Here is a 115,343-nt window from a genome sequence, read left to right on the forward strand (position 1 = left end):
GCACGATTGACACATCCGCGCCGCTCCTCCAAAACCTGCGCCCATGACGGAACCCGCCGCCCCGACTCCTTCCCCCGCTTCCCCGGCTCCCAGCGCCACGGTTGCTCCGTCCGCTCCCGCTCCGGCACCGGTGGCTCCTCCCGTGGTGGTTCCTGCGGCTGCTCCTGTCGTGGAAGCACCCAAGCCCGCCGCCTCCCCGGCCGTGCTGGTGCTCGGCTTCATCATCATGGCACTGCTCGGCGCGATTCTCGCGGTCAACCTCAAGCCGAAGGCCACCACCCCCGAAACCTCCTCGGACATCGCTGCCCGCATCAAGAAGGACAGCGAGGCCCTTATTTCGATGAACAGCCGCTCGCAGGGCCAGATCACCGAGCGCGACTCGCAGCTTCTCTCGAAGACCAAGGAGATCATCGATCTCGAGCGCACCAATCAGGTCCTGATGTCCCAGTACGCCACCGCCAAGGCGGATCTCGAGCGCGCTCTGGCCAACAGCGGCTCCATCGACATCACCAAGCGCCAGCTCAGCGACGCGCTCAAGCAGGTGGATGGCCTGACCTCCGACCTCGCGAAAGTCCGTGCCGAGCTCGCCTCCTACGCCAACCGCCCTGACCCCGGTGACGTGAGCGACCTCCAGCGCCGTCTCGATGAGGCGCTCCGCGCGAAGGGCTTTTACGAAACCAAAGCGAAGGAATTGGAAATCAAGCTCGCCTCGCTGACCGCCCAGCCCGCCGCGCCATCGCGTCTCTTCGCTGCCAGCGAGAACGAACTGCTCCCGAATGCCGTCGCCCTCTTCCGCGGCTTGCGCGAATTGGAGGGCCGCAGCGACAGTGAGATTCTCGCGGCCTACACCGGCTTCAGCCAGACCTTCGGTGCCGCCGTGGTTTCGAACGTCAATTTCCCCACCGGCTCCAGCACCCCATCCCCGGCGGACGATGATGCGCTCCGCGCCAAGGTTCGCACGGAACCGGATGACGGCCTGCTGCTGGTCGTCGGCTACGCTTCCAAAACCGGAAACGTGGACGACAACCGCACTCTGTCCTCCAACCGTGCCACCGCCGTGGCCAACTCCCTCGATGCGGCCAAGCTGCCCGGCCAGAAGGTCCAGGCCGTCTATCTCGGCCAGACCGACCGCTTCGGCAGCAGCCGCCCGGAGCGCAACCAGATCTGCGAAGTCTGGCACATCCGCACCAAGAACTGAGGGCATCCCCCCGGTCTTGATATTTGACTATTGGGCCTGATTCAGGCATCTGAAACATCGTGCCGGGGCTTTCCGAACACGATCTGCGGAGGATGCTGGACGCGCGTGATCGCGACCAAGCCGCCAAACTGCGCCGCCAGGGTCGCTACGCCACTCCCATCTTCCTTGGAGGAATTCTGGCCGTCGCGATCTGGTTTGGCATCGTCGTGATACGAAACGACGCCGCGAATGCTTCCGATCCCGCGCCCGCGGAAAAACCGGTGTCTCCCCCGGCACAAGATGCCAACTCCGATGGCATGCCCGGCCTGGGAGACCTGAAGCTCGAAAAGAGCGATCTCAAATTCGCCCACGATCTCAAGGATTTCATCGCGCCGGACGCACCGAAGAAGTAGTCCAATGTAGTCGAAAGCTCTGCTTTCGATCCGGGGGGGCCACTTCCGATGGGCGGAGACCATTGGGCCGAACGACGTTCCCCATCGCAGAGGGAAAGCAGAGCTTCCCCCTACATTTACCTCCCGAAATCCATCGGCCCGAGCAGGGTCATGTACCACTGCCAGATCTTCCAGCCGCCGAACATCCACGTCACCGCGCCAAGCGCGAGAAACGGCCCGAACGGCAGCGGCCGGCCGAAACCAATCCGCGCGATCAACGCCAGCACCGTCGCGAAAATCGACGCACTGAACACGGTGAAAAACACCCCGGTCCAGCCGAAGAATGCTCCGATCATGCCGAGCAACGGCGGATCGCCCATGCCCATCGCCTCGCGCGGGATCACCGCACGCGTTGCAGTCCCTTCCATCGAACGGATATCCAGGAACGGCTTCACCGTGCCATCTGGCAGCTCGAACTCCAGTTCACGCACCGTAAGCTGGCCGCCGCCGATCTCGTTGCCATCAATCAGGATGGACTTCGCATCGAGAATGAGGCGGTCGGTCTTTCGGGAGAAAATGTCCCACCACTGGGTCATCTCGCCATCGATGATGAATTCCATCGGCGCGTCATCGCCCTCCCCTTCCTGCACCTTCCATGCCACGGCGGAGTTGAACTTCTTGTCGAGGCGGCCGAACGCGAGCTTGCCGAGTTCCACCACCGCACGCAGGCCGATGTAGCCGGCAGCGAGACCAATTCCCGCCTGTTTCAGCCCATCCAGCCACGTCATGCCCGGGGTGCCGGGAAGCGCCGCCAGCTTCGGCCACAACACGCATGCCACGAATCCGAATGCCGTCCCCGCCCAGGTCAGCCCGGTCGGGATGATCATGTGCTCCACATCGATGAAGGTGATCGAAACCAGCAGTGCCAGCAGGATCCATAGGAACGGCACCGCCACCGCACCATCCACGCCCTTGCGGGTGAAGACGATCCACGCGGCCGTGAACAGCAGCGCCGTCAACAGCTCGACCAGGAAATAGCGCACCGGGATGCGGCACTTGCAATCCGCGCAGCGGCCCCGCAGCAGCAGCCAACTGAACAGCGGAATGTTCCGCTTCAACGGGATCGGGCTCTTGCACTTCGGGCAGAACGAGCGCTTCGGCTCGTTCACCGACAGGCCCAACGGCACGCGGTAGATGACGACGTTCAGGAAGGAACCGATGCACGACCCGACAAGAAACGCCGGAATCAGCCAGAGCCAGTGGTCGAAAGGAGGATAGAAAGGCAAGGTGACCCTATTCAACGGACTGGAGGAACCGTGCCAAGCGTGAAGTTCCGCGAAGGGGCGGTTCGGACAAGGAGAACCACGGATTTCACGGATTGAACGGATTTGATTAAGTAGCGATGGATCGCAGGTTTCTGATTTCAAAATTCATTCTTCAATCTGCGCCATCAGCGAAATCTGCGGTTAGACCTTATTTTGATCTCCGGGCTGCTTTCGCTCGCCTCCAATCCGTTCAATCCATGTAATCCGTGGTTTCAAATGCTGCGGTACGATTGAACACTCCCACCATGCCCGCCCGCTCCGCCGCCACCTCTGTCGCCCGTCGTCTCATCGATGCCGGGCACACCGCGTTGTTCGCGGGCGGCTGCGTGCGCGATGGTCTGTTAGGCAAGACGCCGAAGGACTACGATGTGGCCACTTCCGCCACACCCGCACAAGTGTTGGCCCTTTTCCCCGGCTCGAACGAGGTCGGCGCGCACTTCGGGGTGGTAATCGTGAAACAGGACGGCATCCACATCGAGGTGGCCACCTTCCGAACGGACGGCAGCTACAAGGATGGTCGACGTCCGGAGACAGTCGAGTTCTCCACCCCGCCGGAAGACGCGCAACGCCGTGACTTCACCGTCAACGGTCTGTTCCAGAATCCGGAAACGAATGAGATCATCGACTATGTCGGCGGCCTTGCGGATTTGGAAACGCGGACCCTTCGCGCGATCGGCACGCCGGGTGACCGCTTCGGCGAGGATGCGCTGCGGCTGTTGCGCGCGGTCCGTTTCGCCACCGTGCTCGGCTTCGAAATCGAGCCGGTCACCTGGCAGGCTGTTTGCGATCACGCCGATGATCTCGCGAAGATCTCCCCGGAGCGCATCCGCGATGAATTCTCGAAACTCATCACCGCCCCCGCACGCCGCCGTGGCCTGGAGTTGCTCGTGGACTCAGGCTTGATCCGCCACATCGTGCCTGAGGTGCTCGCGCTCATCGGCTGCGAGCAACCTCCGCAGTGGCATCCGGAAGGCGATGTCTACACGCACACCCGCATCATGCTGGAGATGCTGCCTGCGGATGCCTCGCTGGAGCTTTGCCTCGCCGTGCTGCTGCATGACATCGCGAAGCCGCCGACCTTCACCATCGATCCGGAAGAAAACCGTATCCGCTTCAATGGTCACGACGCGCTCGGCGCGGAGATGGCGGAGGACATCCTCCGCCGCCTGAAGTATCCGAATGATGTCATCGACGCCGTCGTGCCGATGGTCGCGCGCCACATGCAGTTCATGAACGTGCAGAAGATGCGCGTGGCGAAGCTAAAGCGCTTCATGGCCAGCACGGAGTTCGAGGACGAGCTCGAGCTTCACCGCGTCGATTGCGCCTCCTCGAACGGCTTCACCGACAACTACGAGTTCCTCCTGGAAAAGCGCGCCGAGTTCGCCTCCCAGCCGCTGATCCCGCCACCACTCGTCAGCGGCCGCGACCTCCTCGCCATGGGCCTGAAGCCCGGACCGCAGTTCAAGGAATGGCTGGAAGCGATTGAAACCGAGCAACTGGAAGGCCGCATCACCGAACGCGGGGAGGCTCTCAACCTGCTTCATGAATTGACGGAAAAGTCCAGAAATTGACAAGTCATCCCAAATCCCGCGTAAAATGCGGCGTGTTTAGGTTGTATGCAAATCCCGTGGTGCGGGTGGCGGCCTGCTGCGCCCTCGTATCGTCCGTCCATGCCGCCCCGGAAGGCCTTGATCTCTCGAAGGCCTGGTCTTCGCAGTCCCCTCTCCCATCCGAACTCGATGACACCGGACGCACCGCCATCGCGAAAATGGCCGCCGCCTACCCGGCCCGCACGGTGAAGCCGAATGGCAAGGGCGTGAAGGAAGAGGACCTGATCAAGGCCTTCAACGACATCCGTACCACTTTCGGTTTTTTCGGCGAAGGCCGCCGCATCGAGGTGGATGACGAATCCGCCAAGCCCCGGCCCGCTCCGGCTGCCGCGGGTGTGAACAGCGATCTTGTCGGTGCCGTCGATGCCCTCTCGAAGCTCTACGCGGGCTGCAATCCCGATCAGGCCGCCCGTGCCGAGGCACTCTACAAGGAGCTGATGGAACTGTGGCTCAAGTCGGCACCGAAACCCGGCGACAAGGTCCGCTGGATGGGCAATGGCTATGCATGGCGTGCGCGTGGTCCGGCCCTGCTCGGCATGCTCCACACCTTGCCACCGGAATTGCGCGACCGCACGGCAGCAACCATCGCGCTGATCTCCGGCGGCGAGTGGTTGTTCCGCGAAAAGCCCGAGACCTCCACGGACATCGCGCTCAACTACTATCCCACCATGTTCGCGGCGATCGGTGCGATGAGTGATCCCGCGTTGAAATGGCAGTATCTGCAAGGTGTGCGCCGCGGGCTGGATCTCACACTGCTGGGGAACGAGCCGGTGTCCCCGGATGGCGGCATCATCCATCATGAGGGTCATCACATTTCGTACGCCTCCTATAGTTTCGGGCCGATCCTTACCCACGAGACCAATCTTGCACGGGCGGGTTTCACCAGTTCCTACAGCACGCAGGCATTGGCACGGCTGAAACTCGCTGTCGATGCCTGGGCGTGGACCACCCTCGCCGGACAGGTCCCGCCGGTGTTCCAACTCCGCCCCGCACCCATCTGGAACAACTCGAAGCCCCCGGGTGACGAACCCGGTCTCACCATCGACTTCGCCAGGCGCGTGGCCGAACTCGAAGCCGCAGGCCGGGGCGAGCCGGACATCTCGAAAATCACCGATATGGCCCGCGTCGCCGGATCGAAGACCTATGGCCATATCGACCGCGTGCCAGCGGCATGGAAGGACCTGATGACACCGGACAACACCCGTCCGCTCACCGGCCATCGCCCCTTCCCCGTCATGGGAGCCGCGATCCATCGTCGCGATGACTGGACGGTGGTGGTACGCGGCGCGAACCGTTCGTGGCGCGGGGCCGAAGTCTACGCCGGTCCGGAGTGGCCGGGTGCCTACATGGATGAGATCATGCAAGGTGCGCTCTTCATTTTCTCCAAGGGTGCCAATGGCGCGCCCCCCAACGTGGTCGACAGCGGCTACGGGACCGATGGCTATGATCCGAACAAGGTGCCGAATGCGTCGTCCGTGCAAATGGACAACGTCGCGCGCGCCGGCCGTGGCAATCCGGACTACATGGGCTCCGATGCCAAACAAGGTGGCGGCGTGGACCTGGATGGCAATGGCATGTGGGCATGGGCACCCTCCTATTGCCGCAAGAGCGCATTCTTCTTCGGCAACCGCATCACGCTGGTGACGCGCGATCTCACCATGAAGGGCGAAGTGACAACCGGACTCATTCAAACCCGGCTCGCCGATCCCCTCGTCTCCCCGTTGCTGATCGATGGCACCGCCCGCACCGCCGATGGTGATGCCACGCTCTCCGGCAAGACCGCCCACACCTTTCTGGATGACAAGGGCACTGGTTACTTCGTGCCCGCCGGAAACCCGGACATCAAAATCCACCGCAGCCTCCAGCAATATACCTACGCCATCCCCGCCAATCTCAAGTCCGGGCTCGATCCCAAAGCGCAACCTCCGCTCAAGAACCGCAAGGACCTTGCTGCCGCGCTGCCGAACTACACGCCCACCCAGGCCGCGTTTTCCACCGCATGGTTCGACCATGGCAAGGACCCGCAAGGTGCCTCCTGCACCTTTACCGTACTGGTGAAAACCACCGCAGAAGATCTTGAGAAATTCGCGGCCACAATGACCGGAAAAACCCCGCCCTTCGCCCTCGTCACCAGCAACAGCCTGCATGATTTCCGTGACGTCGCCACCGGCACGCGTTGCGTCGCCACCTTCGTGGACAATGCCGCCTTCGAACCGGATGGCATCGTCTCCGTGAACCGTCCCGCCACGGTGATGTGGACCCACAAAAACCAAAAGCTCAGCGCCTCCCTGGGATCGACCGACCTCAAGGATACGCGCTCTTTCGAGATCGCCCTGGAGGGTAAATGGCTCGCGGATGGCCCCTTGCCGGAAGGTGCCACTCTCACACCGGAGGGCGCGCGGACGCGCCTCGACATTCCCTACCGGAACCAAACCGCGGTGAAATTCGCGCTGAAGCGACCAATGTAGTCGAAAGCTCCGCTTTCGAATCGTTTCCGCCAGCTCCAGTTGGCGGTGGCATATTGGGCCGAACGACCACCATCCACGAAGAGGGGAAAGCTGAAGCTTCCCCCTACATTGCGGGCCCGACTGACTTTTTCTCGCGGGAATGTCCATTTTCCGCGCGCCCGTTCGTCGCTATGGTGAAGCCGATGCCTGATGCACGGTAACATTCCCAGACACCATGAGCACCAATACCTCCGCCGCAGCCACTCCCAGCCCGATCACCACCTCACAGATGTGCGTAAGCCTGCCCGTGAAGAACCTTCCGGCCTCGATCGCCTTCTTCAAGGCACTCGGCTTCGCCTTCAATCCGGATTTCGCCAGCGAAAACGGCGCCTGCGTGGTTCTCGGCACGAACTACCAGGCGATGCTCGTCGATCATCAGATGTTCCGCAGTCTGGCACCGCGGGACATCGCGGACACGAGCAAGGTCTGCGAAATGCTGATCGCCCTGCAGCTCGACTCGCGCGATCAGGTCGATGAGATCGTGCGCCGCGCGGTTGCCGCCGGCGGAGCCGCCCACGAGGAGGCGCAGGACCACGGATTCATGTATGACCATGGCTTCACCGATCTGGATGGCCATGGCTGGGGAGTCTTCCACGTGTACGGCGCGTCGTGCCAGTCGGCTTAGTCGCGCGCTGCGTGCGGGGGAAAAGCCCACTTTGTCTGCGGTCCACAGCCAAAATCCGGCGGAATTTTCCATAAAACGCTGAGATTTCGGCACCCAAACGCCCGTTACATTCCCCATGAAAATCGCCGTAGCCAGTCCGGCTTCCGGCGTTTAGCCTCCGCTTCCAGCCCATGAGCCACATCGTCCCCGTCGAGCACAGCGATCCCGTCAACGCGCAGATTCTCTCCATTTCCGAAGACCTGATCGCGGGCTTCCACCGCCATCCCTTCCATGTGATCGCGGAGAAGTCCGGCGTGGCCCTGCCGGTGGTGCTCGAGCGCATCCGCGCGATGCTGGAGGCCGGTGTGATCCGCCGCGTGCGCCAGACGCTGCTTTCCACCAAGCTCGCCCACGGCGCGCTGGTCGCCTGGCGCGTGCCGGAGGAAAAGCTCAATGCCGCCTTCGATTTCATGGCGAAGGAGGACCCCTTCTCCGGCCACGTCGTCATCCGCTCGACGGACACCGTCGTCTCCGGCTCCGGCTACCGCCTCTGGACCACGCTCAAGGTACCCGTCGGCGAGTCCCTTGATGAGCACGCGAAGGTCCTCATGCGCCTCACGGGTGCCGAGGAATACCTGCTCATGCCCGCGAATGGCGTGTTCGCGCTCGGAGTCGGCCATGTCCGCCGCCGCGCTCTGGAACCCGGCGACCGCGCCGACGAACCCGGTGTGATGATGACCACCGTGCCGGTCGATCTCACCGAGGAAGAATGGAACGTCCTGCTCGCTCTCAAGGAAGAACTGACTCCGGACGAAATCACCGCCAGCCCGTGGGATGGCCGTGCGGAGATCGCCGGAGTGAGTCTGGAACGCTTCTGCGAAGTCGCCGAGACACTCAACGCTAAGAAAGTCATCGGTCGTTTCTCGACTTTCCTCGAGCACGTGAAGCCCTCCTCCACCGGCGAGCGTGTCACCCGCTTCAATGGTCTCTTCCACTGGGCCGTGCCGAAGGGCCGCGAGATCGAAGCCGGCGGCGAGGTCGGCCGCCACTACTGCATGACCCACTGCTACTGGCGCGAAGGCGGTCCGCAGTTCGGTAACGTCAATATCATGGGCGTGGTCCACGGCACCGAGAAGGACCGCGTGCTGGAGCACAAGGCCGCCATCGACCGCTATCTGGAAAGCATCGGCATCCCCGTGAGCTACACCAATGTCTTCTGGGGTGGCCGCTCCGAAATCAAACCGTCCGAGATTTCCCCGAAGGTCTATCACGAATGGCACGCGAAGCACGCGGAGTAACCATCGCGTGATCTTGCAAATCCGTCCCGGATGCGCCATGGAGAGAGGGTGAAAATCCTCTCTCTTTTTGTTGGGGTGCCGCTCGTGCTCACGGTGGTTTCGTGCGCGCCATCCGCGGATGTGCAGGCGCGGCGCATTCTCACCGGAGACCCCCATTGGCCGCTGGTGCTGGCGGATGCGCAGCGGACCATCCGTCACCGCGAGCAACAGGACTTCTGGGCCGCGAATGCCCGCTATACTCCGTATTCCTATGATGGCCGCGTATGGGTGATCCGTGTTTCCGGTGCCTATCCGGTCGACATCTGGAGCGACTTCATCGACCTCAGAATGCGCAACGACGGCACGGTGCTCGACTACGCGCCTTCGCAGCAACACGAGTCGATGGTATCCGGGCGGTAGCTCTCTGCTCCCGCGCGCTCATCAATCTCTCATCTTCCATATGGTCCTCTGCGTGCCGCGCATTGCCTCCGGGCTGAATCTCATCGCGTCACGTGCTTTCCATGACCAAACGCCTTCTGCTCCTGCTCTCCTTCTGCGGCATCGCCCACGCTGGACCTCCGATTCTAACAGATGATCCGGACACTCCGGAGAAAGGGCACTGGGAGATCAACATCGCCGCCACTGCGGAAAAGCGCTCCGGCGAATGGTCTCTGGAAACCCCGCTGCTGGATCTGAACTACGGCCTGTTCGACAACGTGCAGCTCAAGTTCGAGATGCCGTTCCTCATCGAAGCGGAAGAAGGCGGTTCGTCCCACAGCGGCCTCGGCGATGCCGAGTTCGGCGTGAAGTGGCGTTTCCTGGATCAGGACAAGTGCGGCATCTCCATGTCCACCTATCCGCAGTTCGCCTTCAACTCCGCCACCCATTCCGTGAACCTCGGCCTTGTCGATGACGGCTGGGAATTCATCCTCCCCGTGGAAGTGCAGCGCGAGATCCGCGATGGCACGACCGTCTTCGGCGAGCTCGGCTACGTCTGGACCGAGCATGAAGGCAACGGCCTGCTTTGGGGCCTCGCCATCGAGCAGGAAATCTCGGAGCCATTCTCCGTGCTCGCGGAAATCCACGGCGAATCCGGCGACCACTTCGATGATACCGAAGTCATCGCCAACCTCGGCTTCCACTGGCAGACCACCGAGCATGCCGCGCTGATCGGCGCGATCGGACGCGGACTGAATGAAGGCAGTGAACCGCAGGCGAAACTCCTGAGTTATCTCGGCGTGCAACTCACGTTTTAGAAGGCCTCCGGAGCCGTATGAAATCCGCTCATTTCCGGCCACTTGGGCGGGATTTGATGAAACACCCGAAGTTGGAAATCGGCGCAAAAAATAGATTCGTCCGGAAAACAAAAAAGACGTGATCTTCCCGCCGTTTCGTGATGCATTGTAGATGCGATGCAAGCGTGTCTTTTACCCCCACGTCACCCCGCTCTTTGCACTCCCTTGACCGCGAATCGCCAGCTTGGCGATTGCCCGATCGCCAATGTGCCGCTGCGGGAATTGATCACCACGGACCTGATTCGTTCCGGGTTCCAGCTCGTGCAGCCTTCCGAGGCCACGGAGCGGACCATCCGCATGCCGATCGACAACTGGATCGAAATCGGTGCCCTGCTCCTCCTCGGCCGCGTCGCAAAACCGGCCTGCCTTTACGACAGCGAGGGCAATCCACTGGCGTGGAAAGGTGACGAAGACCCGGCGAAATGCCCGGAACGCCTGGTGACGGACGCGAATTGTTTCACCATCCGCTACCCGTGGGATCTCCTGCGCATGCATGAGGAAGTGCTGGCGATGATGGATGAAACCGTGAACCACGGGGACATCAGCAAGCTCGCCACCATCAGCGGCACCGTCCGCGTCGGCAATGGGTCCAAAATCCTTCCCGGCACCGTCATCGAAGGTCCGGTCCTCATCGGGCCGAATTGTCACATCGGCCCGAACGCCTACATCCGCGGAGCCACCTCCATCGGTGCGAATTGCTACGTCGGCAATGGCGCGGAGGTGAAGAACTCCATCCTTTACAACAACTCCTACATTTCCCGGCAGTGCTACGTGGGGGATTCCATCATCGGCACCCATGTGACGCTGGGAGCCGGAACCTGCACGGAAAACCACCGCCACGACGGCCGCCACCACGTCTCCACCATCCAGGGGAAAGCCGTGAATACCGGCCGCGTGAAATTCGGCGCGATCATCGGCGACGGCGTGAAAACCGGCGTGAACACGTCGATCGAGGCCGGTATCAAGATCGGCATTGCCCGGACCACCAAACCGGGTTCCTATGTCGGCAAGGACCTCCTGTGACGCATTTGTCACGATCCGTCGTTTCGTATGTGACGGGGTTCCGCGCTACACCACGGCCCGATGCATAAGATTCTGATCGTCGAAGACGAGCGAGACATCGCCGATCTGATCGGCTTCAACCTCGAACGGCAGGGCTACGAGGTCATCAAGGCCTACGACGGCCTTTCCGGTACCGATGTCGCCCTCCGCGAGCGTCCCGACCTCATCGTCCTGGATCTCATGCTCCCGGGCCGGGATGGCTACGGCGTGTTCAAGGAACTGCGCCGCGATGCCCGCACCGCGCAGATCCCGGTGATCATGCTCACCGCCCGCGCCCAGACCGAGGACCGCATCCAGGGCCTCGAAGCCGGCGCCGATGACTACCTGACGAAACCCTTCAGCCCGAAGGAACTGCTGCTCCGCATCAATGCGGTGTTGAAGCGCGTGGACGGCCCTCCGGGCACCGTGGACTTCAGCTTCGGTCCGTTCCGTTTCGACAAGAATTCCCTCAAGTTCTACCTCGATGGCGAGCCGGTGGATCTCACCGCCACCGAGTTCAAGCTGCTGCTCTACTTGTGCGAGCGCGGCGGCAAGCCCCAGGACCGCAATGAACTGCTGCGCACCGTCTGGGGCTACAGCGATGAAGTCCACAGTCGCACCCTGGACACCCACATGAAGCGCCTGCGGCAGAAACTGGGTGGCCACGGCGGTTTGGTTGAAACCGTTCGCGGAGTTGGGTATCTGGTGGCCTTGCCGACCGCCGGATGAGTCCCACCCTAGCCATCGCCACGTCCCTTTCCGCCTGCATTGCCGCCGGGATATCCATTGCCCTGCTCTACCGGGCGCGCCGGAACTACCGCCGGACGGCGGCAGCCATGCAACAGCGCCTCGAAAGTGATCTCAAACACGCCCGCAATGAACGCGACCGTCTGCTCGACGCCCTCGGCGACGCCTTCCTCCTCGTGGATGGCGCGACGGACATTGTCTTCGTCAATGCCGCGGCACGGGAGCTTTTCGACCGCCGCCAGATCCTCGGCCGCCCGGTCCGGGAAGCCTTCCTCGATGGCCGCCTGGCTGAAGTTCTCTTGCACTGCCTCGAAACCGGCGAGCCGGTCCAATCACGGATCGTGCTCCCACAACAGGCGTCCCCGCGCGGTGACCACGAGACCCGTGGTGTCAACGTGTGGGTCATCGACGCCGCCCGTCTGCCGGATTCCCCGGCGGACAATCCACTCACTCGTGTCGTGATCCGAGACGTGACATCCGAACATCAGCTTGAACAGATCCGGAAGGACTTCGTGGCAAATGCATCACACGAACTCCGGACCCCCCTCGCCATCATCAACGGCTACCTGGAGAACCTGCTCGACGAGGGCATGCTGGACGACCGCGAAATGACGCGCCGCTTCCTGACCGTGATGCGCAAGCACTCCGACCGCATCTCCCGCATCGTGGAGGATATGCTGGTCATCTCCCGGCTGGAGTCCGGCGAGGCCGCCGCACTGAAGCTGGAGCCCTTCCGCTTCCGCGCCTGCATCCATGACATCCTGGAGCGGCTGGAATCGATGATCCGCCAGCAGACCGCCGTGGTGACGGTGGTCATGCCGGACGAATCGCTGAAGCTGAATGCGGACCGCTTCTACTGGACGCAGGTGCTTTTCAACCTCGTCGAGAACGCGCTGAAGCAGAACCCGCACAAGGGGCTCAAGATCGAGATCGGCTGCACGGATCTGCCGGAGGGTGGCATCCGCATCTGGGTGGCGGACAATGGCGTGGGCATCCCCAGCGCGGATCTGCCGCATATTTTCCGCCGCTTCTACCGCGTGGAGAAACACCACTCGCAGCAGGAGATCAAGGGCACCGGACTCGGCCTCTCGATCGTGAAGCGCGCCGTGGAAGCGCACGGTGGTTCCATCGGCGTGACCTCCACGCCGGGGCAGGACACCCGCTTCACCATCGACCTGCCATCGGACGTGCGCGCGGCGGAGTAACCGCTCCCATGGATTTTGCTGTGCGGGATGATATGCCCTTGATAGGGAAACGACCCGTCCATGTTTGCAAAATCCTCCCTGTGTGTTGCGGTCGCCTGCGTCCTGGTTCTACCGGCGCTCCAAGCGGTGGCAGATGAGCCCGCCGATCTGGTGAAACTGCGCGCCGCCTATGAAGCGGAGATGAAAGCCGCCACCGCTCCCATCCGCGTGCGCCAGATCGAAAAGCTGCAGGCGCTTCTGAAGACCTTCACCCAGCGCGGCGAATTGGAGAACGCCGTGGCGGTGAGAGGAGAGCTGGAAAAACTCCAGAGCACCACCGGACCCACGGAAGGCAAAACCGGAGTGGATGCCACCACCGCCTTCCGTGCGGCCATCGCGGAGTCGACCTGGCAGTGGGAACGCGCCGGACGCCCCGCCAGCAGGATCACCTTCCATGCCAATGGAACCTTCACCAACCCGAACTGGAAAGGGGATTTCCGCTGGCGCATTTCGGGTGAAAGAACCCTGACACTCGAAGGGGACACCACCGGGACCACGAAGATGACATTCGATCCATCTTTCAGCACTTTCGAAGGCCCGGATTTCAAAACGGGCGATCCGATCAAGGGCCGTCGGGTTGCGAAAAGCACCTCCCCGGCCTCCTCTGGAACGCCCTCCGGTGCGTTCGGAGAAGCCCGTTGATGCGGCGGATTCATTGCGCCGCAATGATTTTCCGATTTCCGACGCCTTGCGGAATGCGGGGAGCGGCCTTACCCTGTTCGGTTATCCAAACCAACCGAACTCATGAAAGCCACCTACCTCGCCGCTCCGGTCCTTGCCGCAGCCAGCATGCTCCTCAGCAACTGCGCCCATGAACCGGTGACCCAAGCCAACGCCTCGAATGCCAGCGGCGGCAAGATCGCCGCCGATTCCCGCGCGGCCTTGAACCATCTCTACGCCGAGAATCCATCCGCCCGTCGCATGGGCAACCGTGCCGCCGGGGTCCTCGTCTTTCCACACATCTGGAAGGGTGCCTTCATCTATGGTGCGGAGGGCGGCAATGGCACGCTCTTCGTCAATGACCGCGTCCACGGTTTCTATCAGACCGCGGGCGGATCATGGGGACTCCAGGCGGGCCTCCAGAAATCCGGCTATGCCTTGTTCATGTTCGACCGCAATGCGCTGGCCCATCTCAACGATGCCGCCGGTTGGGACGTGGGCAGCCAGCCCGGCCTGACCATCGTGGACCGCGGCGGCTCCGCCGCGCTCACCGCCAAGACCCTCGACAAGGGCGTCTATGCCTACACCTTCGGCCAGAAAGGCCTGATGGCGGACGTCAGCATCAAGGGCTCGAAGATCACCCGCATCCACCCGGGCCGTTGATCATTTGATCCATTGGAAACCGGCGGCGCAAGCCGCCGGTTTTTTACTAGAAGCATCGTAGTCGAAAGCTCCGTTGACGGTGGCCGGTCAGGCCAAACGACGTCCAATCCCGAAAAGGGAAAGCTGGAGCTTCCCCCTACATTTGGAAAATGCGTTTCACGGCGGTGTTAGAAATCCGACCCTGCGCGCGATCTCTTTTCCTTTTGCGGATTCCGCCATTTGCACGAATTCACGAACACCCGCTGGAGCATCCTTGCGGATGAAAAGGTTGCAGGGACGCACATACGGATACGTGGCCAGATTTGCAGCAGTGGGTTCCTTGCCTTCGATCCGGAGCACCTTGACCCCGGATGCCTTGGAATAAGCGATCCCGACATACGCGATGCCACCCGGCTCCTTCATGACCTCCATCTGCGGCGGATTGCTTCCCGCCATCCGTTGGGCGGTGCTGCCATACGAGCGCCCGTTCATCGCCAGCACTTGGAAATCCTTGTAGGTGCCGGAGGAAGTGTTCCGTGTGAAAACGCGGACCGCCACATCCACACCACCGGCTTCCTTCCAGTTCGCGAGATCACCGGCAAACAATCCCTCGACCTGCTTGCGCGTCAGATCCGTGACCGGATTGGCGGAGTTCACGATGATCGCCAGCACATCATAGGCCACGATGTGGGATTCGACCTCAATACCCTTTTCCGCCAGTTTCTTCGCCTCCTCCGGTTTGATGTCCCGGTTGGACATGCCGATGTCCGCAGTGCCATCCAAAAGTGCGGTGAACGCCGTGGTGGAACCTTCCGCCGCGATCTCGAACTTCACGCCCGGATGGTCCGCCTTGTAGGATTCGGCGAATTGCGGGATGAGCTTCGCGCCAAGGGTATCCGATCCTTTGAGCCGGATCACTTCCTCCGCGCGAAGCGAGAGCCATGGGAAACAGAGGAGAACAAATAGAGACCTCATCGGCCACATCTACCAGATGCCTCGGTGGTCATCCACCCCTGCCGCGTGACAATCGGGTGGCATTGTAGTCGAAAGCTCCGCTTTCGAACTGTCCCCGCCAGCTCCAGTTGGCGGTGGCCGGTCAGGCCAAACGACGTCCAATTCCGAAGAGGGAAAGCGGAGCTTCCCCCTACATCGCAAGGCGGGGGCATCGCGCTACTACGCGTTCAGCCACTGCACGATCGTCTCCGCGCTTTTCACGGAGATTCCGGGCAGGGCCGCAATGTCTTCCACGCTCGCTTTCTTGATCCGAGCGACGCTGCCGAATTTTTCCAGCAGCGCCTCCTTCCGCCGGGGTGTCACGCCGGGACATTCATCAAGCAGGCTCTCCTTCATGCGGCGGCGCAGCAGCAGCGAGTTGTAGCCGTTGGCAAAACGGTGCGCTTCATCGCGGATGCGCTGGAGCAGCTTCAACGCGCCACGGTCATGCGGAATGAGGATCGGCTCGCTGCGTCCGGGCACGAAAACCTCCTCGCGCTGCTTCGCGAGCCCGATCACCGGCAGATCATGCAGACCGAGGTTGTGCAGCTCCTTCACCGCCATGCCGAGCTGGCCCTTGCCACCGTCCACGATGACGAGATCCGGCAATACAATGCGCGCGCGGCCTTCGCGTGCGAGCCGGCGCTGGGCCTCCACGATGTCTTCCTGTGAAACCTCCGCATCCGGATCGGCGGAGGAGTTCTCCAACAAAATGCGCGCATAGCGGCGGCGGATGACTTCCGCCATCGAGGCGAAGTCGTCCTGTCCCTGCACCGTGCGGATACGGTAGCGGCGGTAGTTCTGGTTGTCCGGCCGGCCATCGGTGAAACGCACCATCGAGGCTACAATGTGGTTCGAGGACACGTTGGAAATGTCGAAACACTCCATCACCTTCGGTGGTCCGTCGAGGTGCAGCGCCTCGCCGAGCTCGGCCAGATCCTCCATCGGCTTCACTGTGGTCGGCACGCCGCGTCCGCGGGTGAACTGGCGGGTCGGCTCCAGCGTCTTCTGGAGATTGTCCATCACATCGCGCAACAGCGCCGCGCGCTCGAAATTCAATCGTCCCGCAGCCTTCTCCATATCAGCGCGGAGATCATCGAAAATGCCGCGTTTCCCCTTCCCTTCCAGCACGCGGCAGGCCTCCTCCACCTGTCCCAGATACGCCTGGTGTCCGATACGGCCGATGCACGGCGCGGAGCAGTTGCGGATGATGTCCGCATTGCAGTGTTTGTAATCGATCTCCCCGGGTTCGCGCGGGCGGCACACCCGCAACCCGAAGCGGCGGTTCAACCAATCGACCGTCGCCCGCAACGCACCCGAGTGCGCGAAGGGCCCGAAGTAACGCGCGCCGTCCTCCTTCTTGAGCCGCGTCATCTGAAAGCGCGGCCATGGATCGTTTGGGTTGATCTTGAGCAGCAGGAAGCGCTTGTCGTCCCGGAAGGACACATTGTAACGCGGCCGGTAGTCCTTGATCAGCTTGCCTTCCAGCAGCAGAGACTCCGCCTCGTTGCGGACGATGTGGAATTCGAAATCGCAGATCGAATCGATCAGCGCGCGGGTCTTCAGGTCGGCCCGGGTCTTGCGGGACGCGAGGAAGTAGGACGACATGCGCTTGCGCAGGTCGCGGGCCTTGCCCACATAGATGATGGACCCCAGCCGGTCCTTCATCAGATACACCCCGGGCTGGTGGGGCACCTCTCGGAGCTTCGCCTTCAGATCAACCACGCGCCAATAAAAGACAGGATCGGCCGGGTGCCAAGAGGCGAAAGGGGAAAAGCCCGCTGCAAGGAATTCACACGCCTGGCGGGGGCCGGCGGAGGCCCAGTCCGGTCTCGGTGGCCAGGCGAACCAGATCGGCCAGCGATGCCGCGCCGACCTTGCCCATCAGATTGGCGCGGTGGAATTTCACCGTCCGCTCGGAAATCCCGACCTCCGCCGCGATCTCCTTGTTCAACCAGCCGGAGGCGACGTAACCGAGCACTTCATGCTCACGATCCGTGAGGGACTCGATGCGGGCGCGTTCCAACCGCTCGCGCTTCCGCTGCTGCCTTTGCTGGTCGTCCCGCTCCACGGCATCCCGCACGGCTTGCAGCAGAAGCTCGGGGTCGCAGGGTTTGGGCAGGAACTCCATCGCACCGGCTTTGATCGCTTTGACCGCATCCGTGACATTGGCACTCGTGCTGACGAAGATCACCGGTTGCCGTCCGCCTCTTTCCAAGAGGAGATGCTGGAGGGCAAGTCCGCTCATTTCCGGCAGCATCATTTCCAGCACCACACATCCCGGCCGGTCGGGTTCGTAGACATGGAGGAGATCCAGAGGGGATGCGTAGGCCCGGACCGGAAAGCCGGAAATCTCCAGCAACCGGGCGGTGGTTGGGTCGGGATCGACAAGACAAATCAAGGGGGGAAGGTCCATCGGGGGGAGAAGGAGGGAAAACCAGGCAGTGAATGGGTGGACGGGAAGTCGGGTCAGGGCGATTCGTCAAAGGCCAGCCAGGAGAGACAAACCACCGCCAGCAGCAGTGAAATGGCGCACAGGAACTTCGCTGCCATGGCCGCATCTCCGCTCAAGGGACCGAATCCGAGAACGCCGGAGATAAACGCCACCAGGAGAAAAACGACCGCTCGACAGAACATGGAACCACTCCACCCAGTCATTGGATTGTGATGAAAAGACCATCCGCGCGGCCTCACTTCAAAATCAGCAGCAATACGGAAGTGAGCCAACTGAGCGCGAGGAACAGAACAAGCAGTTCCCACACTCTCACGATATGCCGTCCCCGTGACTTCAAGTCCGCTCCGGCTTCGGCACCAACCCCTTCACCAGATTGATTTTCAACGCCCTGCGATACCGGGCGAGCAATCGGGGCAGGTTGACGGCGAGGCCTCGGAGAGCGGAGGCGATGGGGAGTGACGGCGAGCAAGGGCCGCGGCGGACGTTCCGGTTGGGTGCGCCACGGGAGGGAAACACGATCCGAATGCATGGCTGGATCTGGTTGGGTTTTTGGGGTTTGAGAGAATCATTCAATCGCTTCCGGGTGGATCAGGACCTGAAACAGAGCCTCAGTGTCCATATCCCCCATCCGCCCAAACACAGGGCGATCAGGACAAGTCCCGCGATCCAGAGCCAGCGCAGTCCTGCACGGAACCCACGCCGACGGTGGCGGCTGCGGTAAAACACGATTCCATATTGGTGGAGCATGGGATGGGGGCCGAATCCGTGGTTCAGAGGCAGAGAAAAACAGTTTTCAACGCAAAAAATAATTACAAAGTAAATCCAAAGTCAACCTTTTGTGTCTTCCTGCCCGAAAGGACAGGTTTCCGAATATTTTGGTTTCCATCCGGTTTCCCAGCCGTCGCTCGTTCATCACCCCCTTATCTGTCTCGGAAACAGTGCTTTCGGACAGCTAGTCATCATTTTCCCAATAAGTCAGTCTAACCACATAGGTTTCAAACGGCCCAAAATCCTTCCCGGAATCCCGTGGGATCGGCGTCTAGAAACCGGCCGCACCACGGGTGGGAATTGGTCCATGGGAGTTATCCCGGGGGGGAGGCTCCCATGGATTCACCCGGGCTGCAGGCCTCGTTCCCATGGCTCTCCCTCCAAAACCAGAAGCCCCCCGGTTCCCTCGAACCGGGGGGCTTCTTTCAACCAACCCTCGGAGAGCTACATCCTCGTCCGATGCGCGCGGACGAGGACATCCCCCCACATACGGAAACACATCACTTCATTCCGGCTGTGATGCATAGCTGGCAGTTGGATCAGTATCTCCGGTGAAGCCGTGTTTCCCCCCCTGCCGGATCCTTCGGGATGTCCCGGGACGAATGGTCCGGAATCTGGAAAGAACCGGCGCTTCCAGCCCGTAAAGCGCCCGGCGGACCCGGGCTTGCTTCGCGGGGTTCGCTCGCTAGAATCCCGCGCAATTCATGAAGTGCCGTTTGCTGACCGCCGCGCTGGCCATATTGCCCGCGCTCACCGCCTTTGCCCAGAATGCCGCATCGTCCGCGGCCGCCCCCGTGGCGAAGCAAGGCCGGTTCGCCGATCTGCTGGCGGCAGGCGGCATCGTGATGTACATCCTGCTGCTGATTTCCGTGGTCATGGTGGCGGTGGCCTTCACCCTCTTCCTGACCATCCGCCACCGCGCCGTGGTGACGGACCGCTTCATGTCCGACATGGAATCCGCCTTGCGCGCCGGTGACCTGAAGGGACTCGGCGAACTGTCCCGGCGCAATTCCCAGCGCATGGCCGTAGTCGTCCAGCAGACCGTGGATTTCATCCTTCAGAATCCGAATGCAGGCATGGAGGAAATCCGGGAGGTGACCCAAACCGAGGGCACCCGCCAGGCTTCCCAGCTCACCGCCCGCGTCGCCTACCTTGCGGACATCGGCTCCATCGCCCCGCTGGTGGGCCTGCTCGGCACCGTGATCGGCCTGACCGAGTCCTTCTACGACCTCGCCGCTGGCAAGGAAGGCGTGCAGCAGCTTGAGCTGACCTCCGGCATTTCCCATGCGCTGGTGAATACCGCGGGCGGTCTGGTGGTGGCCGTCCCGGCGCTGATGCTCTACGCCTTCTTCCGCGGCAAGGCCCAGAAGCTGGTCAATGAACTGGAAGCCGCGGCCACCCATTTCATCGTCCATCTCCAGATGCTCGCAAACAAGTCGCGCCCGGCTCCCGCGAAGGCCGCCGCCCGCCAGCAGACCCAGCCGCGCGCCGAGAGCGCCCCGCAAATGACTCCGCTGACCCTCAATCCGCGGGATCTCCACGGCATCTGAGACGGCCATGAAGTTCTCCAGCCAGCAACCGCTCGGGCCGGCCCCGCTCCAGCTCGCCTCCATGATCGACATCATGTTGGTGCTGCTGATGTTCTTCATCCTCAGCTACCAGTTCGCCGCCGAGGAACGTTCGCTGGAAGTCGCCGTGCCCACCGTGGCCGATGGCGCCCAGCACAACCAGCAGCGCGGAGAGATCCTGATCAACGTCAAGGCGGACGGTACCGTGATCGTGGAGCGAAAAAACCTGACCCGCCCCGAGCTGACCGAGCGCCTCACCGCCGTCTCGAAGATCTACAAGAACCAGCCGGTGCGCCTGCGCGGGGATGCGAATTGTTCCTACCAGACGATCGTGGAGATCATCGACCTGTGCCAGAAGGCCGGCATCTGGAACATCTCCTTTGCCACCCAGTTGCCGCCGAAGCCGGAAAATTGATCCGGGAGCTGCCACGGATCCGAATTCGGAATGCCAATCGCACGCCCGGCCCGGAAATCATCGGCTTGTGCCAAAGGCCGGGAATGTGAACTATCTCCCCGCCACCCCGAAAGCCGCTGCTGGAAAAAACCGTCCCGCAGGATCGCTTGAAGGGTGTCCTCATCCGCTCGTGCATGAAACACACCCTCGCCTTCCTGCTCCTCGCCGCCGCTCCACTCACGGCGCAGGTTCCGCAGGCCCAGCCCGTCGATCCGGCCCTCCAGGCGGATCCGGGCAATGACATGTTCCAGCGCGGCAAGAATCTCTACGATCAGGCTCAGGCCACCGGCTCCCAGGAGGCGAAGATCGAAATGCTGCAACGCGCCGCCGCCATCTTCAGCGACTACCTCACCCAGTTCCCGAACCACGCGAACACCGAGCCCGCCTGGCTCTACATGGGCCAGAGCCTCTACCTCTCCGGCAAGGTGGACGAGGGCAAGCGCGCCTTCCAGACCCTCATCAACCGCTTCAACAAAGGTCCGTGGGTCGGTGCCGCCGCCTACACGCTGGCGATCGATGCTTTCAACAAGCGCGACTACCAGACCTCCGCGCCGCTGTTCCAGAAATACGGCGACAATGCGAACCGCCCGGAAGACAGCGCCCGCGGATACTACTATGCGGCTGAAAGTTTCCGCGGCCAGAACCAGGACCGCCAAGCCGGGGATCTCTACCGGAAGGTGATCAATGCCACCGCGGGCGGAGTCCACGTTCCGCTGGCGAAGCTGGGTCTGGGCAACCTGCTACTCAAGGGCAACAAGCATGAGGAAGCACTGCCGTTGTTCGAAGCGGTGGTCACTTCCGAGGCCACTCCCCAGGCCCGCGGCGAGGCCGCCCTGAAAGCCGCGCTGGCCGCCGCCAAACTCAAGAAGCCGGAACTGGCGGACAAGTATCTCAAGCTCATCGCCATCACGCCCGGCATGGAGAAATTCCGCCCGGACGCGCTGTCGCTCCTCATGGAGACGGCCATGGCGGACAAGGATTACCCCGGCGTGCTCGATGCCTACCGCAAGAGCGGCCTCGAAGCCGCCGATGCCATCGAGGCCCCTCCGGACCAGAAGGCGTCCTACGATGAAAAGAAAGCCATGCGCCTGCTGTTGGCCGGCCGTGCGAACTTCCAGCTCAAGAAAACCTCGGAGGCCCTGCGCCTGTTCCGCCAGGTGGAGAGCAGCATTTCCCCGCAGAGCGAACTGGCCTACCAGGCCGCCTACTACCGCATCCTCTGCTTCTACGCCATCGATGGCGAGCACCTGCCCGACCAGGTGGATGCCTTCGTTCAGATCTACCGCAAGTCCCGCGGCAACGACAAGAACCTGCACACCGCGCTGCTGATGAAGGCGGAGACGCTGTTCAACCGCAGCGATTACACCAAGGCCGCCTCCACCTATGCGGAGATCGATGCCTCGTTGATCAACGACTCGAACCGCCCCGGCCTGCTCTTCAACCGCGGCTGGTGTCTGGCCGAGGCCGGTGATCCACAAGGCGCGGTCAAGTCCCTTACCAAGTTCATCTCCGACTACCCGAAGGACTCCCGCATCAACAAGGCGATGGCCAAGCGCGCCAGTTCCTACGTGCAGGCGGGTGAAGGAGCGAAGGCCATCGACGACTTCGACAAGCTCGCCAACAGCGGTGACGAGGAATACGCCCGCCTCGCTTGGGCGGAGTCCGCGCGCATGCGCCGGGACGAAAACAACCTGCCGGACATGATCGTCCGCTACAAGGGCCTGCTCGCGAAGGGCGGCACGCTCACCTCGAAGCTGGATGCCGAGGCGAACTTCTACATCGGCTGGGGCCTGGTGAAGACCAATGCCGCGAAGGATTCCATCCCTTATCTCGAAAAGGCCCGCAGCTTGCAGCCGGAAACCTTCGGCAAACACGCCGGACTGCTGCTCGCGCTCGGCTACTTCGCCAGCCAGAACCTCGACAAGCTCACCGAGGAAATCGACCTCGCCATCGAGAAGCAATACGCCAAGGAACTGCCGGACCAGGCTCTGGAATGGGCGGGCATGCAGGCCTACTATGCCAACAAGTTCGCCGCCTCCGCGCGATTCCTCGACCGCATCTCGAACCCCGACGAACCGCGTGAAACCTCCAAGGGCATCTGGCGTTATCTCGGCAAGGCCCGCTACGAAACCGGCAAGTACGAGGACGCGCTCAAGGCCACGCTCAACGTGCTCGCCGTCGAGGAAGACCCGGCCTTGAAGGCGGATGCGCTGCTCGACAAGGGTCGTGAACTTTTCGCCCTCAAGCGCGATGCGGAAGCGCAGGCAACCCATGATGAAGCCACCAAGATGCACGTGGAAGGCCGTACCGGTGCGGGTCTTCGCATGCTCAGCGGCGACCTGAAGATGCGCGCCGGCAAGGCGGAGGAAGCCACGCACGACTATCAATACGTCGTGCTATGGGTGGAGGACCGCGACCTCAAGCCGCTCGCCTTGTGGAAGCTCGCCCGCGCTCTCGAAAAGAAGGGCGACACCGCGGAAGCCGAGAAGTATTCCAGCCAGTTGAAAAAAGAGTTCCCGAACTGGGAAGCGCCGAAGGAGGGATGAGAGGCGGTGTTCTCACCGTGGCACCGGATACCGCACGGTGAACCTACTCCCCTTTCCCTCACGGCTCTGGAGTTGGATCGTTCCTCCATCCGCCTCCACCACCGCTCGGCAGATTGCGAGACCGAGTCCGAATTTCCCATCGATTCGCGAACGCGCCTTGTCCGCTCGGAAAAACCGTTCGAACACCTGCGACTGATCTTCGGGAGAAATTCCGATCCCCGTATCCTCCACCACGAACTCTGCGGAATCTCCCGCGCGCCGCGTAATCAGCCACACCGTGCCTCCCTGCACATTGTAGTGGATCGCATTCGAAAGCAGGTTCGCCACCACCAGGCCGAAGCGTTCCACGCCGCCCTCGATCTCCACCGGCGCGAGATCCATCTCCAACTTCAACCCGCGCTCCGCGATCATCGGCTGGAACCGCTCCGCCACCTCCCGCACGCACACCGACAGGTCGAAGACATCGCGCGCCGCGCCCGATCCCCCATCGGTCCGCGCAAGCTCCAGCAGCGCCTCCGTCAGCCTGCGCATCTGCTGTGCCGCATCGAGGCATCCCGACAATGCCTCCCGGTAATCCTCAGGCGAACGCTCACGCGCCAGCGCCGTCTGTGCCTCGGAAATCATCAGCGTGAGCGGCGTGCGCAGCTCATGGGAAGCGTCCGCCGTGAATTGCCGCTGACGATCGAATGCCTGCTCCAACCGCGAGAACGTGGTGTTCAACACCACCGCCAGATCCGCCAGTTCACTGTCCCCTGCCACCGGGATGCGCTGTGAGAGATCGCCATCGGAAATGCGGCGCGCGGTGGCACCAATCTCCTCGATCGGACGGATCGCCCGCGTCGTGAGCCACCATCCCCCCGCCAAGCCCGTGACCAGCACGCCCGCACCGATTAGAGCCAGCGTCATCAGCCGTTCCATCAGGGCCTTGCGCTGTGCATCGAGTGAAGTGCCCACCAGGATGCAATGCCCTCGCTCGGTGAAGTGATAGGCTTCCCTCAGATTTCCACGCTCTCGATACCGGACCATGGTATCCCGGCCCAGCCGCTGCGGCGGCTCCACATCGGCGGGAGCCGCACCGGACCGCGCCTCTTCACGATCGCCATGCCAGATGCAATAGTAGAACGCACCCTCCGCCGGTTGGGCCGCGAATACCTTCCGCACCTCGTCCGGCACACGCGGTTGCACCGGGCTCGGGCGCTCGCGCCGGCGCATTCCGCCACCGGGACCACCACGCGCTTCTCCCGGATCGCGATCCGGAGGAAGGGGCGGGATTTCACCATCCGGCATCCAGTCCGGAGCCGGACCGGGTCCCGGCCCTTGTTCCTGCATGCCAGCGGCTTCTCCGCCGCGCACCGCCACGCTGAGCAGCGAAACCTTCTTCTCCAGCTCCGCATCCACACGCCGCATCATCTGGATGCGCTCGAGCTGCCAGACACTGAAGCCGAAGCCAAGGAGCAGAAGCACCAGGAACAATGCGAGCCACGCCTGCAAGCGCCAGCGGATGGAACGGGATGCCATGAGGATCAGGTCAGGATTCGATCAGGTAGCCGTGGCCGCGCCGCGTCGAAATCAGGTCGGAGCGCAGTTTCTTCCGGATGCTGAAAATGTGGACGTCGATGAGATTGGAAAGCGAATCGTCGTTCTCATCGAAGAGGTGCTCGTGAATCTCCGTGCGGCTCACGAGACGACCGCGGTGCAGCGCGAGGTATTCGAGGATCGAGTATTCACGGGCTGTTAGATTGGAGACCTTGCCCGCAAGCGTCACCACCTTGATGCGGGTGTCGATTGAGACATCGCCCAGGTCGATGACAGACGCGGACTGTCCCGCATGACGCCGCACGATGGCCCGGACGCGCGCGAACAGTTCGCTCAGATCGAAGGGCTTGATGAGATAATCGTCCGCTCCGCCATCCAATCCGCGCACGCGGTCCGGCGGAGTGTCGCGCGCCGTGAGCATCAGCACTGGAGTCTGCTTCACCTTGCGCAGGCGGCGCAGGATCTCCCAGCCATCCAAGCCCGGCAGCATCACATCCAACACCACCGCATCGTAATCATAGTTCTCCGCCTTGAACCAGCCCTCCTCCCCCTCCGCCGCCGTATCCACGGCGTAGCCCTGCTCACGGAAGGCTTTCTCCAAGGTCCGCAGCAGACGGGGTTCGTCCTCCACCAGCAACACGCGCATGCGCGAGTCTGACAGATCGAAAATGAAGGAACGATGAAATCCAGAGCATCGGACCGGAAAATTTCGAACCACGAATGGTCACGAATTCTCACGAATCATGTGGAGGTCCACCCTTTCTTCCATCTGTGTCCATCCGCGTTCATCTGTGATTGGATTTCTGTTCCCGGTTCCAGTGACACCCCCACCCTATTCGTGAGAATTCGTGACCATTCGTGGTTATTTTTTCCGATCCCGGATCATTCTTCAGAAGCTTAACCGGAACTTAATCGGTTGCATGCGAAGGTCGTCCCATCACGAACGATCCGATGACCGATCCGATTTCATCCCTTGCCTCCCGCCGCGGATTCCTCGGCCGCCTCGGCCTCGGTGCCGCGCTTTTCACCACCCGCGGACTGATGGCGGAGGAGTTGGAGAAAAGCCCCGGCCTGGTCATTACCCCGCGTATGACGGAGGGCCCGTACTACCCGGACAAGATGCCGCTGGATACGGACAACGATCTGCTCATCATCAATGACTCCATCACGCCCGCCGTGGGCGTGGTGTCCTACGTCACCGGCCGCATCCTCACCGCCACCGGCCAGCCGGTGCGCAATGCGGTGGTGGAGATCTGGCAGTGCGATTCGAATGCCTCCTACATCCACACCAAGGGTCACAACCCCGCCGGTGCGGACGGCAATTTTCAAGGCTACGGCCGCTACCTCACGGACTCCACCGGCCGCTACTTCTTCCGCACCATCAAGCCGGTGGCCTACACGCTCAATGGCATGTGGCGCGCGCCGCATATCCACTTCGCCGTCAGCAAGGGCGGCCAGCGTCTCTACACCACGCAGATGATGCTGAAGGACTTCGCGGACAATGCGAGGGACGGAGTGCTCTCCGGCGTGCGCGATGCCAAGGCACGCGAGTCCGTGCTCGTGGATTTCAAGCCGGTGGAGGGCTCCAAAATCGGAGAACTCACCGCGACGTTCGACATCATCATGGGCCTCACGGCCGAGGAGGTCGAACATGGCAAACTCGTCGGCGGCATCGGCAAGTCCGAGGCCGGCCGTGGATTTGGTGGCCCTCTCGGCCGACGTCCCGGTAACCAGGGCGGCCCGGGCGGCGGATCGGGAGGGCCACCCCCGTTTCCACCCGGCGGCACGCCTCCCGAGGGCACGCCGCCACCACCGCCTGACTCCCCATGAATGGAAAACCCGAACCGTTCCACATCCCCGTCAGCCGCCGCCGCTTCTTCAAAAGCATGGCGGCGGCCTCCGCGGGATTCACCCTCCCCGGCTATCTCGCCGAGGCGTTGACCCAGTCCCCCATCGTCACGCAGGGTCCCTACTACCCGCTGGCCGATGACATCCCGCTCGACAAGGACAACGACCTCGTCCAGCTCACGGATCACACCACCATCGCCGCGGGCATCGTCAGCTACGTCAGCGGCCGCATCCTCGATGCGAATGGCAATCCGGTGAAGAACGCGCTGGTCGAGCTGTGGCATGCCGACCGCGAGGGCGACTACCTCTACTCCACCGGCACCGGGCGGAACTCCGCCTGCGATGCGAACTTCGCCGGGTTCGGGCAGTTCATCACCGGCTCCACCGGCGCCTTCAAGTTCCGCACCGTGAAGGCCGGGCTCTACAACGGACGCACCCGCCACTATCACTTCGGCGTCACGCTGCCGGGCCGCACCACCCGCTCCACCACGCAGACGTTCTGGAACGAAACCGCCTACGGCCTGGATGGCAAGGCGTGGGCCACGCAGAACGCGAACGATTCCATCTTCACCGGCATCACCAATGCCGCCCAACGGGCCTCGGTGAACCTCACCTACCTGCCCGTCACCGGCACCACCACCGGCGAGGTTTATGCGAACTGGGATTTTGTCAGCGGCTTTACCCCGGTGGAACCGAGCTACCCGGCCTCCGGCGGGTTCATGGCAATGGGGACACTCGTCGCCGGGCCGGGCAGCTCACACCGCTACCGCCTCCGCATCCCCGCCTACACCGGCTACACCTACGAGGTGTATAGTAATCCCACGATGGCGGAACTGGAATGGAAAGCCGTCCCCTTTTCCATCACCCAGACCGGCACCATCGACCGCAACAAGCACACCGCCACCGCGGAGGGATCGCTGGACCTCTACGTGGACGCGGCGAACTCCGCCGTGAAGGGCTTCTACAAGGTCTGCTTCCGCGTGCCGGGCGCGAACACCGGCACCCCGTAAGCCGCCGGCCGACTGGCAAGGAACTCCATACTTGTCAGCATTCCTGAAATAACGGAGCGTCTCATTGCCGAATAGCAATGAGCTCCCGCCACTATGGACACCACCACCGATCCCGCAAGAACATGGCGGCCCGGGCGCGTTCCATTCCATACCGGGGGCCGTTCATCTCGGCCATGTTCTGGACGGCGGTGTATTACCTGTGCCTCGTGGCCTGGGTCACCTGCGCGGTGATGTTCGTACTCAAGCGCGACCAGCTCACCTCCAAGCTGTTGATCGGCGCCATGCTGCTCAGCGTGCTTTCCTGGATCTGGGCGTTCTTCAAGCGCCGCGCCGCCCGCTGCCCCTTGTGCAAGGGCACGCCGCTGCTCAACAGCGGAGCGCTGCCCCACGGCCGCGCCGTGCGGCTGGCTCCGCTCAACCACGGCACCACCGCCTGCCTCAGTCTGCTTTTCACCCAGGAGTTCCGCTGCATGTACTGCGGAAATCTCTACGACCTGATGAAGTCGAATCAGGCAACCCGGCCTCAGCCGGGCGTCGCTCCGGAGTCCGACACGGAATCATAAGTGATTGATTCCCCGTCCCTCCCACCTCCGTGATCGCGGGGGAGGATTGATTTTACGTTGATCCGGACCTTTCGGGGAAGCATCCTAACAACGCTTCGCCACGGCAGTCACCGGGCCAAGCTGTTCTCCCCCACCCCCCGTCCCCCATGAAAGCTGTTGCAGCCCTCGCGGCTGGCCTGTTGGCCGTCGCGTGCTTGCCCGCCTCCGCGCAATCGTTGACCTGGAACCTTACCGGTTCCGCAGGTATCCTCGATGCGGGCGACAAGCTCATCTTCACCAAAAACAACGTCACGGTGACCGCCGATGCCTGGGGATACACCCGTGGCAGCAGCGACAATGCACTGGAAGCCGCCGCCCTCGGCCAGTGGAATGTGGGCATGGGCGTGGTCAGCGGCACGGAAGATCCGGCCGGAGTCGACCACCAGCTCGACAACGAAGGCCCGGATGAATGGGTGCTCTTCATGTTCAGCACGAGTGTCCAGGTCACCGGTGTCACCATCGATCCCTACGGCGTGTATGACCGCGACGTGACCTACTGGGTCGGCAATGTTTCCTCCAATCTCGATCTGACCGGCAAGACCTATGCGGACCTCGCCGCCCTCGGCTTCGGCAGCGAAATTGCCAGCTTCTCCACCGCCAGCGAAAGCGCCCGCACCGTCTCGATCACCAGCCCCGGCGGCGTGAATGCCATCCTGTTCGGCGCGAAGCGCGGCGAGTTCACCGGCGATGACATCGACCGCTTCAAGATCACGGCGATCTCCGCCACTCCGCTGACTCCCGTACCGGAACCCGCCTGCGCCCTGCTGGGTTCGCTGGGTGCCTTCAGTCTTCTTTTCAAGCGCCGCCGCTGACGACGCGAGGGGCGGGAGATTCTCCCCCCAAAACATGAGCCTCCGTCCCGATTCCGGGGCGGGGGCTTCTGTTTGTTAGAGAAGGCGGTGCTTCACTCTCAATCCCGGCGCTGGTTCCCCAGCAGCATCATCACGTAGTAGAGAAGCTGGGCCAGGGAACCCAAGGCGGCCACCACGTAGGTCATCGCAGCCCAGAACAGCGCGTTCTTCGCCTTGCGGTGCTCCATCGTCGCGGCCAATCCGCTGCGATCAATCCATGCCAGCGCGCGGCGGCTCGCATCGAACTCCACCGGCAGCGTCACGAAGGAAAACAGCGTCGTCACGGCAAAGAACGCCACCCATATCCACAGCATGACCGGGGAATGGAAAAGGCTCAGGCCGAAGATTCCCACCAGCATCAGGACATTGAGCATGTTGCTTGCGATGTTGACCGCAGGCACCATTTTCGAGCGGAAGCCCAGCCACGCATACGCCTGCTGGTGCTGGACCGCGTGGCCGCACTCGTGCGCAGCTACCGCGGCAGCCGCCACGGAGTTGGAATAAAAGACCGGCTCGCTGAGGTTCACCGTCTTGGTGGTGGGATCGTAGTGGTCGGTCAGGTGACCGGGCACGCTCACCACACGCACGTCGTTGATGCCATTCTGGCGGAGCATCATCTCCGCCACCTCGGCACCGCTGATCGGCATCGGGATCTCGGAATACTCGCGGAAGCGGCGCTTGAGCATGGCGCTCACCCCGAAGCTCGCCAGCATGGAGAGACCGATGATGATCCAGTAGGTCATGGAAATCCCCATGAAACCACCTCCGGGCAAATATTGAGCAAGGACATGCAATTCGGAAATCATGATGTTAGGTTAGTCGTGATCCGGAGGCGCGCAACCCGCCACCGCTTCGAAAACCAGTCACTTTTTCCAATCCCATGCCCCGCCTCGTTGTGATTACCGGCTGCACCCGCGGCCTCGGACTCGCCATGGCCCGCTCCTTCGCCCGCCGGGAGTGGACTGTCGCCGGCTGTGGCACCCGTGCCGAAGCCTGTGCCGGACTCCAGACGGAATTCGGCCCGGACCACACCATCCTCCCCTGCGATGTCACCGATCCGGAAGCCGTCTCGCAATTCGCCTCGGACATCCTCAACGAGCACGGCGCGCCGGATCTGCTGCTCAACAATGCCGCCGTCATCAATGGCAACGCCCCCCTCTGGGAAGTCTCCACGGACGACTTCGCGCGCGTGATGGATGTGAATCTCAAGGGCGTTCACGCCATCTGCCGGGCCTTCCTCCCCGCCATGATCGCCCGTGGCAGCGGTGTGGTGGTCAATTTCTCCTCCGGTTGGGGCCGTTCGACCTCCCCGGACGTGGCACCCTATTGCTGCACCAAGTGGGGCATCGAGGGCCTCACGCTGGCGCTCTCCCAGGATCTGCCCGCCGGGCTGGCCGCCGTACCGCTGAATCCGGGCATCATCGATACGGACATGCTGCGCAGTACCTTCGGCGGCGGGGCCGCGGACTTCCCCACCCCGGATGAGTGGGCCGCCAAGGCCGTGCCGTTTCTGGAAAAACTGGGAGCCCGGGACAACGGACGATCCCTCACGGTACCGGGTGGGTAGCCGGAGTCCGGGTATGGAGTGCGGCGAGGCATCGCCGCTTTGAGCGGAGGCGAGTCATCGCCGGGAAGATTACCTCCATTTTGCAAAACGACTCTCACGTTCCAGATCCCCCTCCTCACTGGTTCAGAGCATTCCTCCCATGGCCCTGCTGCAAATCCCGTCGATTCTCTCCCGCACCAAAAGCGGCGATGCCTCGCCGCACTCCACATCAGAAAGCCGGCCCCTCCGGGCAATAACCCCTCCGTGACGATTTGATGTCGCAAACCATTGCCCCGGACTACCAAACGTTTATAATCGACCCGACTTGATCGAAGTCCGATTCAACCGCGGCCTGTATCTCCCGGAAGCCGACCTATGGCTCGACCCGTGGGATGCGAAACCCCGTGCCTTCGTTTCGCACGCCCATGCCGATCATTTCGCCCGCCACGAGAGCAGCTTGTGCAGTGAAACCACCGCCGTTCTGCTGCGCCGCCGCTACGGCGTCCAGGAGGGCCGCCTGGAGCCCCTGCCTTTCCACGTGCCGCTGGTGCGGGAGGGATTCCGTTTCCGGCTGCTGCCAGCCGGACACATCGCGGGCTCGGCCATGCTCCACGTCACCCGCACCCGGGACAATGCCACCCTGCTCTACACCGGGGACTTCAAGACCCGCCGTGGCCGGACCGCGGAGCCGGTCTGCTTCCAGAATGCGGACACGCTCATCATCGAAACCACCTTCGGCCTGCCGCAGTTCTCCTTTCCGCCCGCGCTGGAGATCGAGTCCGCCATCCTGCGCTTCGTCCACGATGCCTTCACGGACGGGGAAACGCCGGTCCTCTTCGGCTACTCGCTCGGCAAGGCCCAGGAAGCCCTGGCCCTGCTCCACGAGCACGAGATTCCCGTCCTGCTGCATCCGACCGTGGCGGAAATGACGGTCGCCTGCCGCGAGGCGGGCGTGGATCTACCGGAACCGATTCTCTTCGAGGGCTTTGCCGAACCCGGCCACGTCATCATCGCCCCGCCGAACGCGATCCGCTCGCGTGCCCTGCGCGGCCTGAAAAGCAAACGTACCGCCATGCTCACCGGCTGGGCGCTGCAACCCGGTGCGAAGTACCGCTACCGCGTGGACGAGGTCTTCCCGCTCTCCGATCACGCCGATCATCCCGGCCTGCTGGAATGCGTCCAGCGCGTCCGCCCGCGCCGCATCCTCACCGTCCACGGCTACGCCCACGAATTCGCCGCCGAGCTGCGCGGCAAGCGCTTCGATGCCTGGTGCGCCATGGGCGGCGACCAGCTCGAGCTGGCCATGGGCGGCGTGCCCCAACGTCCTGCCGCCACCATCCAAGCCCGCCACAACCGCCCGATCTGCGCCCTCGCCGATTTCTCGGATGCCTGCCGCCTTGTCGGCGAAACCAGCAGCCGCATCGCCAAGATCGAATTCCTCGCCAACTACCTGAAGGGCCTCGAAAGCGATCACGACCTGCGTCTCGCCGCCGGCTGGCTGACCGGCGAGGCGCTGCCGAAGGCCGGTGGCCGCCGCACGCTCCAGACCGGCTCCGCCGCCCTGCGCCGCGCCCTCATCGCCCTGCCCGGTGCCCGCGAGGAGCGTTACAACGAGATCTCGCTGACGCAGAACGACACCGCACGCACCGCCCGCTTGTTCCTGCAGGAGCTGTCGCTCAAGCCGGAGCCACTCGACCTCGCGGGACTGGAAGGATTCTTCAGGGAACTTTCCGCCGCGTGTGGGTCGATCGCCCGCATCGAGTTGCTTTCCCCGCGCCTCCGTACCCTCCATCCCGCCGAGGGTGAGACACTGGTGAAGCTGCTGACCGGCGACCTCCGCATTGGTTTGAAGGAAGGACTCGTCGAAGACGCCATCGCCTCCGCCTTCGCCGCCGATCCGGCGGATGTCCGCCACGCCCACATGCTCACCGGCGATCTCGGCGAAACCGCCATCCTCGCCCGCTACCAGCGCCTCGAGGAAGCGGTGCTGCGTCCCTTCGTACCGGTGAAGTCGATGCTCGCTTCACCCACCGCGGACGCGGTGGAGATCTGGGACTGGCACAGCGCCGACAACAATGGCCCGCTGTGGGTGGAGCCGAAGTATGACGGCATCCGCCTCCAGCTTCACAAGGTCGGCAACCGTGTCTCGCTGTTCTCCCGCGATCTCCAGCCGCTTGACGATGCCTTTCCGGACATCATCACCGCCGCCGCGAAGCTGCCCTGCGATTGCGTGCTGGATGGCGAGCTCGTCGCCTTCGCGGAGGGCCGCCGCCTCGGCTTCAACGATCTCCAGCAGCGTCTCGGCCGCCAGGTCGATCAGAACGAGCTGTTTCTAACAGAGGACGCTCCGGACATGCGCGTGCCATTGCGCTTCATCATCTTTGACATCCTCTGGCACGCGGGCGAATCCCTGCTCGACCAATCGCTGCTGGAGCGCCGCATGCGCCTCGATTCCTTCGAGATCCAGGAACCTTTCCGCCGTATCGCCGTCGCGCAGATCGACAGTCCGGAATTGCTCGACGCCGCCTTCAAGGAATCGCTCGGCGCGGGCCACGAAGGCCTCATCGCCAAGGACCAGCGCAGCCTCTACCAACCCGGCCGCCGCAGCCACTCCTGGCTGAAATTGAAAGGCATGATGCCCACGCTCGACTGCGTGGTCGTTGCCGCCGAGCAAGGCCATGGCAAACGCTCCGATGTCCTGAGCGACTACACCTTTGCCGTCCGCGATATCGATACCGGCGCGCTGAAAACCATCGGCAAGGCCTACAGCGGTCTCACCGATGACGAGATCGAGGATCTCACCGAGCACTTCCAACGCCACACCCTCACCAAGGAACGCCGCAAGCACCTGGTGGAGCCGAACGTGGTGCTGGAGATCGCCTTCGACTCCATCCGCGCTTCGGACCGCCACGATTCCGGCCTCGCCCTGCGCTTCCCGCGCATCAAGACCATCCGCAAGGACAAGACGCCGGAAGAAATCGACACGCTCCAGTATGCGCGCAGCCTGGTGAAAAGCTGAACGTCCCGCGGATCAGGTATCCATTCCAACGGAAGCCATGGAGACGGCGTAGATACTCCCTCCAATCTCCGGACGATGCACCGGCGCAACATATGCCGGAAACCGACTTTAGGAATTGTCACCCCGTTCAATCCAGAGGTATTCTTTGATGTGCAGATGGTGGACGATTGTGATGAATTCATGTCTGACGGGACGGCTTCCCGGAATCATGATCTTCATCCTCCGGCACTCTCCGAATCACTGGAGACCTCGCTCTTCGCGCTGAGACCACGACTCGCGGCCTATCTGCGGGCCATGCTTCCCGACCATCATGCCGTGGACGATTGCCTCCAGGAAACCTTCCTGCTGATCTTCGATCGGTATCAGGATGTACCGAATACCGAATTGCCCGCTCTCGCGTTCGTCTGTGCACGAAACAAGGCCCGGGCCTGGCTGGACAAACAGAAAACCGGACGACTGGTGATCATCGATCCGGAGGTGCTCCACCAGATCGCCGAGAAGGCGGCTGCGGCCACCACCGCGGAAGCCCCCGGACACCGTGTCATGATATTGCGCAACTGTCTTGGCACCCTATCCGCCGAGCAGCGCGAACTCGTGGAATGCCGCTACGGCGGTAATTCCATCGAATCCTTGGAAGAATTCGCCATCAGGCGGAATCGTCGGATGGACGCGATCTACAAGCAGCTTGAGCGGATACGCGGATTCCTCAAGAAGTGCGTCACCTCCCGCCTGTAATCCTTTCATGAGCCAAGATTCCGAAACCACCCGCCTGATCTCCGCCTTCGTGGATGGGGCTCTTCAGGAAAAAGACCGTGCGGCTTTCGAACATCTGATGCGCGTGAATCCGGAAGCCGTGGAGGCCGCTGCCGAGGCCATCCGTTTCGAGCAGGATCTGTCCGACGCCGTCCGCGGCGACCATATCGAACTGGTGCGCCAACAACGCATGATCATCGATCGTGCGACCGGACGTCCGGTCTTGATCGAATCCAGCGAACGGATTGGACAAGAACCAGAACCCTCCAACCGGAAAACAGCCGCCGCACCCTCTCCAGCCTCCCGCTGGATTCTTGCTGGAGCCGCTTGCCTTGCAGCAGGTGGAATCTGGTGGCTGGCCGACCACAGCCGGACCCCGCAGGTTCCGGCCGGAACCACTGTATGGCAGGCCTTGCCGCTGAAAAATGCGGGATTCGAACTGCCGGACCTCGCAGGAAAACCAGCGCGTTCCTCCCTCATCACCGACTGGCAGGCCAAATTCACCACACCCGCCGCGGCGATCGAGTCGATGCCACCGACCGGAGCTCACGGAGGGCGACAGGTCGCCGCGCTTGATCCGGGAGGACACATCAAACAACTCCTGCTCAATCCCGATGGATCGGCCCTCGTCTTCGCCAAGAACCAACGATTCCGCGTCTCCGGCTGGATCGCACCCGATGGCCCTGTCAACGAGCGGGCCGACACTCTGAGCATCGCACTCCACTACGTGGATGACGCCCTCCGCCAATATGTGGTGGCCTATGAGATCATCGCCATCGAAGGCTCCGGCTGGCAGCGCTTCGAGGTGGCACTCGACGTGCCGGAGCAAGGGGTCTTCGAACCGAGTTACGTCACCTCCGGCACCACTCCTTCGATCAATATCATGGGACGCCCGATCCTGCTTTCCTTCACCAACACCACCGCCCGCGTCCCGCGCAAGATCAAGGTGCTGCTGGATGATCTGGTGGTGGAAACCTCCGCTCAGCGGACCAGCGAGACGCGGTAGAAACACCCTGCACCGGAGGGCCCCGGATGATCCACATACCGGCAGGGGTCATCGCCGCCAGTCCAATCCTCTGCCAAGGTGAGCCACTGGGACAACGTGTCCGATCTCTCGATCTTGAAAAGGCAGTTGGATCTGCCGGGCCATCGCAGCTCCCAGCCATCCGGCACGAGCTTGGTCAGCGACAGCGTGAACCGCTGAGAAGGATTCAGCGGATCGATCCCCAGCCGGGCCTCGGCCTTGTCACTCGTGCCGTCATGATCGGTATCCGCGGAGGTCGGATCAGTGCCCAAATCCTGTTCGTCGGCATTCGGAAGGCCGTCCTGATCGGGATCCGCCGCAGGGTCCTGTCCCGTGGCGTGGAAGTACTGCATTTCCCATGCATCACGGAGCCCGTTGTCATCACCATCGTTCCAGGCAATCTCCCGCCGCGGCTGCCACACGGGGGCATCCAGTGCGGGCATCGCCACTGTCGGCTGTGCCACCCCGTTGATGCCCGCATCCCATCCGTTGACCCTCAGAGTCAACCCGGCGGCGAGTTGGGATGGGAAACGCTTCAAATCAATCAGCCAAGAATCACCGTGATAAAGATCGCGGGTCAGCTCCTGGCCGTTTGACAGCAGTTGGGCGGAGCCACCCTTGTATGACAGCCGGACATGGGCGTGTGCCAACCCCTGCCACTCCGCCGGATTGCCAGCGATCGTCCAAGTCCCGTTTCCGGTGGAAGAGAAAACCGGGGCCACGGGAGCGGCATCCAGCGCTCTAACAAACCGAGCCCATCCGCCCGGTGCGGATGCCGGAATCCAACCGTCACCCGGCGCAAGCCTGGATGCGGGAAAGAAATCCAAGCCGACTTGTGCTCCACAGTCCCCCTCGATCCTCAGGGACGGATTCACCGAGGACGCATCCGCTCCCTGGACGACCACCAACCGCTTCAAGCCGTCCACCTTGGTCACCACGGACTGCAACGAGTCCAATTCCGGCAGGAGGAGAATGCGCGCCGTGGCCGCGGCCCCTCCCGGCGGAGTGATCCGCAGCGTGGTCCTCTGGTTCGCCGGAACATGCACCAGCAACCTGCCACCGGATGTGTTGCTGTCCGCCGTCCCGGCTTCGACCTCCACCCCGGTGTTGGCCGGAAAGGCCAGCTCGCGGTTCGTCCAGTCCGGAAGCCAGAACACGAAAACCGGGAGCTCCCCCGGATTACGGATCGCCGCCATCGGTTCCACGGTCCCCCACAGCAGATCCACGCCGCCGAGATCCATCCGGAACGGAAACACATTGAAACGATCCGCAGGCATGACCAGCGGCACGGACGGCACCTGGAGCACCTCGTCCGGCGTGGTAATCTGGATCCGGACTTTTGCCTGCGCGGGCATCACCACGTTCCGCTGGGTGTTGTTCAAGAACAGGAAGCCGCGGTTCCCAACGAAGCGTCCGATGTAGCGCAGGCGGCTGGTCTGGGTGGGATCCAGGATCTGGCCCGGATCACGTGAAGTTCTGGCCGGGACCAGCAGGTCCGCGAATTCAGTCGTGAACATATGAAGGCGGCGGTAGAGACGCCCGGAATCACGCAACTGCCCGAATTCACCCAAAGGTGCCTGGAAGTCATAGCTCGTACCCCAGGAGCCGCTTGCGTATCCCGGCAGTTGGGTGCCACCATGGAACATGTAGTAGCCGAGATAGTTGCTGCCACGGCCGACACTGTCATACGCGGTCGCCACGACGTATTTCGGCTCCACCATGAAGCGGTTGTTGCCGCCCATCGGGCTGCCGGTCCCGAGCTCGCAATAGCCCCGCGGGTAATCCAGCGTGTTGTAATAGGTGCCTCCGATGTCGGTATTGGCCGTCCACTCGTCCGTTCCGTAAATGAAGCCGGAACTCGCCGAGGCACCTCCCGCACTCTCCCATCCGCGATACGTGTAAGCCCCTTGGAGCGGGATCACCGTTCCCGGTTCAAAGCGGGAGTTCGCGGTCACCGTGTAAAACGGAACGACCATGCCTTTCGCCACCGCCATCTGCTTGAGCGTGGTGATGTGGGCCGCGTTCCCGCTGGCAAATTCGTTCTCCAACTGGATGCCGACGATCGGGCCGCCGTCCTTCGCACACAGTCCGGAAATCTGATTGGCCACCTGTTGGAAATACAGATTCACCAGGGCAAGATATCCGGCATCGTTGGTCCGCTTCCCCGAATTGGCGAAACTCGGAATGCCTCCGTTGACAGCCTCCGCATTCACATAAGGCCCCACGCGCAGCCAAACCTTCAATCCGTGCCGCCCGGCCAGTTGGATAAACCGCCGAAGATCCCTCTGCCCGCTCCAATCCCAAGTCCCTTGCGGATTCTCATGATGGTTCCAGAACACGTAGGTAGCGACGACCTCCACCCCGCAGGCCTTCATTTTCGCCAGCTCCCGGTCCCATTCGGACGGTGCATACCGCACGTAGTGGAACTCACCGGAAATCGGGAACCAGGGCTTTCCATTGCGATACCATCCCGTGCGGGTGGCCGAGTAGGTGACCCCATCCGCACCGGTGCCCGTCATTCCTGCCAGCGCGTCATCCGTGCGGTTTTCCAGACTCCGCGTATCGAGCGTGTAGAGCACGGGAGCGGGAGCATCCGGATCAAGATCCAAGGTCACGCGGTCAAGCGCCACCTGGCTGAATCCTGATGTGCTCCCGGCTTCAAAGCGGATCCCCAAGGGAGCCCCGATCGCGCCATCCCCTTCGTCCACGTAGCACGACAGCGTCTTGCGCGTCCCGGCATCACCCAGATTCCCAGTGCCGGAAATGTCCGCGGTGCCGAGAGAGAGCGTTCCCAGCACGACTCCCGTATCCGCCCGCACGAGCTTCGCAGTCAGCGGACGTTGCGACTGGGTGTCGTTGAAAACATCGCTGACATCGAATGACAGCGTATAGAGCCCCTTTGACACGGTTGCACCGGTGATCGTCTGGGCAAGGGTGTTGGAACCGCCTGACGCCGCACCGGTGAAACGCACGAACTGCGAGCCATCACCGGTAGTGATGACCGTGGAACTGAAAGCTTCATGCACCACCTCCACGCCACTGCCCACATTCCAACCCGTGATAGTGGTCCCTGTCTGGGCAACCTGTGGAGACTCGAACGAGGGATTCGCCACCGGCAACGCGACTCCACCCGCCCGGATGGAAATCAAGGCACAACAAAGGACTGGAAGATATCTCATGAAAATCACGGAAAAAAGCCATCACCGGCGGCGACGCAGCAGCCCGAGCAATCCCAACGCGCCAAGCAACGCGGCGGACGGCTCCGGAACAAAATCCACCGAGACATTGTCCACCGCCACCTGGCCGAATCCTCCGAATCCGATGGCGCCACCGGTGAAACGAACCGACATCGGCTGGCCGATGTTCGGATCTCCGGGCAGCACCGTGTAGGTGTAGGTGAACTGGGTGCCAGTGCCGCCAAGATCATTGAGGTTCGCGATCGTCGCTCCCGCTACCGTCGTAGCCGTGCCTCCCAGCAGGGTGGTGGAACCGGTGCCACCCACATACAGGCCGCCGGTGATGGCACGGCCTCCGGAGTTGTTTCCACCGTCGTCGAACGCGTCCGTCGAGTACCAGGTCAAGGTGTAGATGCCCGCTTGGATCGTATCCGAAGCCAGTGTTTGGGCCAGAACCGAATTGCTGCCTTCAAGGCGCGCGTAACTCGTCCCGAAATTCGTGTGCTGCACGGCAGTCGTCGTCGTTGCGAACGGCTGGGGATCCGCCGGATTCGTGATATTGGTCGCGGTGGTTGTCCAGCCGGAGAGGCCGGTTTCAAAGCTGCCATTGGTCAGCACCAGGGTAGCTGCCTGGCTGCCAGCCACCGTCAAAAAAAGCATCAGAACGAAAACAGATTTCATGGGCGATGGGAAGGATATGGGGGTTTCGATTCACCCCTACATCCGGCCGCACCCCGGTTTTCTGACAAATTTCTTCAGGATATTTTCGGCATTCCGACCACTCCGTCAATGGATTCGAGCCGACCTTCCGGAACCACGCGACCCACTTTCGATTTCATCAATGTTCGCGGAAAGGCTATCGATTTCCCCATGGCCGGTTTTCCACCTATGAATCGGCCTGCGATCCAGATTCGCAACATCACGATGAAAACACCCGCTTCCATCCTCCTTGCCACTCTTGCCTTGTTCACCGCCAGTTGTGCTCCAACAGCACCCCGCGGTCCGCTTCCTCCCGGAGTGGTCAGCCATGGTTCACTGACCAACAGGAAGCTGATGGCGGATGCCTCCATCGGTGCGGTCGCTGCATTGGCGGTCAAAGGCTACCGGGTGGACCCGCACCGGACCTCCATGACCGCCTATGTGGTGAGCATGCCCCAGGGATCTCCGGGCAGCCGGCAGTGGACCGAACGCTGGGTCTATGACGTTTCCGGCAGGCAGGTGCCGATCACCATCTACTTCCGCGAGAGTGGCATGGGCGCGGCGGACTACACCATCCGCCCCTGAAGGCCGCGCTCCGGGCCTCAATGCGCCGTCTGGATCCGCCCCAGCCGTGCCTCGCGCAGCGCGGCGGACTGGATCCTCCCCGCGAACCTCCGCGCGTTCGCGGGATCGGTCGCCATGTAGTAATCGGCGATGCGGTCCAGCGCTCCATCACGGGTGGGACCGGAGGGAAGATCGTTCACCCAGGAGATGGCCGCGTTCTCATCGGTGCGCAGCCAATAGCCGGCCACCGTCCGGGCCTCGTCGATGCGGGCCGGACTCTCCGGTTGTGCCGCCACCCACGCCGCGGCGTCCTGCGGACGATTGTCGGCCCAGCGGTTCACGATGCTGTCCAGCACGATGTTCCGGAAATCCGCATCGACCAGACCGTCCGCCCACGCCAGCGCCGCGCCGACATCGTTCTGCACCCACAGCGGAATGACCCCGAGAATCGCCGCAGGCTGCTCGGTCTCCGGCAGCGAGAGCACGAAGGCACTCGCCGCGGCCGGGTCCGCCAACGCCCAGAAGGACAGCGCGCCCTGGATCGCCTCCACGCGCACCACCTGATCCTCTGGAAACGATGCCGCCCAGCGCGTGGCCGCTTCCGGATCGGTGCGGGCCCAGGCCGAAGCCATCGCCAGATAGGCGGTATTCCGCGCGCTGTCGCTGGCCAGCGTATCGACCCAGGTGTAACCCGCCACCGGATCGGAAGCCGCCAGCACCGTGGCCAGTTGCGCCGCCGCCGCATTCTGCACGGGACCGGGCGGCATCGCGAAAACATGCGCCCGCGCCTGCTCCGGACTTTCGAGACTCCAGACATCCAGAAGATTCCGGATCGCCGAGGCGCGCAGGCCTTCATCGGAAATCGTGCCGACCCACGCAAGCGCGGCATCCACATCCCGGGCCGCCAGCGCGCGGATCAATCCCAGCGCCGCCTCGCCGCGGACCACGCCGGCAGGCAGGCTCTCCACCACGCCACGGGCGGCCAGTGGATCGAGTTCGATCAAGCGGCGCAGCGCCTGCGTCAGCACGCGGTCGTGCGCTTCACCGGACAACCACGTGTCCGCGAGGCCGATCACCTTGGCCGGGTCCTGGGTGGAAAGTGCGGCCAGCACCGTTTCCAGCGCCACCTCGCGACCTTCCTCCAACGGCAGCGCCATCGCCCAATCCAGCGCGGCCTTGGAATCATTCACCGCCCAACCGGACAGCAGCGCGCGCAGCGCATTCGCCCTCGCCCCGCCGTCCGGCACGCGGTCCAACATCGCCGCAGCCTGCACGGGATCATCCTTCACGAAGCGCGCGAACAAGGTGTGATAGAGAATCCACTCCTCCGGAGAAGCCGTCATTTCCCGGGCGAGATCCAGTGCCCGTTGTGGTTCCTTCTCCGCAATCCCGCCGATCACGATCAGCAGGCCGTTCGTGTACTCCGCGCCGCGTGGCACGGTGCGGAGAAACGCCAGCGCGGCCTCCGGATCGCGCTGGAACCATTCGCGCAACACCCGCCCGAACTCCTCCGAGCGCGCCGATGGATCGGTGCCATCCAGAATACCGCGCAGTTCTTCCGAGCGATCCTTCGCCACCAGACTGCCTGATGAAACGGTGGCCTTGTGGCGGATCGTAGCAACCTCTCCGACCGGGACGGTGGAAGCATCCGCCTTTTTGTTAGAGCCGGCATGCGAGCGCCATACGACCCGTCCCACAAGGATCAAGCCAACAACAGTCAGCAGCAGGACGAGAAAGACGGAAAGGCGGCGGTTCATGAACCCATGGCAAAGCAGCGCCCCCTCCGGCAAGGGATCCGGAGAGGACGCCGCCGGATGAATCAGTTGTTGCGGGGAGTCACGCTGCCGGCTGTGAAGTCGGCGGCATTGTCATTGGTATCCGTGGCACCGGCACCCGCGCGCAGGTCGGATGTGGTGGCGCTCGGAGTGGGAGCCGCACCGGAACCTTCATAGGCATTCGCGGTGCCGTAGCCCACGAAGTCCACCACTGCGGACGAACCCACCGGATTGCTCGTGGTGAGGAGCGTCTGGGTGTTGGTCAGGGCGACCTTCCCGGCGGAGGCGGACATGCTGATGGAACCGGTGGCCTGCGGCGTCGGCAGGTTGGTGGTGCCCCCCGTGCCTGCGGCTTCCTGGATCAGGTAGTAGTGGCCCGGCTGGAGGGTGCCGCTCAGGTTGGTGGCGGCCCATGAGCTGCCCGTGGAGCTGGCGTACTGCACCGCGTAGGTGGCGAGGTTCACCGCGGTCGAGCCGCCGTTGTAGAGCTCGATGAAGTCGTTCTTGTAGGTCGCGCCGCTGTTGCCACCACCACCGTACACCTGGCTGATGCGGACGCCGCCGCTGCCACCGCCACCGCTGGTCACGGTGAAGCTGGAGGCGCTGGTCGCCACACCGCCGGGAGCGGTCACGCTGATCGTGCCGCTGGTCGCGCCGGACGGCACGGTGGTGGTGATCTGCGAGGACGAGTTCACCGTGAACGAGGCCGCGGTGCCATTGAATGAAACCGCCGAGGCGGAAGTGAAGCCCGCACCGCTGATGGTGACGCTGGTGCCCACCGGACCACTGGACGGAGTGAAGCTGGAGATGGAAGTGGTGACCGCGCCATCCACCTTCGCGCGCAGCACGGAGGCCACGCTGGCAGGCAGCGCGGTGAAGAAGGTGTAGCCGGTATCCGCCTGGAGCTGGTTGACGGACGTGACATAGTTCGTCCACGGATCATTGCGGACGCCGGCGATGTTCGGGATCTTCAGTGCGATCACGCGGGTGGCCGTGGTGATGCGGCTCAGCGCGGTGCCGCTGCCCGGCGGGACGATCACCGCGATCTTCCACGTATAGCCGGGGATGGAGGCCTTGCCGCTCGGCTGGATGCGGGAGCCGGTGAAAAGGCTGGGACCGGAGGTGATCAGCAGCTCGTTGCCGGACTGCGCCTGGCTCTGGCAATAGGCCTCGAAGCTCTGCCACACGCCCTGGTTGTTGTCCGGGGTCTGAGGGATGATGTTCGACATGTAGAACACCAGCAGGTTGTTCGCGCTGGTGTCCGTGCGGTCGTAGGACGGGCACATGTGGCCGCGGTCGTAGCCGGAGTTCGTGTAGTCGCCGGTGACCAGACGGTAGAAGGTTGTCGGCAGCGCGGTGTCCTGGTAGAAGGAGCTGGAACGGCCGGCGGTGCCGATGTCAGGCCCGGTCAGGTCCCAGCTCACCCACGTCGACTGGCCGTAGGTGTCGCTGTAGTCGATGGCATCCACCGTGCGCTGGAGCAGGTAGTGGCTGTGGTTGCTGGAATCCGCCGTGGCGCCGGAGGGATTGCCGAGTTGCATCTGCAGGGCCGTGCTGATCGTCGCCTGCGCGCCGGAGGGCGCGAGCGCGAGAGTGGCCAGCAGGCCGAGGGATCGCTTCAAATGGGATGAACGCTTCATGTCTTCAGGGATGGTCCGGACCATGGAAAGATCCGGCACCATTCTACCTGCCTAACAGAAGCCGCGCCGTGAAGAGGGACGAGGAAACGGATTCGTGACAAGGGCGATCAATGCGCCGCGAGCCAGTTGTCTCCGGTGCCCGCTTCCACCTCCACCGGCACGTCACCCGGCAGCGGCAGGGCGTGGCGCATGGCGTCAAGGATCTTCGGAACCAGTTCGTCCTTCTCGTCCAGAGCGAGGTCGAACACCAGTTCGTCATGCACCTGGAGCAGCATCCGCGTTTTGTACGATCCTTCCCGTAGCATGGCGTCGATGCGGATCATCGCGAGCTTGATCATGTCCGCGGACGTACCCTGGATCGGCGTGTTGATCGCGGCGCGCTCGGCATTGCCGCGGATGCTCTGGTTGCCGGAAGCGAGGTCCGGCAGCGAACGGCGGCGGCCGGTGAGCGTCTCCACCTGGCAGGTTTCGCGCGCTTCCGTGACCGTGCGGTCCATGAACTCCCGGATCGCCGGATACTCGCGGAAATAAGCATCGATAATCGAGGCGGCCTCGGCCCGTGGAATCGAAAGCCGCTGGCTCAGGCCGAAGGCGGAGATACCGTAGATGATGCCGAAGTTCACCATCTTCGCGGTGCTGCGCATCTCACGGGTGACGTGGCCTTCCTCAACTCCAAACACCTTCGCAGCGGTGGCGGTGTGGATGTCCAGGTTGCGGCGGAACGCATCCGACATCGAGGTATCGCCGGAAAGGCCCGCCATCACCCGCAGCTCGATCTGCGAGTAGTCGCACGACAACAAGGTGAAGCCTTCACGCGGAACAAAAGCCTTGCGGATGCTGCGGCCCGCTTCCGAACGGATCGGGATGTTCTGGAGGTTCGGATCGGTGGAGGCAAGGCGCCCCGTCGCCGCCACGAGCTGGTGGAAGGTGGTGTGGATGCGACCGGTTTCCGCGACGATGTACTTCGGCAGCGCGTCAAGGTAGGTGGACTTCAGCTTGGTCGCCTCGCGCCACGCGAGGATGTCCGCGATGATCGGGTGCTTGCCTTCCAAGGTCAGCAACGTCGCTTCATCGGTCTTGTATTGGCCGGTCTTGGTTTTCTTCGCCTTGTCCACCAAGCCGAGCCGGTCGAAGAGCACCTCGCCGAGTTGCTTCGGCGAGCCGAGATTGAAATCGCCGCCCGCATGATTGCGGATCGAAACGGCAAGCTCGTCGATGCGGGTCTGGAGTTCCGCACCGATCGTGCCCAGAGCGTTCGGATTCACTGCGATGCCCTCCATCTCCATCGCCACCAGCACCGGCAGAAGCTTGCCCTCGATATCGCGATACACCGCTTCCTGGCCGGACGCGGCGAGCAGCGGACGCAGATGCTGCGCGAGTTGGAAAGTCACATCGGCATCCTCGGCAGCGTATTCCGCCAGCACCGCGAGCGGGATCGCAGTCATGTCGAGCTCCTTGGACACCTTCTTCTCTGCCGCGAAAGCGAACAAGTCCCCCGCCCCGTCATCCGCCGGTGCCGCGGGCAGCGCGGTGGCGATATCCTTCAACTTCACCGGCGTGTAACCGAGCAGCGTTTCCGAAAGGTAATCCATGCCATGGCGGCGTTCCGGAGCCACCAGCGAATCCACCAGCATCGTATCGAAGAACGGACCTTCCACGCGGATGCCGTGATGCAGCAGCACGGAGAGATCGTACTTCAGGTTGTGCCCGATCTTCTCCGCGGAGGAGGTCAGCACTTCCTTCAGCGGCGCATGCAGGGAATCGGCATACGGCAGGTACCAGCCCTCGTGCGCTTTCCATGAGAACGCCACGCCGAGCAACTTCGCCTCGAAACGATCAAGAGCCGTCGTCTCGATATCGAAACAGAACGAGTCCAGCCCCTTCAGCGCGGCGAACAACTCCGCCTGCTTCTCCGGCGTATCGGCGAGATGATACGTGTGATCGACCTCGCGGATCGTCTTGAACGTTTCGAACAAGGTCGGCTCGGCCACCGCTTCCGTGACCTCCACCGCCACAGTCTCGGTCTTCGCTCCGCCTTCACCGAACAAACGCTTCGTCAGCGTCCGGAACTCGAACTCCGTGAACAAGGCCTTCACCGCCTCATCGTCACGCGAGGAAAGCTCCAGCGACTCCCACGTCACCTCGATCGGCACCGTGCGGTCGATGGTCGCGAGCTCCTTGGAAAGCAGCGCCTGGTCCGCATACGCCTCCAGGTTCTCCTTCTGCTTGCCCTTCAGCTTCGCGGTATTCTTCAGCAGATCCTCCACCGTGTGGAAATCGGCGATGAGCTTCTGAGCGGTCTTCGGGCCGATGCCAGGCACGCCGGGGATGTTGTCCACCGTGTCGCCCATCAGCCCGAGCAGGTCGATGATCTGCGCGGGCTGGTTCACGCCCCATATTTCCGGCAGCTTCGCCAGGTCGATGACCTCGCGCTCGGAGCCCTTCTTGCCTGGCTTCCACATGAAGGTGGTAGGGCTGAGAAGCTGGGCGAAATCCTTGTCCGGAGTGACCATGTAGGTCTCGTAGCCCTCCGGCTCCGCGCGCAAGGCCAACGTGCCGATGATGTCGTCCGCCTCATAGCCATCGAGCTCCAGCACCGGGATGTGAAAGGCCGCGCACAGGCGCTTCACCTGCGGGATCGCAGCAGCCAGTTCCTCCGGCATCTCATCGCGCTGCGCCTTGTAGGCGGGAAAGCGGATGTGGCGGGCGGTGGGCGCGGAAGTATCGAAGGCCACGCCGAGGTGGGTCGGCTTTTCCTTTTCCAGAATCGTCAGCAGGGTGTTGATGAACCCATAGAGCGCGGACGTGTTGACCCCCTTCGAGTTGCGGATGGGATTCTGGATGAAGGCGAAATGGGCCCGGTAGACGAGCGCCATGCCATCGAGCAGGAAAAGACGGGGCATGCCGGGAGGAGAATGGCCCGGCCGGGAACTTCCAAGTTCCAAGTTGCAACAACCCCGCTCCGGGGCGTTCGTGAACGGTGGAACCCGGTGCGCGATCCGCCTGAAAATTCTTCCCAAGAATCCGGGCTCCGCTACGTATTCCCGGAACGATGAACTGGCCGACCACGATTCTTGGCGTCGCCCTTGCGGGTGCCGCGGGGTATTTCGCAGAACCCACCCTGCGCCCCAGCCTGACCGGCGAAAAGCCGGTGCCCAAGAAGCGCGTGGTGAAAACCGAAACGCCCGCCACCGATCCGGCCTCCGAAACGACCCCGGCTCCCGCTCCGGAACCGAAGGTGGACCCGGCCCCCGAACCGACCACCCCACCGGTCGCCGTCACCGAGCCGAAGGTCGATCCGTGCACCCTCCCGCGGAACCCGCCCCGGAACCGAAAGCCGATCCCGTCACCCCGCCTCCGGCCGAACCTGCTCCCGCGCAGCCCGCCACCCCGGTCGAGCCAAAGATGGAGGAACCCAAGCAGGAGCCCGCCAAGGAGGAACCGAAAAAGGAACCCGAGCCGGTCGACTCCAGTCTCAAGCTCAATGACGAACAGATCGTCAAGGCCATGAAACGCAGCTTTGAAACCGGCGAATTCAAGGAACTCTCCGCCGGCAAGCCGATCTCTTGGAAAGCCGGCCCTGCCGAAAGCATCGGCGGCGAAAGCTACCAGACCGGCATTCTCGAATACAGCGGTGAGACCATCTTCGGCGTCCGCCCCATCCAGGCCAAAGCCCTCCTCAAGGACGGCGTGGTCGTGAAATGGATCTCCCCGAAGAGTGGCATGGAGATCAAGTGAGGTAGGGCCGGTTTCGCCACCTGCGAATCCCGCAAAGCCCTTTCCTTCACTTTCATTCAAAAGGCCGGCCCCCATCCGGAGGACCGGCCTTTGTCGTCCGGCTGCCGGACGTTGCCTCCCTGGCATCCGCATCTGCGCTGCAATTCCCGAATTGCGCCTTCGCAAATCCCGCGCATGGTAGCGGCCATGCGTTTCCTGCCCGCCGCGGCCGCCTGGGGCCTGACGTTTGCTTCCTCCATCGCCGCACCCGCCTGGCAGGCGGAGCTGACCCCTCTCACCACCGCCGCCCATCCGCGCCTCTCCGCGTGCAAGCTGGACTACCGTGTGAGCTGGAAGGGCCTCATCGACGCCGGGGCCATCCACATGGAATTCGGCAACCCGGCCAACGCCAAGGGCGGCTCCTACGTCGCCACCTCCACCGGCAGGAGCATGGGCCCCGCCTCCGCCCTCTACGATTTCAAAAGCTGGTATTGGTCGGAAATGGAACCCGGTTCGCTCCGCCCGAGGGTCTTCCACACCGTCGAGGACGTGGAGAAACGCCGCGTCACCTACCATCTCGACTACTCCACGAAGGGCGTCTCCTGGCAGCGTACCACCCGGATCGTCGCCACCGGCTTCCAATACGACAACAAGGGGGCCTTCTCCTTCACCCCCGTCCACGACATCTTCTCCTCCATGCTGTTCGTGCGCGGGCGCAAGCTGGACAACGGCGACAACCTCGCCTTCGTGATCCAGCCCGGGGACAATCCCTATCTTGTTCGTGCCCATGTGGACAACCGCGAGGACCACGACGGCCGCGCCGCCATCCGCCTGACCGTGAGGATGCACAAGATCGACGCCACAAGCCTCGAACTCCTTCCTTACAAGAAGCTCAAGGAAGCCTCACTCTGGCTCAGTGACGACGCCGACCGCATCCCGCTCGAAATCCGCGCCGGCGTGTTCATCGGGGACGTGCGCGTGACGCTGGCGGGACAGGCGAAATACTAGAATCATCGTAACCACAGAAGGCACGAAGCTTCACGAAAAAGAGGGTATTCGGCGGCAAATGAGCGGAAGCGGCTTCGCTCACCTGCCACGCGGTTCATCCCTTTCGTGAAATTCCGTGTCTTCCGTGGTTCTCTCATCCTCCCACGAGGAACGACTTGAGGAACCGGAACACTACCTCGATCGCCGCCGCGACGTCCTGATCCTTCACGAACTCGTCGGGATGATGGCTGAGACCATCGCGACAACGGACGAAAAGCATGGAGACCGGAGCCACGCGGGACATCACCACGCCATCGTGTCCCGCTCCGCTGGCCAGATGCGGTGCCGAGCCGATGGCGGCGGTCAAAGCCCCCGTCAAACGTCTGCCCAGCTCCACATCACAACTCACGCCATCGTGATCGAGCACCACCCGCCATTCGAGTTTCAGCCCGCGCTGTGTCACGATCGCGGAACAACGCGCCCGCAGCTTCTCCAGAAACTCCGCCCTCACCGCGTCCTCCGGATGCCTCAGGTCCAGCGTGAACCGCGCCACGCCGGGAATCGAACCGCTCGTCCCCGGCTCCACCTGGATCTTCCCCACGCTGGCCAGCAGTGGCGGATGATCGCGGCCCGTTTTCTCGATCGCCAGCAGGCATTCGGCGGCTCCTGTCAGAGCGTCGTGCCGCAGGTCCATCGGCGTGGTCGCCGCGTGCTCGGCCTTGCCCAGCACGGACACCACCACCCGGCTCTGGCCGCAGATCGCGGTGACCACTCCGGCAGGTTGCCCGGCTTGCTCCAGGATGCGCCCCTGTTCGATATGCACCTCCAGGTAACCTCTCGCGCCTCCCGGCGGATACTCGATGTCCGAGGAATCCTCCGTCCATCCCGCCAGCGCGAGGTAGGTGGAGAGCGTGATGCCGGTATCGTCCCGCAGCGCGTACGTCGCTTCGTCGAAGTCCCCGCACACCCAGCGGCTGCCGAGATAGCTCGTATGAAAACGCACGCCCTCCTGATCGGCAAATCCAAGCAAATGCACCGGCACCGGCAGCGCGATGCCTTCCGCCGCCAACCGTTCCAAAGCGGCCAACCCGACAAGAATCCCCAGCACGCCATCGTACTTGCCTGCACCCACCGCCGTATCAAAGTGCGATCCGATCAACAGCGGCAGTGCGCGCGGTTGTGTGCCGGGCAGCACCCCGCGCACCGTGCCCATCGCATTGTGGGACACCTGCATGTTCAGCTCCCGCATCCACTCCAACAGCCGCCCGGCGGCCGCCTTGTTCGCGGAGGAAAGCAGCGTGCGGGTGAGCCGCCCTTTCTCCTCGCTGATGGCACCCAGTTCCTTGATCCGATCCAAGGTCAGGCGCAGGGTATGGTCCGCGAGTTCGCTCATGGTTTTCCGATGTCTCCCATCCTGCGCGTCTAACGGAACGGACGCAAGTCGATACCAAGGAGCACCGAAACCACATCACGACCTCGGAGAGGTCGCAGACCATAGCCGGAGGTTGAGGAGCCTCGGCGACGATACCTCCGGATGAGATCTTGTTAAGAATCCGCGCCCATGCGCCAGCGGGGCGCGTGGGGCGGAGAAATCCCAACCCATCGAATACAGCAAAGTCGCATGATCGGCCTATCCGCTCAGGTGCGACCCACTTCGTGGTCGAAAAGCCATATGGACCGCAAAACCGGAGGTCGCTACGCGACTCTCCGGCTAATCTCCGCGACCTCTCCGAGGTCGTCATTCCATCGCTCTGGAGTTCCTACCCGTACATAAAGCGGGGAGGGAGCCTCCAACCCCCTCCCCGCCCGGCTGGTGATCCACACCCTGGATCCCATCAGCCACGCCGGCGGCGTACCAGCAACGGCACCGCCGAGAGCAACAAAAGCGCGGATGTCGGCTCAGGCACCGCGGTCCAATTCAACGTCAGCGTGGAGCCCGTGTTCACGAGGTCGAAGTGACCGCGCCCCGCCGATGCGGAATCCGCCTGCAGGATCACGTCTCCCAGATCCAGCGTGCCGGTGCCGGTGTTGTCCACCACCACCCAGCTCTGGTCGGTGTTCCAGAAGGAATCGGCGTAGTTCGCGGTACCGCTGAGCGCGATGTTGAAGATCGAGCCGTCTTCCAATGAGAAGTTGCCCGCCGTCACGGTGGTCATGTCAAATGTGGTGCCCGGTCCGCTGGTGGAATTGTCCGCCAGTTCCCAGGCAAAGGTCGCACCGGCCTCGATCGTGAAGTCCGCGCCGATGGTCATCTCCCCCGGACTGTTGCCCGGCCCGTAGGTGCCGCCGCTCTGGATGATGGTCGCCACATTGAGCGTGCCGGAACCATTGAGCACACCGCTGACGTGCATGACCGCACCGGGCAGGCTTTCGATGGTGGTGTTCGCCACCAGGTGCGCGCCGTTGGCGATGGTGAGGCCGCCACTGCCGATCGTGAGCGTCTGGTTCGCACGGAACGTTCCTTGCTGGATGTTCAGTCCGCCGACGCTCGCCGCACCATCGCTGGTCAGCGTGCCCGCTCCGGTCTTGGTCAGCGTGCCGGTGCCGGTGAAGCCTGCGAAGGTGGCGTTCAGGCCGTTGGTGTTCACCGTCGAGTTCGTGGACGCCTTCAGGTTCCCCACCACATCGGTGTTGAGATCGCTGCCGGTCACTTTCACCGTGCCACCGCCCAGGTTGAAGGACGAACCGGACGTGGTGTTGTTGTAGCGGGCGCGCAGGCTGTTTCCGCCGATTTCCAACGTGCCGCCATCGAGATGGTAGGTTCCCGCGCCGAATCCCGCCACGAACAGCTTCGAACCGGCGTCCACATGGAACGTGCCGCCGCTCTGGTACACCGTGCCTGTTCCCGCGGCTGCGGCGGGATCGTTGTTGCCCACGATCAGGGAGCTGTTGTCGGTCAGATTCAACACCCCGCCCGCGATATTGAGCGTGCCGGTACTGGCGGGTTTTCCAACCGTGGAACGTCCGAGGACGTTGATGCCGCCGGAGAGGTTGAGCGTGCCATTGTTGAGCTGATAGGTGCCGGTGCCGCCCTGGTTGCCGATGTTCAACGCGCCGTTTTCCACCACGCTGACGGTGCCGCCATTCTGGGTGAAGGTGCCGGTCGCGCCAAAGTCGCCCACGCGGAAAGAGCCCGCCACCGCCGTGGTGTTGTCCGCACGGGTGGAGGGATTGATGGTCAGCGAACCGCCATCCATCACATAGGCTCCTGTATTACCCGCACCGGTGCCCGCCATGAACTCGACGGCGGTGGTAGCCCCCGCGGCCTGGCGCGCGGTGCCTCCGGTCACGGAAAAGGTATCGAACGTCCGGGCCGCACCCGTGAACGCCAGCGTGCCCGCGCCGGTCTTTTCCAGCGAACTACCGCCGAAATCCACCTGATGCAGACCGGAACCTGTGAGACTCCCGCTCCAGGTGGCGTTGAGACCGCTTGTATCGATCTTCGAGCTGGTGCCAGCCGTGAGATTCGCATCCACCGCGCTGGTCAGGTCGCTGCCGGTCACCTTGATGGTGCCGCCGCCGAGATTGAAGGCGTAGCTGGACGTGGTGTTGTTGTAGCGGGCCTTGAGACCGTTTCCGCCCACTTCCAGCGTGCCGCCATTCAGGCTGTAGCTGCCGGGGCCGAAGCCGGACACATAGAGCGAGGAACCCGCATCGACATGCACGGTGCCGCCGGTCTGCACCAGCGCTCCGCTGCCCGCAGGTCCGCCGGAGATGTTGTTGCCGATGATCAGCGCGCTGTTGGTGGTGATCTCCAATCGTCCGCCGCTGACATTCATCACGCCGGTGCTGGCCGGATTCCCCACTGTCGAGCGACCGATGACATTGTTGCCACCGCCCAAAGTGAGCGTACCCCCATTGAGATTGTAGGTGCCGGTGCCGCCCTGGTTGCCGATGTTCAACGCGCTGTTTGCCGTGAGCGCGACCGTGCCCGCGTTCTGCGTGAAGGTACCGGTGCCGCCGTAATCACCGACACGGAACGAACCCGCCACAGCACCGCCGCCGGAATTCGTGGACGCATTGATGGTGAGCGTACCGCCGTCCATCACGTAGGCACCGGTATTGCCCGCGCCGGTACCCGCCATGAACTCTACGGCACTGGTGTCTCCTGCCGTCTGGCGGGCCGTGCCACCCGTCACGGCGAAGGTGTCGAGCACGCGGCTCGCTCCCGTGAAAGTCAGCGCGCCATCGCCCGCCTTCACCAGCGCACTGCCACCCTGCCCGATCTGGTGCAGTCCGGTGCCGGTGAGATTGCCACGCCATGTCGCGTTGAGGCCGTTGGTATCGATGGTGGATACCGCGTTCACCCCTAGATCGGCATCGACGGAGGTATCGAGATCACTGCCGGTCACCTTGATGGTGCCGCCCGCGAAATTGAAGTCGTAGGTGCCGGTAGCCGCGCCGCCGCCATATCTGGCCTGCAGCGAAGTACCGCCGATCTCCAGCGTGCCGCCGGTGAAATTGTAGGCACCGTTGCCGAAGCCGGAGAGGTAGAAGCCGGTCCCCGCACCCACCCGCAGCGTGCCCGCGGTCTGGTTGAAGACACCGTTGCCGCTGCCGGACGCACCGCCGCCATAGGACGCGAGCGCCACATCGGTACGGTTCCCGATGATCAGACCGGTGCTGCCGTTTTCAAACACGCCCGGGGAGGTCTCCACCAGATGCGCCTTCAGTTCGACCAGGCCGCCATTCAGATTGAAAGTGCCATTGGAGATGCCGCCGGCACTGTTGTTGAAGCCGATGCTGACCAGGCTGGTGTGGCCTGCATCGTCCGCGTTATCGATCGTCAGCGAGCCGCCGCTGATCGTATAGGAGCCGGTGCCGCCGTTGACACCCACGTTCATCGAGCCTAGCACCGTCGCCGTGCCGCCGGTCTGCGTGACCGTACCGGTGGTGCCGGTGCCTTGGCCGATCTGGAGATTCGCGTAGCGGCTGGCCTGGCCGATGGTCAGGCTGGAATCGCTGCCGATCAGCAGTGTGCCGTTGGAACCATATGCGCCCACGCGCATGAAAGCCGTCAGATTGTCATCGTTCCTCACGGAAAGCGCGGCCCCCGCCCCCAGCGTGAGCGTCGCGCCATGGGTCACGAGGACCGCGTCGCGTTGGCCGTTGCTCTCGAAATGGGGAGCGGTCGGAATATAAAGCAAAGGATCCAGCGGGTCATAGCCATCGTAACTGGCGGACGAATGGAGCGTCGTGTCGCTATCGACGGGCAGCAGGTTTTGCGCGAGCGCCGGAGAGGCGGCAAGCAGGGGAGCCAGCGTGACAACAAAGCGCAAGGACGCGCCTTTCACGAGGCCCCCGATGAGCGGGCGTTTCGGTTTCATAGGACAAAGGGATGAGACAGCAGTTTCCCTCCACGCCTGGGTTTCCGGGAAACCATCCGGCCCATCGCCCTCCCAAAAGGAGTGCATGAACAGATGATCTAACAGATACCCGGCGTGCGGGGGCGGGACTTAAATCGTCATCCAAATGACCGTTCAATCATGAAAATGACTGAAAATACGTGATTTACGCGATCACGTAACACACCAACATCCGATATTGCACCCAATTATTTACAATGACTTTACAATAATGCGGCATCAACTCCGGGATCTTTACGATATCCAACCGCTAGATAGCAATCGGATGTGGCCGGAATCGTGCAACTTGCCTCAGACCAGACTGCTCAGGGAACTTCGCGGCTCATCCCAACCTGAATGCGGCAGGAGCGGAAGCGACTGGATCCGATTTCGGCGAAGCCGCTCACTGGCATGGCCGGAGGCAAGTCTCACAACTTCAGCTACGCAAAGCATCCCCCCTTTCAGTCCCCCAGTAGCCCCTTCAATCCGCCGAAGAAATTCCCCAGCTCCTCCTCGCTTGCTTCCGCGCCGAGGATGTCATCATAGGTGGTGTGCAGCATGTGGGTGTCATCGATCTCCGCGATGAAGCTGCTGGACTGGCAGTGCGTGCGCTCCCCGTATTTGGTACGATACGCGCAGTAAGTCATGGTCAGCAGCTCGCGGGCGCGGGTGATGCCCACGTAGAGCAGACGCCGCTCCTCGTCGCGGGTTCCCTCCACGATGCTGCGCTTGTGAGGGAGAATCCCCTCCTCCAGGCCGACGAGATAGACGATGGGGAATTCCAGGCCTTTTGAAGCGTGCAGCGTGATCAGCGTCGCGCCCTGCTTCTTTTCCAAGTCGTCATCATCGCGGTCGGACGCCAGCGCACTCGCATCGAGGAACGATTGCAGGTCCTTGCCCTTCACGCCGTGCTTGCGGAGCTGGTCGATCACGTCCGCGATGCCTTCGCCGCGTTGCTGGCGCTCGTTGTCGGTCTTGCAACCGCGGCCGACCCACGGGACGTAGTCCATGTCATCGAGCATCGCCTTGAGCGCATCGCCCGGATTCTCCCGCGCGATCTCGATGCGGGCTTTGGTCCCCGCGATGCGGGCCACAAAGTCCTCGATGGCGGCGCGCGCCTTCGGCCCGAGGCCATCAGTGAACTGCGGATCGCACAGCGCCTGCCAGACGCTCTGGTGGTTCGCCCGGCTCCAGTCCGTGGCCATCACCGCGGTGGTCTGGCCGATGCCGCGGTTCGGCGTATTGAGGATGCGCAGCAGCGACACGTCCGCATCCGGAGAGGCCAGCACCTGACAGTAGGCCAGCACGTCGCGGACCTCCTTGCGGTCGTAGAAACTCTGCGCGCCCACCATGCGGTACGGGATTTTCCGTTCACGCAGCGCCTCTTCCAGCTTCCTGCTCTGACCATTGGTGCGGAAGAGAATGGCGTAGTCCTCCCACGCGCGCTTGCAGGTGCCCTTGTCCGCCAGGATCTCCTCGGCGATGAATTCCGCCTCCTCCGCATCGCCCGGCATGGCCACCAGCCGGACCGGCTCGCCGCCCGCACGGGTGGAACGCAGGATCTTCTCGCGGCGGCCGACGTTGTGCCGGATGAGGCTGTTCGCCGTGTGAAGCACCGCGTGGGTGGAGCGGTAGTTTTCCTCCAGACGGATGACCCGCGGGTTCGGGAAGAACTTCTCGAACTGGAGAATGTTCGCCACCTCCGCTCCACGCCAGCCGTAGATCGATTGGTCGTCATCGCCCACCACGCAGACGTGGTAGGGCGGACCGACGAGCTGTTGCAGCAGTTGCATCTGCAAGGCGTTGGTGTCCTGGAACTCGTCCACGGTCACGCGCTTGAACTGCTGGCGGAAGGCATCCCGCACGTCGTGATGCTCGCGCAGGAGCTGCTCCGCAAGCACCAGCAGGTCATCGAAATCCACCGCGTTCTGCGCGCGCAGTTCGTTCTGATACGCGCGGCCCAGCGACGCGAAGAAATCGTTCTCATGCTCGCCCGGGTCGATGCCCTTGTTCTTGAGCTTCGAGATTTCGGACAGCACGGCCTCCGGCTTGATCTTTTCCTCGGCTCCCGCCTTGCGGACGATGAGCTGCTTGAGCAGGCCCGTCTGGTCGCTGCCGCTGAAGATGGCGAAGTTCCGCTTGTAGCCGAGTTTCTCGATGCCGCCGCGCAGCAGCTTCACGCACAGCGAATGGAAGGTGCTCACGGTCATCGCGTCCGCCGCCTTCTTCGACACCATGCCCGCGATGCGCTCGCGCATTTCCGCGGCGGCCTTGTTGGTGAAGGTCACGGCCAGCACGTGCTCCGGACGTACGCCCTTCTCCAGCATGTGGGCGATGCGGCAGGTCACGGTACGGGTCTTGCCGGTGCCCGCACCTGCAAGGATCAGGACCGGGCCGTCCAGAGCACCCACGGCTTCACGCTGGGCATGGTTGAGGGAGTCGAAGGAAAACGCGGAGGCCATCGGCGGGGCCGAGCAAAGGCGAGCCGCGCCCCACGATCAAGCCCGGGCTGCCAATCCAAGGCGGGCCAATGCCGACCCGGCCATTCCGCACCCGTGTTTGGCCATGTGGAGCCCGGCTTGCCCCCCCTCACCGCGCCGGGGCGTCCTGCACCGGTGGCATGGGCGGCGGCTTGGGCCGCGCGGGGCGGATTGCCGGACCCAGCGAGGATGGTGCCGGCGGAGCCTCTTTGGTATCGGCCTCTTCCTTCTCCGCATCCGCTTTCGCGGCATTGGTCTTCGGTGCCAATCGCATCTGGGGACGGATCACCGGCTCGATCACCTCCGGCTTGATGGGCGGAAAGATCAAGCTCCACAGCAGGTACGCCACGAAGAACAGCGCGAGCACGCCGAACAGCACCAACCCGAGTTTCGGTCCGGAGGATTTCAACACGCCCCGAACGTGGCCATGCTTCCCCTCCCGGGAAAGCACCAATCATGCGCCGCATCGCCGCATGCGTCCGCAGGCAGCTTGGTAGCCGGAGTCGTGAGACTTCGGGCTGGGTGGAGGCGTCTCATCCTGCGAATCCGCTGATGGGAGGGCGCGGATCTTCCCCGCCCGAAGTCTTACGACTCCGGCTACGCTGGGACGGCATCGCTTCCAACCAATCCCCACTCTCGATCCGGCGCGCCTCGTCCACTTCCAACCGCCACTCCCATATCAAGGCTGCCACGTGGTTGCCGTCTTCCAATGCAGCGGTGGCCTCCACCCGCCGGTACTCGCTTCCCTCATACTCATCGAGAGCCGCAAGCATCGAGCCGTCCACGTCATACACCTCACCGACCACGGCATCGGACTCCGCATCCAGCACCACTCCCGGATACCAATCGATCCGATAAAGCCGTCCTCTCACCGAGGCGGGCGCGACAAGCACCGCCCCGGCCATCCGGTGGTGGTTCGATCCCCCGCTACGAAGGGTGCCGTAGACGAAAACGCGATGGCGGATTTCGCTCACGGTCCCGGCGGGATCACTTGTTGTATTTGTAGGCCACCTCGTTATCGAGGTACTGCTTGAGGTTGTCGAGGCCCTCCTCCAGCTCGGCGGAGATCGGGATGATCTCCACCTTCGGGAAGCGCTGCTTGAAAATCTCCAGGTTCTCCGCCGCACCCTCCACGTCCATCTTGTTCGCCACCACGATCCATGGGAAGCGGGCCAGCTCGGCATCGTATTCCTTGATCTCCTTGCGGAGGATCTCGATGTCGGACACCGGATCGCGGCCTTCGGTGCCACCCATGTCCACCACGAACAACAGCACGCGGCAGCGGGTGATGTGACGCAGGAACTCGTGGCCGAGGCCGCGGTTCTCATGCGCGCCCTCAATCAGCCCCGGGATGTCCGCGATCGTGCAACGGCGGAAACCGCCGAACTCCGCGACGCCAACCATCGGCTGGAGCGTGGTGAACGGATAGGCCGCCACCTTCGGCTTCGCCGCGGACAGCTTGCCGAGCAGCGTGGACTTGCCCGCGTTCGGGAAGCCGACGAGGCCCGCGTCCGCGATGCGGCGTAGCTCCAGATAGAAAACCGCCTGGTCACCCGGCGTGCCGAGCGTGTGCTCCTGCGGTGCCTGGTTCGTGGAGGTGCGGAAGTTCCAGTTGCCCTTGCCGCCGATACCACCGGCACAGAGGATGAACTCCTGGCCGTTCTCGGTGAGGTCCGCCACCGGATCGAGATCGATACCCTCCTCGCTGCGCTCCGCCTCCACGGCCTCCATCACGGTGGCCGCGGTGCTGCGATAGACCACGGTGCCCGGAGGAACGCGGGCCGTCACCTTCTTGCCGCCCTTGCCGGTCTTGCGCACGCCGCCACCGGGCTTGCCGTCCTGGGCGATCAGCTTCGGGTCGTAGAAGAACTGGCGGAGGTTGTCCGTGGATGGATCCACGATCAGCACGATGTCGCCACCATTGCCGCCATCACCACCATCCGGACCCCCACGGGGCACGAATTTCTCACGACGGAAGGAAACGGCACCGTTTCCACCGTCGCCGGCTTTCGCAAAGATGCGGATGTGGTCGACGAACATGCGCCGAGAGTCGCCCCCATCACAACGGCTGGGAAGTGTAAAGTGAGAAATGGGAATTCCAAGCGGCTCAGGAAATCCCGAGTCACTCCAAGCTTCTCAATTCCAGAGGGAAACACCCACCGCTCATACACGGGCGTCGCCCGGCAAGGCGGCTGCCTGCCGTTGGTATTTGCGGAGCTTGAGGAGAGAAACCACCAGAACAATGATCCCGACCGGGAAAAGTCCGAAGCCGACGATAGCGACGATCAGCACCTCTCCTATTTTTTCCCCAAGCGCATGAGGATCTCCGATTCCCGAGGAACCCAGTACCTTGAAAGCCTCCGACATCCTGTTCGCAGTCCCCACGGCTCCCAAGACCGGAGCCAACATGAACACCGCGCCGACGATCACCCCCGCCTTGGCCCACCCCGGCTTGCGAGGATCAGGTGACAATGGAAGCGCGGGAGCTTGGGGAGGTTCATACATGACCCGGAGAGGAGCTAACAGCCGCCGATAGGATTTCAAGCTCTCCTCACCGCCCTTCCCCGCGGAGCGAAGGAACAATCATCGCCGTGGGTTTCACTGGCCTTTCATCTACATTGACGGGGTCACGACTGCAATCTGTCGCCTCTCCGGGAGCTACTCAGATGTGTGGCTGTCAGGCGGGCCGCGAAGGTTCGACAATCGATCGTGATTTTTCCATCTGTCCGCTCGTTGTCATTGGCGTTCGCCTTGGGGATCTTGTCTGCGGAAGCGCAGAATCATGACACCACCAAAGGATCTCCGGAGTCCGCCCCGGCGAAACAGGAGTTTTCCGGAAAGTTCGACTCGGCGCTGGCCTTGGATCGTGAGCGCATCCTTGTGGCGGCGGGGAAGGCGCTCCAACAGAAGCCGATCTCCATCACGGATACGCGCGCGCCATTGAGCGAGGGCGGTCCGAACGACTACTATTCGAACGGCGACTACTGGTGGCCCGATCCTTCGAAGCCAGACGGCCTCCCGTACATCAAGCGCGATGGCGAATCGAATCCGGCGAATTTCTCCCAGCACCGCTACTGCATCCGTGACCTGCGCGATGCCGTGGCGGCCCTCGCCGCAGGCTATCTCGCCACCGGCGAGGAACGCTACGCGGACAAGGCCGCTGAACTCCTGCGCGTGTTCTTCGTGGACCCGAAGACCCGGATGAACCCGGCCCTGACCTATGCCCAGGCGATTCCCGGTGTCTCACCCGGACGCGGCATCGGCATCATCGATACCCTGCATCTCATCGAGATCCCTCCCGCCATCGCGGCGATGGAAAAGACCGCCGCGTTCCGCTCCGGCTTGAAGGATGATCTCCAAACGTGGTTCCGGGAATATTCGCGCTGGATGATCGAAAGCGCGAACGGCAAGGATGAAGCCCGCGCCCGCAACAACCACGCGGTGGCCTTTGACCTGCAACTCGCCGTCTTCCAGCGGTTCTGCGGGGATGAAGCCGGACTTGCGGAGCGCCGGAAGCGCTTCAAGGAAGTGTTCATCCCGCAGCAAATGGCGGCCGATGGCAGCTTCCCCGCCGAGCTGGCCCGCACCAAGCCCTACGGCTACTCGATCTTCCAACTCGATCTCATGGCTCTGCTGGCAGAGGTACTCTCCACACCGGACGATAATCTGTGGAACTTCACGCTGCCCGATGGCCGAGGCATGCGCCGTGCCGTGGAGTTTCTCGCACCCTATCTGGCGGACAAATCGAAGTGGCCCCGCAAACCGGACGTGCAGGCATGGGAAGGCTGGCCCGCCCGCCAGCCCGCGCTCCTGTTCGCGGGCATCGCCTGTGACCATCCGGAGTATCTGCAACTGTGGAGAAGACTTCCCGCCGATCCGACCGATGAGGAAGTCCGCCGGAACATCGCGGTGACCCAGCCGGTGTTATGGTTGCCGCGCAGGGCTCATTAGAAAATCTCCTCAAAAAACGCGCCTTTGATACCGGAGAACGATGACCGGCACGAAGCAATCGGTGAAAGCGCGACCTCCGGGAATGTTACAATAAATTTTAAAATCGGCCTCCTAAAGCCATTGCAGGAGAGATCCATTTTATGAAAGAGTGCACCTGTAAATCAAGGATTGCGGGCTGATCGAAACCGCAAATGGGTGCATGGCGGTTTTCAGCCGTATCACGAACCCATGATCCCGAGGCGCCTGTCCGGGAATTCGCAAAAGCACCCCAATGTCCAATCGCCGTTTTTGGATTAACAGATAACTACAACCGACTCCTCAAATGCACCTGTCAAAATCACTGGTCGTGGCGGTTTTGCTATCCATGGCATCCATTCCGGTACAAGCCGCGGTCATTTGGACGGAGACGACCAATGGGGATCTGTCGAACAGTCAAAGTGCTCCGAACAGCTTCAATCTGACCTTGGGCACAAGCTCGGTCATTGGTTCTGTAACCGGCGGCACGGATACACAAGACTGGCTCAACGTCACGATTCCGGCAGGGATGCAACTTTCATCGTTGGTCCTGACTTCGTATTCTTCGACGGATGCACAGGGCTTCATGGGCGTACAGAGCGGGAGTGCCTTTGTAGGCAGCCCCTTCACAGCCTCGAATTATCTCGGTTACTCTCATTATGGCACCGCGGCGGTGAACGGCTCCCTGCCCGCCACCAATACCATCGGCATGAACATGCTTTCCATCATGTCCAATCCCGCGGCCGCCCCCGGCTCCCAAGGATTTACCCCGCCGTTGGGCCCCGGCAGCTACACCTTTTTGTTTCAACAGCAGGGAGCCGCGACCAATTACCAGTTTGACTTCGTGGTCGTTCCGGAGCCGGAAACAATCGGGTTCACGATCGCCATCATGGGTGGATCGCTGCTGCTACGCCGCCGCCCGGCACGCCTGTAGAGCTACGTGTATCAGTAGAAGAGTCGGGTGACGCCGCCATGGTCGCCAATCCGGGCCCACACCGCGGCTCACAGGCAGGAATACTCGTGCCGCTACTTCGCCAACCCGCGTGCCTTCGCCTCCGCCATCGGCATCGGTTTCGCGTGGCAGACCTGCCGCCAGCCGGGGAAGTTCCATTTGTTGGGAAAGCCGCGGCATTGCTCCGGCTTCACCGGATGGATGCGGCAGAGGTTGCCTTCCAGCATGATGCACTCGTGGTTCTCCTTCTCGATCAATGACAGTCCCTGCCGGTTCGTGCGGAGACGAGTGTATTGGTCGAGAAACGCGGCCTCGCTCATGCCGAGGTGTTCCGCGATCTTCGGGATCTCATCCTCCTCCAACCGCACGTCACCCGGCCACTTGCAACACGCGGTGCAGCGGTCGCAGACGTAGAACGTGTCCGGGTCGAGATAGACGTCGCGGTTGCCGGGGCTGCCGGCGGATGGACCGGAGGTCACTGCAGCGAGCGGTAGTAGTAGTTCACCTTGCTCTGGAACCAGCGCCACTTCGCACCCGGCCGACCGTTGTCCATCAGGAACCACGGGCAGTTCTTGTGCTCCGGGCTGCAACCGTGACGCGGCCAGTGGTAGTGCGGCACCACGTTGCGCAGCGGGATGTTGTAGCGCTTCATCAGGTACGCGGTGAGCATCGCCGCACGCTCGATGGTAGCGGAGCGGTTGCCGCCGCGGTTCTCGCACATCTCGATGCCGATGGAGTAGTTGTTGCCCGGTCCGTTGAAGTCGGCGTGCTCGCCCTGCTCGTTGCACGGCATGTGCTGGATCGCCACGCGCGAATCCACGGTGAAGTGCCAGATCAGGAAGCCGATGCGGTTGAATCCCTTGCGCTTCGGCGCGCGGAGGGCGCCGCGCTTCAGGGCCAGCGCATGCTTCGAGGCATCCGCGGAGAAATTCTGCGTGCTGTGGATGGTGATGTAGCGCGGATTCATCGGACGCACCACCCTGCGGCCGTAGGTGCCCTTCGCGACCATGTCCGGCTTCAGGTTGATCTTGCGGACCAGCGTGGAAGTGGAGAGCGAGCCGGGTTGCGGCGGCGGCACCGGCGAGGGCCGCCAGTTCAGAACGCGGTCAGGGCCGCCACCCGGCGGACCGATCTGCGTGCAGTTCGAGGAGAGCAGCGCGCAGGCGAGGAGGGAGAAAAAGAGGGCGCACGATCGCATGCACAAGGCTAGCACATGCTTAGGAAAGGTGAATTAAAAACCGCGCAGCCTTCTTGCCACAAGGGAATTCCCGTGTATCCCTCCCTGCGTGACCCGCGCGGCGGATTCTTCCCATGCCTGGCTGCGGCGGGCCGTCACGCAGCCGGATTTCGCCCAACGCCTGGCCCCATTGGCCACCGGCGATGGGGAAGTGTTGCTCGATCACGCGGGCGATGCGGCCCACGCGTGGCTCGCCGCAGTGGTCACGGAGGCCGCGCGCGACCGGAAAAAACAGCGCGTCTGGCTTGTCTGCGACCTGCCCCGCCAGCGCGAACGCCTCGCCACCGAGCTTGAGCTGTGGGGCATCGTGGCGCTGGTCCTGCCCGAGTCGCCCACGGAAACCGCCGAGGGCACCATCGCCGATCCTGAGGGCGCGGCGGAGTGGTTCGCCGTGCTGGAGCACCTCGCGCGTGAGAAAGCCTTTATCGTCATCTGCGGCAGCGATGCCTTTGACTCCCCCGCCCCCTCGCCCGGCGCGCTCCGAGATTCCCGCACCATACTGAAGCCGGGCACACAGCTCGATCCGCGCGAACTTTCCGAAACGCTGGCTTCGCACGGCTACGAACGCGTCCCCACCGTCGCAGGCCGCGGCCAGTTTGCGATCCGTGGCGGCATCGTCGATCTCTTCGCCTGGCAGGCCGCGCGGCCGCTGCGCCTGGAGTTCTTCGATACCGAGCTGGAATCGCTGCGCGAGTTCGACCTCGATTCGCAGGCGTCCACGCGGAAGCTGGATCAATCCGACCTGCTGCTCGCCGAGCCGCCCGCCGCGGCGAAGATCTCCGACTACCGCCACAAGGACGACCTCATCGTCGCCATCGGTGCCACCGGGACGTATCGCCCGGACGTCCGCATCCTGGAGGACGTGGCGGATCTGGAGGGCGAGGAGGACTTCACCACCGCCTGCTATAACAGCCCGCTCGGTGTCTTCGATGCCGGTGACTTCGTGCTGGAGCAATCGCGCCGCGAGGGCTTCTTCAAGCAGCTCAACGAATGGCAGCGCGATGGTTGGGACGTGGGCATCGTATTCTCTAACGATGGCGAGCAGGAACGCTTCGCCGATCTCGCGGGCAAGGACCTCCAGCGCGATCTAGGGCTCACCCCGCTGCGCGGCGAACTGCTGGCGGGCTTCACCGTTCCCGCGCTGAAGCTCGCGGTACTATCCTCCTCGGAGTTGTTCGGCCGCTACCGCACGCCGGGCGTCGCGCGCCGCAGTTCGCTGGATCGCGCCCGTGTCGCAATCGCCCGCGCCACCATCGATGAGATTTCGGAAGGCGACCTCGTCGTCCACTATGAGTATGGCATCGGACGCTTCCGTGGTATTCATCCCGGCGACGATGGCGAGGAGCTGGCGATCGAATACGATGGCGGCTCCATTCTCAGCGTGCCGCTGGAGCAGGCGCATCTCGTTGGAAAATACGTCGGCCTCGGCGGCAAGACGCCGGACCTCAACAAGCTCGGCAGCGTGGCGTGGAAAAACGCGCGCAAGTCCGCGGAGAAATCCATCCTCGACTACGCCGCCCAGTTGCTGCGCGTGCATGCCGAGCGCGAATCGAACCCCGGCTTCGCCCACGCCGCGGATTCGCGCTGGATGTTCGAGTTCGAGAACTCCTTCCACTACACCGAGACCGTCGACCAGCGCCGCGCGATCGAGGAATCGAAGAAGGACATGGAATCGCCGCGACCGATGGATCGCCTCATCTGCGGCGATGTCGGCTTCGGCAAGACCGAGGTCGCAATCCGTGCGGCCTTCAAGGCGGTGACCGGCGGCAAGCAGGTGGCCATCCTGGTGCCCACCACCGTGCTGGCGGAGCAACACTGGCGGACCTTCCGCGAACGCATGTCGGACTATCCGGTGCGCGTCGATCTGCTCAACCGCTTCCGCACGCCCTCGCAGGTGAAGGACACGCTTCGCGGCTTGGAGGAGGGCTCGGTGGACATCGTCATCGGCACGCACCGCCTCGTGTCCGGAGACGTGCATTTCAAGGATCTCGGGCTCGTCGTCGTCGATGAGGAGCAGCGCTTCGGCGTGAAGCACAAGGAGAAGTTCAAGGAACTCTTCCGCCAGGTGGACGTGATGACGCTCTCCGCCACGCCGATTCCCCGCACGCTCTACATGGCGCTGATGGGCGCGCGCGACATGTCCACCATCGAGACGCCGCCGCCGAACCGCGTGCCGGTTTCCACCACCGTCTGCGCCTATGACGAGCGCGTGATCCGCGATGCGATCCAGCGCGAGATGAAACGCGGCGGTCAGGTGTTCTTCCTGCACAACCGCGTGAAGACCATCGAGCTGATGGCGTCGAAGATCCGCCAGCTTGTGCCCGAGGCGCGCATCCTCATCGGCCACGGCCAGATGGAGAAGGATGATCTCGAAGTGGTGATGCACACCTTCGTCAAGGGCGAGGCCGATGTGCTGCTGGCGACCACCATCATCGAGACCGGCATCGATATTCCGAACGCGAATACCATTCTCATCGACCGCGCCGACCGCTTCGGCCTCGCGGATCTCTATCAGCTCCGCGGTCGTGTCGGCCGTGCGGGTGAGAAGGCCTATGCCATCCTGCTGCTTCCGCGGGAGATGATGACCACCGGTGACGCCCGCAAGCGCATCCACGCGATCAAGCAGTACACAGCGCTCGGTTCCGGCTTCAAGATCGCCATGCGCGACCTGGAGATCCGCGGTGCGGGCAACCTGCTCGGCACCAAGCAAAGCGGCCACATCGCGCAGATCGGCTTCGATCTGTATTGCCAGCTCCTGCGCCAATCGGTGGATCGCCTCAAAGGCCGCGGTCAGACCAGTCATCATGCCGAGACCGCGTTCAAAGCGGACTGTGTCTGCTTCAGCGAGAGTGCCTATGCCCGCGAGGATCATCAGGCAGTCATCCCTGCATTCCTGCCAGCCTCATGGCTGCCGGAGACGAAGCTACGCCTCGCCGCCTATCGCGAGCTCGCAGAAGCGGTGTCCGAGAAGGCTGTTAGAAAACTGGAGAGCGCCTGGCGCGACCGCTTCGGGCGTTTTCCGGAAGCGGTGGCGAATCTGCTTCAGATCGCCCGTATCAAGGCCCTCGCCGCCGCCCGCGATGTCGCATCCGTGGAGCTCCAGGCCCAGCGCCTGATGCTCAACCGCAACGGCGATTACATCCTGCTTGAAGGCAAACGCTTCCCCCGCCTCACACATCATCTTCCCAAGCCGAAGCTCGATGAAGCGGAAGGGATGTTGAGGTCATTGTAGTCGAAAGCTCTGCTTTCGAATTGTAGCCGCCAGCTCCAGTTGGCGGTGGCTCACCGGCCAAGCGACGTCCTCCCCCACGGGAAAACTGGAGCTTCCCCCTACATCCTGAAAGCGGAGCTTTCGGCTACAATGTCAAAAACCGGTGCCCGTATACCCCGATCACCGTCGTCCCGTCCACCACGCTTTCCGCATTCACATGCTGATGCCCGTGCAGCAGTAGCCGGGGCCCGTTCAGCTTCATATAGCGGTTGAACGCGCGGAACCCGAAATGCACGTCATCATCATCCCGGTCATGCACGCCTGCCGGTGAATTGTGCCCCACGAACACATCCACCTTCGGAAAATCGATCAGCGCCAGTTCCACCTCCGATTGATCGAAGAGATGATACCCGCGCGGCTTGTATCTCCACGCGCCACGGAATCCGCCGAAAGTCACTCCATCCACCTCCACCACCTTCAGATGCAGATCCTCGATGGAAGGAGGAAACACGCTCGCGGTGTCATGGTTCCCTTTCACGCAAAGAATCCGCCGCGCCCCACAACGCTCCGCCGCCTTCAGGATCACCGTATCGGACAAATCCCCGCAGGACACCAGCACATCCGCGGGTTCCCCCGGCAGGTCGTTCAGGACACATTCATCATCGGCAATCACCAGCACCACCATACGGATGATTGGATCGCAACCCAACGTCCCGCGCCAGCATCGTCTTATCGTACGTAGTTCCTTGTCACTTGACCCGCACACCATCCCACACCAACTGATCCCATGACCTCCACCAAATCCGCCATCGTCACCGGCTCCTCCCGCGGCATCGGAGCCGCCATCGCGAAACGTCTCGCTACGGACGGTTTCGCCATCGTCGTGAACTACGCCGGACGCGCCGCGGATGCGGACGAGGTCGTGAAGGAAATCACCGATGCCGGTGGAACTGCCATCGCCGTGCAGGCGGACGTTTCCTCGCCGGACGATGTCGCCACCCTCTTCACGAAAGCGGAGGAAGCCTTCGGTGGCGTGGACGTGGTGGTGAACAACGCGGGCGTGATCCAGCCCGGCCTCGTGCCCGTCATCGCAACCGATGACACGCTCTTCGACCGCATGCTGGCGATCAATCTCAAGGGCACCTTCAACGTCCTGCGCACCGCTGGCACGAAACTGCGCGATGGTGGCCGCATCGTGAACTTCTCCACCAGCGTGGTCGGCCTCACCCTGCCCGGCTACGCCACCTACGCCGCCACCAAGGCCGCGGTGGAAACCATGACCACCATCTTCGCGAAGGAACTGCGCGGACGTCACATCACGGTGAACGCCGTAGCGCCCGGCCCCACCGCCACCGACCTGTTCTTCACCGGCAAGACCGAGGAACAAATCGCCCACCTCGCGAAGATGCCGCCGCTCGAGCGTCTCGGAAAACCGGAGGACATCGCGGGCGTCGTCTCCTTCCTCTGCGGTCCCGATGGCGGCTGGGTCAATGGCCAGACCATCCGCAGCAACGGTGGCATCGTGTGATTGTCCGTGGAATCGGATTGCCATCCGCGCCTCCCCCCTGCTTCTGTCAGGACAACGCCTTGCCCTGTCTCCATGAAGCGCCTCCTGCTCATCTTCCCCTTCATCGGCCTGTCTCTCGCCGGGACCGAGATCGAATTGAAAACGCCCACCGGCGTGCTCAAGGGCACGCTGGAGCAACCGGCCCAGGAGGAAAAATCCCTCGTGGTCCTCATTCATCCCGGCTCCGGCCCGACCGACCGCGATGGCAATTCCATCGGCCTGCCCGGAAACAATGACAGCCTGAAGATGCTCGCCGAGGGCCTCGCCGCCCGCGGCATCGCCTCCGTGCGGATCGACAAGCGCGGCATCGCCGCAAGCAAGGCCGCCGGGCCGAAGAAGGAGGACGACCTGCTCTTCGACACCTACGTCGATGACGCCGTCTCCTGGATCGGCTACCTGCAGGGTGAGATGGGATTCAAAAAAGTCGCGCTGCTCGGTCACAGCGAGGGTGCGCTCATCACTTTGATCGCCGCCGGGAAAAAACCGGTGGCGGGGTATGTCTCCCTCTCCGGCACCGCGAAACGTGCCTCTCCCCTGCTGCGGGAACAGTTGAAGACCAAACTCCCGCCCAATCTCCTCACCGAATCCACCGTCATCCTCCAGCAACTCGATCAGGGCCAGAAGGTGGCGAAGGTGTCTCCGGAGTTGAACGTTCTCTTCCGCCCCAGCGTCCAGCCCTACCTCATTTCCTGGATCAAATACACCCCCACCGAGGAAATCGCGAAACTCACCGCGCCCGCGTTGATCGTACAAGGCACCACGGACATCCAGGTGAGCCCGGCCGATGCGGACGCCTTGCATGAGGCCCAGCCGGAGTCCAAGGAGGTGAAAATCGAGGGTATGAACCACGTCCTGAAGGCGGTCGGCACCGATCTGAAGGAGCAGGTTTCCTCCTATTCGAACCCGAAACTGCCGCTGCATCCCGGATTGCTGGGGCCGGTTGCGGAATTTCTGCAAGGAATCCAAGGCAAGCCGGAGCCCTGACTCCGCTGTCAGGCCGGACCGGTTTCCCCGCTTGCAATCGCCTCCCGGGAACAGGAGACTGCGCGGCGTCGGCGGACCGTTCCGGAACCCCTGACGCCCCCTGCGAAACTCCATGAAGCTCCGTTCTTTCTTCGCCCTGCTGCTTGCTGCCTCCGCCGCCCTCGGCGAACCGGTCCCGGTCGGCGGCCCCATCGAAGTCAATGGCATCGCCGCGAAGGTGAACGGCCGGGTGATCACCAAGAGCAAGGTTTCCGTGATGCTGGCACCTGCCTATGCCCAGCTCGCCGCCCAGTTCCCGCGCCGCGGCCCGGAGTTTGAAAAGCGCCTCAAGGAAGCGCGGGACAAGGTTCTCGACCAGCTCATCGACAACGAGATCATCCTGGATGAGTTCAAGGTGATGGGAGCCTCGCTCAAGACGCAGTATATCGATGACGACATCGCCAAGCTGGTCCGCGAGAAGTACAACGGCAAAAAAGAACTCTTCAACGAGGACCTGCGCAAGAACCGCCTGACCATGGACGGCTTCCGCGAGATCACCCGCGAGCGCCTCACCGTGCAGGCGATGCGCGCCCAGCACTTCTCCGAAGCTCCGCCGCCACTCCCGAACGAGATCCAGAAGGAGTACAACGAGCTCAAGGCGTCATTCCGTGACGTGACGAAGGATGTCATCACCTTCCAGATGATCTTCATCCCGATGGCGGACCCGGAGCATCCGGAATCCACCCCGGACACCCAGCTCAACATCGCGGAAGATGTCATGAGCAAGGTGCAGGCCGGCCAGGACTTCGCGGAGCTGGCCAAGACCTACTCGAAGGACGCCTTCGCCGCCACCGGTGGCACCCGTGAGAACGTCCCGCGCACCGACCTGTCCCCGGCCTTCTCCGCCATCCTGTTCGAAATCGAACCGGGCAAGGCGACCGGGCCGCTCCAGGACCCGCAGGGCTTCTCCATCGTAAAGGTCATCAAGAAGGAACTCGGACCGTCCGAGCCGCTTTCCAATCCGAAGGTTCGCGACCTCATCGAGGAAGCCGTCCGCCGCAAGAAGACCGAAGGCGAGTACAAGCGCTGGATCGAATCCAAGCGCAAGCGCGCCATCATCGATCGCAAGATCTGATCCCTACCCAGGCATGCACCTCGGGCATCTCGACATCTGTCTTTCGGTCAAGGATCTGGCTCGCTCGCTGGAGTTTTACGATGCCCTTGGATTCATCCCCGTGGATGGAAGCACGGATCTTGGCTACGTGATCGTGGCCAGGGATGAGACGCGGATCGGCCTCTACCGTCATGACGAGCCGAACATGCTGAACTTCCGCGGAGCGGATATCGCAAAGCTCGCCGCCCATCTGGCCTCGCGCGGCCTGCCCGTCCCCACCCCGAATCATGAGGCGGATGGTTCCTCCGGCTTCGCGCTCCGGGACCCGGATGGCAATCTCGTCTATTTCGACACCCTGCCGGGCCACGATCCCGCACCGGTGGAGTCCTGATCACACGCCATTCCATGGCCCGCATCGCGATCACGCTCGGAGATCCTGCTGGCATCGGCCCGGAGGTCACGCGCAAGGCCCTCGCCTCCGGAGCCCTGCCGGATGGACATGAATTCATCCTGGTGGGCGATGCATCCGCCGGAGTCCCCGGCCACCCCGATCGCGCTTCCGCCACCGCCGCCTACGCCGCTCTACAGGAGGCTGCGGCCATGCTGAATGACGGACGTGCGGACGCCGTCGTCACCGCACCGGCTTCAAAGAGCCAGCTTCAGAGCGTGGGCTTCACTTTTCCTGGCCAGACCGAGTTCTTCGCGGACGCTCAGGGTGTGAGCGACTATGGCATGTGCCTCAGCGGGGATACGCTCACCGTCGCGCTCGCCACCATTCACGTCCCGCTCGCGGAGGTCCCATCCCTGCTCACGATTGGCGGGCTCATCCGCACCGGGAAGCTGCTGGCCGGTTTCCTCAGCCGCAAGGGCAACGCCACCCCACGCATCGCCGTGGCGGGCCTCAATCCCCATGCGGGAGAAGGCGGGGCTTTCGGTGACGAGGAAATCCGGATCATCACCCCAGCCATCGAGGGGCTCAACTCATTGGGCATCGGCACCTTCCACGGCCCCGGCGTCCCGGATGCGATCTTCCGCGATGCCGCCCGCGGCCAATACGATGGCGTGCTGGCGATGTATCACGACCAAGGCTTGATCCCGCTGAAGCTGCTCGATTTCGACACCGCCGTGAATGTCACCCTCGGCCTGCCAAAACCGCGCACCAGCCCGGACCATGGAACCGCCTTCGGCATCGCCGGAAAGGATATCGCCGATCCTTCCTCCATGATCCGTGCCATCCGCCTTGCCTGCGAAATGGTCGCCCAAGGCTGACCCCGTCGCAGCCCGCTCCGACTCAATGCCGCTTGCCGTTGATCGGAGCGTAGTCCGCCGCCATCAGCGATTGCAGCCGCTTCATCTCGGCTTCCCTCGCCGCAGGAGTGGACAGGGCATCCGCCCATGGGAAAACCCCGGCCGGATCTCCCGAGGCTTCCCGCCTTAGCAGCACCAGGATTCCATGATCGCGTGCCGGTCCTTCCGGCAGGGAGTCCAGCCAGGTGGAAGCATCCCGGGGAGACGCTTTCAGCCAATTCTGCATCACCTCCGCCACCATCGCCCCTTGGGCGGAGCTCTGGGAGGCCTCCACCCACCGCGCCGCTGCCGCAGGATCGCGTGCCGACCACTCCCCGGCCAATTTCGGTCCCAGTGGAACAAGAGCCGGGGCGCCCGCCTTGTCGAGATACGCCGCCGCTGCCGCCGGATTCACATCCGACCACGCCGCAATCGCGGATTCCCGGGCCTTCAAACCGGAGGGTCCCGGCACCGTGGCGGCCCATGCAAGGGCTGCCGCCGGATCACCGGTCCGCACCTGGTTCGCTGCCACCAGTTGCGCCAGCATGGCGTAGCGGGGCTCTCCCGCCGTTCCGGACAAAAATGCCGCGGCACCGGCCGCGTCCTTCGCCGCCCACATGTCCGCCACGGTCGCCATCGCCGCAGCCGCCTCAGCCGGATCCTTCACCCCTCTCGCATATTCGACCGCCGCCGTCAGATCCGTCCCGGCCCATGCCTGCATCATCCGGTTGAATGCCGCCTCCCGTGGTTGCCCGACCGGCATGCCATCCACGAAGGCCAATGCGTCACCGGGCGAGGACTCAACCAAGGCAGCCAGCGCCGCCCCGATCACCTGCCCGCGATCCGCCCCCTTGAAAGTTTGATCCGCCCACAGCAGCGCCTTCCGCGAATCCGGCCAATATCCCACCAGCACCTCCCCCACCGCCGCCATGTCCGCCCTACCCAGAGTGGACGCCTCCAACTCGCGGGCCACGAATTCCGGGCGCTCTTCCGCCAGCGCGAGCAGCAGTGTCTTGATCGCCTGCTCCCGCTCACCGGCAGGCAGCGCCTTTGCCAGGTCGAGAGCCTCCGCAGGCTGTTTTTCTGCCAATTCCGCAATCCGCGGCGGGAGCGAGGAAAGCGATGCACCCCCATGTTCGTGCTCATGCGCATGGGCATGCCCATGGTGTCGGGTGGGAGCCGCAGGCTTCCCATGACCCGCATCCGCCAGCGGAACAGCCTTGGGATGGGATTGGTCTCCGGACTTATCCTGCGAATCCTTGCACGAAACCAATCCGAGGATCACCAGCGTCATGCCACTCATCAGAGCGCCCGCCTTGATCCGCAGGCCATGACCGGACTCCATTTTGCCAGCAGAAGAAGAAAAGAATGCATCCATGACTCTTATGATGATCATTCGTCGGACTCACTCTTAGGAGGAAAATATCTGGAGTCCTCCGTCGCCTTTCCCACGAGTTGCGGCTGCACAAGCGCCCGCCGGTTCGCAGGGGTGGAGGCGAGAGAGTTCAACAAAGCCATGCTCTGCCTCCTGGCCGGTCCCTCCGGCAACGAAGCCGCCCAAGCGGCCGCATCGTCCAATGACACCGAGGACCAACGGTAGGCCACCTGAACCGCAAGGGCCGCCTGCTCCTCCGAACTACCCTGCTTCGCCACCCAGGCACCTGCGGCCGAAGGATCCACTCCGGCCCACGCACCAGCCAGGATTGGCGCGAGGACCTGACGCTCCTTCTGATTCGCCGCATCCACATACGCCGCAGCCGCACCGACATCGGAATCCACCCATGAGATGACAGCCGAACGCTGCGCGCGCTCCCCAGCCACCCCCTCCAATCCAGCCGCCCATGAGAGCGTCCCGGCAGGATCCGCTTTCATCCGCTTCATGGCCACAAGGTGGGCCAGATTGACGGCACTTGGATTATCCGGAGAGTCCTGCAGAAAGCTGATCGCCGAGGGAAGATCCTTCTCCACCCACAATGGAGCCAAGGAAGCAATCGCGGTGTTCAGATCCTTGGGATCCTTTGAGCTCTTCACCCACTCCAAGGCAGCCGGAAAATCCGCTGCCGCCCACGAACTCAACATGGCGGAAAAAGCCTGCCGACGGCCCTGCCCCGGTGGAATTTTCTCGAAATAAGCCACCGCCGCCGAAGGTGATGCGGCCGCCAGTCCGGCCAGCGCCAAAGAAACAGCCCGTTCTTTCAAGGACCCTTGCAGGGACTGATCCGCCCACTGCAACGCCGCAGCCGGATTCTTCCAGTTCGACATCAGGAAATCCACCACCTGGGTCATCCCCGTTTGGCTGAGTCCTGATCCCGGCAACTCACGGGCGGCCAGCTCCGGATCGCCCTGAATGATCGTGAGGAGCACCTGCTTGACCGCCTCTTCCCGGGCTTCGCCGGTCAACGCCTTCGCCTTTCCCAATGCCTGGAGAGAATCGGATTCCGCCAGCTTCGACAACCTGTTGGCATCCTTGCTGGCCTGGGTTTCCAAAACTTCCGATGGGTGGGAATCATGGGAATGCTTGTCACCGGAGGATCTCGTATTGCGGTTGCGGAGCGCGGCAGAGGTCGCCTCCAGTCCTCCAAGCTTATGTTCCCGGAGAAGAATCCATGCAATTCCAAGAGCCACAAGACATGCGGCGGCTCCACATATCCTCAGATGCAGAGGTTTCATTTCGCAGGCACTTCAAGTTCCAACACAATCCATCATTCCGTCCCGTGGATAAAGGATTCCGGCCGAAGCCGACCTCCCCCACGGGACGGAAGTGAGTCCTAATCAATGCTCACAGTTTCCGTCAGTATAGGTGAAATTGAGCGTAATGGCAGCCATATGATTGTTGGCAGCAGTACCCCAGTTCGCATTCACCGATCTCCAGACGTCGACTCCGTTTTCGGTCGTTTGCTGACTGACCGCACCGGCGTGATTGATCAACCGATTCGGCCACTCGGCAGCCCTTTTTGCTTCTGCAGCCGCCTTGGCGGCCGCGAAATCGGCGTTGCCAGCGGCAAGAGCTTCCGCACTGGTCGCAAACTCATTGCCTTCATACGACGCACTCCACGTTTCGAGCTTGCCGTAGGTTTTGGTGAGCAACGTTTCGAAAATAGTCCGGTGCCACGTTTCATGAGTGGTCGATCCGGAAACGGAAGTCGCGTCCCGGAGATAGCCGAGATAGGTCGTCCCCGCCGTTGGCAGAGACATGGTCGACCCCGCTTCATAGGCAAACGCCTGGTCCACCACCGGCTGGTAGCAGATGCCGCCATCTCCCTCCTTCGCAATCTCCCGGACTTTGATGGTGCCGGCCGTCGTCTCGGTCGGCCCGCTGTAGCTGGTGGAAGCTCCGCCCGCAGCGGCCGTGTTCGCGGGATTATTGAACGTAACGAGACCGAGCGGATCGACTCTCGAAAGCGGGTCGCTGTTGACGTAGGAAAAATTGTTCAACCCATCCGGATACCCCGAGGGGTCGGCTCCAATCCATCTCGCGGTATCAGCGGAGTACCACCGGTAGGGGAAGAGATACGCGCCAAGCTCCTGCATGTAGATTTTCCCGGTGAAGCGGCCGGCCTCCTGCCCCTTCCCGTAGGCAGTCGCCTCGAAATCCTGTGTTCCGGATACCAGTGTATTGCCCAAATAATCCGAAATCGCCACTCCGCCGTCGGAAACAAGGATCGGCACAGCCCCGGTGACATGGGCCTCATTGGCAAATGCCCGGTCCCCCTCTGCAACGAGGCAGATCCCGTCCCAGACATAAGAAGACACCTCGCCATTCCGGGCTTTCCCCACCAGTTGACCTGCCGCGTTATACAGGAATTCGGTTGTGGTTCCATCCGTGGCAACGCCCACCACCTTGTCTCCATAACCGTATTGGAGTTGGCGGCTGGTTCCAGCGGTTGCCTCATGCTCCGACACCAGGCGTCCCGCCTGGTCATAGGTAAAGCGGTTCCCACCACTCGCCAGAAGGCGGTTCGTGGAATCGTAGGCCAGATGCGTGACCTCTCCTCCGATGGATTTTTCCACAAGATTGCCGGAAGCGTCGTAGCGATAGTTTTCGCTTCCGGTGGTAGCGGCCCAGGACAGGCCGGCTGGAATCATGAAGCCTGCGGCGAGAACCGCCCGTCCGAAACGATTGCCATGGTCGATTTTCATTTCTTTTTCTTCAGGGAGTTGGGTGCCCGCATGATCGGGAACAAGGAATATCCCGCCCGGATGCAAAACACCATGAGTTACAAAAATCACCCAATCACAACCAACACACCCTAACATCGTCAATGAAATTCCAACCTATTTCATATGTCCCATTTTGCTCCCACACGAGCCAACACATCATCGCGGCCCTCCACGATTGGAGGTATGTTTCGGGAAACAGATTCCACTAACGGCTTCGGGACCGCCCCCGCCCTTGCAAGGGGAAATCCGCGCTCGCGCTACTCATCAACCGCCTCCGTCTTGGTGAAAAAGCTGGCATCGGCCGCGGCCCGTGCGGCGATTTCCGGGCATACGTGGAAGCGGCGCTCCGCGGGGGCATTGGCGAGCTTGGAAAGCAATGCGCATGCCTGTTGTCTGGCAGGACCATCCGGCAGCGAGGACGCCCAGCTCCAGGAGTCTTCGGCGGAAACCGAGGACCAGCGATAGGCCACCTCCATGGCCATGGCGGCCTGCACATCCGGCGACCCCTGCTTGCCCACCCACGCCCCTGCTGCCGCAGGATCGAGTGAAGCCCAGGCGCCCGCCAGAATAGGCGCCAGTTGGGTGCGGTCCTTGTCTCCCGCCGCATCGACATAGGCCGCTGCCGCTTTGGCATCGGCATCCGCCCACGCGATCACAGCCGAGCGCCTCGCCCTGTCCGCAGCCTCTCCTTGAAGATCGGATGCCCACTTCAACATCCCGGCGGGATCTTTCTTCGCCTCCTCCACCGCGACGAGGTGGGCCAGATACACGGATTTATCATCTCCGGCCGATTGCGCCAGATAGTCCTTGGCCGAGGCCAGGTCATTCTTCACCCACGCCGGTGCCACATCGATCATCGCCCCGGCAAAAGCACCCGGCTCACCGGACGTTCTCGCATACTCCATCGCTGCGGCAGGATCGACGGCGGCCCAGGTGGCGATGATGCTTCCCACGGCCTGCTTGCGGTCCGCTCCCGGTGGGATGTTCTTGAGAAAATCGATGGCGGCGGAAGGCGACGTCTTGGCGAGGCGGGCCAGCGAGGTCGAGATCGCCGACGAACGCAACTGCCCCGTCAACTCCTTGTCCGCCCATTCCAGCGCCCTCGCCGGATCCGGCCAACCGATCATCAGCGCATCCAGAACATGGCCCTGCCCCGTGATGCTCAGTCCCGAAGCCTTGAATTCCCGGGCCGCAAATTCCGGATCGGTCAAGGCGGCCGTGGTGAGGACGAACTTCACCCCGCTCTCGCGCTCCTGTCCTTGGAGGGCCTTGGCCTTCGCCAGCGCGGCGGCAGGCCCTGACTCCCTCAATACCCTTTCGAGTTCGCTTTCCCCACCCGCAGGAGCCTGGTTGTTGGCCGTATTCATTTTCTCCGGGCCCCGGCTTCTTCCCGATTCATGCTTTCCCGGGCCGGCCGGAGATGAGACGCCCCCGGTTTCCCCGGGCCGATCACGGCCGAGGATCACATACGTGGCGATCGCCCCGCCCACCATGAGGAGCGCGATGGGGATCAACTGGCTGCGGAAGTTCATCGGCTCTATGGATCTTATCCGGCAAAGGCGGCGGAAGATCCACTCCCGCCGCCTTCTCTCATACCATACGATTCAAATCCAAAGCTTCAATACTCGCAGTTGCCGGCGGTCTTGGTGAACGTCACCGTGATCTGCCCGAGCAGGGTATCAAGAGGCTGGCCCCAGTCCGGATTTTGTTCGCGAAAGAGCTTAACCCCTCCAATGGTGGTTTCATAGTAGCCCGACGCTGGATTTGCACCTTCGTGGCTTCCACTCCTGCCCGTGTTTGCAGCATACTTGGTGTCCGTGGCAGTCTTGGCCGCTGCAAAATCCGCGGTGCCTGCAGTCATGGCCTCTCCAGCCGTCGCGAATTCATTCCCGGCATAAGACGCACTCCAGGTTTCCAACGCACCATAGGTCTTGTCGCCCAACGTCTTCCGATGGGTCTTATGCCAGGTTTCATGGGTCAAAACGTCGGCTCGAAATGTGGCATCGGTGGTGTAGCCGGCGGCGTTGGAGTACCCCAATGTTGGGATTTTGATATGACCTCCGCCCTTGAATTCAAAGGCTTTGTCCACCACCGGCTGATAGCAGTAGTGGTTGTTCCCCTTGTCGATCGTGTTCACTTTCACCGTTCCTGCCACCTTCGTGGTGATGGCCTTGGGGCTGAAGACACCCAATCCGGCATAATCCGAGGTCGGGTCCCAGACATACTCGACCAATCCCGTGGGATCAGCCCGCGTGATGGGATCACCATTGACGTAGGAATAATTGTTGGTGCCATCCGGATATCCACTCGGGTCCGTGGTCGCCCAACGGCCGGAATCCGCCGTGTAGAGACGGCATGGAAAGAGATATCCGCCCATTTCATCGACATGGATCTTTCCGGTAAAGCGGCCGCTCTCCTGGCCTTCACCAAAAGCGGTGCTTTCAAACTGGTGGTCCGCCGAGAGCAAGGTCGTGCCCATGTGATCGGAGACGACCACCTCGCCGCCCCCCTGGATCACCGGCACGCCGCCGGTGAAGTGCTCCTCATTGGCAAAAACCCGGCCGTTTTCCTCCGCAAGCGCGAGGCCGTCCCAAGCATAGGACGCACCCGTGCCACCGGAAATCTTGCCGACCATCTGGCCTGCCGCGTTGTAAAGGAAGTCGGTCTTGACCCCATCGTTGGTCACGCCAAGCACCTTGTCCGCATAGCCGTAGGACCATTCCCGGGACTCTCCGGCTGCCTCATGCTCCGACACCAGCCGGTTGGATGAATCATAGCTGAAGGTGCGCGGACCATTCTCCAGAAGGCGGTTCGTGGAATCATAGGCCAGGTGCGTGACCTGCCCTCCGATGGATTTTTCCACAAGATTGCCGGAAGCGTCATAGCGATAGTTTTCGCTTCCGGTGGTAGCGGCCCAGGACAGGCCGGCTGGAATCATGAAACCGGCGGCAAGAACCGCCCGTCCGAAACGATTGCCATGGTCGATTTTCATTTCTTTTTCTTCAGGGAGTTGGGCGGCCATATGACCGGAAGCAGGAACATCCCGCCCGGATATAAACCACCTTAAGCTACAAAAATCACCCGATCACAACCGACACACCCTAACAACGTCAATGAAATTCCAATCTATTTCATATGTCCTATTTTGCTCCCGCACCTCACAACACATCACTCCAACATCTCATGAAATGCCATGAAATCGGACATGCCGCGCACCGGACCGAATGGCTTCACAACCGCACCGGCTCCGACCGTGCGCCGGCATGGGATCTCAATTATCGCATGCCGTCCGGAAGGACGGGCCCGGACGAGCTGAAGAAATAAACGGATTGCGGCACACACCCGCAAATCATCATCCGGTCAAGATCAGCCGGGTGATGTCTGCATTGCTATCTTCCCATCAGCTTGTTCACCGCGGCCGCATCCACCTGGAAGTAGCCCGTGTCCGCCGCCTTCGGCACGCCGTTCTCCGGCACCTGGTATTCGAAGGCTTTGATCGGCTTCACATCCTGCACCTCGGACAACAGATACACGCGGATCGTCATCGCCTCCTTGCCGGTGCCGCCATCCAGTTTCTTGACGGAATACTGCACCTCGTTCGGCCCGTCGACCGCCCCGCCGATCACCACTTCCGCCTCCTTGGCATTGGCAAACTTGTGGCGGCTGATCTTGTTGACCTGCACCTGCACCTCCCGACCCGGGCAGAATACATACACCTTCGCGATGTACTTCGCCGCAGGAGCCTGGGCCGCCACCGGCGGCACCACACCGGACGGCTGGGCATCCGGAGTCTCTTCCAGATAGCGCAGGTTGCCCGCGGCCAGCTCACCGCGCACCGCCGGAAGCGCGGCGAGGTTGATATAGTCCGCCCGGTCGTATTTCCAGCCGGTGTTTTCCTGGATGAACGAGAGCACCAGCAGGTTCTCCGTGGGCACCGCACCCTCCATGCCGAAGTCGATCTTGCCGAAGTAGGACAACTTCGCCGTCTGGCCCTTCTGCTTCGCCTCCAGAAACTTCAGACCCTTCAAGGCCGGCGGCGGTGCGGGCAGTTCAAAGACTCCCGCCGGATACGCCCGCTTCTCGGAAACCAGGCGGTTGCGGACTTCCATCTGGCGGGATTTCGCGGTCACGGCCTGCCAACTGGTCACATCCTTCCTCACCACGGCCTGCTGCCACTGGCCGTAGGTGGTCTCGAGCGGCACGCGAAGTGCTTCCGCCCCGGGGGCGGCCATTACGTTGTGGGGGCAAAGAGAAGCCACCAGGGCGAAAAGAGGGAAAATCAGTCGGCTCACACACGAAACGATTGGACAAAGTCCGCCGCTGGACAACAAAGAATCCCGCGCCGCCACCTCCGGGACGGCGGCGATTTCCTCATGAGCAGTATTTTGCAGAAAGTGGCACCGATCGGCGAAGCCCGCGATCGGGAGATGTTGAAAAGCGCCTCCGCACACGTGTACCGCGACACCCCGCAGGGTGAGTTGACTGCCTATGTCTTTTCCCCGCCCGAGGGGCTGGAGACGCCGCGCTCGCGGCCGGTGATCCTTTTCTTCCATGGCGGCCTCTGGGAATCGCCCACGGTGACACAGTTCATCCCCCATTGCCTCCACTTCGCCAGCCGCGGTGCCGTGACCATCGCGGTGGAAACCCGCACCTCCTCCAAACACGCCACCAGCCCCGTCGAGGCCATGGAGGATGCCCGCGAGGCCGTACGCTGGGTCCGCCGGAATGCCAGCCTGCTCACCATCGATCCGGACCAAGTCACCCTCAGCGGCACCGCCGGTGGCGCCTGGCTCGCCCTGCTCTGCACGCTGCCGAAGGACAAGGAAATGCCTTCCCCGGATGGCGTGAGCTGCCGTCCGCAGGCGGTGGCCCTTTTCAGCGCGCTGCTCAATACCGCTCCGAAGTCTGCCGCCGCCGCGAAGTTCCCGGACAGCCGTACCGCGAAACGTCTCAGCCCGATGGCCCTCGTGCGCCGCAAGCTGCCGCCGATGATTCTCTTCCACGGCAAGAACGACCGCATCACCCCCATTGACGAGGCCCGTAAGTTCTCCCGCCGCCTCTACTGGCGCGGCGTGAAGTGCGAGCTGGTGGATTACGACCGCGCCGAGCACAGCTTCTTCAACTTCAACGTGAGCGAGATGTACTTCGAGCTCACCACCAGCGCCATGGACCGCTTCCTCACCGAACGCGGCCTGCTCCAACCGCCGCCCGAGCCGGTGGTGGTGTGAGCCGATGTAGTCGGAAGCTCCGCTTTCGATTGGTTTCCGGCAGCTTCGTTGGCGAGGTCGGCCAAGCCGGGCGATTCCCAACCCCAAAGAGGGAAAGCGGAGCTCCCCCCTTACATTTTTCCGCACGGCATTCTGCGGAACCATCGTATCATCCCGGCATGAACCGCCGTGACTTCCTCTGGACCACCGTACTCACCGGCTCCACCCCTCTGATCGCCCGTGCTGCGGAGGAAGCGCCCGTCCCGGCTCCGACTGTTCCGGAAGGCCCCCTCCCCGGACTTCCCACTGTCACCTCCATCACGCCGGACTCCGTCGCCATCGTCTGGAGCGTGAAAGGCCCATGCACCGGCTATGTCGAATACGGCAATACTCCGGAACTCGGAAAAACCGCCTACGGTTCCCAGGACGGCCTGCGGACCTTCGATGCCGCGGTTATCGCCATCCGTCTGCCGGACCTGAAACCGGGAGATCGCATCTACTACCGCACCGTCACGGCACCCATCCAATTCCCGAACCACTACAAAATCACCCGCGGCGCGGCGGTCGCCTCTCCGATTTTCGATTTCGGCATGCCCGGCCCCGCCACCGAGGCCCGCATCGCGATCTGGAACGACATCCACCAGCAAGCCCCCACCATCGAGGCGCTGGGCAAGGCCACACTGGCCTTCGGTCCCGATCTCATCGTGCTCAATGGCGATCTGGTGCAGGATCAGTTCAACAAGGAGCAGGATTTCACCGGAGCCCTCCTCAGCCTCGATAGCGGCCGCGATGCATGGTCGCGCCGCCCGATCGCCTTTGTCCGTGGCAATCACGATGCCCGCGGCTCCATTGCCCGCGATCTCAACCGCTTCGCCCCGCGTCCGCATGCCTATGGCTACCTCGGTCTGCTGAGGGTCGGGCCGGTGGGCGTCCTCATGCTGGATACGGGCGATGACAAGGAAGGCCCCGGCATCTATGGCGACATGGGCGACTTCGCCGCCTACCGCGAGAACCAGCGCGAGTGGCTCGAAAAAGCCGTCGCCGATCCACGCTTCGCCTCCGCTCCCTTCCGCCTGCTGTTCTGCCACATCCCGCTGCGCTGGAAGGAGCCGGAGAGCAAGGGCGCATGGTGCTCCGATGGCGATGCCCGCTGGTCCCCCCTGCTGGCGAAGGCGCGCATCCACGCCGTGATCTCCGGCCACACCCACCAGTTCTGGCACAGCCCGCCCACCGGGGACCGGCCCTACCACCAGATCGTTTCCGGTGGCCCGGAAACCACCTCCACCAAGTGGTCCCCCACCCCCGCCTGCTTGGTGAAAATCGAGGCCAATGCGAACACCCTCACCCTCAAGGTCACCGAAGCCCTCTCCGGCACCGAGCATTTGCAGTTGGAGCTGAAAGCGTAGCAGGAAGGTAGGAACGCCTCGCCGGGATGTCCCTACCTGCCCCATTCCGTGAATTTCCCGCCCCTTTGACCGAAAACCGCACGGATCACCCCGGGTTCGGTCAAACGCCCCTCTATTACTGCTTGGCAATTCGCCCGGCTTGAAGTTCATTTCCCGGCCCCGGATCGGGGTAACGATTCTCCGTTCCGGGGCCACTCATTGAGATGCAATCGCCGCATGGCGCGGCGCTTGCTGTTCATTAGGCCGAAACGATGAATCCGTTCTACCATACGAGCACGCCGCTGGTGCCAGGATCCCTGCACCAGCTTTCCCAAGAGCACGACAACTGCGGCATGGGCGCCATCGCCCACCTGAAGGGAAAACGTTCGTATCAGGTGCTCGATTACGCCCTGACCTCCGTCTGCTGCATGACCCACCGCGGTGCGGTCGATGCGGACATGAAGACCGGTGACGGCTCCGGCGTGCTCACCCAGATCCCCTTCCCGCTCTTCCGCAAGGCCGCCGCCAAGCTCGGCCACACGCTCGAAAACGACGCCGATCTGGCCGTCGGCGTGTTTTTCTTCCCCTTCGGCAATGCCAAGGTCATCGATCAGATCAAGTCGATCGCCAAGGACGTGCTGTCCAAGCGCGGCATCGCCCTCATCGGCTGGCGTGAAGTGCCGGTGGATGTGGATGCACTCGGCAAGGTCGCCGCGAACAGCCGTCCGCAGGTCGAGCACCTCCTGATGCTCAAGCCCGCCGCGTGGGATTCCGATACCTTCGAGCGCCAGCTTTACCTCACCCGCCGCGAGATCGAGCGCCTCACCAAGGAGATCGCGAACTTCTACATGCCGTCCTTCTCCAGCCGCCTGCTGTCCTACAAGGCGCTGGCGATGCCGGCCGCGCTGCGCGGTTTCTACCTGGACCTGCAGGACTCGGACTACGAGGTCGCCATCTCGCTCTACCACCAGCGCTTCTCCACCAACACCTTCCCCGCCTGGCCGCTCGGACAACCGTTCCGCATGATGTGCCACAACGGCGAGATCAACACCGTGGAGGGCAACCGCCACTGGATGACCTCGCGCGAGGAGTTCTTCGTCTCCCCGGTCTGGGGTGATGAGATCGATCTGGTGAAGGACCTGATCCGCCACGGCGAGTCCGACTCCGCCTCACTCGACCACGCGCTGGAACTGCTCGTCCTCTCCGGTCGCTCGCTGGAGCACGCCATGTGCATGCTCGTGCCGCCCGCCTATCGGAATGACGAGGAGATCTCGGACGACCTCCGCGCCTTCTACCAGTACAACCGCTCCTTCTCGGAGCCGTGGGACGGTCCGGCCGGTCTCGTCTATACGGATGGCACCAAGCTCTGCGCGTCGCTCGACCGCAACGGCCTGCGCCCGTCCCGCTACAAGCTCACCGAGGACGGCATCCTCTACATCGGCTCGGAAGCCGGAGCCGTCGTCATCGAGGACTCCACCGTCGTCCGCAAGGGCCGCCTCGGCCCGGGCCAGATGCTTTCCGCGAACACCGTGACCGGTGAGCTGAAGTACGACCGCAAGATCAAGGAGGAGCTCGCCCAGCAGAAGCCCTACCGCCGCTGGATCGATGAGAACCGCCTCGAGCTCCGCAAGTTCGTCTCGCCGGACGCGCACGCGCCGGACGTGGACTACTCCGCCCAGGAGCTGTCCCGCCAGCAGGTCGCCCACGGCGTCACGCAGGAGGACCTCGACATGGTCTTCCCGCCGATGATGAAGGGCGCGCAGGAGGCCGTCTTCTCGATGGGTGATGACATTCCGTTGGCCGTGCTCTCGCACTACCCGCGCCTGCTCTACACCTACTTCAAGCAGCTCTTCGCCCAGGTCACCAACCCGCCGATCGACCCGATCCGCGAGTGGGCCGTGATGTCGCTCTCCGCCGGCCTCGGACCGGAGCGCAACCTCCTCGATGAAACGCCGGAGCACTGCCGCATCATCAATCTCGAATCCGCCATCCTCCTCGAGCACGAGCTGGAGAAGGTGAAGCAGCTCGGCATGCACGGCTTCCCCGCCACCACGATCGACATGACGTGGGACGTGAAGGAAGGTGCCGCCGGTCTCAAGGCCCGCCTTGATGCGCTCTGCACCGAGGTCGAGAACGCCGTCGACCACGGCTACAACATCCTCGTCCTTTCCGACCGCGGCACGTCCTCGTCCCGCGTCGCCATCCCGACCATCCTCGCGATCGGCACCGTCCACCACCACCTCACCCGCGTCCGCAAGCGCATGCGCGCCTCCATCGTCGCGGAGACTGGTGAAGCGCGGGACGTGCATCAGGTCGCTTGCTGCTTCGGCTTCGGAGCCACCGCCGTGTGTCCGTATCTCGGCTACTCCACCGTGCGCAACCTGGTCCACCAGGAAGCCGCCAAGGGCAAGGCCGAGATCAGCGTGGACAAGGCGATGTCCAACTACCGCAAGGCGCTTGAAAAGGGCCTGCTCAAGATCATGTCCAAGATGGGCATCAGCGTGCTGAACTCCTATCAGGGTGCGCAGATCTTCGAAGCGGTCGGCATCGGCAAGGACGTCATCGCGTTCTCCTTCACCGGCGTGTCGTCGAAGATCGGCGGTATCAGCTTCGAGCAGATCGCGGAAGAATCGCTGGTGCGCCACCGCGCCGCCTTCGAGACCACCGTCGCCCCGGGCGAAACGCTCAACCTCGGCGACCCGGGCTACAACCGCTACCGCAAGTCCGGCGAGCGCCACGCGCTGACCACCGAGGTCATCAAGAACTTCCACACCTTCGTGAAGACCGGCAAGCACGAGGACTACGACGACTACGTCAAGGTCACGCTCGAAAGCTCGCCCGTCGCCATCAAGGACCTCATCGAGTTTGTCCCGGCCAAGTCCGGCGCGATCCCGATCGAGGAAGTCGAGTCCATCGAGGAGATCCGCAAGCGCTTCACCACCGCGGCCATGTCGCTGGGCGCGCTGTCCCCGGAAGCCCACGAGACCCTCGCCATCGCGATGAATCGCATCGGCGGCAAGTCGGACTCCGGCGAGGGCGGCGAGGACCCGGTGCGCTACAAGCCGTATCCGAACGGCGACTTCGCCCGCTCCTACATCAAGCAGATCGCCTCCGGCCGCTTCGGCGTCTCCGCCTACTACCTCGTCAATGCGGACGAGCTGGAGATCAAGATGGCCCAGGGCGCGAAGCCCGGCGAGGGCGGCCAGCTCCCCGGCCACAAGGTCAATGCGCTCATCGCCCGCCTGCGCAACACGCAGCCCGGCGTGCAGCTCATCTCGCCGCCGCCGCACCACGATATTTATAGTATCGAGGACCTCGCGCAGCTCATCCACGACCTCAAGGAAGTCAACCCGCGCGCCCGCATCACCGTGAAGCTCGTCGCCGAGTCCGGCGTGGGCACCGTGGCCGCAGGCGTGGCGAAAGCCTCCGCGGACAACATCCTCATCTCCGGCCATGAAGGTGGCACCGGCGCATCGCCGCTGTCCTCCACCAAGCACGCCGGTTCCTCATGGGAGCTCGGCCTTGCCGAAGCCCAGCAGACGCTGCTCATCAACAACCTCCGCAACCGCGTGACGGTCCGCACCGATGGCGGCCTGCGCACCGGCCGCGATGTGGTGATCGCCGCCGCGCTCGGTGCGGAGCAGTTCAACTTCGGCACCATCGCCATGGTCGCCATGGGCTGCGTCTACGTCCGCAAGTGCCACCTGAACAACTGCCCGGTCGGCATCGCCACCACCGATCCGAAGTTCCGCGCCAAGTTCAAGGGCACTCCGGAAATGGTCATCAACTTCTTCAACGGCGTGTCCGAGGAAGTCCGCGAGATCATGGCCTCCATCGGCGTCCGCACGCTGGACGAGATGATCGGCCGCCCGGAATACCTCAAGCAGCGCCACGTTCCGGATCATCCGAAGGCGAACGCGCTCGACCTCGCACCGATCCTCAAGGACGTGATCCCCACCCTCGCGGAAGCCACCGGCGTCCCCGCGGACACCATCGCCCGCATCCGCACCCAGGAGCGCAACGACGGCATCTCCAAGAAGTCGCTCGATATCCAGATCCTCTCCGATCTGGTCAAGGCCATCTCCGGCAACGCCCTCTCCGATGCTCCCGAATACGGCGCCACCGCCGTGTCCGATGAAATCGGCAGGGCCCTGCTCGTGCTCCCGGACCGTGCGGGCGTGAAGCTCGAGTATGATGTGGTCAACACCGACCGCAACATCGCCACCCGCCTCAGCGGCCGCATCGCGGAAGCCTACGGCGACCGCGGCCTGCCCGCCGGATCGATCCACATCACCTGCCGCGGCACCGCCGGCCAGTCCTTCGGCTGCTTCCTCGTCCGCGGGGTGAAGCTGGAGCTCATCGGCGAGGCCAACGACTACGTCGGCAAGGGCATGGCGGACGGCGAGATCGTCATCCGCGTCGCCGATGACGCGAACTTCGAAGCCGCCACCAACACCATCGCGGGCAACACCTGCTTCTACGGTGCCACCGGTGGCCGTGCGTTCATCAACGGTCGTGTCGGCGAGCGCTTCGGCGTCCGCAACTCCGGTGCCACCACCGTCATCGAAGGTTGCGGCGACCACGGCTGCGAATACATGACCAACGGCACCGTCGTCATCCTCGGCAAGACCGGCAAAAACTTCGGCGCGGGCATGTCCGGCGGTACGGCGTATGTCTATGACATCGACGACCGCTTCTACTCCCGCGTGAACTCCGAGATGGTCGTCGCCCTGCCGATGAAGCGCGAGGCCGACCTCGCCGAGCTCAAGAGCCTGATCGAGCTGCACGCCGAGAAAACCGGCAGCCCGCGCGCCAAGGAGCTCCTCGCCGACTGGCAGAAGGCCGCCTCCAAGTTCGTCCGCGTCATCGCCAAGGAACGCGCCGCGCTTGAAGAAGCCGAAGAAAAGCACGAAGCCGCCTCCATCCCGGCGGTGGCGAAGTAAACGCTTCTTCGATCAACACCTCATCCGAACAAACATGGCGGCCTCTACAGGCCGCCATGTTTGTTTCTTGGCTGCCACAGCCTGCCGCGGGACGCGACAGCCACGGTCACAGGCCGCTCAGTGGAGTCCACCCGCGATGTAGAACAACTCCCCTGTCACCCACGACGAATCATCGGAGGCCAGGAACACCGCCGCGCTGCCGATGTCATCCGGACGACCGATGCGGCCCAGCGGCGAGATCGTTTCCAGATGCTTGCGGAATTCGCTCTCATCCGCGGTGATGCCCGCGCTGCGCGTTCCTTCCGTATCCACCATGCCCGGATTGATCGCGTTCACACGGATGCCGCGCGCGCCGAGTTCCTTGGAAAGCACCCGGGTGATGGTGTCCACCGCGCCCTTGGTGCCGCTGTAAACGGAGGAGCCAGGAGGCGCGTAGGTGCTCACCACGGAGCTGATGTTGATCACGCTGCCACCGGTGGGATTGAACTGCTTCACCGCTTCTTTCGTGGTCAGCAGCAGGCCCAGGACGTTCAAGCCGAACTGTTGCTGGAACGATTCCGCCGTCACCTCCTCCAGCGGGGCCATCTGGTAGATGCCCGCGTTGTTCACCAGGATATCGATCGGACCATAGGCCGCCACGCTCTCCGCGATCAACCGGGTGATGTCCTCCTGCTTGGAAACGTCCGCCTGCACCGCGAGCGCCTTGCCGCCCGCGCCGGTGATCTCCGCCACCACACGGTCCGCGCCATCACGGCTCGACGCGTAGTTCACGATGACGGACGCACCCTCCGCCGCCAAGAGACGGGCGATGGAGGCACCGATGCCCTTCGAGGCTCCGGTCACGATGGCATGCTTGCCGGCGAGTTTCTTGGAAATGGTCGTGCTCATGTTTGGTTGGTTATTTTTGTAACGAACGATACAGAACTAGCCGCTGGACTTCGCCCGGTCAAGGGGTATTTTTTACCGAAAGGTATGAATCATCCCAAATCCCCCACCGGCATCGGTCGTCCGCGCGCATTCGACGCGGAGGAGGCGCTGGAAAAGGCCCTGCGTGTCTTTTGGGAAAAAGGCTACGAGGGCACCTCGATGAATGATCTCACCGCAGCCATGGGCATCAACCGCCCCAGCCTCTACGCCGCCTTCGGCAACAAGGAGTCCCTGTTCCGCAAGGCGCTGGCCCGTTACACCGAAGGCCCGGCCGCCTACGTGAAGACCGCGCTCTCGCTGCCCACCGCTCGTCAAACCGCTGAGGCGCTGCTCCAAGGCGCGGTCGAGATGATGGCGAATCCGGATCACCCGCGCGGCTGCTTCGCCATCCAGAGCGCCCTGGCCTGCGGCGATGAGGCCGCTCCTGTCCGGGATGAACTCGTCTCCGCACGCTGCTCCACCCTGGTGGCCCTGGAAGACCGCTTCCAGCGGGCACAGAAAGCCGGAGAGTTCCCGAAAGGCACCGATCCCGCACGTCTCGCCCGCTACATCGCCACCGTCATGCAGGGCATGTCCGTGCAGGCCGCCAGCGGCACCACGGTGGAGGATCTGCGTGGCATCGCCGAGCAGGCCATGCTCGCCTGGCCTTCTTGATCCATCTTCCCGGTTGCATCCGGCGCGAGCTTCGATTTGTTCGGTGCGAGCACGTTTTCGTCCCGAACCGCCGTAGAAGTCCCCGCACCCATGTCACCCCTGCAAGGCAAGACCATCCTCGTCACCGGCGCATCCAGCGGCATCGGCCGCGCCCTCTGCGAACAGCTCGTGTATCGCGGGGCGAACGTCCTCGGCGTCACCCGCCGTCCCTCCGCGCTTCCCGAGGATGTCAGCCCGATCGAGGCGGACTTGTCTCAGCGGGATGAGGTCTCCACCATCTTCCGCGGCCTCGGCCGCATCGACGCGCTGGTGAACTCCGCCGGAGTCGCCCACCTCGCCCCCATCATCAGTGGCAACCCCGCCGACTGGGAGGAAATGTGGCGCGTCAATGTGCTCGCCCTCACCCTCTGCTGCCAGCTTTCGCTGCGCCACTTCCCCGCGGAGGGCGGCCGTATCGTCAATGTCTCCTCCATGAGCGGCCACCGCGTGCCACCCACCGGTGGCTTCTACTCGCCCACCAAATTCGCCGTGCGTGCCGTGACCGATTCCCTGCGCCACGAACTCAAGGCCGCCGGTTCCACCATCCAGGTCTCCAGCGTCTCACCGGGCTTCGTCGATACCCCGCTGCTGGAAACCTACTTCCTCGGCCGCGAGGACACGCTCAAAGGCATCCGCGCGCACATGAAGATGCTCACGCCCGTGGACGTGGCCTACTGCATCCTCACCATTCTGGAAGCCCCCGCCCATGTGGAGATCGGAGACATCCAGCTCAGGAGTTCGGACCAGCCGCAGTAGGAAGTAGCACAAGCATTCCCGCTTGTGAGTGGGTGTGGCTCATTCGCGAGATGCAGCCACAACCGTGCTAACAATTCCCGCTGCGAACCTGCTGGGCAATCTACCGTAGACGGGCAGGATCGGCCTCTCCCACTCACAAACAGGAATGCTTGTAATACCTCTTCCGTCGCTGCGGGAGGCAGAGACTCACTTGTCCTGCCCAATCCGTTCCCGCGTGCGCGCCGCCGCATCCTTGCGGAGTTTCGTCTGCTTCTCCGAACATTCCTCGATCTTCGCGAACGTATCGTTGTAGCGCTTGATGTCCGCATCCTCCTTGAAAATGATTTTGCCTTCGGCCACGCGCCATCGTCCATGGGACTCCTCCATGAACCCCGCCAGATCGGCGATGTGTTCCACCACCTCCTCCTCAAGATCCCACATCTGTTTGCTCGTCTCGCGGGTCTTGCCAAATCCGGTCTTGAATCCCGCGATCGCATCCCGCTTCGTCTTCTCTCCGATCCCTGCTGCCTCGATCCGGCGGGGCAGATCCTCCATCATCCGCTCCTGTTTCTCCCGCCACCGGGCCACGACCTCCCGCCCTTTTTCCAGCAGTTCGTGGGTCTCTTTGAAATCCTTGTCCTCCGCCAGCCGTTCCGGTTGGAGCACCCCTGAAAAACCCGTCCGTCCGAGATCATCGGTATAGCCGGTTGTCGTCGCGGCGACATCGGCCAGATAGGTGTTCATCACCCGGCTGAGCTTGCCCGCATCGGTTTCCGAAGACAGCCCGGCCGGCGCCTTGAATTCCTCCGGATTCAAAACCTTTCCTTCCTCCGCGTTCTTCGCCATGCGGGCAGCCTTTTCATTCATGTCCGCCAGAAAGGTCTCCTCTTCCAGCTTTTGTTTTTCACGGGCCGCCGAGGACCGCCGCATGGCAGGAGCGAGGAGAAGGCCCATGATCGACAGGCCGGCCATGATGAGAACTCCCACGGAATAGGCTTTTGCAAAAACCGCGAGGAAACGCCTTTTGAAAGCCGTCATGATCCCCGCACTGACCAATCCGGTCACCACGCCAACGACCACGCACGCCAGGAAGCCCCCGGCAAACCGGATGACAGTCCCTTTGGTTCCGGAGGATCCAGCCTGGTCCCCAAAAACCGCAATCAAAGAAACCATCAGCCCTGCGATCACCGTGGAGGCGATGACATAGCTGGCCAGCGGCAGCGTCTTTCTTTCCTTCAATAGCGCAGGCACGGTGGTGAGCTGCTGGCAGGACGAGCAGGTCATCATCTTCCCCTCCTCTCCATCGCTCACATGGAGAACGTGTCCGCAGTGGCCGCATCGGAATGCATTCATGCTTCCCTCTACCAATCACATGATCCCTTGCCCAGCCCGATACCGTGGCAGGCCGGACAACGCTCGACGTACTATCGTCCTCTTCGCCTCTTCGCGGGCAATACCACCATCGCCTCCGCAACCGCCACCGGCAGATTGACGCCCCCATTCCCACCGAGCTGCCGGTCCACCTCCTCCAGCCGCTGGATCAGATCCCGCACTTCATGCCGTGCATACGGGCCGCCCGCCGCCTCGCAGAAATGCGTACGGCATCCGAACGGGCGTCCCTCATAGATCTGGCAAAGTCCATTCTTTCCAAGAAACGGACACGAACCATCCGCGGGCAACGCGACCTCCTTCCGCCCCGCAGCCCGCCAGGCCCGCGCCGCGACCAGCGCCTCGCCTTTCGTCAGGAAAGGCGTGCGGCCATTGAGGCGGAAGCGGCAGCACTGCGACACGCCCGTGCAATTCCGCGCCACCGGCCTCGCGGCCAGGGCGGCGTAAACCTCGCGTACGGTGGCGATGGCGGCGTCCGTATCCGTTTCCGGCATGGCCGGACGTTGCGCCCCGTCCCTGCCCGCGGTCAATGCCAGCGTTTCCCCAGTTCCGTGAGCAGCAGGACGATGTCGATCACGAACATCAGCACGATGGACGCCTCCAGCACCAGCATCACGCGGTGGTTGTGCTCCTGCTTGAGCATCTCGTAGAGGTCATCGAGCGTCTTGAGCTTGTCGTCGATCGTGCGGTGCCAGTCGGCCAGATGGAAACGCTTCGACATCGTGTCATAGAGCCGCGCCAGGTGCCAATCACCGAAGAACTTGGTGATGTTCGAGATCTCATCGCTGAAGCGCGCGAGATCGATCCGCACCTCGCGCAAATGCGGCAGCAGACCTTTGCGGCGGGATGACTTCGGCGGCTTCATCAGATCCGCGTAGGATTTCTCCAGCGCCGCATCGATGATGCGATCGTAGGCGATCAACTCCTCAAGCTGGAGGTTGGCGAGCTCCATCGCATACAGCGTTTCCTCGAAATCTCCGGGCCGGTCCACCACCAGCGCCGCATCCCAGTCCGCGACGACAAGGTCGCTCTGATAATACGTCAGATACCGCGAGGTCGATTCACGCGCCTCCTGATGCGAAAGCCGCTGCGGTTCGCTCTCCTGCGTCACCAGCGCGGCGATCGTACGGCGGTGCAAACGGAACCACTCCTCGCTGTGGAAAGCCTCGTCCGGCGTCTCCAGGCAATACACCTGGTAGTCCTCTCCCTCCGGCAATTCCTCCGCAGGCCTTACCGCGGAGGGTGCCAGTTCTTTCCGCAACTGCTCCGCCAGCACCAGCGCATGCGCCTTGATCACGCCCTCTGCGAACGCCGGATGATGAAACGGAATCAACCCCTCCAACGCCGCCACCGCAAACGGCACCCGCAGCGTGATGCTCACCGCCCCGATCGGCAGCACCTTCACGATCCGTTGCGCCGTGGCATCGCCCAGCGGCGTGCGCAGCGTCACCGGATCGAGCTGCGCCATACGCGGCAGATAAAAAAGCTGCTGCCGGGGCGAGCCTTTCGACACCCCCGGCTGGTGCGGCACCAGCGGCTTGCCGAGCAGCGTTTTGAGATCGCCGCGCTTCAATTCATACGCCACATCGAAGGCGTGGAAAAACACCACTTCCCCTTTCAGCACGGCGGTTGGATCGTCAACAGGCACCCGATGACAGGATAGCCGCACCGCCCCCGCCTGTCAGGCGCTTTCCCGTGACGAATGTAGTCGAAAGCTCCGCTTTCGATCAGTCTCCGCCGGCTCCAGTTGGCGGTGGCCAGTCAAGCCGAACGAGGTCCGCCACCGCAGAGGGCAAGCGGAGCTTCCCCCTACATATTACTCCACCACCCGTACTTCATCCGCCTGCAGGATGCGCTCCAGCCTGCCATCCACCGAGAGCAACAACTCCCCGCCCGTACCGATGCCCTCGCAAAACCCTTCCCGCAGGCCATCCGCGGACATCAGCCGGATGCGCCTTCCCGTCAACACGCAACGGCTGCGCACCGCATCCAGCAGCAGCGGAAAATCCACCCCGATCTGGTGCCGCCGCACATCCAGCCGTCTCAAAATCTCCGCGAACACCCCGGCGCGATCCACCGGCTCACCGGTCTCCAGCCACAGCGAGGTCGCGCTGTCCGCCAGCTCCGCGGGAAACTCCGCGACATTCACATTCACGCCGATGCCGATCACCACGTGGTGGCCGCCGGACTCCACCAGCACGCCGCAGATCTTCCGCCCGTCGATCCACACGTCGTTCGGCCACTTGATGCCCGCCGTCACGCCGTGCAACTCCAGCGCCTCCGCCACCGCCAGTCCCGCCGCCAATGCCAGTCGCGGCCACAGGCCCGCCGGTTCCGCAGGCCGCGCCAGCACGGAAAACGCCAGCGCCTCGCCCGGCGGACACACCCACGCCGCACCACGCCGGCCTCGCCCGGATGTCTGCCGGTTCGCGATCACCACCGCGCCATCCGCCGCACCGGCCTCCGCGAGACGGCGCACCTCGTCGTTGGTCGAATCGATCTCCTCGCGGATGTACAAACGCATGTCATCCGGCAGCAGCGGCCCGATGGCCGTGAACTCCTCCACCGCATTCATCCCCGCAGCGCGACAAAATCCATGCCCAGATCCAAAGCCGGAGCCGAGTGCGTGATCGAGCCGATCGAGATGAAATCCACGCCCGTCTCCGCGATCGTGCGCACCGTGGCGAGATTCACATTGCCACTGGCTTCCAGGTACGGCTTCACACGATCACCGCGCATCGCCACGGCTTTCCGAATCAACTCGGGCGCCATGTTGTCGAGCAGGATGTGATCCACGCCATCGAGTCCCAGGAACGCTTCCACCTGGTCGAGCCGATCGGCTTCCATCTCCACCTCCACGTCCGGATGATCCGCCTTCAAGCGGTGGATCGACTTCTGGATCTCATCCAGTCCTCCTTCCGCCACGAGGTGGTTGTCCTTCACCATCGCACGGTCATAGAGCCCCATGCGGTGGTTCGTGCCACCGCCATGCAACACGGCGCGCTTCTCCAGCGCCCGGTAGCCCGGAGTGGTCTTGCGGGTGTCCAGGATGCGGGCGTTGGTGCCCTTCACCAACTCCACATAGCGCGCGGTGGCCGTTGCCACGCCGCTGAGACGCTGGAGGAAATTCAGCGCGGTGCGCTCCGCTGTTAGAATCGAGCGCGCAGGACCGGTGATGCACATCACCACCGCACCTTCGGAAACACGGCTGCCATTCGGCAGCAGCACCTCCACATCGAGAGCCACATCCACCTCATGGAACACCGCCTGCGCGATGTCCACACCGGAGATCACCCCCTCCTTGCGCGCCACGATCATCGCGCGCGCCTGCCGGTCGGACGGGATGAAGTACATGGCGGTGACGTCACCCAGACCGATGTCTTCAGCGAGGGCTTGTCCGATCAGAACGCGGGCGGAGGCTTCCACGGCGGAAATCTAACGAAGAATCCGCCCGGCGCAAGCGGTGCCTTTCCAGGCCTCTTGCCCACCCGCGGATCGCAGTAAATCGGCGGCAATTTGAAACCGCGGCAGTCGCAGAAAACGTGATTGAGATCAAAGCCTTCTTAAATAATCCGCGTCATCCCCATCATGAACGACCCTCATCGCCCTCCCCTCCGGCTCACTCCCCCACCACGCTCACCACGATCTCCCGCCGGTGTGGCGCGCGGCGATGCTCGAACAGGAAAATCCCCTGCCACGTCCCCAAGGTCATCCGTCCCCGCATCACAGGCACCACCTCGCTGGTGCGCGTGAGTGCCATCCGGATGTGACTCGGCATGTCATCCGGTCCTTCCAGCGTATGAATGAACCACGGCGTATCCTCCGGCACCAGTTTGTCGAAAAACACCTCCAGATCCCTCCGCGCGCTCGGGTCCGCGTTCTCCATGATCACCAGGCTCGCGCTGGTGTGGCGCACGAACACCGTCACCGTTCCCGTCGCAATGCCCGACCGCGCCACGATCCCGGCCACCTCATCGGTGATCTCATACGTGCCCTTGCCACGGGAGCGGACTTCAAAGGATTCGGCGTGTGCGGACATGGCTGTTTCTATTCCAGCATGAGAGGAAAGAAAGAACCGCGTCGCTCGCACCGCGCCTTTTCCTAACAGCTCCCAGGCATTCTCCGGAATGCATTCACACGCAGGTGATGCCCTATCCAAAGAACCAGATGCCAACCTCCGCCGATCATGAGCTGAAGAGCATTTTCACGTGATCCGATCACTCCCACCCTTCCAGCACCCATTTCCCATACACCGTTCCGCCTTCCAAAGCCTCGTGGGCCACGCGGAGATGATCCGGAGTGATGGTGCCGAGGTTCCGCGTCATCAACTGCTTGAGCTGCCCGGCCTCGATCCGGCACGCGATCTCTTCCAGAATCTCACCCTGCCGCGCCATGTCGTGCGTCTGGAACTTCGACCGCGAGAACATGAACTCCCACGCGATCCGCACGCACTTCGCTTTGAACGGATCGCCGATCCGCAGCGCCTCCAGCGGTTCCACGATCATGCCGATCGCTCCCAGCGGCGCGATCAGTTCACCCATCTGCTGCCAATACGCGGACGGCTCATGCAGGTTCACGATGAATGGCACTTCGGAAAAACCGAGCGCCGAGAGCTGTGGAGCCAGCGGCTCGCGATGACTCACCACATGATCCGCGCCAAGATCGCGGCACCACTTCTCCGTGTTCTCACGCGAGGCCGTGGCAATCACTTCCAGTCCCGCATGCTTCGCGAGCTGGATCAGCGCCGATCCCACGCCACCCGCGCCATTGATGATGAGCAGCGCCTTGCCCGCATCACCGCCGTGCTCGTCCACACCCATGCGTTCGAATAGCAGTTCCCACGCCGTCAGCGATACCAGCGGCCACGCCGCGGCCACGGAGAAGCCGATCGTCGTCGGCTTGTGCGCCACGATCCGCGCATCCACCAGTTGCAGCTCCGAGTTCGATCCAGGGCGCGTCACATCCCCGGCATAGAACACCTCGTCATCCACGCGGAAGTCCACCACCTCTGAACCCACCGCCACCACCGTGCCCGCCGCATCCCAACCGAGCACGCGCGGATCCAGCGAACCACCCAGCGTCTTGCGGATCTTGGTATCCACCGGGTTCACACCCACCGCTTCCACCTTCACCAGCAGGTCGTGGGGACCGGGCACCGGCCCGGCGAGTTCGACGTAGGCGAGGCTGGAACGATCCGGTGAAGTGGCGCCGATGGCTTTCATGTGCCCATCGTTCGCCTAACACGGCCCTCAGTTCAACCCCGGTTTCAATCCCACCCAGGCGCTGCCCCAACTGATGATCCACGGAATCGTCGCCAGGCTCAGCAAAGTCGTGGCCATCACCACCTGCACCGCGATCCCGGCGCGCCCCCCGTAGAGACGCGCCAGCAGGATCGGCGTCATCGCCGCGGGCATCGCCGCCTGCACGATCAGCACCTGCTTCAATTCCACCGCGATCGGCAGGAATTTAGCCGCGCACAGGATCACCATCGGGGAAAGCACCAGCCTCACCAGCGTGCCACCGGCCACCACCTTCCAGGACGGCCGCTCGTTCTTCGCCAGATCCAGCAGGATCGCGCCGGTCAGCATGATCGCCACCGGAAAGGCACCCGCGCCCAGCATGTGCAGCGCCTCGCGCGGCGGCCCCATGATCCACTTGTCGGCTCCCGTCGCCACCATCAGCAAACCGGTCACCACCGCGAACACCGGACCATTCAGCAGCCTCCGCCATTGGATCGTATTCGAGCCGCTGAGCAGCATCACCCCCACCGACCACACCGCCAGCTCCACGCCCAGATTGTGAACGGCCAGCACCGCCACCGCGCCCGCAGGCCACAGTTTCTCCACCACCGGGATCGCCGTGTAGCCGAAGTTCTGGAGCCCCGATGACAGCGCGAAGGTCCGCCGTCCCGTCCCCCGCTCCAGCCCGATGAATTTTCCGAACACCCATCCGATCGCGATCCCCATCACCGGCAGCAGGAAGCCGATCGCGATCGGCCACACCACCGCGGACAGATTCCGCACCGCGGACGATCCCAGGACCTTGTCCAACAGAAAGCACGGATACATCACGTGGAACGCCACGTGCATCGTCGCCTCGTCGTGTTCCTTCCGCAGCACGCCCACCCGCCGCAGGATCACGCCGATCAGCAGCAGCAGATACGGCGGCAGGACGGACCAGACGATCTCTTTCGTGGAAAGCACCGGCGGAGCCTTGTCCCCTCAAACCGGAGAGACAATCCCGAACTCACCCTCCGGCGAACCCAACCAGTTCCAGCGGCAATAAGAAGGGACCGCAGATTACACAGATTTTTAAGAGGTCCCTATCCCACTCTTCCTCTTCAATCAGCGAAATCTGTGTAATCTGTGGTCATCCCTCTTCGAATCGGCAGACCTCCATCGCTCACAAGGGACACCCGTTGAAACATCCTTGCCCTCCACCGCGTTCCAATTGCGTGCGATTTCTGTCCGTTTTCCTGATTGCCATCCTGCCCTTGTCCGCAGCCGTGCCCGCCCACCCGCGGATATTCATGCCTGCCAACGCCGTGGCCCCGCTGAAGGCCCGCATCCAGTCCGATCCGGTCGCCAAGCTCCTCCACGGCAAGGCCATGGAGCGCGCCGGCCGCACGCTGACCGAGGAGCCCGTGCGCTATGAGATCCCGGACGGCCTGCGCCTGCTCGGCTCCTCCCGCAATGCCATCGCCCACATCCTTCACACCGCCTACGCTTGGCGGATGACCGGGGATCGCAAGTACCTCGACCGCTGCGTGAAGGAGCTCGATGCCGTCTGCGCCTTCCAGGACTGGAATCCGAAGCACTTCCTCGATGTCGGGGAAATGTCCACCGCCGTCGCCATCGGCTACGACTGGCTCTATCCGGACCTCACCGCGGACCAGCGCAAGCGCTACGCGGAAGCCTTGTCCATCAAGGGCATCGCCGCCCTCCCGGCAAAACCACCCGGCTGGTGGAGCCGCCCGACCAACAACTGGGCGCAGGTTTGCAACGGCGGCTTCATGATCGCCGCGGACGCCATCCAGGACGTGAAACCCGAACAGGCCGCGCCGATCCTCACCCACACCCGTGAGGTCATCAAAGCCTGCGAAAGCTTCTATAAACCGGACGGCGCCTATCCCGAAGGCCCCGCCTACTGGCACTACGGCAGCACCTACCACATCCTCGCCATGGCCGTGGAGGAACGTGAGGCCCCGTTGAAACTGGAACCGCTGTGGCAGCAGACCAGCCGCTTCCTCATCCACTCCACCGGCTCCAGCGGCATGCCCTTCAACTACGCGGATGCCGGTCCCGGCCAGGCCGATGTTTCCCCCGCGCAGACCTGGCTCGCCACCCGCACCGGCGATACCCTCGCCATCAAGAACGTCCGCGATCTCATCAACCGCCGCTACACCGACAAGAAGCCGCCGTCCGACCGCTTCCTGCCTCTCACGCTGCTGTGGCTGCCACCCGCGAAGGAAGCCGCAGCACCGGAAACCAAGGCCATCTACCGCGGCGAGCAATCGCTGGCCTTTCTCCGCAGCGATTGGTCGCCCGGCGCCCTCTGGCTCGGCATCAAGGGCGGCACTCCCGCCGCCTCCCACGGCCACATGGACAGCGGCTCCTTCGTGCTCGATTGGGCCGGCACCCGCTGGTTCCACGATCTCGGCTCGGATGACTACAACATGCCGGGCTACTTCGGCGGCCAGCGCTTCACCTACTTCCGCCTCCAGAATCTCTCGCACAACACGCTCGTCATCGGCGGCGGCTTGCAGAACCCGAAGGCCGCATCCTGCCCGGTGAATCCCTTCCAGGATCGCGATGGCACCACCACCTTCACCATCGACCTCAGCCCCGCCTACACCGACCAGTGCAAGGAAGCGCTGCGCAAGATCGCCTTCAACGGCGCGAAGCGTGAGATCGATTTCACCGATGCCCTCAAGGACCCCACCGGCCCCGTCCGCTGGCAGGCCGTGACCGATGCCAAGGTCACCCTCGACGGCCGCACCGCCACTTTGGAAAAATCCGGTCACCAGCTCGTCCTCACCACCCCGAACGAAGGTGTGGAATGGAAACTCGCCGACGCCAAGCCGCCCACGGAGCGGGAGAAGCAAAACGCGGGCTTCCGCATTCTCTCCATCGAGACGCCGAAGGCCACCGAGGTCGCCCTGAAGGTGAAGATCTCCGCAAAGTAGCGCCATGCTCCACTTGGCGTGGTTCCAACGGTGATTGGTTAGACAATATCCCCTTGCGGTGAAACCTCCCCTGACATGTCATGAGGCCACCTCATGCTCAGGAAGATCAATCTCCTCACCCTCATCTCCGCGATCGTCCTGTTCTTCCTCCCGTGGATCGACATCCGCTGCAGCGGACAGGCCATCGCGACCCAGACCGGCCTCCAGACGATCTATGGCGGAGCCAGTCCCTCCGACCAGATGGAGGCGATGGCCAAGGAGACCCCGAGCCGCCGCGCTCAAAGGAATGACGACGATTCCCTCGGCTGGTCCCCGGTGATCGCCGTCGCATTGCTGGCCATCCTCGCGGGAACGGTCTTCGCCTTTCTCGCCCTGCGTCATGGCGACAGCCGCCACGATACCTCCACCAGCCTCTTCGCCACTCTCGGCCTGATCCTGATCGCCATTCAAATGGCCGCAGGATTTCCAGCGGGCAAAGCCTTGTCGGACTCCATGGCCCGCGAGGCCAACAGCAACAATGATCCCATGACCGCCGGGCTGGCAGGGGCCACCTTGATGAACTTCGACATCCGTCCCCTGCCCGCGCTCTATCTGGAACTCGCCGTCCTCGGCATCCCCACCTTGATCGGCATCAACGGTCTGCTCGACCGATTGAAGAAACAGCCGTAACGGCCTTATCAGCCTGCCTGCCGTTTCAATTCCGCTATTTATCCGAGTCCTTCATCGATCTCCTCCCAAACCCATTTTCAGAAGGAACCGTTGGCTCCTCCGGCTCCTCATATGGTCCGGAAGACGGTGGCGGCTCGTTCTTCCAAGACGGATCCAGCTTCAACAGCAGCTCACGGCACGCCGCGGCGTTCCTGAAATGCGCTTCATCCACGATCGGCTCCAACCACCATGCATAGGTTCCTATGGCTCGATTCTCGATTTCCGGATGAGCCTTCGACAAATCTTCCAGCCGCACGATGCATACGTAGCGGACGAAACGCCGCTGATCGAAAAAGCCCCGGGCAACCTGTGAGGTGGGTATCCTGCCTCGGGCCACAAATGCCCTTAGCGCCTCTCGCAAGTCTGCCGTCTGCACCTTCCCCTGCAGCGTCGTGATCGGCATCGTATGAGTATAGATCAGCGGAGTCGCCAGTCCTTGAGGCGGAGGAATCTCACCGGCCTTCATTGCAGCCGTCAGCAGCTCATCCCAGACATCCCCCCATATACGGAGGTCAGGGACGCCAGCATCACCATCAGGATGCTAATCCAGGATCTCGGGATGGTCGTTTTCATCGATCAGTCCCCCACAAAACCCCGCCTGCGTCGGAGTTTGTCGCCCCATACTCTCCCTCTTTTTCGTGAAATTTGGTGCCTTTCGTGGTTCCTCCACCTCATCCGACCACCCCGAATAAAATTGCACCCAATTTCCCGATGTTCCTTGCCTGATCGTGCCAGCCTGCCATTCTCCGCGCACCATGCCCTACTTGGACGACGATTTTCTTCTCCACTCTCCCACCGCCCGCCACCTCTTCCATGAGGTCGCGAAAAACCAGCCCATTCTCGACTATCACTGCCACCTTTCCCCTCAGGAAATCGCCACCGACCACCGCTGGGAGAACCTCGCGGACATCTGGCTGGGCGGCGACCACTACAAGTGGCGTCTGCTCCGTGCCAATGGCATCGATGAGCAACTCATCACCGGTGATGCCTCCCCGCGCGACAAGTTCCAGGCCTGGGCCGAAACCGTCCCCTACACCCTGCGCAATCCCATCCACCACTGGACCCACCTGGAACTGCGCCGCTACTTCGGCATCGACAAGCTGCTCTCCCCGGCCACGGCGGACGAGATCTGGGAAAAGGCCAATGCCCGCCTCGCCGAATCCGATTTCTCCACCCGCGGCATCCTGAAAAAATTCGACGTCCGCATGGTCGGCACCACCGATGATCCGGCGGACAGCCTCGACCACCACGCCGCCATCGCCACCTCCGGCCTCTCCACCAAGGTCCTCCCCACTTTCCGCCCGGACAAGGTCTTCCAAGTCGACCGCCCCGAGCTTTTCAACTCGTGGATCGGCCGCCTCGAAGGCACCGCGGATGCGGACATCGCCACCTTCTCCGACCTCCTCGCCGCGCTGCAAAAGCGCCACGATGACTTCCACACCGCCGGCGCGCGTCTCTCGGACCACGGCCTCGACCGCTGCCCGGCCCTCGCCTGCTCCGATGCGGAAGCCTCGCTCGTCTTCGACAAGGCCCGCACCGGCAAGCCCGTCACCGCGGAGGAAAAGGAAAAGTTCTCCTTCTACCTGATGGTCTTCTTCGGCCAGCTCGATGCCGCACGCGGTTGGACGAAGCAGCTCCACCTCGGCCCCTTCCGCAACACGAACTCCGCCATGGCCGCGCGCCTCGGACCGGACAGCGGCTTCGATACCATCGGTGATACCCGCCAGGGTGCGGCCCTCGTCACCTATCTCGATGCCCTCGCCTCGCAAGATTCGCTGCCGAAGGTCGTCCTCTATAACATCAACCCGTCCGACAACTATCTCTTCGCCGCTCTAACAGGGGCCTTCCAGGACGGCACCGTGGCAGGCAAGATCCAATTCGGCTCCGGCTGGTGGTTCGCGGACCAGAAGAACGGCATGGAGCTCCAGCTCGATGCGCTCTCGTCCACCGGACTGCTCTCACGCTTCGTCGGCATGCTCACGGACTCGCGCTCGTTCCTGTCCTTCCCGCGCCACGAATACTTCCGCCGCATCCTCTGCAATCTCATCGGCACCGAGGCCGACCGCGGCGAACTCCCGGACGACTTCGAAGCCCTCTCCGGCCTCATCCGCGATGTCTGCTTCGGCAATGCCAACCGGCATTTCGAGCTGAACGTGTGAGTTTTCAACCACGGATTACACGGATCAAACGGATTGAAGAAGGCTTTCTTCAAATCCGCTGAATCCGTGTAATCCGCGGTTTTGGTTGCCCGATCCTCCCGCCATGACCACGCCCGCATTCAAAGACCACTTCTCCACGGACTCGGCGGGCTATGCGGCCCATCGCCCCACCTATCCCATGGCGCTTGTCGAAGCACTCGCCGCCATCACTCCCGGCCATGAACTCGCCGTCGATTGCGCCTGCGGTTCCGGCCAGTTGACCACCCTCCTCGCCGGCCGTTTCCAAAACGTCCTCGGCACCGATGCCAGCGCCACGCAGATCGCATCCGCCGCTCCGCACGATCGCATCACCTACCGCACCACGCTCGCCGAGGACACCGGCCTGCCGGATCACTGCGCGGACCTCATCACCGTCGCCCAGGCCGCGCACTGGCTGGACCTCGACAAGTTCTACACGGAAGTCCTCCGCATCGCCCGCCCCGGTGCCGCCATCGCCCTCATCACCTACGGCAAGCTCCATATCGCTGACACCATCGATGCGGTGATCGATGAATTCTACGATGGCACCATCGGCTCCTACTGGCCGCCGGAGCGCCGCATCGTCGAGTCCGGCTACCGCACCCTCCCCTTTCCCTTTGAGGAAACGCAGCTCCCCCCGCTCGCCATCGAGCTCCACTGGCGCTTCGAGGACCTCATCGCCTATCTCGGCACCTGGTCCGCCGTGAAGGCCGCGGAAAAAGAACTCGGCCCGGAGGTCATGCCGCGCTTCGCGGAAAAACTCCGCCCCCATTGGACCGATCCCGCCACGCCGCGCCTCGTCCGCTGGCCATTGTCCCTCCGTGTCGGCCACATCCGCCCGGCCTGACGAAAGATCCCGCGCCCAACTCCCGAATACACCCGGACACATGATCAAACCCATCGCTCTATCACTCCTGCTCGCCTCATCGCTCGGCGCCGCGCCCATTCCCGTCTATCTCGGCACCCAGACCGGAGGAAAAAGCAAAAGCGAAGGCATCTACGCCACCACCTTCGATCCGGACAACGGCAGCTTCGGCCCCGTGACTCTCGCCGCGAAGTATTCGCAGCCCGGCTTCCTCACACTCCATCCGGACAAGCCGCTGCTCTACTGCACCGGCACTCCGCTCACCCCCTTCGAGGACAAGACCGACTCCATCGCCGCCTTCCGCATCGAGGCCGATGGCAAGCTCACCTTCCTCAAGGAAGGCTCCACCGGCGGCCGCGGCGCGTGCCATCTCAATCTCGATGGCACCGCGCGCACCATGGCCGTCGCGAACTACGGTGACGGTCGTATTTCCACCGTCCGTCTCGATGCCGGCGGCCTCCCGGAAAGCGTCGCCTCCGTCATCACCAATACCGGCACCGGCCCGAACAAGGTCCGCCAGGACAAGCCCCACGCCCACGGCGTCTATTTCACCAAGGCCAACAACCGCCTCTACATCCCGGACCTCGGCCTCGACAAGGTCTGGGTCCATCCCTTCGACGCCGCCACCTCGAAGCTCGGCGAGCCCACCTTCACCTCCACCGAGCCCGGTGCCGGCCCCCGCCACATGGCCTTCACCGCGGATGAGAAGCACGCCTACATCATTGACGAACTGGACAACACCATCACCGCCTGCCGCAACACCGATGGCAAGCTGGAGCCCATCCAGCGCATCGGCACCCTGCCGGAAGGCTGGAGCGGTGAGAACACCACCGCCGAGATCGAGATCTCGCCGGACGGCCGCTTCGTCTATGGCTCGAACCGCGGCCACGACTCCATCGCCGTCTTCTCGCGGGATGCGGATAGCGGCAGGCTCACCTTCGTCCAGCACGCCCCCTGCGGCGGCAAGCTGCCACGCCACTTCAAGATCGCTCCGGGCGGCAAGTGGCTGCTCTGCGCCCACCAGGAAACCGCCACCCTCACCGCGCTGCCGCTCGATCCCGCCACGGGGAAACTCGGAGCTCCCGGTGAGCCGATCGCCTGCCCGAATCCCATTTGCATCCTCTTCGTCATGGGGCGAAAATAATTCCAGAAACCCCTTGCGTTTTCCCGCAAACCGACCATTTTTGCGGCCCGCCGCAAGCGGATTACCAACGCCTCGTTAGCTCAGTTGGTAGAGCAGTTGACTCTTAATCAATTGGTCCTAGGTTCGAGTCCTAGACGGGGTACCACTTTCAAAGCAAAGGGCTTAGGAGCAATCCTAAGCCCTTCTGCTTTACCGCCCGTTCCCACCGTGGGAAATACTCCTCCTACCGCCCCCGCGGTGGTGCGACAGATCTTCCCGGACGCCAAGCGGGGGAAAACAGGAGCGAGTTGGATGCATCGGCGGCACCTTGCTCCAGTGCTTCAATGATCGCACGGGCCATGCGTTCCACCGGATAGCAGAAGTGTGATGGCTCCGGCTCCATGGCATCCATTTCCGCGGAATGGGAGAGACAGATCACGGATGCATGCTCCGGCACCCGCAGCCCCAGCGACGCGAGGCATGAAAACACCGCGAGGAACGGACGCAGATGATTTACGATGATTGCCGTAGGTGGCGTGAGCCGCCACAGGCGGCGGATGGCTTCATGGAGATCCTGCGGCGTGTCTCCATCCACGACGGGAGTATTGAAAAGATCCGAGTAGGGAATGTCCCTCGCGGCGAACTCCCGTTCCACGATGTCGCGCACCCTGGCGACCACCCGGGGATTTCGTTGGAACAGGGGCATGGTGATGCGGGTGTGGCCCGCGTCGAAAAGTCGTGCGAGCGATGAAACCACCAGTTCCCGGTAGCAGACCGCAAAGGCGGCCACCGTTGCCGGTGGAGTCGCCACGCCCAGCGCCACGGTCCGGATGCCGCGGGCCTTCACGGCATCGGCCAGCTCGCCCTCCACATCCAGCACCACCGCATGGGAGACCTCCAGCCCGGCGATCCGCCTGAGTTGCTCGGATCGTTTCATGCCGCGCGGCAGATGAAGCCGCTGCACGGGACGGGGCAGCCGCCGCTCCAGGATGAGAAACAAGGCCAGGTGATCGCTGGACCGCTCCATCGGAGGAGACTCATAGATCAGCACGGAGCCGCGGGGCGCCACATGCGGCTGTGGTCCGTGGATCAACATCGCGGATCGCCTGCCGGGACCGGAAATGAGGCCTTCTTCCCGCAGCATTCCCAGTGCGGCCTCGACGGTCCTGCGCGTGGCTCCGAACTCGGACATCAGCCGGAAGACCCCGGGAAGCCTGCCCGTCCATTCGCGCCACTCGATCCGCCGCCGGATCTCATTGGCCAATTGCACCGGCGGGGACAGGAACCTGAACGTTTCCATCAATGGCAGTGTGGTTCGTGCGATCTGAAGTGCCACACCAAACTGATGTCACTCCATCGAATCATGGGATGCAGCCCCCTCCATCTATGTCATGCGGAGCATAGATAGGTGTACGGATTAGCCGTTACCAGGGACGCCCGGTGATTCATCAGGTCACCGCCATTGTCCCGCATGTACCACGGACCATGGCAACCGGCAGGACGTCACCGGAACCGGGACTCCCGCCGTCCTCAATCCGACAACCCCTACATCATGAAAAAAACACTACGTTTCGTGTTCTTCCGCTGCTTCACCGCGGTCCGGAGAACCCCGGGAATCCAGGCCGCATCGATCACCGCGGCCCTGCTTGGTTCCCTTCCTTCGGCACGCGCCCAGGCACCTCCCGCCGCCATGACAAAAGTTTACACCCATTCGGGTGGTAGCCTCACCGTGGACTACACCCTCCACGATGTGCGCGGGCCCAACTACCGTGTCTTCGCCTACAATGCGGACGGCACCTTCACCGAAGTGGCGATCACCCGTCCCAGCCGCACCTATCTCGGCCGCATCGCCGAGCGGCCGGGAGCCATCGCCGCCGCCCAGCTTTATGACGATGGCTCCATCCGCTCGAGCCTCATGTTCGAAGATGGCACCGTGTGGAAGGGCAACGGCCTCTCGATGAGCATGCCCTCCGCCGCAAGCTGGACGCCGAAGTATCCCACCGAAGTCGTCAGCGCCGGGGAGACCGGTTCCAATGCCTATGCCATGGATGTGGGTGTCGATCTCACCCACGAATACTGCGGGCAATTCGGCGGCAATGTCGCGAACATGGCGCAGACGGTGGAATTCAATCTCAACGAAATGGGTGCCTTCCTGCTGCGTGACACCGGCATCAAGCTGCGGACCTCCCGTGTCATCGCACGCCTCAATGCCTCGAACGATCCCTACGGCTCCACACCGCTGGCCACCTTGAAGAATCTGTGGGAAAACGAGCTGTGGAAAGTACTGCCCGCCGCCAACAACGATCACGCGGTCTGCGTGAAGCCGAACCTCGGCGGCGGAGTCGCCTATGTCCCCGGGAAGTACGCCGCCTGCCGTTCGCTCACCCAGGCGGGGCCGGGCATCTTCACCCAGCCGTGGCGGCATGAGCTCGGCCACGCGCTGAGCTCCCCGCACTACCCGGGCGGTGGTCCGGAGGGCCCCACCCCGATGTCCGGGAACCAGCTCCAGCGTTACTCCAGTCCGGAGGTGAACCGGATCGTCGGCCGCCGCAACTCGATCATCAGCACCTTCACCAACCTGGGCCCCTACACCATCCCGGTTCCACCGCGTGCCAATGGCGATCGCGGCACGATCAATGCCGCGCGCAATCCCATCACGCTCGATGTGCTGGCGAATGATTCCGATGTGAACGGACAGGCGCTCACGATCCAGTCCTTCGACGGCACCTCGAAACGCGGCGGTACGATCACCCGCTCCACCGGCACCGGTCCGGGCGGCCGCGACCGCCTGATCTACACTCCGCCCTCGTCCCTGACCGATACACTGGATTGGTTCAAATACCGCATCCAGGATTCTTCCGGCCAGCAGGCCGTCGGCTGGGTGGCCCTCCAGGCGGACACCCTCCCCGCCCCGGCGCCGTGGGTCACCTCGGACATCGGCAGCACCGGAACCACCGGCAGCGTCTCCTACTCCGGCTCCGGCACCTACGCTGTCAAAGGCGCCGGCGCGGACATCTGGGGGACCGCGGATGCGTTCCGTTTCCTATACCTGCCGTTGAATGGAGACGGCATCATCACGGCCCGCGTCGCCAGCGTGCAGAACACCAACTCCTGGGCGAAAGCCGGTGTCATGATGCGTGAAACGCTGGCGGCCGATTCCGCATTCTCGCTGCTGTGTGTCACGCCATCATCGGGCATCGCCCTTCAAGGGCGTACCACCGCAGGCCAGCCCGCGGATGTCAGCACCACGGTCTCCGGCTCCGCTCCACGCTGGGTACGGCTCGTCCGGACCAGTGGCACCATCACGGCTTTCGTCTCCTCCGATGGTGCGGCATGGACCCAGGTCGGCACCCATGCGGTCGCCATGGGGACGAACATCTACATCGGCCTCGCCGTGTGCTCGCATGCAGGAAGCACCCTCTGCACCGCCAGTTTCGACAACATCTCGCTCAGCCCTCCATCTCCCTGGTCGAGCGCGGATGTGGGCGGCGTGGGCCTCGCTGGCACCTCCTCGTGGTCCGACGATGGCTTCTCGATCACCGGATCGGGCACGGACATCTGGGGCTCCGCGGATGCATTCCGCTATACCTACCAACCCCTGAGCGGTGATGGTGAAATCATCGCACAAGTGGAGGATATCGAGGACACCCACGACTGGGCGAAGGCCGGCGTGATGATCCGCGAAAGCCTCGCCCCGGGATCGAAGCATGCGCTGATGACCCTGTCTTCCGCCTCCGGCGCGGCCTTCCAATACCGGGGCTCCACCAATGGCAGCAGTTCGAGCACGGCCGCGGATCACGAGGTTCCCGGCTGGGTGAAGTTGAAGCGCACCGGCAATGTCCTGACCGGATCGATCTCCGATGATGGAGTGACGTGGAGCCAGGTCGGCTCCGCCACCATCAGCATGGCTTCCGAAATCTACGCCGGTCTCGCTGTGACCTCCCATGACAACACCAAAGACTGCACCTCGACCTTCACCGATGTGGTCGTGAGTCCCTGATCCCCCCGGGTAGCATGACCACCCGCTCCGGTCCTGTCGGCTCCCCGCCGCGCGGGACCGGAGTTCCTTTTCCTTCCGGTTTCATTTTCCACGGACATGAAGACCCATCCTCTGGCGCTCGCGCTGTCCTTCGCCGCCATGCTTGCGGTGGCAGCCGCGGTGCGTTGGCGCGGCCACCACGCGGCACCGGACGACATCGCTCCCATCGGCCGGGCGGAACACCGGCAGCGGTCATCCGATGTCAACGCGACCGCCTTGCAGATGGCCGCCAGGCCTCGCGATGAAATCGCACGCTGGCTCTCCACCCTGCCCCTCTCCGAACGCGACAAGGCCTTGTCCATTCTGGTCGCTGAATCCGGAAAGTCCGATCCGCTGCTCGCTCTGGAACACGCGCTCCGGATCCAGTCTCCTGCCCTGCGCGATGAATGCGCGGGCCTCGCCATGGCCTACCTCTACGAACGCGATCCCCATGGCGCGCTGGAACGGATGATGGCGGAAAGCAATCCCGCGATCCGGGCGGCGATGGCAAAGCGTCTCCTCCCCGCCCTTGCGGAAAGCCATGCGGAGGACGCCATCGGACTGCTGGCGACAGGCACCTTGGACGATGCCTCCCATTTCCCCACGCTGGTGGCGAACGTGGTCCAGCGATGGGCCCAGAAGGACCCCGTGGCCGCCGCCGGATGGATCACCACCATCGAGGAACCCGATCTCCGCGCCAGTTCCGCCGCGGCACTCGCCGCAGTGTGGATGCAGCGCGATCCCGGGCAGATGGAAGAATGGCTCTCCGCCCATCCGGATCAGCCGAATGTGGCGGATCTCCTCCGCGCCCGGCCCGGCCGGGATTCCATGAAGAACCATCAGGAGGATGCCAGCCACGCGGAGACTTACGCTCCGGACGATACCATCGTCAGCGAGCCCTGCGGGGATGATCCGCCGCAGGACGATTAACAGCACGGCATTCATCCCGCCCACGCAAAAACCCCGGCTGGCTCTCACCAACCGGGGCTCTCTGTTGTGCATATACTACCCAGGAAAATGAGGTCGCTGTCTAGGGTGAGACGGCACGAAGCCGCGCGAAGATCCTGCCCCCCGGGGCCAGCACGGCGGGGATGCGGACGCTGACGGTATCTCCCGTGATCGTCACCACGACACCCTCCGCGGTCGTTGCGGAGGTCGTGCCGATGGGGACACTGTGCGGCCAGCCCGCGGCAAGGTCGGTGGTCCATTCCAGAGCCAGCGTCGCCTGACCACTGGCCGCGGCATCGCGATCGAACGAGAACGTCAACCCCGCCGCAGCGGAACCGGTGGCGGTGATGCGCCCACCCGAGTCCGGCGACAAGGGCGCACCGCCGAGCAACCATTCAAGACCATTGGCAAGACCATCTCCATCCGCATCGTCATTGAAGGCACGCCCGGTGATCCCGTTCCCCGCAGCCCATCCGGCATACCCTGCGGTCGATGAGAACGCCGTGAGCGTGACATACCGGCCGGTGCCACCAAGGCCGTTGGAGGTATCCGCATAGCTGATGAAAAAGCTGTTAGGTCCCGCGGTGATCGTTCCTCCCGCGGGCAGCCCGTCGAAGGTGCCGGTGAGCGAACCGTTCGTGTAGTCGATGATCGCGAACTTCGTGCCGGCCGCGAGGACCGCGGGTGTGGCAGCGAGATCGGCGAGCGAAAGCGCCGCGCCGGAAGCAAGCGTCGCCGCGCCATTCACAATCACGAGATCGGAGGAGTGGCTGGCACTGTTGATCTCCGCCTTGAAGGACGCTCCGGTGAGCGTGAGCGAGCTGCCGAACCGAAGCGTGCCGGTCACCGATTGACCAATCGACAGCGAAGTCCCGGCGGACATCGTGGTCGCTCCGGAGATGGTGCCCGTACCACCCAGCGAGCTGGCATTGGTGGCGGTGACACCGCTGTTGGAAAGCTGTCCATCGATCCGCAGGCTGCCCCCCGTCAGGTTCACTCCACCGCTGAAGGCATTCGTTCCGGACAGCACCACCGAGCCTCCGGGGATGGCGAGCTTGAGATTGCCTTGGATCGCTCCGGTGAAGGTCTGCGGAGTCGCACCGGAGTTCAACGTCAGCGTGGACAGCGTGGCGGAGGTGTTGGTGACGGTGGCGATATTGGCTGTCCGCTCCAGTCCGGCGAGTGTCTGGCTCCATCCGTTCAGATCGAAGGTCGCATTGCCGGAACCACCGAGGCGCAGCGTGGCACCGGTGGCCATGCCATTGTTCGCACCGAGACTGGTGGTGCCGGCGCCCACCGCCAGCACCGCGTAGCTGCCTCCGCCGGAGAGGCGGACAAGACCATCACGGATCACGATGCCGGATGCGGCATCGGTCATCGTCAGCGGGCCGGTGAAGGCAAGCAGTCCCCCCGAGCCGGGTCCGCGGATGTGTCCGCCATTGCCCGTGTCGCTCGTGATCGTGACGGCACCGGAAAAAATCGCGCTGCCGCTGGTGACCCCCAGCACGCCCTGGCCGGTTCCCGGGTTGGTCGCGTTCACGATCACCGGATTCGGCAGGGTCACTCCGGAATTCAGGACCACGCGGGTGGGCAGGCCCAACTCCGGATCAATCGAACTGGTGGCAAGCGGACCCGTGCCGAGCGCTCCCCCCGCATGGATCTGGAGTATGCCCTGCCGCATGGCGGTACCACCGGTGAAGGTGTTGGCGGAAGTCAGGATGAGCTTTCCAGAACCACGCTTGTCCAGCGTGCAGGTCCCGCCGATCGCCCCGCCACCACTGAAGGTATAGTCCTCATCCGCATCGACATTGACGGATGATGGCGTGAGCGTGCCGCTCAACGCAATGGCCGGAGCATTGTTTCCGGCGCTTGTGAACAGCACCGACTTGCCGTTGCTGAAGGGCGAGCTCGTGGTGCCGGAAAGCCAGTTGGGCGTGGCATCGGCAGCCCACAGGTTGTTGACACCGTCTCCACTCCAAATCAGGTCCGTGGCCTTCGAGGTCTCGATGATCTCCACGTCATCGAGGTGGAAGTAATCGCCCGCACCATCTCCCAGCAGCTTGAACCGGATCTGGGTGATGGGGCCGAATCCCGCCAGGCTCACGTTGATCTGATCCAGGCTGTCCGCATCGCCGATGGCATCGGTGCCATTGCTGTAGCTCGTCGCCGTCCAGACGGTATGCCAGGCACCATCATAGACTTCCGCGACGGCGGAGTCCCCATCCTCCAGGCTGTCCACGTCACGCTTGAACCGCAGGATGCCGGAGCCCATCAGCGGAGACGCCAGGGTGCGGCGGATGCTGGCCTCGCTGCTGCCGTTCCCTTGGAACCGCGGGGCCATATTCTTGTTGTAGCTGCGTGCGATCGGCAGCGGCGAACCGCTTCGCACCCATCCACCGTTCCACCCCGTTCCACCGGCCATGAACGCGGGGTCCTCCCAATCGTCCGAAGCCACGAGCCGGTTTGGCCGCTGCCAGGAGATCTCGAAAGTCCGTACGCAATGGTTCGGAAGCGCCACACGGTACTGTTGCACCGCCGTGGCCGGCACCTCGTCGGAAACCAGCTCGGCGTTCTTCGACGCGCTCGTTTCATAAGTCTTCACCCGCTGGATCGGAATGCGGTTACCGGTTTGGTCGAACACCTCGAGCAGGATATCCTGGCTGGTGTTCTGCGAGCAGGTCACGGTGAGCCACGTCTTCTGCTCGCCCCAACTGTGGTAGGCGATGGCGTCATAGCCACTGACACCACCGGTGATCTGGGTCTTCACCACATTCGATCCACGCGTCTGCATCGAGGAAAGCTGCTTGAAGGAAAAATACACCTTCCTTCGCGTGGCCGTCCCGTTGTAGGGGCTGTAAACGAGCGATGTCGGTGATCCCTGCGGCGAGTTCCCCATGTAGTAGTCATAGACGCTGACACCGTTGTTCACCGACTTCGAAAACAGCCGCCCGAGCACAAGCGCCGCTTCCAGTTGATCCTCCACCGAATCCTCCGGAAGCTGGGAGGAATTGTTGAGAACACTGCTGTGGCCGCAGTGCATCTCGCTCTGGAAAAAGGGACGACCACCGCGGACGTCGTTCACCGCCGAATAGGCGGATGGTTCGAAACCACTGCTGTACTGATGGGTGGAAACAATGTCGATCTGGTTCCACGCGTCGGCGTTGTTCGCCGCCCAGTCCGTGATCCAGTCCTTCGACTGGGAGGCGGAGAGGCAGCTCGGCGCCATGATCTTCGGCATCTCGACTCCGTATGGATTGCGCACCGGATCGTTCACCCACGCCCGCAGCAGCGGCACGGCGTATTTCAGGATGTTGGCGACGTTGTCCTTTCCGATATTGTTGTAGTCAGGCTCGTTGGTGAGATCGAGCACATCGCACGGCACACCGGCGGCCTTCTTCTCCACAAGTTGGGCGAACAACCATTCCGCATACTCCGCGTGGAAGTTGGGGGCGGACAAGTTCGGCGAGCCATCGGACTTCCGCAACCAGTTCGGAAACGAGTGGGCGTAGGTCAACGTCTTGAGACGCGGGTTGAGCGATTTCGCCCGGTTGTACACCCAATCATTTCCCGTATCCCGCTGGGGGAAATCGAACTTGCTCCAGTTGATCGAGAGCGGATCACTGTTGTCGTTCGCCGTTTCCGCTTCATCGAAGCCATTGCGGATGTAGTCGATGTTCAGATCCTGGAACAGCCATCGCAAGGCTTCGTCACGATTGCTGGCGGCTTTCAGATGTCCCCAGTACCAGGTGAAACCAGTGGCGCCGGTTTCATAGACATGCCGGTGGTCATAGGGATGGACGGAGACGACGGGTTCAGCCGAGGCGACAAGCCAGGGCAGGCCGGCCAACGCACCGGCGAGCGTTCTGAATAAGTGCATGGGGGATGGGTTTTCCGGAACACGGGATGTTCCAGTGGGTTTCCTCATCCCTAAGTCCGGCCCGGAATCCGGACAATACGCACAAAGGGGCGTAGGCAACCGGATTGGCGAACACGCCGCATGCGGAAACGAAACACCCGGAGGCGCATCCACGCACTCCGGGTGTCCATTGCATGGCGCGGAAAAATCATGCGGCCCGGCGGCGGCGCATCAGCACAAGTACCCCAAGGCCACCGAGCATGACGGCGGACGGCTCGGGAACCACGCTGCCGTTCACGATGATGTTCTGGAAGATCGAGCCGGTGGAAGCGCTCGCATTGGTGCTGCCTACCCACACGCGGAATGCCACGCTGTCCGCCCCGGTGATGGACGAAAGATCCACCGAACGGTTTCCGATCACATTCGTCACATTCTGCGTGAGGCTGAGATTGCCCGTGCTGAAGGTGGATCCGATCTGCGCATAGGCACCGCCATTCACGCTGGCGAAAACAGCGTAGTGGAAATTTCCGCTCTGCCCCGTGGTATTCGTCCCCACCCCGTAGTCGAAGGTGAAGCTGGTCAGCGACAATGTCTCTGCTCCCGGCGTGGACAATGAGAAGCTGAAGTAATCCGCGGTGGAGGAAGCCGTGCCGTTGGTGCCATCTCCCGAGGCATTCGCGAACAACCAGCCATCGGCTCCAAAGGTCCACGAACCATTGGTGGTGCGGATCGGACCCGCGGCTCCGGAAAGAAGCTGCGTGCCACCGGTGCCGATGTCCCCGATGGCACTGGCTGTGACCTGGGGATCGACGGTGGTGGCGTTCACCACGCTGGAGCCCGCTGAACCGGTGGGCACGTACTTGACGATGACCGCGGCATGCATCTGCGAGGAGAACAGCAGCATGCCGGAGAGGGAGAGAAGAATGGATTTCATTGGGTGTGGATGGAGTTCTCCGGGGAACGAACGCCGGCTGGGACCGCTTCAGGCATCACAACCCTCGCAGGCATGTTCCTTCGCGGACAATACGCACAAAGATGTGGATGCCCGTCGGGCACACCGCTTGAAAGGCCAACACCCGGCCCACCATGCGGGCCGGGTGAAGCTGCTACCCGGGAAAGACGATCACGTATCAGGGAAGTTCCACCTTGAGACGGACGAAGAGCTTCTTCTCCGATGACACCAGCGCCCGCGGAATGCTCACCGATACGCGGTCGATGCCGGGACCGTAGGCATCATCCTCTTCCAGCACGAAGACCGGAGTGCCATTCGGAGATCCGTTCACCGCATCGGTCCAGCTGGTCAGATCGCTGCCATACTGGGCGCGGGGATTGAACGGGATCGAGACATCCGCACGCCGGAAAACGAAGTGCAGATAGTTCTCATCCATCGTGACCAGCGGGCGCAGAGCGCTGGAATCGGAACCCGGTCCGGACGGATCGCCACCGAGCACGAACTCGATGCCATTGGCCAGGCCATCGCCGTCCGAGTCCGCTGTCGCTCCCGCGCCAAAGATGCCATTGGCCGATTCAAAGGCGGTGTAGGCATTTCCGGAAACCACCCGGACGGTGCCATCGGTGGCGAAGTTCGCCGTGCTCCACGTCAGCCCGCCGGTGAGCGCGGCTCCGGTGAAGTCGAAGGAGGGTGTGCCCGAGAACGATGCGAAGTCGGCGAGGTTGAACGCGTCCCCCTCCACCGGGGTGTATCCGGAAAGCGATACCTTCACCGTTCCATTCACGGTCATCTGCCCCGTGCTCACCACCTTGGTGGCGGCGGTGCCGGAGGTGATGGACGCTTCCAGTGTGGAACCGGCATCCAGCGTGAGCGTGCCAGGGAAACCCATGGTGCCGGTGGAGCGCACCTTCGCACCCGCATGGATCACCGCCGTCGCTCCCGGTGCGGTGCCTGTACCCGAGAAGGTCGTGCCGCTGCCGGAAACGGTGAGCGCGCCGGTGGCGGTGGACGTGGCGGTGGCACTGAAAGTGCCGCCGCCGGTGATCGCGAGATTGCCGGAACCGCTGAAGGCCTTCGGTGCCGTCACCGTGAAGCCGCCGGTATTCACCATCGAGGTGGTCGCCGCGGCCAGAACCGGCGTGGCATCGATGGGCAGATTCGCTCCGGCCACGATCGTGCCACCGCCGAGATTCACAACGGTGGAGGCATTCCGCTGGACGAGTCCCCAGATGGAGGTGAGCACGAGCGAGCCGCCGTTCAATGTCAGCGTATCGGTACCCGCGGTGTCGCCACGATTGTCGAGCACCACGAAGCGGGTGGAGATCGTGCCTCCGCTCTGCTCAAGCGCGCCGACACCGTCGATGCCGACATAGATGCCACCCACCTGTTCCGCCACTCCGGAGGTCGAGGGATTCGCCGTGGGATTTCCGGTCAGCGTGAGTGTTCCGCCGGACATCGTGTAGATGCTGCTTTCCGTGGCAAAGTGGCCGATGCGGCATCCGCTGCTCACGGCGATCGAGCCTCCGGTCTGTGCCACCACTCCGGAACGGCTGGCGGCATCCCCCACGTAAAAATTTCCGGCGGCGACATTCGCTCCGCTTTCAATCGTCAGCTTGGAAATGCTGGAACTCGCCGCGGCACTCGTACCCACGCCGAGATACCCCGCGGCCACCGTACCGGTGAAGACAAGTCCCTTGCCATTGGTGGTGCCTGCCTGGGTATTCGCATGCAGCTCGGTGCTGGTGCCAACCGAAGTGATCGATGAGGGCGCGATGTAGTCATCCGCCTGATGGAATCTCAACTGGACCGGCTGGGCATCGCTGCCGAGCTGGACCGGAATATTCCCGAGGCTGCCGGAGGCCGTGCCACTGCCGACCTGCAACACCTGCGGGCTGGTGGACGTGCCGCCTCCGCCGACGATGATCTTGTCCAGCGAGGTGTCCTCCACCGTACCGGTGAAAACGATCACGCCGGTGGAGGTCTGGTTGGAACCGCCGATGGTGAGAATGTCATCGTTGGTGCCAGCGGTGGCACCACGCAGGACACTGCTGGAAATGATCCCATTGCCACTGGAAAGGCAGCCGATCTTCGCCGCCCCCGCGATGGTGAGGGTCGTGCCATTGATGGTGGAAGTATCCAGGCGCAGGGCTCCACCGGTGGTCCCGCCATTCTCGACATAGCCATTGCCGGTGAGTGTGAGCGGATTCGTGAGTGTCACTCCGCTGGCATAGAGTTGCGCGCCCGCACCCACGGTGACGGCGCTGCTACCGAGCTTCGCGGCGGTGCCACTGGCGGCGGAGAGTCTCCAGCTTCCGGAAGCCGGGCTCTCCAGCGTGAGACCACCGGAGAAGCCGCTGTTGGTGCCGGTGAGGGACACTTCCAGCGAAGTGGTCGCACCCGCCACCGTGCGCGGGTTCAATCGCAGGTGACCATTTCCCGCGAGGGACGTGCCGAGGGTGAATGGGGCATTGTCACGCACCAGACGGATCGAGCCCGCTCCGCTGACGGTGAGCACGCCCGTGCCAAGCAAAGGATTCGCCGCGGTCAGGGTGAGCGATGATCCAGCGGCGGGCACATCGAGATTGCCACCGGTCGTCCCGAGATCGATGACCTTGTTGGACGATTCACTGGTGCCCGTGAAGGACAGGATGCCTCCCTGGAGGACGATGGTTCCAGCAATACCAAGCGGAGAGGGCGAACCATTGTTGCCCAGCGCCGGCACCGAGATCCCGCCGCTGTTGATGATGACCCCTCCGGAATAGTCGTGCGCCGTCCCCGTGATGTGCAGCCAGCCGCCACCTTGCTTGGTCAGGGACGTCCGGCCACTGATAATGCCGGTGCCGGAAAACGTGTATTCCTGGGTGGCGTTCACGTTCAGCTTCCCCGGCATCAGTGTT

At 63.0% G+C, this 115,343-nt stretch carries 90 protein-coding genes and 1 tRNA gene (1 of these 91 cut by a window edge); 48 read left to right on the top strand and 43 right to left on the bottom strand.

Annotated features, from left to right (window positions below; translation table 11 throughout):
- The first annotated feature begins 43 nt into the window (after positions 1–43).
- Positions 44–1,198 carry an OmpA family protein gene (locus KBB96_RS08380; protein ID WP_211634239.1) on the top strand — a complete coding sequence of 385 codons (1,155 nt, stop codon included), beginning with the start codon at positions 44–46 and terminating at the stop codon, positions 1,196–1,198.
- 59 nt (positions 1,199–1,257) lie between these two features.
- Positions 1,258–1,590 (top strand): hypothetical protein, encoded by a 333-nt coding sequence (locus KBB96_RS08385; RefSeq protein WP_211634240.1) that lies wholly within the window; start codon positions 1,258–1,260, stop codon positions 1,588–1,590.
- A 116-nt stretch (positions 1,591–1,706) separates the two neighbouring features.
- Here KBB96_RS08385 and KBB96_RS08390 read toward each other — a convergent pair whose 3' ends face one another.
- Complete coding sequence (locus KBB96_RS08390) at positions 1,707–2,855, bottom strand: prepilin peptidase (protein WP_211634241.1); 1,149 nt, start codon at positions 2,853–2,855, stop codon at positions 1,707–1,709.
- Between the two features lie 284 nt (positions 2,856–3,139).
- On the opposite strand from KBB96_RS08390, the gene KBB96_RS08395 reads away from it, so the two are divergent.
- The 11 genes from KBB96_RS08395 (at position 3,140) to KBB96_RS08445 (ending at position 14,542) form a co-directional block, all read left to right on the top strand.
- Positions 3,140–4,465, top strand: coding sequence for a CCA tRNA nucleotidyltransferase (locus tag KBB96_RS08395; RefSeq protein ID WP_211634242.1), 1,326 nt, complete (start codon positions 3,140–3,142; stop codon positions 4,463–4,465).
- Positions 4,466–4,497: 32 nt separating this feature from the next.
- Positions 4,498–6,972, top strand: a complete 2,475-nt coding sequence (locus KBB96_RS08400; protein WP_211634243.1) for a polysaccharide lyase family 8 super-sandwich domain-containing protein — start codon at positions 4,498–4,500, stop codon at positions 6,970–6,972.
- Between the two features lie 214 nt (positions 6,973–7,186).
- Positions 7,187–7,636 carry a VOC family protein gene (locus tag KBB96_RS08405; RefSeq protein ID WP_211634244.1) on the top strand — a complete coding sequence of 150 codons (450 nt, stop codon included), beginning with the start codon at positions 7,187–7,189 and terminating at the stop codon, positions 7,634–7,636.
- Positions 7,637–7,806: 170 nt separating this feature from the next.
- Positions 7,807–8,913 (top strand): Lrp/AsnC family transcriptional regulator, encoded by a 1,107-nt coding sequence (locus KBB96_RS08410; protein WP_211634245.1) that lies wholly within the window; start codon positions 7,807–7,809, stop codon positions 8,911–8,913.
- A gap of 48 nt (positions 8,914–8,961) precedes the next feature.
- A complete protein-coding gene (locus KBB96_RS08415; RefSeq protein ID WP_211634246.1) occupies positions 8,962–9,312 on the top strand; it encodes a hypothetical protein in 351 nt (116 codons plus the stop codon).
- 101 nt (positions 9,313–9,413) lie between these two features.
- Positions 9,414–10,148, top strand: a complete 735-nt coding sequence (locus KBB96_RS08420; RefSeq protein ID WP_211634247.1) for a transporter — start codon at positions 9,414–9,416, stop codon at positions 10,146–10,148.
- A 204-nt stretch (positions 10,149–10,352) separates the two neighbouring features.
- Positions 10,353–11,210 (top strand): hypothetical protein, encoded by an 858-nt coding sequence (locus tag KBB96_RS08425; protein WP_211634248.1) that lies wholly within the window; start codon positions 10,353–10,355, stop codon positions 11,208–11,210.
- A 60-nt stretch (positions 11,211–11,270) separates the two neighbouring features.
- Positions 11,271–11,957, top strand: a complete 687-nt coding sequence (locus KBB96_RS08430; RefSeq protein ID WP_211634249.1) for a response regulator transcription factor — start codon at positions 11,271–11,273, stop codon at positions 11,955–11,957.
- On the top strand, positions 11,954–13,180 hold the full coding sequence (locus KBB96_RS08435; protein WP_211634250.1) for a sensor histidine kinase: 1,227 nt from the start codon (positions 11,954–11,956) through the stop codon (positions 13,178–13,180). The genes KBB96_RS08430 and KBB96_RS08435 overlap by 4 nt, the downstream gene beginning before the upstream one ends.
- 60 nt (positions 13,181–13,240) lie before the next feature.
- Entirely contained in the window at positions 13,241–13,861 is a 621-nt protein-coding gene (locus KBB96_RS08440; RefSeq protein WP_211634251.1) for a hypothetical protein, read from the top strand.
- Positions 13,862–13,963: 102 nt separating this feature from the next.
- Positions 13,964–14,542: a lipid-binding SYLF domain-containing protein gene (locus KBB96_RS08445; protein ID WP_211634252.1), complete on the top strand. Its 579-nt coding sequence runs from the start codon at positions 13,964–13,966 to the stop codon at positions 14,540–14,542.
- A 156-nt stretch (positions 14,543–14,698) separates the two neighbouring features.
- Here the strand turns inward: KBB96_RS08445 and KBB96_RS08450 are convergent, their stop codons facing one another.
- From KBB96_RS08450 to KBB96_RS08465, 4 genes are all read right to left on the bottom strand, one after another.
- Positions 14,699–15,439, bottom strand: a complete 741-nt coding sequence (locus KBB96_RS08450; protein WP_211634253.1) for a PstS family phosphate ABC transporter substrate-binding protein — start codon at positions 15,437–15,439, stop codon at positions 14,699–14,701.
- A 255-nt stretch (positions 15,440–15,694) separates the two neighbouring features.
- The gene (locus KBB96_RS08455) at positions 15,695–17,239 is read right to left on the bottom strand and encodes an excinuclease ABC subunit UvrC (protein ID WP_226373677.1); all 1,545 of its coding nucleotides are present in this window, start codon (positions 17,237–17,239) and stop codon (positions 15,695–15,697) included.
- A 67-nt stretch (positions 17,240–17,306) separates the two neighbouring features.
- Positions 17,307–17,930 (bottom strand): response regulator transcription factor, encoded by a 624-nt coding sequence (locus KBB96_RS08460; RefSeq protein WP_211634254.1) that lies wholly within the window; start codon positions 17,928–17,930, stop codon positions 17,307–17,309.
- 53 nt (positions 17,931–17,983) lie between these two features.
- A complete protein-coding gene (locus tag KBB96_RS08465) occupies positions 17,984–18,172 on the bottom strand; it encodes a DUF1328 family protein (RefSeq protein ID WP_318971854.1) in 189 nt (62 codons plus the stop codon).
- Between the two features lie 1,269 nt (positions 18,173–19,441).
- Here KBB96_RS08465 and KBB96_RS08470 point away from each other — a divergent pair.
- From KBB96_RS08470 to KBB96_RS08480, 3 genes are all read left to right on the top strand, one after another.
- Entirely contained in the window at positions 19,442–20,287 is an 846-nt protein-coding gene (locus tag KBB96_RS08470) for a MotA/TolQ/ExbB proton channel family protein (RefSeq protein ID WP_211634256.1), read from the top strand.
- A 7-nt stretch (positions 20,288–20,294) separates the two neighbouring features.
- Complete coding sequence (locus tag KBB96_RS08475) at positions 20,295–20,720, top strand: ExbD/TolR family protein (RefSeq protein WP_211634257.1); 426 nt, start codon at positions 20,295–20,297, stop codon at positions 20,718–20,720.
- A 173-nt stretch (positions 20,721–20,893) separates the two neighbouring features.
- Complete coding sequence (locus tag KBB96_RS08480; protein WP_211634258.1) at positions 20,894–23,305, top strand: tetratricopeptide repeat protein; 2,412 nt, start codon at positions 20,894–20,896, stop codon at positions 23,303–23,305.
- Between the two features lie 12 nt (positions 23,306–23,317).
- On the opposite strand, the gene KBB96_RS08485 is transcribed toward KBB96_RS08480, so the two are convergent.
- Both KBB96_RS08485 and KBB96_RS08490 read right to left on the bottom strand, forming a co-directional pair.
- Entirely contained in the window at positions 23,318–24,823 is a 1,506-nt protein-coding gene (locus KBB96_RS08485) for a sensor histidine kinase (RefSeq protein ID WP_211634259.1), read from the bottom strand.
- A 10-nt stretch (positions 24,824–24,833) separates the two neighbouring features.
- Positions 24,834–25,487 carry a response regulator transcription factor gene (locus tag KBB96_RS08490; RefSeq protein ID WP_211634260.1) on the bottom strand — a complete coding sequence of 218 codons (654 nt, stop codon included), beginning with the start codon at positions 25,485–25,487 and terminating at the stop codon, positions 24,834–24,836.
- A gap of 305 nt (positions 25,488–25,792) precedes the next feature.
- Between KBB96_RS08490 and KBB96_RS08495 the strand changes: the two genes are divergently transcribed.
- The 4 genes from KBB96_RS08495 (at position 25,793) to KBB96_RS08510 (ending at position 29,113) form a co-directional block, all read left to right on the top strand.
- Entirely contained in the window at positions 25,793–26,671 is an 879-nt protein-coding gene (locus KBB96_RS08495; RefSeq protein WP_211634261.1) for a dioxygenase family protein, read from the top strand.
- Positions 26,668–27,699 (top strand): dioxygenase family protein, encoded by a 1,032-nt coding sequence (locus KBB96_RS08500; RefSeq protein WP_211634262.1) that lies wholly within the window; start codon positions 26,668–26,670, stop codon positions 27,697–27,699. Before KBB96_RS08495 ends, KBB96_RS08500 begins: the two co-directional genes overlap by 4 nt.
- A gap of 173 nt (positions 27,700–27,872) precedes the next feature.
- Positions 27,873–28,262, top strand: coding sequence for a hypothetical protein (locus KBB96_RS08505; protein WP_211634263.1), 390 nt, complete (start codon positions 27,873–27,875; stop codon positions 28,260–28,262).
- A 146-nt stretch (positions 28,263–28,408) separates the two neighbouring features.
- Complete coding sequence (locus KBB96_RS08510) at positions 28,409–29,113, top strand: hypothetical protein (protein ID WP_211634264.1); 705 nt, start codon at positions 28,409–28,411, stop codon at positions 29,111–29,113.
- Between the two features lie 98 nt (positions 29,114–29,211).
- Here the strand turns inward: KBB96_RS08510 and KBB96_RS08515 are convergent, their stop codons facing one another.
- Positions 29,212–29,901, bottom strand: coding sequence for a zinc metallopeptidase (locus KBB96_RS08515; protein WP_345779488.1), 690 nt, complete (start codon positions 29,899–29,901; stop codon positions 29,212–29,214).
- A 131-nt stretch (positions 29,902–30,032) separates the two neighbouring features.
- Between KBB96_RS08515 and KBB96_RS08520 the strand changes: the two genes are divergently transcribed.
- The 4 genes from KBB96_RS08520 to KBB96_RS08535 all read left to right on the top strand — a co-directional run bounded on the left by KBB96_RS08520 (position 30,033) and on the right by KBB96_RS08535 (position 35,476).
- On the top strand, positions 30,033–30,719 hold the full coding sequence (locus KBB96_RS08520; protein ID WP_211634266.1) for an SDR family oxidoreductase: 687 nt from the start codon (positions 30,033–30,035) through the stop codon (positions 30,717–30,719).
- Positions 30,720–31,023: 304 nt separating this feature from the next.
- Complete coding sequence (locus tag KBB96_RS08525; RefSeq protein WP_211634267.1) at positions 31,024–33,717, top strand: ATP-dependent DNA ligase; 2,694 nt, start codon at positions 31,024–31,026, stop codon at positions 33,715–33,717.
- Between the two features lie 180 nt (positions 33,718–33,897).
- Positions 33,898–34,452 carry a sigma-70 family RNA polymerase sigma factor gene (locus KBB96_RS08530; protein ID WP_211634268.1) on the top strand — a complete coding sequence of 185 codons (555 nt, stop codon included), beginning with the start codon at positions 33,898–33,900 and terminating at the stop codon, positions 34,450–34,452.
- Between the two features lie 7 nt (positions 34,453–34,459).
- On the top strand, positions 34,460–35,476 hold the full coding sequence (locus tag KBB96_RS08535) for a zf-HC2 domain-containing protein (protein ID WP_211634269.1): 1,017 nt from the start codon (positions 34,460–34,462) through the stop codon (positions 35,474–35,476).
- On the opposite strand, the gene KBB96_RS08540 is transcribed toward KBB96_RS08535, so the two are convergent.
- Positions 35,452–38,673 carry a beta-galactosidase gene (locus KBB96_RS08540; RefSeq protein ID WP_211634270.1) on the bottom strand — a complete coding sequence of 1,074 codons (3,222 nt, stop codon included), beginning with the start codon at positions 38,671–38,673 and terminating at the stop codon, positions 35,452–35,454. The two genes, KBB96_RS08535 and KBB96_RS08540, sit on opposite strands and share 25 nt — an antisense overlap.
- Before the next feature lie 21 nt (positions 38,674–38,694).
- A complete protein-coding gene (locus KBB96_RS08545; protein ID WP_211634271.1) occupies positions 38,695–39,351 on the bottom strand; it encodes a hypothetical protein in 657 nt (218 codons plus the stop codon).
- A 243-nt stretch (positions 39,352–39,594) separates the two neighbouring features.
- Between KBB96_RS08545 and KBB96_RS08550 the strand changes: the two genes are divergently transcribed.
- Positions 39,595–39,954: a hypothetical protein gene (locus KBB96_RS08550; protein WP_211634272.1), complete on the top strand. Its 360-nt coding sequence runs from the start codon at positions 39,595–39,597 to the stop codon at positions 39,952–39,954.
- A 17-nt stretch (positions 39,955–39,971) separates the two neighbouring features.
- Here the strand turns inward: KBB96_RS08550 and KBB96_RS08555 are convergent, their stop codons facing one another.
- The 3 genes from KBB96_RS08555 to polA all read right to left on the bottom strand — a co-directional run bounded on the left by KBB96_RS08555 (position 39,972) and on the right by polA (position 46,251).
- The gene (locus KBB96_RS08555) at positions 39,972–41,690 is read right to left on the bottom strand and encodes a hypothetical protein (protein WP_211634273.1); all 1,719 of its coding nucleotides are present in this window, start codon (positions 41,688–41,690) and stop codon (positions 39,972–39,974) included.
- A 62-nt stretch (positions 41,691–41,752) separates the two neighbouring features.
- Positions 41,753–43,348, bottom strand: coding sequence for a DNA/RNA non-specific endonuclease (locus KBB96_RS08560; RefSeq protein WP_211634274.1), 1,596 nt, complete (start codon positions 43,346–43,348; stop codon positions 41,753–41,755).
- Positions 43,349–43,455: 107 nt separating this feature from the next.
- Positions 43,456–46,251, bottom strand: a complete 2,796-nt coding sequence (gene polA, locus KBB96_RS08565; protein ID WP_211634275.1) for a DNA polymerase I — start codon at positions 46,249–46,251, stop codon at positions 43,456–43,458.
- A gap of 397 nt (positions 46,252–46,648) precedes the next feature.
- Between polA and KBB96_RS08570 the strand changes: the two genes are divergently transcribed.
- Together KBB96_RS08570 and KBB96_RS08575 are read left to right on the top strand one after the other, a co-directional pair.
- Positions 46,649–47,086: a hypothetical protein gene (locus KBB96_RS08570; RefSeq protein ID WP_211634276.1), complete on the top strand. Its 438-nt coding sequence runs from the start codon at positions 46,649–46,651 to the stop codon at positions 47,084–47,086.
- A gap of 186 nt (positions 47,087–47,272) precedes the next feature.
- Complete coding sequence (locus tag KBB96_RS08575) at positions 47,273–48,073, top strand: DUF3108 domain-containing protein (protein WP_211634277.1); 801 nt, start codon at positions 47,273–47,275, stop codon at positions 48,071–48,073.
- A 133-nt stretch (positions 48,074–48,206) separates the two neighbouring features.
- Here KBB96_RS08575 and KBB96_RS08580 read toward each other — a convergent pair whose 3' ends face one another.
- The 7 genes from KBB96_RS08580 to KBB96_RS08610 form a co-directional block, all read right to left on the bottom strand.
- Positions 48,207–49,445 carry a M20 family metallo-hydrolase gene (locus KBB96_RS08580; RefSeq protein ID WP_211634278.1) on the bottom strand — a complete coding sequence of 413 codons (1,239 nt, stop codon included), beginning with the start codon at positions 49,443–49,445 and terminating at the stop codon, positions 48,207–48,209.
- Positions 49,446–49,887: 442 nt separating this feature from the next.
- Positions 49,888–53,379: a beta strand repeat-containing protein gene (locus KBB96_RS08585; protein WP_211634279.1), complete on the bottom strand. Its 3,492-nt coding sequence runs from the start codon at positions 53,377–53,379 to the stop codon at positions 49,888–49,890.
- A 479-nt stretch (positions 53,380–53,858) separates the two neighbouring features.
- On the bottom strand, positions 53,859–55,859 hold the full coding sequence (locus KBB96_RS08590) for an ATP-dependent helicase (RefSeq protein ID WP_211634280.1): 2,001 nt from the start codon (positions 55,857–55,859) through the stop codon (positions 53,859–53,861).
- 127 nt (positions 55,860–55,986) lie between these two features.
- Entirely contained in the window at positions 55,987–56,289 is a 303-nt protein-coding gene (locus KBB96_RS08595; RefSeq protein ID WP_211634281.1) for a hypothetical protein, read from the bottom strand.
- A gap of 121 nt (positions 56,290–56,410) precedes the next feature.
- Entirely contained in the window at positions 56,411–56,851 is a 441-nt protein-coding gene (locus tag KBB96_RS08600) for a gamma-glutamylcyclotransferase family protein (RefSeq protein ID WP_211634282.1), read from the bottom strand.
- A gap of 13 nt (positions 56,852–56,864) precedes the next feature.
- A complete protein-coding gene (gene obgE, locus KBB96_RS08605; protein WP_211634283.1) occupies positions 56,865–57,917 on the bottom strand; it encodes a GTPase ObgE in 1,053 nt (350 codons plus the stop codon).
- A gap of 123 nt (positions 57,918–58,040) precedes the next feature.
- Positions 58,041–58,382: a MotA/TolQ/ExbB proton channel family protein gene (locus KBB96_RS08610; protein WP_211634284.1), complete on the bottom strand. Its 342-nt coding sequence runs from the start codon at positions 58,380–58,382 to the stop codon at positions 58,041–58,043.
- Positions 58,383–58,586: 204 nt separating this feature from the next.
- Here KBB96_RS08610 and KBB96_RS08615 point away from each other — a divergent pair, with 204 nt between their 5' ends.
- Positions 58,587–59,828 carry an alginate lyase family protein gene (locus KBB96_RS08615; RefSeq protein ID WP_226373679.1) on the top strand — a complete coding sequence of 414 codons (1,242 nt, stop codon included), beginning with the start codon at positions 58,587–58,589 and terminating at the stop codon, positions 59,826–59,828.
- A 364-nt stretch (positions 59,829–60,192) separates the two neighbouring features.
- Entirely contained in the window at positions 60,193–60,777 is a 585-nt protein-coding gene (locus KBB96_RS08620) for a hypothetical protein (RefSeq protein ID WP_211634285.1), read from the top strand.
- Between the two features lie 92 nt (positions 60,778–60,869).
- On the opposite strand, the gene KBB96_RS08625 is transcribed toward KBB96_RS08620, so the two are convergent.
- A complete protein-coding gene (locus KBB96_RS08625) occupies positions 60,870–61,274 on the bottom strand; it encodes a YkgJ family cysteine cluster protein (RefSeq protein WP_211634286.1) in 405 nt (134 codons plus the stop codon).
- Positions 61,271–61,993: a peptidoglycan recognition protein family protein gene (locus tag KBB96_RS08630; protein ID WP_211634287.1), complete on the bottom strand. Its 723-nt coding sequence runs from the start codon at positions 61,991–61,993 to the stop codon at positions 61,271–61,273. Before KBB96_RS08630 ends, KBB96_RS08625 begins: the two co-directional genes overlap by 4 nt.
- Positions 61,994–62,081: 88 nt before the next feature.
- Between KBB96_RS08630 and mfd the strand changes: the two genes are divergently transcribed.
- Complete coding sequence (gene mfd, locus KBB96_RS08635; RefSeq protein ID WP_211634288.1) at positions 62,082–65,264, top strand: transcription-repair coupling factor; 3,183 nt, start codon at positions 62,082–62,084, stop codon at positions 65,262–65,264.
- 124 nt (positions 65,265–65,388) lie between these two features.
- Here the strand turns inward: mfd and KBB96_RS08640 are convergent, their stop codons facing one another.
- Entirely contained in the window at positions 65,389–65,928 is a 540-nt protein-coding gene (locus KBB96_RS08640) for a metallophosphoesterase family protein (RefSeq protein WP_211634289.1), read from the bottom strand.
- Positions 65,929–66,030: 102 nt separating this feature from the next.
- On the opposite strand from KBB96_RS08640, the gene KBB96_RS08645 reads away from it, so the two are divergent.
- The 5 genes from KBB96_RS08645 (at position 66,031) to pdxA (ending at position 70,156) form a co-directional block, all read left to right on the top strand.
- Positions 66,031–66,771 carry an SDR family oxidoreductase gene (locus KBB96_RS08645; RefSeq protein WP_211634290.1) on the top strand — a complete coding sequence of 247 codons (741 nt, stop codon included), beginning with the start codon at positions 66,031–66,033 and terminating at the stop codon, positions 66,769–66,771.
- A gap of 72 nt (positions 66,772–66,843) precedes the next feature.
- Positions 66,844–67,794 (top strand): alpha/beta hydrolase, encoded by a 951-nt coding sequence (locus KBB96_RS08650; RefSeq protein WP_211634291.1) that lies wholly within the window; start codon positions 66,844–66,846, stop codon positions 67,792–67,794.
- Between the two features lie 112 nt (positions 67,795–67,906).
- Positions 67,907–68,908 (top strand): SurA N-terminal domain-containing protein, encoded by a 1,002-nt coding sequence (locus tag KBB96_RS08655; RefSeq protein ID WP_211634292.1) that lies wholly within the window; start codon positions 67,907–67,909, stop codon positions 68,906–68,908.
- A gap of 13 nt (positions 68,909–68,921) precedes the next feature.
- Positions 68,922–69,278, top strand: a complete 357-nt coding sequence (locus KBB96_RS08660) for a VOC family protein (RefSeq protein ID WP_211634293.1) — start codon at positions 68,922–68,924, stop codon at positions 69,276–69,278.
- A 14-nt stretch (positions 69,279–69,292) separates the two neighbouring features.
- Positions 69,293–70,156, top strand: coding sequence for a 4-hydroxythreonine-4-phosphate dehydrogenase PdxA (pdxA, locus tag KBB96_RS08665; protein ID WP_211634294.1), 864 nt, complete (start codon positions 69,293–69,295; stop codon positions 70,154–70,156).
- Between the two features lie 22 nt (positions 70,157–70,178).
- Here pdxA and KBB96_RS08670 read toward each other — a convergent pair whose 3' ends face one another.
- The 6 genes from KBB96_RS08670 to KBB96_RS08695 all read right to left on the bottom strand — a co-directional run bounded on the left by KBB96_RS08670 (position 70,179) and on the right by KBB96_RS08695 (position 78,537).
- On the bottom strand, positions 70,179–71,519 hold the full coding sequence (locus tag KBB96_RS08670; protein ID WP_211634295.1) for a hypothetical protein: 1,341 nt from the start codon (positions 71,517–71,519) through the stop codon (positions 70,179–70,181).
- Positions 71,520–71,566: 47 nt separating this feature from the next.
- Positions 71,567–72,844, bottom strand: a complete 1,278-nt coding sequence (locus KBB96_RS08675; protein ID WP_211634296.1) for a hypothetical protein — start codon at positions 72,842–72,844, stop codon at positions 71,567–71,569.
- A gap of 102 nt (positions 72,845–72,946) precedes the next feature.
- On the bottom strand, positions 72,947–74,431 hold the full coding sequence (locus tag KBB96_RS08680; RefSeq protein ID WP_226373703.1) for an RHS repeat-associated core domain-containing protein: 1,485 nt from the start codon (positions 74,429–74,431) through the stop codon (positions 72,947–72,949).
- 161 nt (positions 74,432–74,592) lie between these two features.
- Positions 74,593–75,867, bottom strand: coding sequence for a hypothetical protein (locus KBB96_RS08685; protein WP_211634298.1), 1,275 nt, complete (start codon positions 75,865–75,867; stop codon positions 74,593–74,595).
- Between the two features lie 86 nt (positions 75,868–75,953).
- The gene (locus KBB96_RS08690) at positions 75,954–77,327 is read right to left on the bottom strand and encodes an RHS repeat-associated core domain-containing protein (RefSeq protein WP_211634299.1); all 1,374 of its coding nucleotides are present in this window, start codon (positions 77,325–77,327) and stop codon (positions 75,954–75,956) included.
- A 397-nt stretch (positions 77,328–77,724) separates the two neighbouring features.
- Positions 77,725–78,537 carry a hypothetical protein gene (locus KBB96_RS08695; protein WP_211634300.1) on the bottom strand — a complete coding sequence of 271 codons (813 nt, stop codon included), beginning with the start codon at positions 78,535–78,537 and terminating at the stop codon, positions 77,725–77,727.
- A gap of 171 nt (positions 78,538–78,708) precedes the next feature.
- On the opposite strand from KBB96_RS08695, the gene KBB96_RS08700 reads away from it, so the two are divergent.
- The 3 genes from KBB96_RS08700 to gltB all read left to right on the top strand — a co-directional run bounded on the left by KBB96_RS08700 (position 78,709) and on the right by gltB (position 85,870).
- Positions 78,709–79,563, top strand: a complete 855-nt coding sequence (locus KBB96_RS08700) for an alpha/beta hydrolase (protein ID WP_211634301.1) — start codon at positions 78,709–78,711, stop codon at positions 79,561–79,563.
- A gap of 158 nt (positions 79,564–79,721) precedes the next feature.
- Complete coding sequence (locus KBB96_RS08705) at positions 79,722–80,948, top strand: metallophosphoesterase family protein (protein ID WP_211634302.1); 1,227 nt, start codon at positions 79,722–79,724, stop codon at positions 80,946–80,948.
- 251 nt (positions 80,949–81,199) lie between these two features.
- Entirely contained in the window at positions 81,200–85,870 is a 4,671-nt protein-coding gene (gltB, locus tag KBB96_RS08710) for a glutamate synthase large subunit (protein WP_211634303.1), read from the top strand.
- Between the two features lie 117 nt (positions 85,871–85,987).
- Here gltB and KBB96_RS08715 read toward each other — a convergent pair whose 3' ends face one another.
- The gene (locus tag KBB96_RS08715; RefSeq protein WP_211634304.1) at positions 85,988–86,758 is read right to left on the bottom strand and encodes an SDR family NAD(P)-dependent oxidoreductase; all 771 of its coding nucleotides are present in this window, start codon (positions 86,756–86,758) and stop codon (positions 85,988–85,990) included.
- An 84-nt stretch (positions 86,759–86,842) separates the two neighbouring features.
- Here KBB96_RS08715 and KBB96_RS08720 point away from each other — a divergent pair, with 84 nt between their 5' ends.
- Both KBB96_RS08720 and KBB96_RS08725 read left to right on the top strand, forming a co-directional pair.
- A complete protein-coding gene (locus KBB96_RS08720) occupies positions 86,843–87,451 on the top strand; it encodes a TetR/AcrR family transcriptional regulator (protein ID WP_211634305.1) in 609 nt (202 codons plus the stop codon).
- A 90-nt stretch (positions 87,452–87,541) separates the two neighbouring features.
- Complete coding sequence (locus tag KBB96_RS08725) at positions 87,542–88,246, top strand: SDR family oxidoreductase (protein WP_211634306.1); 705 nt, start codon at positions 87,542–87,544, stop codon at positions 88,244–88,246.
- 186 nt (positions 88,247–88,432) lie between these two features.
- On the opposite strand, the gene KBB96_RS08730 is transcribed toward KBB96_RS08725, so the two are convergent.
- From KBB96_RS08730 to KBB96_RS08765, 8 genes are all read right to left on the bottom strand, one after another.
- Positions 88,433–89,578, bottom strand: coding sequence for a hypothetical protein (locus KBB96_RS08730; protein WP_211634307.1), 1,146 nt, complete (start codon positions 89,576–89,578; stop codon positions 88,433–88,435).
- A 71-nt stretch (positions 89,579–89,649) separates the two neighbouring features.
- Positions 89,650–90,108: a YkgJ family cysteine cluster protein gene (locus KBB96_RS08735; protein WP_211634308.1), complete on the bottom strand. Its 459-nt coding sequence runs from the start codon at positions 90,106–90,108 to the stop codon at positions 89,650–89,652.
- 32 nt (positions 90,109–90,140) lie between these two features.
- Positions 90,141–91,262 carry an RMD1 family protein gene (locus KBB96_RS08740; RefSeq protein ID WP_211634309.1) on the bottom strand — a complete coding sequence of 374 codons (1,122 nt, stop codon included), beginning with the start codon at positions 91,260–91,262 and terminating at the stop codon, positions 90,141–90,143.
- A gap of 168 nt (positions 91,263–91,430) precedes the next feature.
- Positions 91,431–92,189, bottom strand: coding sequence for a biotin--[acetyl-CoA-carboxylase] ligase (locus KBB96_RS08745; protein ID WP_211634310.1), 759 nt, complete (start codon positions 92,187–92,189; stop codon positions 91,431–91,433).
- Positions 92,186–93,040: a carboxylating nicotinate-nucleotide diphosphorylase gene (gene nadC, locus KBB96_RS08750; protein ID WP_226373680.1), complete on the bottom strand. Its 855-nt coding sequence runs from the start codon at positions 93,038–93,040 to the stop codon at positions 92,186–92,188. The genes KBB96_RS08745 and nadC overlap by 4 nt, the downstream gene beginning before the upstream one ends.
- 193 nt (positions 93,041–93,233) lie before the next feature.
- Positions 93,234–93,653 carry a secondary thiamine-phosphate synthase enzyme YjbQ gene (locus KBB96_RS08755; protein WP_211634311.1) on the bottom strand — a complete coding sequence of 140 codons (420 nt, stop codon included), beginning with the start codon at positions 93,651–93,653 and terminating at the stop codon, positions 93,234–93,236.
- Positions 93,654–93,831: 178 nt separating this feature from the next.
- Entirely contained in the window at positions 93,832–94,836 is a 1,005-nt protein-coding gene (locus tag KBB96_RS08760; protein WP_211634312.1) for a zinc-binding alcohol dehydrogenase family protein, read from the bottom strand.
- Positions 94,837–94,863: 27 nt separating this feature from the next.
- On the bottom strand, positions 94,864–95,817 hold the full coding sequence (locus tag KBB96_RS08765) for an AEC family transporter (RefSeq protein WP_211634313.1): 954 nt from the start codon (positions 95,815–95,817) through the stop codon (positions 94,864–94,866).
- A gap of 251 nt (positions 95,818–96,068) precedes the next feature.
- Between KBB96_RS08765 and KBB96_RS08770 the strand changes: the two genes are divergently transcribed.
- Both KBB96_RS08770 and KBB96_RS08775 read left to right on the top strand, forming a co-directional pair.
- Positions 96,069–97,799, top strand: a complete 1,731-nt coding sequence (locus KBB96_RS08770) for a heparinase II/III domain-containing protein (RefSeq protein WP_211634314.1) — start codon at positions 96,069–96,071, stop codon at positions 97,797–97,799.
- Between the two features lie 93 nt (positions 97,800–97,892).
- Positions 97,893–98,468, top strand: coding sequence for a hypothetical protein (locus KBB96_RS08775; RefSeq protein ID WP_211634315.1), 576 nt, complete (start codon positions 97,893–97,895; stop codon positions 98,466–98,468).
- Between the two features lie 34 nt (positions 98,469–98,502).
- On the opposite strand, the gene KBB96_RS08780 is transcribed toward KBB96_RS08775, so the two are convergent.
- Positions 98,503–98,910 carry a hypothetical protein gene (locus tag KBB96_RS08780; RefSeq protein WP_211634316.1) on the bottom strand — a complete coding sequence of 136 codons (408 nt, stop codon included), beginning with the start codon at positions 98,908–98,910 and terminating at the stop codon, positions 98,503–98,505.
- A gap of 352 nt (positions 98,911–99,262) precedes the next feature.
- On the opposite strand from KBB96_RS08780, the gene uxaC reads away from it, so the two are divergent.
- From uxaC to KBB96_RS08800, 4 genes are all read left to right on the top strand, one after another.
- The gene (gene uxaC, locus KBB96_RS08785) at positions 99,263–100,666 is read left to right on the top strand and encodes a glucuronate isomerase (RefSeq protein ID WP_211634317.1); all 1,404 of its coding nucleotides are present in this window, start codon (positions 99,263–99,265) and stop codon (positions 100,664–100,666) included.
- 103 nt (positions 100,667–100,769) lie between these two features.
- Complete coding sequence (locus KBB96_RS08790; RefSeq protein WP_211634318.1) at positions 100,770–101,531, top strand: class I SAM-dependent methyltransferase; 762 nt, start codon at positions 100,770–100,772, stop codon at positions 101,529–101,531.
- 40 nt (positions 101,532–101,571) lie between these two features.
- Positions 101,572–102,693 carry a lactonase family protein gene (locus tag KBB96_RS08795; RefSeq protein WP_211634319.1) on the top strand — a complete coding sequence of 374 codons (1,122 nt, stop codon included), beginning with the start codon at positions 101,572–101,574 and terminating at the stop codon, positions 102,691–102,693.
- Between the two features lie 69 nt (positions 102,694–102,762).
- Positions 102,763–102,838, top strand: a tRNA-Lys gene (locus tag KBB96_RS08800).
- A gap of 78 nt (positions 102,839–102,916) precedes the next feature.
- On the opposite strand, the gene KBB96_RS08805 is transcribed toward KBB96_RS08800, so the two are convergent.
- Complete coding sequence (locus KBB96_RS08805; protein WP_211634320.1) at positions 102,917–103,972, bottom strand: substrate-binding domain-containing protein; 1,056 nt, start codon at positions 103,970–103,972, stop codon at positions 102,917–102,919.
- Positions 103,973–104,224: 252 nt separating this feature from the next.
- Here KBB96_RS08805 and KBB96_RS08810 point away from each other — a divergent pair, with 252 nt between their 5' ends.
- Both KBB96_RS08810 and KBB96_RS08815 read left to right on the top strand, forming a co-directional pair.
- Entirely contained in the window at positions 104,225–106,672 is a 2,448-nt protein-coding gene (locus KBB96_RS08810; protein WP_211634321.1) for an Ig-like domain-containing protein, read from the top strand.
- Positions 106,673–106,768: 96 nt separating this feature from the next.
- Positions 106,769–107,620, top strand: a complete 852-nt coding sequence (locus tag KBB96_RS08815; RefSeq protein ID WP_211634322.1) for a hypothetical protein — start codon at positions 106,769–106,771, stop codon at positions 107,618–107,620.
- A gap of 100 nt (positions 107,621–107,720) precedes the next feature.
- Here the strand turns inward: KBB96_RS08815 and KBB96_RS08820 are convergent, their stop codons facing one another.
- From KBB96_RS08820 to KBB96_RS08830, 3 genes are all read right to left on the bottom strand, one after another.
- Positions 107,721–111,515, bottom strand: a complete 3,795-nt coding sequence (locus tag KBB96_RS08820) for an autotransporter-associated beta strand repeat-containing protein (RefSeq protein WP_211634323.1) — start codon at positions 111,513–111,515, stop codon at positions 107,721–107,723.
- A 187-nt stretch (positions 111,516–111,702) separates the two neighbouring features.
- A complete protein-coding gene (locus KBB96_RS08825) occupies positions 111,703–112,428 on the bottom strand; it encodes a PEP-CTERM sorting domain-containing protein (protein ID WP_211634324.1) in 726 nt (241 codons plus the stop codon).
- A 196-nt stretch (positions 112,429–112,624) separates the two neighbouring features.
- On the bottom strand, positions 112,625–115,343 hold the 3' portion of the coding sequence (locus KBB96_RS08830; RefSeq protein WP_211634325.1) for a beta strand repeat-containing protein. The gene runs 1,979 nt beyond the window's last position; only the last 2,719 of its 4,698 coding nucleotides appear in the window; its start codon lies beyond the right edge, outside the window; it ends in the stop codon at positions 112,625–112,627.

Source organism: Luteolibacter ambystomatis, assembly GCF_018137965.1.
Classification (GTDB): domain Bacteria; phylum Verrucomicrobiota; class Verrucomicrobiia; order Verrucomicrobiales; family Akkermansiaceae; genus Luteolibacter; species Luteolibacter ambystomatis.

Coding starts and splice junctions, on each gene's coding strand:
- KBB96_RS08380 (WP_211634239.1), top strand. CDS start 44: ATGACGGAACCCGCCGCCCCGACTCCTTCCCCCGCTTCCCCGGCTCCC.
- KBB96_RS08395 (WP_211634242.1), top strand. CDS start 3,140: ATGCCCGCCCGCTCCGCCGCCACCTCTGTCGCCCGTCGTCTCATCGAT.
- KBB96_RS08405 (WP_211634244.1), top strand. CDS start 7,187: ATGAGCACCAATACCTCCGCCGCAGCCACTCCCAGCCCGATCACCACC.
- KBB96_RS08410 (WP_211634245.1), top strand. CDS start 7,807: ATGAGCCACATCGTCCCCGTCGAGCACAGCGATCCCGTCAACGCGCAG.
- KBB96_RS08420 (WP_211634247.1), top strand. CDS start 9,414: ATGACCAAACGCCTTCTGCTCCTGCTCTCCTTCTGCGGCATCGCCCAC.
- KBB96_RS08430 (WP_211634249.1), top strand. CDS start 11,271: ATGCATAAGATTCTGATCGTCGAAGACGAGCGAGACATCGCCGATCTG.
- KBB96_RS08435 (WP_211634250.1), top strand. CDS start 11,954: ATGAGTCCCACCCTAGCCATCGCCACGTCCCTTTCCGCCTGCATTGCC.
- KBB96_RS08440 (WP_211634251.1), top strand. CDS start 13,241: ATGTTTGCAAAATCCTCCCTGTGTGTTGCGGTCGCCTGCGTCCTGGTT.
- KBB96_RS08445 (WP_211634252.1), top strand. CDS start 13,964: ATGAAAGCCACCTACCTCGCCGCTCCGGTCCTTGCCGCAGCCAGCATG.
- KBB96_RS08460 (WP_211634254.1), bottom strand. CDS start 17,930: ATGGACCTTCCCCCCTTGATTTGTCTTGTCGATCCCGACCCAACCACC.
- KBB96_RS08465 (WP_318971854.1), bottom strand. CDS start 18,172: ATGACTGGGTGGAGTGGTTCCATGTTCTGTCGAGCGGTCGTTTTTCTC.
- KBB96_RS08470 (WP_211634256.1), top strand. CDS start 19,442: ATGAAGTGCCGTTTGCTGACCGCCGCGCTGGCCATATTGCCCGCGCTC.
- KBB96_RS08475 (WP_211634257.1), top strand. CDS start 20,295: ATGAAGTTCTCCAGCCAGCAACCGCTCGGGCCGGCCCCGCTCCAGCTC.
- KBB96_RS08480 (WP_211634258.1), top strand. CDS start 20,894: ATGAAACACACCCTCGCCTTCCTGCTCCTCGCCGCCGCTCCACTCACG.
- KBB96_RS08485 (WP_211634259.1), bottom strand. CDS start 24,823: ATGGCATCCCGTTCCATCCGCTGGCGCTTGCAGGCGTGGCTCGCATTG.
- KBB96_RS08490 (WP_211634260.1), bottom strand. CDS start 25,487: ATGCGCGTGTTGCTGGTGGAGGACGAACCCCGTCTGCTGCGGACCTTG.
- KBB96_RS08495 (WP_211634261.1), top strand. CDS start 25,793: ATGACCGATCCGATTTCATCCCTTGCCTCCCGCCGCGGATTCCTCGGC.
- KBB96_RS08500 (WP_211634262.1), top strand. CDS start 26,668: ATGAATGGAAAACCCGAACCGTTCCACATCCCCGTCAGCCGCCGCCGC.
- KBB96_RS08505 (WP_211634263.1), top strand. CDS start 27,873: ATGTTCTGGACGGCGGTGTATTACCTGTGCCTCGTGGCCTGGGTCACC.
- KBB96_RS08510 (WP_211634264.1), top strand. CDS start 28,409: ATGAAAGCTGTTGCAGCCCTCGCGGCTGGCCTGTTGGCCGTCGCGTGC.
- KBB96_RS08520 (WP_211634266.1), top strand. CDS start 30,033: ATGCCCCGCCTCGTTGTGATTACCGGCTGCACCCGCGGCCTCGGACTC.
- KBB96_RS08530 (WP_211634268.1), top strand. CDS start 33,898: ATGTCTGACGGGACGGCTTCCCGGAATCATGATCTTCATCCTCCGGCA.
- KBB96_RS08535 (WP_211634269.1), top strand. CDS start 34,460: ATGAGCCAAGATTCCGAAACCACCCGCCTGATCTCCGCCTTCGTGGAT.
- KBB96_RS08540 (WP_211634270.1), bottom strand. CDS start 38,673: ATGAGATATCTTCCAGTCCTTTGTTGTGCCTTGATTTCCATCCGGGCG.
- KBB96_RS08545 (WP_211634271.1), bottom strand. CDS start 39,351: ATGAAATCTGTTTTCGTTCTGATGCTTTTTTTGACGGTGGCTGGCAGC.
- KBB96_RS08550 (WP_211634272.1), top strand. CDS start 39,595: ATGAAAACACCCGCTTCCATCCTCCTTGCCACTCTTGCCTTGTTCACC.
- KBB96_RS08555 (WP_211634273.1), bottom strand. CDS start 41,690: ATGAACCGCCGCCTTTCCGTCTTTCTCGTCCTGCTGCTGACTGTTGTT.
- KBB96_RS08560 (WP_211634274.1), bottom strand. CDS start 43,348: ATGAAGCGTTCATCCCATTTGAAGCGATCCCTCGGCCTGCTGGCCACT.
- polA (WP_211634275.1), bottom strand. CDS start 46,251: ATGCCCCGTCTTTTCCTGCTCGATGGCATGGCGCTCGTCTACCGGGCC.
- KBB96_RS08575 (WP_211634277.1), top strand. CDS start 47,273: ATGCGTTTCCTGCCCGCCGCGGCCGCCTGGGGCCTGACGTTTGCTTCC.
- KBB96_RS08580 (WP_211634278.1), bottom strand. CDS start 49,445: ATGAGCGAACTCGCGGACCATACCCTGCGCCTGACCTTGGATCGGATC.
- KBB96_RS08585 (WP_211634279.1), bottom strand. CDS start 53,379: ATGAAACCGAAACGCCCGCTCATCGGGGGCCTCGTGAAAGGCGCGTCC.
- KBB96_RS08590 (WP_211634280.1), bottom strand. CDS start 55,859: ATGGCCTCCGCGTTTTCCTTCGACTCCCTCAACCATGCCCAGCGTGAA.
- obgE (WP_211634283.1), bottom strand. CDS start 57,917: ATGTTCGTCGACCACATCCGCATCTTTGCGAAAGCCGGCGACGGTGGA.
- KBB96_RS08610 (WP_211634284.1), bottom strand. CDS start 58,382: ATGTATGAACCTCCCCAAGCTCCCGCGCTTCCATTGTCACCTGATCCT.
- KBB96_RS08620 (WP_211634285.1), top strand. CDS start 60,193: ATGGCATCCATTCCGGTACAAGCCGCGGTCATTTGGACGGAGACGACC.
- KBB96_RS08630 (WP_211634287.1), bottom strand. CDS start 61,993: ATGCGATCGTGCGCCCTCTTTTTCTCCCTCCTCGCCTGCGCGCTGCTC.
- KBB96_RS08640 (WP_211634289.1), bottom strand. CDS start 65,928: ATGGTGGTGCTGGTGATTGCCGATGATGAATGTGTCCTGAACGACCTG.
- KBB96_RS08645 (WP_211634290.1), top strand. CDS start 66,031: ATGACCTCCACCAAATCCGCCATCGTCACCGGCTCCTCCCGCGGCATC.
- KBB96_RS08650 (WP_211634291.1), top strand. CDS start 66,844: ATGAAGCGCCTCCTGCTCATCTTCCCCTTCATCGGCCTGTCTCTCGCC.
- KBB96_RS08655 (WP_211634292.1), top strand. CDS start 67,907: ATGAAGCTCCGTTCTTTCTTCGCCCTGCTGCTTGCTGCCTCCGCCGCC.
- KBB96_RS08660 (WP_211634293.1), top strand. CDS start 68,922: ATGCACCTCGGGCATCTCGACATCTGTCTTTCGGTCAAGGATCTGGCT.
- pdxA (WP_211634294.1), top strand. CDS start 69,293: ATGGCCCGCATCGCGATCACGCTCGGAGATCCTGCTGGCATCGGCCCG.
- KBB96_RS08670 (WP_211634295.1), bottom strand. CDS start 71,519: ATGGAGTCCGGTCATGGCCTGCGGATCAAGGCGGGCGCTCTGATGAGT.
- KBB96_RS08675 (WP_211634296.1), bottom strand. CDS start 72,844: ATGAAACCTCTGCATCTGAGGATATGTGGAGCCGCCGCATGTCTTGTG.
- KBB96_RS08680 (WP_226373703.1), bottom strand. CDS start 74,431: ATGTTAGGGTGTGTTGGTTGTGATTGGGTGATTTTTGTAACTCATGGT.
- KBB96_RS08685 (WP_211634298.1), bottom strand. CDS start 75,867: ATGAACTTCCGCAGCCAGTTGATCCCCATCGCGCTCCTCATGGTGGGC.
- KBB96_RS08690 (WP_211634299.1), bottom strand. CDS start 77,327: ATGAAAATCGACCATGGCAATCGTTTCGGACGGGCGGTTCTTGCCGCC.
- KBB96_RS08700 (WP_211634301.1), top strand. CDS start 78,709: ATGAGCAGTATTTTGCAGAAAGTGGCACCGATCGGCGAAGCCCGCGAT.
- KBB96_RS08705 (WP_211634302.1), top strand. CDS start 79,722: ATGAACCGCCGTGACTTCCTCTGGACCACCGTACTCACCGGCTCCACC.
- gltB (WP_211634303.1), top strand. CDS start 81,200: ATGAATCCGTTCTACCATACGAGCACGCCGCTGGTGCCAGGATCCCTG.
- KBB96_RS08715 (WP_211634304.1), bottom strand. CDS start 86,758: ATGAGCACGACCATTTCCAAGAAACTCGCCGGCAAGCATGCCATCGTG.
- KBB96_RS08720 (WP_211634305.1), top strand. CDS start 86,843: ATGAATCATCCCAAATCCCCCACCGGCATCGGTCGTCCGCGCGCATTC.
- KBB96_RS08725 (WP_211634306.1), top strand. CDS start 87,542: ATGTCACCCCTGCAAGGCAAGACCATCCTCGTCACCGGCGCATCCAGC.
- KBB96_RS08730 (WP_211634307.1), bottom strand. CDS start 89,578: ATGAATGCATTCCGATGCGGCCACTGCGGACACGTTCTCCATGTGAGC.
- KBB96_RS08735 (WP_211634308.1), bottom strand. CDS start 90,108: ATGCCGGAAACGGATACGGACGCCGCCATCGCCACCGTACGCGAGGTT.
- KBB96_RS08745 (WP_211634310.1), bottom strand. CDS start 92,189: ATGAATGCGGTGGAGGAGTTCACGGCCATCGGGCCGCTGCTGCCGGAT.
- KBB96_RS08755 (WP_211634311.1), bottom strand. CDS start 93,653: ATGTCCGCACACGCCGAATCCTTTGAAGTCCGCTCCCGTGGCAAGGGC.
- KBB96_RS08760 (WP_211634312.1), bottom strand. CDS start 94,836: ATGAAAGCCATCGGCGCCACTTCACCGGATCGTTCCAGCCTCGCCTAC.
- KBB96_RS08775 (WP_211634315.1), top strand. CDS start 97,893: ATGCTCAGGAAGATCAATCTCCTCACCCTCATCTCCGCGATCGTCCTG.
- KBB96_RS08780 (WP_211634316.1), bottom strand. CDS start 98,910: ATGCCGATCACGACGCTGCAGGGGAAGGTGCAGACGGCAGACTTGCGA.
- uxaC (WP_211634317.1), top strand. CDS start 99,263: ATGCCCTACTTGGACGACGATTTTCTTCTCCACTCTCCCACCGCCCGC.
- KBB96_RS08790 (WP_211634318.1), top strand. CDS start 100,770: ATGACCACGCCCGCATTCAAAGACCACTTCTCCACGGACTCGGCGGGC.
- KBB96_RS08795 (WP_211634319.1), top strand. CDS start 101,572: ATGATCAAACCCATCGCTCTATCACTCCTGCTCGCCTCATCGCTCGGC.
- KBB96_RS08805 (WP_211634320.1), bottom strand. CDS start 103,972: ATGGAAACGTTCAGGTTCCTGTCCCCGCCGGTGCAATTGGCCAATGAG.
- KBB96_RS08810 (WP_211634321.1), top strand. CDS start 104,225: ATGAAAAAAACACTACGTTTCGTGTTCTTCCGCTGCTTCACCGCGGTC.
- KBB96_RS08815 (WP_211634322.1), top strand. CDS start 106,769: ATGAAGACCCATCCTCTGGCGCTCGCGCTGTCCTTCGCCGCCATGCTT.
- KBB96_RS08820 (WP_211634323.1), bottom strand. CDS start 111,515: ATGCACTTATTCAGAACGCTCGCCGGTGCGTTGGCCGGCCTGCCCTGG.
- KBB96_RS08825 (WP_211634324.1), bottom strand. CDS start 112,428: ATGAAATCCATTCTTCTCTCCCTCTCCGGCATGCTGCTGTTCTCCTCG.